This is a genomic window from Streptomyces mabaensis, from assembly GCF_053763515.1.
On the sequence record NZ_JBSOPZ010000002.1, the window covers coordinates 1 to 112,042 of the forward strand.

General features: G+C 70.2%; 107 protein-coding genes and 3 pseudogenes (1 of these 110 cut by a window edge). 65 read left to right on the plus strand and 45 right to left on the minus strand.

Features of this window, described 5'->3' with window-relative positions; translation table 11 throughout:
* The 5 genes from ACWV17_RS01555 to ACWV17_RS01575 all read right to left on the minus strand — a co-directional run.
* The coding region (locus tag ACWV17_RS01555; RefSeq protein WP_455358150.1) for an urease subunit alpha at positions 1-1,593 on the minus strand (1,593 nt) is incomplete at its 3' end.
* Positions 1,590-2,285, minus strand: a complete 696-nt coding sequence (ureA, locus tag ACWV17_RS01560) for an urease subunit gamma (protein ID WP_455357065.1) — start codon at positions 2,283-2,285, stop codon at positions 1,590-1,592. The genes ACWV17_RS01555 and ureA, both read right to left, overlap by 4 nt.
* Before the next feature lie 59 nt (positions 2,286-2,344).
* Positions 2,345-3,277 carry a nitrilase-related carbon-nitrogen hydrolase gene (locus ACWV17_RS01565; protein ID WP_455358151.1) on the minus strand — a complete coding sequence of 311 codons (933 nt, stop codon included), beginning with the start codon at positions 3,275-3,277 and terminating at the stop codon, positions 2,345-2,347.
* 381 nt (positions 3,278-3,658) lie between these two features.
* Entirely contained in the window at positions 3,659-4,828 is a 1,170-nt protein-coding gene (locus ACWV17_RS01570; protein ID WP_455357063.1) for an agmatine deiminase family protein, read from the minus strand.
* A 47-nt stretch (positions 4,829-4,875) separates the two neighbouring features.
* The gene (locus ACWV17_RS01575) at positions 4,876-6,255 is read right to left on the minus strand and encodes a purine-cytosine permease family protein (RefSeq protein ID WP_455358152.1); all 1,380 of its coding nucleotides are present in this window, start codon (positions 6,253-6,255) and stop codon (positions 4,876-4,878) included.
* Between the two features lie 594 nt (positions 6,256-6,849).
* On the opposite strand from ACWV17_RS01575, the gene ACWV17_RS01580 reads away from it, so the two are divergent.
* Positions 6,850-7,386, plus strand: coding sequence for a hypothetical protein (locus ACWV17_RS01580; RefSeq protein WP_455358153.1), 537 nt, complete (start codon positions 6,850-6,852; stop codon positions 7,384-7,386).
* A gap of 98 nt (positions 7,387-7,484) precedes the next feature.
* Positions 7,485-8,514, plus strand: a pseudogene (locus ACWV17_RS01585) (IS5 family transposase).
* A gap of 67 nt (positions 8,515-8,581) precedes the next feature.
* On the opposite strand, the gene ACWV17_RS01590 reads toward ACWV17_RS01585, so the two are convergent.
* Complete coding sequence (locus tag ACWV17_RS01590) at positions 8,582-10,861, minus strand: MMPL family transporter (protein WP_455358154.1); 2,280 nt, start codon at positions 10,859-10,861, stop codon at positions 8,582-8,584.
* 175 nt (positions 10,862-11,036) lie between these two features.
* On the opposite strand from ACWV17_RS01590, the gene ACWV17_RS01595 reads away from it, so the two are divergent.
* Positions 11,037-12,209: a sensor histidine kinase gene (locus ACWV17_RS01595; RefSeq protein WP_455358155.1), complete on the plus strand. Its 1,173-nt coding sequence runs from the start codon at positions 11,037-11,039 to the stop codon at positions 12,207-12,209.
* On the plus strand, positions 12,184-12,846 hold the full coding sequence (locus ACWV17_RS01600; protein WP_455358156.1) for a response regulator: 663 nt from the start codon (positions 12,184-12,186) through the stop codon (positions 12,844-12,846). The genes ACWV17_RS01595 and ACWV17_RS01600 overlap by 26 nt, the downstream gene beginning before the upstream one ends.
* Positions 12,847-13,157: 311 nt before the next feature.
* Here the strand turns inward: ACWV17_RS01600 and ACWV17_RS01605 are convergent.
* Positions 13,158-14,349 (minus strand): annotated as a pseudogene (locus ACWV17_RS01605) (IS110 family transposase).
* A gap of 666 nt (positions 14,350-15,015) precedes the next feature.
* Between ACWV17_RS01605 and ACWV17_RS01610 the strand changes: the two are divergent.
* Together ACWV17_RS01610 and ACWV17_RS01615 are read left to right on the plus strand one after the other, a co-directional pair.
* On the plus strand, positions 15,016-15,426 hold the full coding sequence (locus ACWV17_RS01610) for a copper chaperone PCu(A)C (RefSeq protein ID WP_455358157.1): 411 nt from the start codon (positions 15,016-15,018) through the stop codon (positions 15,424-15,426).
* A 28-nt stretch (positions 15,427-15,454) separates the two neighbouring features.
* Positions 15,455-15,832, plus strand: coding sequence for a hypothetical protein (locus tag ACWV17_RS01615; RefSeq protein WP_455358158.1), 378 nt, complete (start codon positions 15,455-15,457; stop codon positions 15,830-15,832).
* 334 nt (positions 15,833-16,166) lie between these two features.
* Here ACWV17_RS01615 and ACWV17_RS01620 read toward each other — a convergent pair whose 3' ends face one another.
* Both ACWV17_RS01620 and ACWV17_RS01625 read right to left on the minus strand, forming a co-directional pair.
* On the minus strand, positions 16,167-16,721 hold the full coding sequence (locus tag ACWV17_RS01620) for a dihydrofolate reductase family protein (protein WP_455358159.1): 555 nt from the start codon (positions 16,719-16,721) through the stop codon (positions 16,167-16,169).
* Between the two features lie 96 nt (positions 16,722-16,817).
* The gene (locus ACWV17_RS01625; protein ID WP_455358160.1) at positions 16,818-17,546 is read right to left on the minus strand and encodes a helix-turn-helix domain-containing protein; all 729 of its coding nucleotides are present in this window, start codon (positions 17,544-17,546) and stop codon (positions 16,818-16,820) included.
* 555 nt (positions 17,547-18,101) lie between these two features.
* Between ACWV17_RS01625 and ACWV17_RS01630 the strand changes: the two genes are divergently transcribed.
* On the plus strand, positions 18,102-20,168 hold the full coding sequence (locus ACWV17_RS01630) for a galactose-binding domain-containing protein (RefSeq protein ID WP_455358161.1): 2,067 nt from the start codon (positions 18,102-18,104) through the stop codon (positions 20,166-20,168).
* A 141-nt stretch (positions 20,169-20,309) separates the two neighbouring features.
* On the opposite strand, the gene ACWV17_RS01635 is transcribed toward ACWV17_RS01630, so the two are convergent.
* From ACWV17_RS01635 to ACWV17_RS01645, 3 genes are all read right to left on the minus strand, one after another.
* On the minus strand, positions 20,310-20,888 hold the full coding sequence (locus tag ACWV17_RS01635) for a TetR/AcrR family transcriptional regulator (protein WP_455358162.1): 579 nt from the start codon (positions 20,886-20,888) through the stop codon (positions 20,310-20,312).
* 141 nt (positions 20,889-21,029) lie between these two features.
* Positions 21,030-22,190 carry an agmatine deiminase family protein gene (locus tag ACWV17_RS01640; protein ID WP_455358163.1) on the minus strand — a complete coding sequence of 387 codons (1,161 nt, stop codon included), beginning with the start codon at positions 22,188-22,190 and terminating at the stop codon, positions 21,030-21,032.
* A 296-nt stretch (positions 22,191-22,486) separates the two neighbouring features.
* Positions 22,487-24,025: a serine/threonine-protein kinase gene (locus tag ACWV17_RS01645; RefSeq protein WP_455358164.1), complete on the minus strand. Its 1,539-nt coding sequence runs from the start codon at positions 24,023-24,025 to the stop codon at positions 22,487-22,489.
* A 111-nt stretch (positions 24,026-24,136) separates the two neighbouring features.
* On the opposite strand from ACWV17_RS01645, the gene ACWV17_RS01650 reads away from it, so the two are divergent.
* The 3 genes and pseudogenes from ACWV17_RS01650 (at position 24,137) to ACWV17_RS01660 (ending at position 27,027) form a co-directional block, all read left to right on the plus strand.
* The gene (locus tag ACWV17_RS01650; protein WP_455352261.1) at positions 24,137-24,718 is read left to right on the plus strand and encodes a TetR/AcrR family transcriptional regulator; all 582 of its coding nucleotides are present in this window, start codon (positions 24,137-24,139) and stop codon (positions 24,716-24,718) included.
* Positions 24,719-24,970: 252 nt separating this feature from the next.
* Positions 24,971-26,131 (plus strand): agmatine deiminase family protein, encoded by a 1,161-nt coding sequence (locus ACWV17_RS01655; RefSeq protein WP_455358165.1) that lies wholly within the window; start codon positions 24,971-24,973, stop codon positions 26,129-26,131.
* Positions 26,132-26,283: 152 nt separating this feature from the next.
* Positions 26,284-27,027 (plus strand): annotated as a pseudogene (locus tag ACWV17_RS01660) (DUF4436 family protein).
* A gap of 114 nt (positions 27,028-27,141) precedes the next feature.
* Here the strand turns inward: ACWV17_RS01660 and ACWV17_RS01665 are convergent.
* The 4 genes from ACWV17_RS01665 to ACWV17_RS01680 form a co-directional block, all read right to left on the minus strand.
* Entirely contained in the window at positions 27,142-27,690 is a 549-nt protein-coding gene (locus tag ACWV17_RS01665; RefSeq protein WP_455358166.1) for a GNAT family N-acetyltransferase, read from the minus strand.
* A 10-nt stretch (positions 27,691-27,700) separates the two neighbouring features.
* Positions 27,701-27,964 carry a DUF4186 family protein gene (locus ACWV17_RS01670; RefSeq protein ID WP_455358352.1) on the minus strand — a complete coding sequence of 88 codons (264 nt, stop codon included), beginning with the start codon at positions 27,962-27,964 and terminating at the stop codon, positions 27,701-27,703.
* A gap of 27 nt (positions 27,965-27,991) precedes the next feature.
* Positions 27,992-28,468: a DUF488 family protein, N3 subclade gene (locus tag ACWV17_RS01675; RefSeq protein ID WP_455352258.1), complete on the minus strand. Its 477-nt coding sequence runs from the start codon at positions 28,466-28,468 to the stop codon at positions 27,992-27,994.
* An 80-nt stretch (positions 28,469-28,548) separates the two neighbouring features.
* A complete protein-coding gene (locus ACWV17_RS01680) occupies positions 28,549-28,944 on the minus strand; it encodes a RidA family protein (protein WP_455352280.1) in 396 nt (131 codons plus the stop codon).
* Between the two features lie 136 nt (positions 28,945-29,080).
* Here ACWV17_RS01680 and ACWV17_RS01685 point away from each other — a divergent pair, with 136 nt between their 5' ends.
* The 12 genes from ACWV17_RS01685 (at position 29,081) to ACWV17_RS01740 (ending at position 42,980) form a co-directional block, all read left to right on the plus strand.
* Positions 29,081-30,058: a helix-turn-helix transcriptional regulator gene (locus ACWV17_RS01685; protein WP_455358167.1), complete on the plus strand. Its 978-nt coding sequence runs from the start codon at positions 29,081-29,083 to the stop codon at positions 30,056-30,058.
* 313 nt (positions 30,059-30,371) lie between these two features.
* On the plus strand, positions 30,372-31,217 hold the full coding sequence (locus ACWV17_RS01690; protein WP_455358168.1) for a heparin lyase I family protein: 846 nt from the start codon (positions 30,372-30,374) through the stop codon (positions 31,215-31,217).
* Between the two features lie 35 nt (positions 31,218-31,252).
* Positions 31,253-33,274, plus strand: coding sequence for an outer membrane protein assembly factor BamB family protein (locus tag ACWV17_RS01695; protein WP_455358169.1), 2,022 nt, complete (start codon positions 31,253-31,255; stop codon positions 33,272-33,274).
* 152 nt (positions 33,275-33,426) lie between these two features.
* The gene (locus ACWV17_RS01700) at positions 33,427-34,476 is read left to right on the plus strand and encodes a LacI family DNA-binding transcriptional regulator (protein WP_455358170.1); all 1,050 of its coding nucleotides are present in this window, start codon (positions 33,427-33,429) and stop codon (positions 34,474-34,476) included.
* A 129-nt stretch (positions 34,477-34,605) separates the two neighbouring features.
* A complete protein-coding gene (locus ACWV17_RS01705; protein WP_455358171.1) occupies positions 34,606-35,892 on the plus strand; it encodes an ABC transporter substrate-binding protein in 1,287 nt (428 codons plus the stop codon).
* A gap of 109 nt (positions 35,893-36,001) precedes the next feature.
* Positions 36,002-36,898, plus strand: a complete 897-nt coding sequence (locus ACWV17_RS01710) for a carbohydrate ABC transporter permease (RefSeq protein ID WP_455358172.1) — start codon at positions 36,002-36,004, stop codon at positions 36,896-36,898.
* Positions 36,895-37,836 carry a carbohydrate ABC transporter permease gene (locus tag ACWV17_RS01715; RefSeq protein WP_455358173.1) on the plus strand — a complete coding sequence of 314 codons (942 nt, stop codon included), beginning with the start codon at positions 36,895-36,897 and terminating at the stop codon, positions 37,834-37,836. Before ACWV17_RS01710 ends, ACWV17_RS01715 begins: the two co-directional genes overlap by 4 nt.
* A gap of 60 nt (positions 37,837-37,896) precedes the next feature.
* Positions 37,897-38,868 (plus strand): hydroxyacid dehydrogenase, encoded by a 972-nt coding sequence (locus ACWV17_RS01720; RefSeq protein WP_455358353.1) that lies wholly within the window; start codon positions 37,897-37,899, stop codon positions 38,866-38,868.
* 114 nt (positions 38,869-38,982) lie between these two features.
* Positions 38,983-39,663, plus strand: a complete 681-nt coding sequence (locus ACWV17_RS01725) for a ThuA domain-containing protein (RefSeq protein ID WP_455358174.1) — start codon at positions 38,983-38,985, stop codon at positions 39,661-39,663.
* A 138-nt stretch (positions 39,664-39,801) separates the two neighbouring features.
* Positions 39,802-40,953, plus strand: coding sequence for a Gfo/Idh/MocA family protein (locus tag ACWV17_RS01730; RefSeq protein WP_455358175.1), 1,152 nt, complete (start codon positions 39,802-39,804; stop codon positions 40,951-40,953).
* A 51-nt stretch (positions 40,954-41,004) separates the two neighbouring features.
* Positions 41,005-42,153, plus strand: a complete 1,149-nt coding sequence (locus ACWV17_RS01735) for a dihydrodipicolinate synthase family protein (protein WP_455358176.1) — start codon at positions 41,005-41,007, stop codon at positions 42,151-42,153.
* The gene (locus ACWV17_RS01740; protein ID WP_455358177.1) at positions 42,150-42,980 is read left to right on the plus strand and encodes a sugar phosphate isomerase/epimerase family protein; all 831 of its coding nucleotides are present in this window, start codon (positions 42,150-42,152) and stop codon (positions 42,978-42,980) included. The genes ACWV17_RS01735 and ACWV17_RS01740 overlap by 4 nt, the downstream gene beginning before the upstream one ends.
* 45 nt (positions 42,981-43,025) lie before the next feature.
* On the opposite strand, the gene ACWV17_RS01745 is transcribed toward ACWV17_RS01740, so the two are convergent.
* Positions 43,026-44,135 (minus strand): LacI family DNA-binding transcriptional regulator, encoded by a 1,110-nt coding sequence (locus ACWV17_RS01745; protein ID WP_455358178.1) that lies wholly within the window; start codon positions 44,133-44,135, stop codon positions 43,026-43,028.
* Positions 44,136-44,232: 97 nt separating this feature from the next.
* On the opposite strand from ACWV17_RS01745, the gene ACWV17_RS01750 reads away from it, so the two are divergent.
* The 5 genes from ACWV17_RS01750 to ACWV17_RS01770 all read left to right on the plus strand — a co-directional run bounded on the left by ACWV17_RS01750 (position 44,233) and on the right by ACWV17_RS01770 (position 48,764).
* Entirely contained in the window at positions 44,233-44,538 is a 306-nt protein-coding gene (locus tag ACWV17_RS01750) for a LysR family transcriptional regulator (RefSeq protein WP_455352245.1), read from the plus strand.
* On the plus strand, positions 44,438-44,863 hold the full coding sequence (locus ACWV17_RS01755; protein ID WP_455358179.1) for an ATP-binding protein: 426 nt from the start codon (positions 44,438-44,440) through the stop codon (positions 44,861-44,863). Before ACWV17_RS01750 ends, ACWV17_RS01755 begins: the two co-directional genes overlap by 101 nt.
* A gap of 276 nt (positions 44,864-45,139) precedes the next feature.
* Positions 45,140-46,486: a phosphonoacetate hydrolase gene (gene phnA, locus ACWV17_RS01760; RefSeq protein ID WP_455358180.1), complete on the plus strand. Its 1,347-nt coding sequence runs from the start codon at positions 45,140-45,142 to the stop codon at positions 46,484-46,486.
* A 66-nt stretch (positions 46,487-46,552) separates the two neighbouring features.
* Positions 46,553-48,007 (plus strand): aldehyde dehydrogenase family protein, encoded by a 1,455-nt coding sequence (locus ACWV17_RS01765; RefSeq protein WP_455358181.1) that lies wholly within the window; start codon positions 46,553-46,555, stop codon positions 48,005-48,007.
* Positions 48,008-48,101: 94 nt separating this feature from the next.
* A complete protein-coding gene (locus ACWV17_RS01770) occupies positions 48,102-48,764 on the plus strand; it encodes a DUF402 domain-containing protein (protein WP_455358182.1) in 663 nt (220 codons plus the stop codon).
* Here the strand turns inward: ACWV17_RS01770 and ACWV17_RS01775 are convergent.
* A complete protein-coding gene (locus ACWV17_RS01775) occupies positions 48,718-49,191 on the minus strand; it encodes a carboxymuconolactone decarboxylase family protein (protein WP_455358183.1) in 474 nt (157 codons plus the stop codon). The two genes, ACWV17_RS01770 and ACWV17_RS01775, sit on opposite strands and share 47 nt — an antisense overlap.
* Positions 49,192-49,354: 163 nt before the next feature.
* Here ACWV17_RS01775 and sigJ point away from each other — a divergent pair, with 163 nt between their 5' ends.
* On the plus strand, positions 49,355-50,296 hold the full coding sequence (gene sigJ, locus ACWV17_RS01780; protein WP_455358184.1) for an RNA polymerase sigma factor SigJ: 942 nt from the start codon (positions 49,355-49,357) through the stop codon (positions 50,294-50,296).
* A gap of 13 nt (positions 50,297-50,309) precedes the next feature.
* On the opposite strand, the gene ACWV17_RS01785 is transcribed toward sigJ, so the two are convergent.
* The 3 genes from ACWV17_RS01785 to ACWV17_RS01795 all read right to left on the minus strand — a co-directional run bounded on the left by ACWV17_RS01785 (position 50,310) and on the right by ACWV17_RS01795 (position 51,768).
* Positions 50,310-50,771: a VOC family protein gene (locus ACWV17_RS01785; protein WP_455358185.1), complete on the minus strand. Its 462-nt coding sequence runs from the start codon at positions 50,769-50,771 to the stop codon at positions 50,310-50,312.
* Positions 50,768-51,355: a DinB family protein gene (locus ACWV17_RS01790; RefSeq protein WP_455358186.1), complete on the minus strand. Its 588-nt coding sequence runs from the start codon at positions 51,353-51,355 to the stop codon at positions 50,768-50,770. The genes ACWV17_RS01785 and ACWV17_RS01790 overlap by 4 nt, the downstream gene beginning before the upstream one ends.
* A gap of 191 nt (positions 51,356-51,546) precedes the next feature.
* A complete protein-coding gene (locus ACWV17_RS01795; protein ID WP_455358187.1) occupies positions 51,547-51,768 on the minus strand; it encodes a hypothetical protein in 222 nt (73 codons plus the stop codon).
* Here ACWV17_RS01795 and ACWV17_RS01800 point away from each other — a divergent pair.
* Genes ACWV17_RS01800 through ACWV17_RS01810 form a run of 3 tightly spaced genes read left to right on the plus strand, consistent with a single transcriptional unit; the run spans position 51,761 to position 54,158 of the window.
* The gene (locus tag ACWV17_RS01800; protein ID WP_455358188.1) at positions 51,761-52,108 is read left to right on the plus strand and encodes a hypothetical protein; all 348 of its coding nucleotides are present in this window, start codon (positions 51,761-51,763) and stop codon (positions 52,106-52,108) included. The two genes, ACWV17_RS01795 and ACWV17_RS01800, sit on opposite strands and share 8 nt — an antisense overlap.
* Before the next feature lie 53 nt (positions 52,109-52,161).
* Positions 52,162-52,851 (plus strand): response regulator transcription factor, encoded by a 690-nt coding sequence (locus tag ACWV17_RS01805; protein ID WP_455358189.1) that lies wholly within the window; start codon positions 52,162-52,164, stop codon positions 52,849-52,851.
* Positions 52,848-54,158, plus strand: coding sequence for an ATP-binding protein (locus ACWV17_RS01810; RefSeq protein WP_455358190.1), 1,311 nt, complete (start codon positions 52,848-52,850; stop codon positions 54,156-54,158). Before ACWV17_RS01805 ends, ACWV17_RS01810 begins: the two co-directional genes overlap by 4 nt.
* Before the next feature lie 22 nt (positions 54,159-54,180).
* Here the strand turns inward: ACWV17_RS01810 and ACWV17_RS01815 are convergent, their stop codons facing one another.
* From ACWV17_RS01815 to ACWV17_RS01830, 4 genes are all read right to left on the minus strand, one after another.
* Entirely contained in the window at positions 54,181-55,035 is an 855-nt protein-coding gene (locus ACWV17_RS01815) for a CAP domain-containing protein (protein ID WP_455358191.1), read from the minus strand.
* A gap of 223 nt (positions 55,036-55,258) precedes the next feature.
* Entirely contained in the window at positions 55,259-55,834 is a 576-nt protein-coding gene (locus ACWV17_RS01820; protein ID WP_455352231.1) for a hypothetical protein, read from the minus strand.
* The gene (locus ACWV17_RS01825; RefSeq protein WP_455352230.1) at positions 55,831-56,985 is read right to left on the minus strand and encodes an ROK family glucokinase; all 1,155 of its coding nucleotides are present in this window, start codon (positions 56,983-56,985) and stop codon (positions 55,831-55,833) included. Before ACWV17_RS01825 ends, ACWV17_RS01820 begins: the two co-directional genes overlap by 4 nt.
* Before the next feature lie 75 nt (positions 56,986-57,060).
* Positions 57,061-57,780, minus strand: coding sequence for a GntR family transcriptional regulator (locus ACWV17_RS01830; protein ID WP_455358354.1), 720 nt, complete (start codon positions 57,778-57,780; stop codon positions 57,061-57,063).
* Between the two features lie 146 nt (positions 57,781-57,926).
* Between ACWV17_RS01830 and ACWV17_RS01835 the strand changes: the two genes are divergently transcribed.
* Positions 57,927-58,931, plus strand: a complete 1,005-nt coding sequence (locus tag ACWV17_RS01835) for a Gfo/Idh/MocA family protein (protein WP_455352229.1) — start codon at positions 57,927-57,929, stop codon at positions 58,929-58,931.
* A 73-nt stretch (positions 58,932-59,004) separates the two neighbouring features.
* Here the strand turns inward: ACWV17_RS01835 and ACWV17_RS01840 are convergent, their stop codons facing one another.
* The gene (locus ACWV17_RS01840) at positions 59,005-59,391 is read right to left on the minus strand and encodes a hypothetical protein (RefSeq protein WP_455358192.1); all 387 of its coding nucleotides are present in this window, start codon (positions 59,389-59,391) and stop codon (positions 59,005-59,007) included.
* Positions 59,392-59,420: 29 nt separating this feature from the next.
* Positions 59,421-60,359: a DMT family transporter gene (locus ACWV17_RS01845; RefSeq protein ID WP_455358193.1), complete on the minus strand. Its 939-nt coding sequence runs from the start codon at positions 60,357-60,359 to the stop codon at positions 59,421-59,423.
* Between the two features lie 822 nt (positions 60,360-61,181).
* Here ACWV17_RS01845 and ACWV17_RS01850 point away from each other — a divergent pair.
* Both ACWV17_RS01850 and ACWV17_RS01855 read left to right on the plus strand, forming a co-directional pair.
* Positions 61,182-63,050 carry a transglycosylase domain-containing protein gene (locus ACWV17_RS01850; RefSeq protein ID WP_455358355.1) on the plus strand — a complete coding sequence of 623 codons (1,869 nt, stop codon included), beginning with the start codon at positions 61,182-61,184 and terminating at the stop codon, positions 63,048-63,050.
* A gap of 97 nt (positions 63,051-63,147) precedes the next feature.
* On the plus strand, positions 63,148-63,435 hold the full coding sequence (locus tag ACWV17_RS01855; protein ID WP_455358194.1) for a hypothetical protein: 288 nt from the start codon (positions 63,148-63,150) through the stop codon (positions 63,433-63,435).
* A 28-nt stretch (positions 63,436-63,463) separates the two neighbouring features.
* Here the strand turns inward: ACWV17_RS01855 and ACWV17_RS01860 are convergent, their stop codons facing one another.
* Positions 63,464-64,756, minus strand: coding sequence for a hypothetical protein (locus ACWV17_RS01860; RefSeq protein WP_455358195.1), 1,293 nt, complete (start codon positions 64,754-64,756; stop codon positions 63,464-63,466).
* Positions 64,757-64,988: 232 nt separating this feature from the next.
* Between ACWV17_RS01860 and ACWV17_RS01865 the strand changes: the two genes are divergently transcribed.
* Positions 64,989-65,729: an SDR family oxidoreductase gene (locus ACWV17_RS01865; RefSeq protein WP_455358196.1), complete on the plus strand. Its 741-nt coding sequence runs from the start codon at positions 64,989-64,991 to the stop codon at positions 65,727-65,729.
* Between the two features lie 3 nt (positions 65,730-65,732).
* Here the strand turns inward: ACWV17_RS01865 and ACWV17_RS01870 are convergent, their stop codons facing one another.
* Positions 65,733-65,939: a DUF397 domain-containing protein gene (locus tag ACWV17_RS01870; protein WP_455352223.1), complete on the minus strand. Its 207-nt coding sequence runs from the start codon at positions 65,937-65,939 to the stop codon at positions 65,733-65,735.
* A complete protein-coding gene (locus ACWV17_RS01875) occupies positions 65,936-66,766 on the minus strand; it encodes a helix-turn-helix domain-containing protein (RefSeq protein ID WP_455358197.1) in 831 nt (276 codons plus the stop codon). Before ACWV17_RS01875 ends, ACWV17_RS01870 begins: the two co-directional genes overlap by 4 nt.
* A 79-nt stretch (positions 66,767-66,845) precedes the next feature.
* On the opposite strand from ACWV17_RS01875, the gene ACWV17_RS01880 reads away from it, so the two are divergent.
* The 4 genes from ACWV17_RS01880 (at position 66,846) to ACWV17_RS01895 (ending at position 68,737) form a co-directional block, all read left to right on the plus strand.
* Entirely contained in the window at positions 66,846-67,079 is a 234-nt protein-coding gene (locus ACWV17_RS01880; RefSeq protein ID WP_455358198.1) for a hypothetical protein, read from the plus strand.
* A complete protein-coding gene (locus ACWV17_RS01885) occupies positions 67,076-67,315 on the plus strand; it encodes a hypothetical protein (RefSeq protein WP_455358199.1) in 240 nt (79 codons plus the stop codon). The genes ACWV17_RS01880 and ACWV17_RS01885 overlap by 4 nt, the downstream gene beginning before the upstream one ends.
* Before the next feature lie 222 nt (positions 67,316-67,537).
* Positions 67,538-68,008, plus strand: coding sequence for a DUF5959 family protein (locus ACWV17_RS01890; protein WP_455358200.1), 471 nt, complete (start codon positions 67,538-67,540; stop codon positions 68,006-68,008).
* A 234-nt stretch (positions 68,009-68,242) separates the two neighbouring features.
* Complete coding sequence (locus tag ACWV17_RS01895) at positions 68,243-68,737, plus strand: hypothetical protein (RefSeq protein ID WP_455358201.1); 495 nt, start codon at positions 68,243-68,245, stop codon at positions 68,735-68,737.
* Between the two features lie 147 nt (positions 68,738-68,884).
* Here the strand turns inward: ACWV17_RS01895 and alc are convergent, their stop codons facing one another.
* Together alc and allB are read right to left on the minus strand one after the other, a co-directional pair.
* The gene (gene alc / locus ACWV17_RS01900) at positions 68,885-70,000 is read right to left on the minus strand and encodes an allantoicase (protein WP_455358202.1); all 1,116 of its coding nucleotides are present in this window, start codon (positions 69,998-70,000) and stop codon (positions 68,885-68,887) included.
* Between the two features lie 2 nt (positions 70,001-70,002).
* The gene (allB, locus tag ACWV17_RS01905) at positions 70,003-71,349 is read right to left on the minus strand and encodes an allantoinase AllB (protein ID WP_455352207.1); all 1,347 of its coding nucleotides are present in this window, start codon (positions 71,347-71,349) and stop codon (positions 70,003-70,005) included.
* A 328-nt stretch (positions 71,350-71,677) separates the two neighbouring features.
* Between allB and ACWV17_RS01910 the strand changes: the two genes are divergently transcribed.
* Complete coding sequence (locus ACWV17_RS01910; protein ID WP_455352206.1) at positions 71,678-72,490, plus strand: IclR family transcriptional regulator; 813 nt, start codon at positions 71,678-71,680, stop codon at positions 72,488-72,490.
* Positions 72,491-72,761: 271 nt separating this feature from the next.
* Here the strand turns inward: ACWV17_RS01910 and ACWV17_RS01915 are convergent, their stop codons facing one another.
* Both ACWV17_RS01915 and ACWV17_RS01920 read right to left on the minus strand, forming a co-directional pair.
* The gene (locus ACWV17_RS01915; RefSeq protein ID WP_455352205.1) at positions 72,762-73,442 is read right to left on the minus strand and encodes an ABC transporter ATP-binding protein; all 681 of its coding nucleotides are present in this window, start codon (positions 73,440-73,442) and stop codon (positions 72,762-72,764) included.
* Positions 73,439-74,551, minus strand: a complete 1,113-nt coding sequence (locus ACWV17_RS01920) for an ABC transporter permease (RefSeq protein WP_455358203.1) — start codon at positions 74,549-74,551, stop codon at positions 73,439-73,441. The genes ACWV17_RS01915 and ACWV17_RS01920 overlap by 4 nt, the downstream gene beginning before the upstream one ends.
* A gap of 134 nt (positions 74,552-74,685) precedes the next feature.
* Here ACWV17_RS01920 and ACWV17_RS01925 point away from each other — a divergent pair, with 134 nt between their 5' ends.
* Together ACWV17_RS01925 and ACWV17_RS01930 are read left to right on the plus strand one after the other, a co-directional pair.
* A complete protein-coding gene (locus tag ACWV17_RS01925; protein WP_455358204.1) occupies positions 74,686-75,921 on the plus strand; it encodes a sensor histidine kinase in 1,236 nt (411 codons plus the stop codon).
* Positions 75,918-76,559, plus strand: coding sequence for a response regulator (locus tag ACWV17_RS01930; RefSeq protein WP_455358205.1), 642 nt, complete (start codon positions 75,918-75,920; stop codon positions 76,557-76,559). The genes ACWV17_RS01925 and ACWV17_RS01930 overlap by 4 nt, the downstream gene beginning before the upstream one ends.
* A 15-nt stretch (positions 76,560-76,574) precedes the next feature.
* Here the strand turns inward: ACWV17_RS01930 and ACWV17_RS01935 are convergent, their stop codons facing one another.
* The gene (locus ACWV17_RS01935) at positions 76,575-76,886 is read right to left on the minus strand and encodes a DUF5955 family protein (RefSeq protein ID WP_455352275.1); all 312 of its coding nucleotides are present in this window, start codon (positions 76,884-76,886) and stop codon (positions 76,575-76,577) included.
* Between the two features lie 176 nt (positions 76,887-77,062).
* Between ACWV17_RS01935 and ACWV17_RS01940 the strand changes: the two genes are divergently transcribed.
* From ACWV17_RS01940 to ACWV17_RS01960, 5 genes are all read left to right on the plus strand, one after another.
* A complete protein-coding gene (locus ACWV17_RS01940) occupies positions 77,063-77,683 on the plus strand; it encodes a nucleotidyltransferase family protein (RefSeq protein WP_455352201.1) in 621 nt (206 codons plus the stop codon).
* A gap of 260 nt (positions 77,684-77,943) precedes the next feature.
* The gene (aceB, locus tag ACWV17_RS01945; RefSeq protein ID WP_455352200.1) at positions 77,944-79,569 is read left to right on the plus strand and encodes a malate synthase A; all 1,626 of its coding nucleotides are present in this window, start codon (positions 77,944-77,946) and stop codon (positions 79,567-79,569) included.
* Positions 79,570-79,811: 242 nt separating this feature from the next.
* The gene (locus ACWV17_RS01950) at positions 79,812-81,071 is read left to right on the plus strand and encodes a GDSL-type esterase/lipase family protein (RefSeq protein WP_455358206.1); all 1,260 of its coding nucleotides are present in this window, start codon (positions 79,812-79,814) and stop codon (positions 81,069-81,071) included.
* A 99-nt stretch (positions 81,072-81,170) separates the two neighbouring features.
* Entirely contained in the window at positions 81,171-83,258 is a 2,088-nt protein-coding gene (locus ACWV17_RS01955) for a neutral/alkaline ceramidase (RefSeq protein WP_455358207.1), read from the plus strand.
* Positions 83,259-83,299: 41 nt separating this feature from the next.
* A complete protein-coding gene (locus ACWV17_RS01960; RefSeq protein ID WP_455358208.1) occupies positions 83,300-83,905 on the plus strand; it encodes a TIGR03086 family metal-binding protein in 606 nt (201 codons plus the stop codon).
* Positions 83,906-83,918: 13 nt separating this feature from the next.
* Here ACWV17_RS01960 and ACWV17_RS01965 read toward each other — a convergent pair whose 3' ends face one another.
* A complete protein-coding gene (locus ACWV17_RS01965) occupies positions 83,919-84,602 on the minus strand; it encodes an alpha/beta fold hydrolase (RefSeq protein WP_455352196.1) in 684 nt (227 codons plus the stop codon).
* Positions 84,603-84,653: 51 nt separating this feature from the next.
* Positions 84,654-86,027, minus strand: coding sequence for an FAD-dependent oxidoreductase (locus ACWV17_RS01970; RefSeq protein WP_455358209.1), 1,374 nt, complete (start codon positions 86,025-86,027; stop codon positions 84,654-84,656).
* 188 nt (positions 86,028-86,215) lie between these two features.
* On the opposite strand from ACWV17_RS01970, the gene ACWV17_RS01975 reads away from it, so the two are divergent.
* Both ACWV17_RS01975 and ACWV17_RS01980 read left to right on the plus strand, forming a co-directional pair.
* Positions 86,216-86,677, plus strand: coding sequence for a MarR family winged helix-turn-helix transcriptional regulator (locus ACWV17_RS01975; protein ID WP_455358210.1), 462 nt, complete (start codon positions 86,216-86,218; stop codon positions 86,675-86,677).
* Positions 86,678-86,797: 120 nt separating this feature from the next.
* Positions 86,798-87,910: a catalase family protein gene (locus ACWV17_RS01980; protein ID WP_455358211.1), complete on the plus strand. Its 1,113-nt coding sequence runs from the start codon at positions 86,798-86,800 to the stop codon at positions 87,908-87,910.
* A 76-nt stretch (positions 87,911-87,986) separates the two neighbouring features.
* Here ACWV17_RS01980 and ACWV17_RS01985 read toward each other — a convergent pair whose 3' ends face one another.
* The 7 genes from ACWV17_RS01985 to ACWV17_RS02015 all read right to left on the minus strand — a co-directional run bounded on the left by ACWV17_RS01985 (position 87,987) and on the right by ACWV17_RS02015 (position 93,921).
* Complete coding sequence (locus ACWV17_RS01985; RefSeq protein WP_455358212.1) at positions 87,987-89,420, minus strand: nucleobase:cation symporter-2 family protein; 1,434 nt, start codon at positions 89,418-89,420, stop codon at positions 87,987-87,989.
* Between the two features lie 259 nt (positions 89,421-89,679).
* The gene (locus ACWV17_RS01990) at positions 89,680-91,056 is read right to left on the minus strand and encodes an 8-oxoguanine deaminase (RefSeq protein WP_455352191.1); all 1,377 of its coding nucleotides are present in this window, start codon (positions 91,054-91,056) and stop codon (positions 89,680-89,682) included.
* Between the two features lie 251 nt (positions 91,057-91,307).
* Entirely contained in the window at positions 91,308-92,231 is a 924-nt protein-coding gene (pucL, locus tag ACWV17_RS01995) for a factor-independent urate hydroxylase (protein WP_455352190.1), read from the minus strand.
* Positions 92,232-92,236: 5 nt separating this feature from the next.
* Positions 92,237-92,626 (minus strand): hydroxyisourate hydrolase, encoded by a 390-nt coding sequence (gene uraH, locus ACWV17_RS02000; protein ID WP_455352189.1) that lies wholly within the window; start codon positions 92,624-92,626, stop codon positions 92,237-92,239.
* Entirely contained in the window at positions 92,623-93,135 is a 513-nt protein-coding gene (gene uraD, locus ACWV17_RS02005; protein WP_455358213.1) for a 2-oxo-4-hydroxy-4-carboxy-5-ureidoimidazoline decarboxylase, read from the minus strand. The genes uraH and uraD overlap by 4 nt, the downstream gene beginning before the upstream one ends.
* 154 nt (positions 93,136-93,289) lie before the next feature.
* A complete protein-coding gene (locus ACWV17_RS02010; RefSeq protein ID WP_455358214.1) occupies positions 93,290-93,676 on the minus strand; it encodes a helix-turn-helix domain-containing protein in 387 nt (128 codons plus the stop codon).
* Positions 93,673-93,921 (minus strand): hypothetical protein, encoded by a 249-nt coding sequence (locus ACWV17_RS02015; protein WP_455358356.1) that lies wholly within the window; start codon positions 93,919-93,921, stop codon positions 93,673-93,675. Before ACWV17_RS02015 ends, ACWV17_RS02010 begins: the two co-directional genes overlap by 4 nt.
* A 121-nt stretch (positions 93,922-94,042) precedes the next feature.
* On the opposite strand from ACWV17_RS02015, the gene ACWV17_RS02020 reads away from it, so the two are divergent.
* The 16 genes from ACWV17_RS02020 to ACWV17_RS02095 all read left to right on the plus strand — a co-directional run bounded on the left by ACWV17_RS02020 (position 94,043) and on the right by ACWV17_RS02095 (position 111,565).
* Positions 94,043-95,149, plus strand: a complete 1,107-nt coding sequence (locus ACWV17_RS02020) for a lytic transglycosylase domain-containing protein (RefSeq protein ID WP_455358215.1) — start codon at positions 94,043-94,045, stop codon at positions 95,147-95,149.
* Positions 95,150-95,203: 54 nt separating this feature from the next.
* Complete coding sequence (locus ACWV17_RS02025) at positions 95,204-96,295, plus strand: RNA polymerase sigma factor (RefSeq protein ID WP_455358216.1); 1,092 nt, start codon at positions 95,204-95,206, stop codon at positions 96,293-96,295.
* Between the two features lie 631 nt (positions 96,296-96,926).
* The gene (locus tag ACWV17_RS02030) at positions 96,927-97,889 is read left to right on the plus strand and encodes an ABC transporter ATP-binding protein (protein ID WP_455358217.1); all 963 of its coding nucleotides are present in this window, start codon (positions 96,927-96,929) and stop codon (positions 97,887-97,889) included.
* Positions 97,886-98,656: an MlaE family ABC transporter permease gene (locus tag ACWV17_RS02035; protein WP_455352183.1), complete on the plus strand. Its 771-nt coding sequence runs from the start codon at positions 97,886-97,888 to the stop codon at positions 98,654-98,656. Before ACWV17_RS02030 ends, ACWV17_RS02035 begins: the two co-directional genes overlap by 4 nt.
* Before the next feature lie 3 nt (positions 98,657-98,659).
* Complete coding sequence (locus ACWV17_RS02040; protein ID WP_455352182.1) at positions 98,660-99,478, plus strand: MlaE family ABC transporter permease; 819 nt, start codon at positions 98,660-98,662, stop codon at positions 99,476-99,478.
* Between the two features lie 5 nt (positions 99,479-99,483).
* Positions 99,484-100,755 carry an MCE family protein gene (locus ACWV17_RS02045; protein WP_455358218.1) on the plus strand — a complete coding sequence of 424 codons (1,272 nt, stop codon included), beginning with the start codon at positions 99,484-99,486 and terminating at the stop codon, positions 100,753-100,755.
* Entirely contained in the window at positions 100,752-101,789 is a 1,038-nt protein-coding gene (locus ACWV17_RS02050; RefSeq protein WP_455358219.1) for an MCE family protein, read from the plus strand. Before ACWV17_RS02045 ends, ACWV17_RS02050 begins: the two co-directional genes overlap by 4 nt.
* An 8-nt stretch (positions 101,790-101,797) precedes the next feature.
* Positions 101,798-102,778, plus strand: coding sequence for an MCE family protein (locus ACWV17_RS02055; protein ID WP_455358357.1), 981 nt, complete (start codon positions 101,798-101,800; stop codon positions 102,776-102,778).
* Positions 102,775-103,929 (plus strand): MCE family protein, encoded by a 1,155-nt coding sequence (locus tag ACWV17_RS02060; protein ID WP_455352179.1) that lies wholly within the window; start codon positions 102,775-102,777, stop codon positions 103,927-103,929. The genes ACWV17_RS02055 and ACWV17_RS02060 overlap by 4 nt, the downstream gene beginning before the upstream one ends.
* Positions 103,926-105,251: an MCE family protein gene (locus ACWV17_RS02065; protein WP_455358220.1), complete on the plus strand. Its 1,326-nt coding sequence runs from the start codon at positions 103,926-103,928 to the stop codon at positions 105,249-105,251. Before ACWV17_RS02060 ends, ACWV17_RS02065 begins: the two co-directional genes overlap by 4 nt.
* A complete protein-coding gene (locus tag ACWV17_RS02070) occupies positions 105,248-106,528 on the plus strand; it encodes an MCE family protein (RefSeq protein ID WP_455358221.1) in 1,281 nt (426 codons plus the stop codon). Before ACWV17_RS02065 ends, ACWV17_RS02070 begins: the two co-directional genes overlap by 4 nt.
* A complete protein-coding gene (locus tag ACWV17_RS02075) occupies positions 106,501-107,076 on the plus strand; it encodes a hypothetical protein (protein WP_455358222.1) in 576 nt (191 codons plus the stop codon). Before ACWV17_RS02070 ends, ACWV17_RS02075 begins: the two co-directional genes overlap by 28 nt.
* A 36-nt stretch (positions 107,077-107,112) precedes the next feature.
* The gene (locus tag ACWV17_RS02080; protein ID WP_455358223.1) at positions 107,113-107,898 is read left to right on the plus strand and encodes a hypothetical protein; all 786 of its coding nucleotides are present in this window, start codon (positions 107,113-107,115) and stop codon (positions 107,896-107,898) included.
* A 206-nt stretch (positions 107,899-108,104) separates the two neighbouring features.
* Positions 108,105-108,944: a TIM barrel protein gene (locus ACWV17_RS02085; protein ID WP_455358224.1), complete on the plus strand. Its 840-nt coding sequence runs from the start codon at positions 108,105-108,107 to the stop codon at positions 108,942-108,944.
* A gap of 32 nt (positions 108,945-108,976) precedes the next feature.
* Positions 108,977-109,867, plus strand: a complete 891-nt coding sequence (locus ACWV17_RS02090; protein WP_455358225.1) for a 2-hydroxy-3-oxopropionate reductase — start codon at positions 108,977-108,979, stop codon at positions 109,865-109,867.
* Between the two features lie 240 nt (positions 109,868-110,107).
* On the plus strand, positions 110,108-111,565 hold the full coding sequence (locus ACWV17_RS02095) for a catalase (RefSeq protein WP_455358226.1): 1,458 nt from the start codon (positions 110,108-110,110) through the stop codon (positions 111,563-111,565).
* Between the two features lie 383 nt (positions 111,566-111,948).
* Here ACWV17_RS02095 and ACWV17_RS02100 read toward each other — a convergent pair whose 3' ends face one another.
* Positions 111,949-112,042, minus strand: the 3' end of a protein-coding gene (locus tag ACWV17_RS02100) for an amidohydrolase family protein (RefSeq protein ID WP_455358227.1). Its footprint extends 1,394 nt past the window's final position; only the last 94 of its 1,488 coding nucleotides appear in the window; the start codon falls outside the window, past its right edge; the stop codon is at positions 111,949-111,951.

The following is a 112,042-nucleotide window of genomic DNA, read 5'->3' on the forward strand; positions in this document are numbered from 1 at the left end:
GAGAGACCGAAGTGGCCTGACGTCTGGGGACGTTCGTCTGTACACAACTGGGGAGCTAAGGCCGTACGCCGACACGGAGAGATCCGCCGGCGCGGCTCCATGGGCCCCGAACAGCGGCCCGAGCACCAGCGGCTCACAGCTGTCCGTGGCCGCGTTGGGGTCGCCGGTGACCCCGTACGCCGGGAAGCCGGACTTGAGGACCATCTGCGGCTTGGCACCGAAGAAGGGCGGGCGCCACAGCACGATGTCGGCGAGCTTGCCGACCTCGATCGAGCCCACCTCGTGGGCGAGCCCGTGGGCGATCGCCGGGTTGATGGTCAGCTTGGCCATGTAGCGCAGCACACGGGCGTTGTCGTCGCCCTCGACATCGCCGCCCTCCCCGTTATGGGGAAGAAGGGGCCCGAGCTCGGCCTTCATCTTCCCCGCCATGGCGAAGGTGCGGCGGATGGTCTCACCGGCGCGCCCCATGCCCTGGGCGTCGGAGGAGGTGATGCCGATAGCGCCCAGGTCGTGCAGCACGTCCTCGGCCCCCATGGTCCCGGCCCGGATCCGGTCGCGTGCCATGGCGTCGTCGCCGGGGAGATCCGTCTTGAGGGCATGAACGGAGACGATCATGCCGTAGTGCTCCGCGATGGCATCACGGCCGAACGGCAAGGTGGGGTTGGTGGAGGAGCCGATGACGTTCGGCACGCCCGCCATCTTCAGCACGTTGGGCACATGCCCGCCGCCGCAGCCCTCGATGTGGAAGGCGTGGATGGTCCGACCCTCCAGGACCCGCAGGGTGTCCTCCACCGACAGGCACTCGTTCAGGCCGTCCGAGTGCAGGGCGACCTGCACATCGTGCTCCTCGGCCACCCGCAGCGCGGTGTCCAGAGCCCGGGTGTGCGCGCCGAGGTCCTCGTGGACCTTGAAGCCGCAGGCACCGCCCTCGGCAAGCGCCTCGACCAGCGGCGCCTCGTGAGAGGAGGAGCCGCGGGCCAGGAAGCCGATGTTGACCGGCCAGGCGTCGAAGGCGTTGAACCCGTGCTTCAGCGCCCACGGGGAGTTCACGCCGACACCCCAGCTCGGCCCGATCTCCTGACCGATGATCGTGGTGACCCCTGAAGCGAGGGAGGCCTCCATGATCCGCGGGGAGAGCAGGTGGACGTGGGTGTCGATGGCTCCGGCGGTGGCGATCAGGCCCTCACCCGAGACGATGGTCGTGCCGGTGCCGACGACTACGTCCACCCCGTCAAGGGTGTCGGGGTTACCGGCCCGGCCGATGGCGTGGATCCGGCCCTCGCGGATGCCGATGGACACCTTGCGGATGCCCAGGACGGCGTCGATGACCAGGACGTTGCTGATGACGACGTCGCAGGTCTCCCGGACCGCGGCGGCCTTCAGGTGCAGGCCGTCGCGGGCGGTCTTGCCGAAGCCCGCCAGGAACTCGTCGCCGGGCTTCTGCGCGTCGGACTCCACCCGCACGACCAGACCGGAATCGCCCAGCCGCACCCGGTCCCCCACGCGCGGGCCGTGCACGGCCGCGTACTCGTGGGGATCCATGTGCCGGCTGCCGGGGGCGCAGTGGTCGCTGTGCTTCGTGGGCTTGCTCATCTCTGTGTTTCCTCTGCTCCCAGGTAGCCGCAGGCGGTGGCGCGGCGCAGGGCCTCTTCCTTGACGCCGGGGGCATCCAACGGCCCGTCGACCAGGCCGGCGAAGCCGATCGCGATGCGGTCGCCGCCCATCGGTACGAGCCCCACCTCGACCACCGCGCCGGGGTCGAAGCGGGTGGACGATCCGGCTGGAACGGCGAGCCGCATCCCGTAGGCGGCGGCCCGGTCGAAGTCCAGGCGCGGGTTGGATTCGAAGAAGTGGAAGTGCGACGTCACGCTCACCGGGACGGGGGCTGTGTTGCGGACCTCCAGGGTGATCACCGCTGCCAGATCGGGCACGGTGTCCGAGTGGGGAAGGACGGCACCGGGGGCATCGTCCTCCCGCTCCACGTCGCCGAACGGGGAGCTGATGACGGCCAGCCGGGTGCCGTCGTCGAACACCGCCTCGACATGGATCTCGGTCACGACATCGGCGACCCCGGGGAGCACGTCGTCCGGGCCGAGTACGCTGCGGCCGCGCTCGATGGCCTCGGCCAGACGCAGGCCGTCACGCGCCGCCTCGCACACTGTGTCGGCGATCAGCGCGGTCGCCTCCGGGACGTTGAGCCGAAGCCCGCGCCCCAGACGCGAGCGCGAGAGTTCCGCGGCCGTGAAGAGCAGCAGCCGGTCACGCTCAGTGGGAGTCAGAGGCATGCCGCCCCCTGGCTCACGGGCCTGTTCACAAGCATGGTGTCCCTTCTTTTTTCGGAGTGTCAGAGCCGCTCGGTGAGCCGGCCGTAGAGCTCGGGGCGGCGGGTCTGCATGAGGCCGAACTCCAGCCAGTCCCGGCGCTGGTCGAGGTCGAGGTCGGCGACGAGGACGGCGGGTCGGTCGCGGGGCGCGCGGAGCATGATGCGGCCGTAGGGGTCGGAGATGAAGGAGGACCCGTAGAAGGTGGAGCGGCCTTCGGTGCCGATGCGGTTGGGCACGACCATGAAGAGGGCGTTGGCGAGGCCGTTGGCGCTGATGGCGTGCTCCCACATGGGCCGGGTGTCGAAGTCCGCCGGGTCCAACTCGGAGCCGATGGCGGTGGGGTGGACGAGGATCTCGGCGCCGGCCAGGGAGTAGGCGCGGGCGAGCTCGGGGAACCACTCGTCCCAGCAGGTGGGGAAGCCGAAGCGGGCGCCCACGTGGGCGACGATGGGGAACCCGCTGTCGCCGGGGCGGAAGCACAGGTCCTCGCGGTAGCCGGGAAAGGCGGGGATGTGGTTCTTGCGGGTGCGTGCGATGAGCTCCCCGTCGGAGGCCACGCAGACGGCGGTGTTGTAGCCGAGGCCGCCGTCCTCCGCGCGCTCGTAGAGCGAGGCGTGCACGGTGATGTCGAGGCCGGTGGCCAGCTCGGCGGCGAGCTGGACGGTGGGACCGTGCTCGACGTCCTCGAGATAGCGGGCGGCACCGTCTGCCATCGGGTCGTCTGTGTTGCAGAAGTACGGGCTGCGGGTGAGCTCGGGGAGGCAGACCACCTTGGCGCCCTGGGCGGCGGCGAGGGCCACGCCCTCGCGCAGGCGGTCGTCGTGCTCGTTCTGGTCGGCGTACCAGCGCATCTGGACGAGGCCGACGCGCAGCAGGCCGCGCTCGGCGGGCTCCGTGCGGGCTGGGGAGCCGAGCGGGGAGCCGTAGGAGGTGAGGAGTTCGTACGAGGTCACGGGCGGGTCGCCTTCGGGAGATGGTGGGTGCTGCTCGGGCAAGGGTCGCGTCCGGCCTGTTCGGCTGCCGTGCGCCCCGTGGTGGTCCGGTCGTACGGCGTGCGCCTGGGGCGTGGATCGGACGGCTTACCCAAACTTACTGAAGTTTCAGTCAGGATGCCCGACGGTGAAATGCCCAGTCAAGGTGGGCCAGGGCGCGAGGCCGCAATGACACTTGCAGCGTGACAGTGCCTGGCGGTTGGTCTGGGTTGTCGCTCGGTCCGCCGCGACCGTCTGTCGGCCTCCCCAAGCGCATGGGGTTGCGTGCCGTCCGGCCGGTGATTGCAGGTCAGGTACACGGCGGGAAGGCCCGGGTCTCAGAGGTGAGACCCGGGCCATTGCTCAGCGGTTGGGCTCCTGCATCGTGACGCAGTGCGCGCCACCGCCCCCGTTGCCGTAGAGATTGTCGAGGTTGAGCTGGATCACGGGCCTGCCGTAGGCGGCAGCGATCGCCGCCTTGGCCGCCGCGTCCTTGGCGGTGTCGCCGAACTGCGTCGTGATCACCGCCCCGTTGGTCACCGTCCAGTTCATGTACGAGCTGAGGAAGTCCTGCCGCTTGCCCGGCGATATTCGCGGCAGAGTGTCGGGACCCTCGATGGTGAGGACCTGCAGCCGGCGTCCCCTGGCGTCGGTCGCGTTCACCAGGACGTCGTGCATGGCCTGGGCGTTCTCGGTCCAGACGTCCGGCCGCACGGCGCCGCCCAGCTGCACCATCACCACGCCGGGTCCGATGTAGCGCGCGGTGCCGTCGATGTGGCCGTCGGTGACGTCCTGCCCGGTGACGCCGGGCAGCCAGATCATCTTCGAGGCGCCGAACCGTGACAGCAGCTCCGCCTCGATCTGGCTGCGCGACTTGCCGGGATTGCGATTGGCGTTCACCCAGCAGCTCTCGGTCGCCATCAGAGTGCCGTCGCCGTCGTACTCCACGCCGCCGCCTTCGCCGACCACGGCCGACTTCGCGAACGGGACGCCCGTGTAGGCGGCGAGCTTCTGCGCGACCGCGCGGTCCTTGTCATAGGCGGAGGCGGGGATGCCGTAGAAACGCGTGGCGTTCTCACCCCAGGCGTTGAAGTTCAGGCCGAACGCGTCCAGGCCACCGGCCCCATCGACGCGGAACAGCGGGCCGGTGTCCCGCATCCAGCAGTCCGAGACGGGAACGGAGCTGATCACCGTGACGGTGGACCCGCACATACTCCTGGCCCTCGACGCGGCCGACGAGCCGTCCGCGCACATGACGACCGGCTCGTACCGGGCGATCTCCTTGGCGAGCTTGGCGATGTCAGCCTGGATCTTGGACAACAGACTGCCCCAGATCGTGGAGCTGGACGGCCAGGACATCCAGGTCCGCTTGTGCGGCGACTCCTCCCCGGGTACTCGCCAGGACGCGGCCATGGCCGGCTGGATGCCGCCGAGTACCGGCCCCGCCGCCAGCGCGGCCGCGGCCGCTCCGGTTCGGGCCAGGAGAGTTCTGCGGCTGATGCCCGGCCTGTCGCCGTCGTGGTCTGTCTTCACGTGGTGCTCCTTCTCACGGAGGTTCTGTACGTGCGGGCGCGGGTTGCTCAGTGGAGTGGTGCCAGCAGCCCCTCCTCCCGGACCATCCGGCGTTCGGTGGCCAGATCGAGACTTCGGGCGAAGGCCCAGTAGAGGCCGCCCGCCACCGGCAGGCCGACGAAGATCGAGCAGTCGACGCCGCCGAGGAACTCCGCGACCGGCCCGACGTAGAGGCCGGTGATGACCATGAACGGAGCCATGCAGGCCAGACCGATCCCGTACGCGAGATTTCCCCGCCAACCCCATTGGCCGTAGATGCCGTGCGGGTTGAAGATCTCCCTGACGACGTACTGGCCGCGCCGGACGAAGAAGAAGTCGACCAGGTTGATGGCCGTCCATGGGATGAACAGGTACGTCAGCACGACCACCACGTTGGCGAAGAACCAGTTGAAGCGATCGATTCCGACGAGGGTGGAGATCGCCCCGACGGCCACCAGCATGATCCCGATCGTCGCGACCCGGATGGTCCGCGTCGGCTTGACCGGCCGGAACGAGTCCATGATCGAGATCATGGTGAGGCTGCCGCCGTACTGGTTGATCGCCATGATGGAGAGCAGCCCGACCAGCAGTACAACGACCGCGACCGTGCCGAACCCGCCGAACAGCCGGTCGGCCGCCAGCTTCAGCGCGGTCACCGGGTCGGTGCCCTTGGGGGCACCGGCCGAGACCACGGCACCGAGGATGAACACCCAGATCCCGGAGATCGCACTGGGCAGGTAGGTCCACCAGAAGGTGCTGCGGACAGGGACGTCGGGCCTGAGGTAGCGCGAGTAGTCCGAGACGTACGGCGCCCAGCCCAGCTGGAAGCCGGCGACGAAGACGAACACGAGCATGAACGGGGCGAGTTCGAACGGGCCGGCGTCCCAGACGCCGTCCGGTAGTCCCCCGCCGAACAGGGCCGCCACTGTGATGGCAGCGGTGATCACGACGAAGGGCCAGGTGAGCCACCTGTTCAGCCGGTGGATCCACTCGTATCCGAACAGGGCGATCACGGTCGCGACCGCGGCGGCCAGCAGATAGCCGAGCTCGTTGGGGATCCCGGTGAGCGTGTTCATGGCTTGACCGGACAGCAAGGCATCGGATGTGTTGAAGCCCACGTAGTTGACCAAGGCGAACACCCACACGGTGAGTGCGGCACCCAGGTATCCGAACTGCGGTCGGGACTGCACCAGTTGGGGTAGGCCCAGCTGGGGGCCCTGAGCCGAGTGGAACGCCATGAAGAACGTACCGAAGAGTGAGCCGAGGACGGTGGCGACCACCGTCCAGACGAGCGAGGCCCCCATGGAGAGCGTCACGACGCCGGTCGCCAGGCCGGTGAGGTTGAGGCTGCCGACGAACCAGATGGCCCCGACGCTGGAGGGTTTGCCGTGCCGTTCCGAAAGAGGCACCCAATCGATCGAGTGCTGTTCGATGCCCGCAAGAGGTGCGGAATCATGCGACTGTGAGGCAACTGGCCCCATATGGCCTCCTGTAGACGGGTGTGTTCGCATGCCCATTCGGCCGCCCTGACCTTCAAAGCCGGTCAGGCTGCGCTCACCCTAGAGATTGACTCAAAATTCAGTCAATGCCTGTGTCAGGTGCGGTTCAGATGAGGCGGCGAAACAGAGCCCCCCTGGACAAGTTATTCCGAATGCTGACGGTATGTCCGGATCGCCGACTCCACGTCGGTGAAATGCGGCCGCTCAGGCTCGACAGAGAAGCGCTCGGGCCGGGCCGGCCGGGCCGGATACGGGTACTGCGCCAGGTCCACATACAGTCTGTTGACTGAAGAATCAGTCAATCTATGGCCGGGCTCACAGGGTGCACTGGCTTTGTCCATGAGAACGGACAGCGGATGTTCACCACTTCGGGAGGCGGCATCGCCCACCGAAGGATTCGAACGGCGCGTGAGTTTCAAGTCCGGAGCAATGCCAGTTCTGCAGAAGGCTCCGTGAGCGCTGTCCCCCCGGGAGGCTGTCAGTCCCCGTTCATAGGATCACGGCATGTCTGATGCCTTCACCGTCTTGTGGACCCATGACACGTGCCGTGCGCTGCGCAAGGCGGGCCGCGTGGGCGAGCGACCGCCGGTCGCCTTCAGCGGCGCTCACTCCTCCCTGCCCGCGTGGACGGCTGCTCGTGCTGGGGACGAGGTGTACGCGCTGCACGTTAACCGGCGCGAGGTGTTCGTGGTGAGTCAGATGCGAGTAATCGACGTGGAGCGACGCGACTGCTGTGGCACGGCCCCTGCAACCTGGGAGGACCCTGCGTATCCCGGGCACGGGGACTGGTCGATGCTCGGCGCCGGCGGCTGCGGCGCCGAGGCGGTGCACGTGGACGCGACGCCCGTACGCTTCGATGTGACCATCCCCGGTGAACTGCTTGCGCGGCTTACCTGGCGCAACCGCCGAGGCCAGACCCGCGGTCTGAAGTACGTGGTGGATGGCCGTCTCGAGAACTCGGTCAGCCTCCAGGGGTTCTACCGTCTGACCCGCGAGGCCGCTGACGAGTTGGCGGAAGCCGTCGGCAGCCCTGCCCCTTGACGCTGACGGACGAGCGAGGCATTAGGGCGCGTATCGAGTCATAATCAATTTGCGGGATGTGCCTTCGTGGCACGGTCCGGTCCGATAGACGGTCTTACGTGACGCGAGTGCAACTGACCGATCCGGATTGGGAGTTCATCGAGCCGTACCTGCCGATCGGCGAGTACGGCCCGTACCCCGAGCGACTGCGGCAGCAGTTCGAGGGCGTGATCTGGCGGTTCAAGACGGGCGGGCAGTGGCGGGAGATGCCGACGGAGTTCGGCGCCTGGTCGACCGTCCACAACCGCTTCCGGCAGTGGCGTGACGCCGGCGTCTTCGAGCCCCTGCTGGAGGGCCTGATCACGGAAGCCGCGAAGCGGGGTGAGGTGGACCTGTCCTGGTCAGCATCGACTCCACCACCGCCCGAGCCCACCACGACGCGGCCGGGATGCACCTCGACGAGGACGTCGTCACCGCCCTGGAGAAAGAGGACGTCGTCACCGCCCTGGAGAAAGCCGCGGCCGAGGAGGAGACGGCCAGGTCAAAGGGGGCGGCCTCGAAGAGCAAAACGCGCAAGAGACCGAAAGTGATCCCGCGCTGGAAGAACGACGACGCATCCGGCGTCGGCGGAAACTCCGGCTGAAGGCCGCCCTCCTCGGACGTTCCAGAGGCGGGCAGACCAGCAAGGTCCACCTCGCCGCCGACCGCAAGTGCCGCCCGCTGGCGTTCATCCTGACCACAGGCCAGGCAGCGGACAGCCCGCAGTTCATCCCCGTCCTGAAGAAGGTACGGGTACGCGGGCCCGTCGGCCGACCCCGCATCCGGCCGGACGCGATCGCCGGGGACAAGGCGTACTCGTCCCGCGGAAACCGCGCCCACCTGCGCAAACGCCGTATCAAGGCGGTCATCCCGGAGAAGAAGGACCAGGCCGCCAACCGGAAGAAGAAGGGCTCCAGAGGTGGCCGACCCGTCAGCCACGACGCCGATCTCTACAAGGAGCGGAACACCGTCGAACGCCTGATCAACAAGCTCAAATCATGGCGAGGCATCGCCACCCGATACGACAAGACTCCCGACAGCTACCTCGCCGGTCTCCACCTGCGCGCCTCGATGATCTGGATCAAGGACCTCACCAGGGCCACCCGATGATCACGACTCGATTTGCCCCTAGGTGACGCGCTGAGGTGCCGGACGCCAAGGGCGGGCAGGAGTTGAGTCAACGGTCAACCAGCCGTGGACGCGGGGCCTCACCCGTGGATTCCGCGTCGGTGTCGTCGGTGTCGTCGGTGCCGACCGGGCCGCGGGGAAGCATCCAGTCCAGCCACTTCGGCAGCCACCAGTTGGTCCGGCCGAGGAGTGTCATGGTCGCCGGTACCAGCACCATGCGTACGACCGTGGCGTCGATGAAGATCGCGGTGGCCAGGCCGAGCCCGAACATTTTGGTGGAGGGGTCCTCGGTGACGGCGAAGGACAGGAAGACCGCCACCATGATGAGGGCGGCCGAGGTGATGATCCGGGCGGTGCGCGAGACGCCCTCAACGATCGCCGTGCCGTTGTCGCCGGTGCGCAGGTACTCCTCGCGTACGCGGGAGAGGAGAAACACCTCGTAGTCCATCGACAGGCCGAACAGGATGGCGAAGAGGAACATCGGGATGAACGACACGATCGGAACCGTCGCTTCCAGCCCGATGAGTGCGCCTCCCCAGCCCCACTGGAAGACCGCGACCATGATGCCGTAGGCCGCGCCGATGCTCAGCAGGTTCAGCAGTACGGCCTTGAGCGGTACGAGTATCGAGCGGAAGACCAGCATCAGCAGCAGGAACGACATCGCCAGCACGGCGGCGACGAGCACCGGCAGGCGTTGGCTGGTGCGTTGGCCCACATCGGACAGGCTCGCGGTGGCGCCGCCGACGTGGGCCCTGGCCGGGCCGTGCCCGATCGCCGTGGGCAGCACGTCGGTGCGCAGCCGGGCGATGGTGTCGGCCGTGGCCTTGTCCTGAGGGCTGGTGGTCGGGAACACCACGAGGGTCGCGATGCCGGTGGCCCGATCGATGTGCGTCGGCACGACGGATGCGATGCCCGGATCCGCCGCGACCGTTGCGACGAGTCGGTCCAGCACTCCCGGATCACCGGCGGGGTCCGCGGCGATGACGAAGGGACCGTTGGTGCCCGGGCCGAACCCCTCGGCGACGAGGTCGTAGGCCCGGCGCTCGGTACGGCTGTGGGGCAGTGAGCCGTCGTCGGGCAGGCCGACGCGCAGGCCGAGCACGGGCAGCGTCGCGGTCAGCAGCAGCCCCGCCGCGCCGACCGCGTACGGCACCGGGTGCCGGCTGACGTGCCCGATCCAGCGACGCCACCCGGCGGCCTGGGCGGCGCCTGCCGCCGGGTCCCGCCGCCGTGCGAGTCGGCCCAGCTTCCTGGTCTGCAGAGCCCGGCCGATCCGGCCGGCCCGGGCCAGGCGCGGGCCCGCCGCGCCGAGGAAGGCCGGCAGCAGCGTCACCGACGCGACCACCATGGTCAGGACGACGATCGAGACGGCGAGCCCGCCCACCGTCATGAACGGTACGTTCGCGACCGCCAGGCCGAGGATCGATACGACGACGGTGCCGCCGGCGAAGACCACGGGCCGCCCCGCCGTTGCCACCGCTCGTCCGGCCGCCGCCTGCGGATCGAGCCCGCGCGCGAGGTACTCCCGGTGCCTGGCGAGCACGAACAGCGCGTAGTCGATGCCCACTCCGAGCCCGACCATGCTGCCCAGGACCGGTGCGAAGGTGGGGACCTCTGTCACCCCCGCCAGTACCGTCATCGTGGCGACCCCGACGGTCAGTCCGAAGACCGCCATGCCGATTGGCAGCGCGGCGGCGACGAGCGAACCGAACGCCAGGAACAGGATCGCGGCCGCGGCGAGGAGGCCGATCAGCTCGCTGGCGCCGCCGTTGGGGTCGGAGAAGGCGTAGAAGAGGTTCCCGCCCATCTCGATGCGCAGCGGCAGCTCAGCGCGCAGCCGGTCGCCGAGATCGACGAGGGCGTCGAGGTCTTTGGCCGACAGCCGGCTCTGGTCGGGGTACTGCACCCGGACGACGGCGATCCGCCCGTCGGCCGAGACGAGGCCGCCGCGCACGGCGGTTTCCCCGCCCGCGTCGAGCGCCCCCGCCGGGTCGCTCGTGCCGAGCACGTGCGGCAGCCGCTTCACCTCGGCCCGCAGCCGCGTAAGAGCGGTGCGCGCGCTGCCGTGGTCGAAGAACGTCGCACCGTCGTCGAGGGGGGTGACGACCACTTGGGCGGTCATCCCCTCCTGGCCGGTGCCTGCCCGCTCGATCAGTTCCGCGGCCCGTTGGGAGTCCAGCCCCGGAGCGGTCATCGAGTCCGCGGTCCGCCCGCCGAAGGCGACGGCGGCGAGGACGGCGAGCGTGGCGGCGATCAGCCATGCCGCGATCACCCGCCAGGGATGGCGGGCGGCGATTGCGCCCAGGCGCAACAGGGCTTTCGAGAGCATCGGGTCCTCCAACCACCTCGTCGGCCGTCCTTGTACGGCCGCCGATGCCGAGGCTCGTCGCCACGGCGCTCCGCGGCATCGGCCCGCGGGCCGCGGATCCGTCGGCCCCGGGGCGGAGTGACGACCCGTCCTTTCGGCCGATGCGCGGCACGCCGCGGTCCCTAGGCTGAGAACCGTGCTCCGAGACGACCTGCGAACCCTGTGGACCGAACCCCGGCCGCCCGACGCGCCCGCCCGGGTGCGGCGGGACTGGGCGCTGCTCGCCGCGGGCCTTGCCGGTGTGGCGCTGGAGGCCACCCTGCGCGAGAACGTCGTGTGGCGGCCGGTGGCGGTGGTGTTCGCCGTATGGCTGTGCCTGCTGCCCCTGTGGCGCCGGACCCGCCCGCTGGCGATGGTGACGCTGGCGTTCGGCTCGGTGATCCTGCTTCCGGTGGCCTCGCTCGTCGCCGCACCGCGCGAGCCCGTCGGCCTGTACACCGGCGCGGTCGTGCTCGTGCTGGTGTACGCGCTGCCCCGGTGGGGATCGGGACGCGAGATCGTGCTGGGCGGCGCGGTGATCCTCGCGGCCGGCGCGCTGTGTGTCGTCACGGACGAGACCCCGGTCGTCGAAAAGGTCGTGGGCTTCGTCTTCCTGCTGCTGCCCGGCGTGGTCGGGGCTGCCGTGCGGTTCCGGGTGACCGCTCGCGAGCGGCAGTTGGAGCAGGTGCGCTCCCGCCAGCGCGAGCAGCTCGCCCGGGAACTGCACGACACGGTGGCCCACCACGTGTCGGCCATGGTGATCATCGCCCAGGCGGGCCGGGTGCTCGCGGGCACCGACCCGTCCGCCGCCGTCGAGGCGCTGGAGGGGGTCGAGGAGGAAGGGGCGCGCACGCTGGAGGAAATGCGCGCCATGGTCGCCGCGCTGCGCGACCGCGGGGTCGGCGCCGAGCTGGCGCCCCCTGCCGGAGTCGCGGATCTGGAGCGCCTGGTGCGCACCCCGGGTGGTCGCCTCAGGGTCGACCTGGGGCTCGACGGCGAACTGGACGCGCTGCCCCCGGCCGTGGACGCGGCCGTCTACCGGATCGTGCAGGAGTCGGTGACCAACGCGCTGCGCCATGCGGTCGACGCGACCGAGCTCGTCGTCCGGGTCGCCGCGGAACGGCACACGGTACGGGTGAGCGTGCGCGACAACGGCCGGCGCACCGGCCGGGGTCGCGACGGATACGGACTTACCGGACTGCGCGAGCGCGCGACCCTGCTCGGCGGCACACTACGAGCCGGCCCGGGTACCGACCGGGGCTGGCATGTCGAAGCCGAACTGCCGAGAGCGAGGAGCGAGAGCGGTGTCCATTCGCGTCCTCGTCGCTGACGACCAGACGATCATCCGCACCGGGTTGCGGATCATGCTGAACGCCCAGCCCGGCATCGAGGTGGTCGGCGAGGCCGCCGACGGGCGGGAAGCGGTACGTCTGGCCCGCGAACTACGCCCCGACGTCTGCCTGTTCGACATCCGCATGCCCGTACTCGACGGGCTCGAGGCCACCCGGCTGGTCGCCGGCCCGGGCGTCGCCGACCCGCTGGCCGTGGTCGTCATCACCACGTTCGACCTCGACGAGTACGTCTACGGCTCACTGCGTGCCGGCGCCCGCGGATTCCTCCTCAAGGACACGGGACCGGACCTTCTGGCGCAGGCCGTACGGTCGGCGTCCGACGGTGAGGCGCTCATCGCGCCCAGCGTCACCGTCCGTCTGCTCCAGGCATTCGCGGACCTGCCCGCCGGCTGGCCCGTGGCCCAGCCGGTCTCCCCCGTCACCGCCCGCGAGGAGCAGGTGCTCCTCGCCGTCGCTCGCGGGCTGACCAACACCGAGATCGCCGATGCACTGCACATCAGCCTCAGCACGGTGAAGACGCATCTGGCCAGCCTGATGGCCAAACTCGGCGCCCGCAACCGGGTCGAGATCGCGATGTGGGCCTACGAAACGCGCCGTATCCTCCCCGGAACCTGAGCCGGGTGCCGGGCCATGTCCCATGAGTTCCCCGCCCGGACATCAGTGCACCGGTCGGCTCACGTCGGCTCCACGTGCCTCACCCGCCCCAGAGCGTGACGTACCAGGAGGCCGGAACTGGGACGGTGAGACACCCGATACGACAAGACTCCCGACAGCTACCTCGCCAGTCCCCACCTGCACGCCTCGATGATCTGGATCAAAGACCTCACCAGGACCACCCGATGATCACGACTCGATACGCGCCCTAGCACCCGGCACGCGTCGCGCCCCTGTGCCGTGTCCTTGTCACTGATTCCTAATGCCGTTTGTCAAGCCGCGAGGGCGGTGGGAGGCACGGACTCGTAGCAGCGTCCGTCGCGTAAGAGGGCCCAGAGGACGTTGACGCGGCGGCGGGCGAGAGCGAGGACGGCTTGTGTGTGGCGCTTACCCTCGGCTCGTTTGCGGTCGTAGAACCGGCGGGACTCGTCGCACCTTCGGATGCTGAACAGCGCGGAGGTGTAGAACACGCGCTGGAGCCGTCGGTTGTATCGCTGGGGGGCGTCGGAGGTTGCCGCTGATCTTGCCGGAGTCGCGCGGGACCGGTGCGACGCCGCCGAAGCCGGCGAGGCGGTCGGGGGTGCCGAAGACGGTCATGTCGCCGCCGGTGGAGGCCAGGAACTCGGCGCCGAGGATGATGCCCAGTCCGGGCATGCTGGTGATCACGTCGAAGTGGCGGTGGTTGCGAAACCGGGCCTCGATGAGCTTGTCGAGCTCGGCGACCTGCTGGTTGAGGGCCAGCACCTCCTTCGCCAGGGTGTGCACCATCTGCGCGGTCAGCTTCTCCCCGGGCAGGCTGGTGTGCTGGCGTTCGGCGGCCTGGATGGCTGTCTCGGCGAGCTGGTCGGCGTTGCGGACGCTGCGGTTGCGGAGCCAGGTCTCCAGGCGCTTGGCGCCGAGGCGACGCAGTGCGGCCGGGGTCTGGTAGCTGGTCAGCAGGGTGAGCGGGCCGGTGTTGGTGAGGTCCAGGGCCCGCTCCAGGCAGGGGAAGATGCCGGTCAGCTGGGCCCGGAGCCGGTTGACGGTGCGGGTGCGGTCGGCGACGAGGTCCATGCGGCGGCCGGTGAGGATCTTGAGGTCGATGACCGTCTCGTCGCCGGCGCGTAAGGGGTGCAGGTCGCGGCGGATGCGGACCTGGTCGGCGATGACGGCGGCGTCCTTGGCGTCGGTCTTGCCCTCGCCGCGGTAGCTTTCGGAGGCTCGGTGGATGGCCCGGCCGGAGATGTAGTGGACCTGCTGGTCGTGGTTGAGGAGGATGCCGATGGCCAGGGCGGCGCCACCGTCGGCCAGGTCGATTCCCCAGCTCACCTCGTCGCCCAGGGCCAGGACGTCGGTGAGGAGTTCGAGAAGTTCGGGCTCGTCGTTGGCGACTTGCCGGGACAGCAGCCGACGGCCGCTCTCTTCGATCGCGACGCAGTGGTGGTGGGTCTTGCCTGCGTCGATGCCGGCCCAGATCGCGGCCATGTGGTGCCTCCGTGCGGTGGGGTGTGCTGGTGCCTCCCGACGGACGACCTCGCTGTCGATTCCCTACGGAGCGATCATTCGCAATTCCTCATTGGCAGCCGAGTCGTCGTGGGGCGTCGGGCGGCCAATCAATGGAAGCCACAAGCGGCAGAACCTTGAGAACCACACCCGACGCCCCTGGGTGGGAGAACCATACGAAGGGCTCGCCCGGTCCCGCAGACAACGTAGGGAACCTTGAGCGCGTGCCGTCGGAGTTTGAGTGGTCTAGGTCGCACTTGAGCCGGGACACGCTACTCGGAACCCGGCCACGCAACCCGGCGCCAGCGAGGTCGCTTGGCGTCGCGGGGATGAGTTCCGACGGGTGTCAGCAAGCGGTCCCACCAAGCAGAAAGTGCGAGGTAACGGCGGCCGGACGGTGCCAACTATCGCGACCCTCCACAGCACTCGCAGCCCTGGACGTGAGCAATGCCAAGCCGCCACACACAGCTCGGGGTTAGGCAGCGGCAGAGCGGAGATCCGGACGCTTCCGATCTTCGTGACACTCCGCCAGGTGGTTTTTGCCACCGGATCGGATGATCTTCCACGACTGGATTTCGCTGTGATCAACCGACTGCGTAGCGTGATCACCGGGTGGGGTCACGGGACCCCCGGAAGGAAGACGCATCCATGCCGAAGACACCAATCTGTATCGACATCACGTCCGCGAAGAACAGCGCGTGGGTCCGCTGGCTGCCCAACGCACTGCCCGGCGCCGGTTACATCACGCTGCAGAACTCCGGCGGCAAGGACATCAAGGTCACCAAGATCAAAAGTCCGGACTACCAGAGCGTCACGATCTACGAGACCGTCACCGACAGCGAGAGCTCCAAGATGGTCAAGCGCGAGGGCTTCACTGTCCCCTCCAAGGGTGCGTTCTCACTGATCCCGGGCAGCTACCTCCTCATGTTCGAAAAGCCGACCCACCTGATCACCCCAGGCGACAATGCCCGCGCCATCTTCTTCCTGGATACCGGCACGGGCAAGGAGATGGTCTTCAAGGTCCGGATGCCGGTCCGCACCTCGCCCGAGCTGTACTGATCCCACCGACGCCACCAGGAGACCGGACATGGCCACGTACCACCTCGACCTCGGCGACAACCAGGCCGAAGCGCTCGACTCCGTCACCAAGCTCACCCTCGTCGGCGCCGAACTCGACATCGACGCCTTCCTCACCTCCAACCCCAAGGCACCCGTACCCCTGTGGGGAGACGTGGTCCTCACCCGCGGCGACACCCGCCACCCGGCCACCACCACCTGGGTCGAAGACGTCGAGAACACCAACACCCACCAAGACGTCATCCTCATCGCTGGTGACCCCAGTTCCCCCACCTCCCGGCGTGTCCGTCTTACCGACGCCTGGGCCAGCGCCAGCTACCACCTGGACGAGGACGACGACCCCGACGCCTTCGTCATCAGCTTCGCCGACATCACCGTCGAGAAGTAACAGCACGGGTCCCCCTGAAGATCCTCAGCTCAGGGGACATAAACCGCCCCGGGGCGGCGCCACCACCACGCTCCGCCCGTCGTCCAGCCGCCCCGGGCCATCGCACCTTGTGAGCCAGGCCACTCAAACTTGGATGGCACACGCTCAAGAATCGATGGCATGGGACATGCTGCGGTAGTTGTGGAAAATCGAACAGGGGCGGGCTGCGATGCCTCCCGAAGTGGTGAACATCTGCTGTCCGTTCTCATGGACATAGCCAGACGCTCGTAGCGGGGGTGCGGCCACCACGCGCAGCGGCGGGCCATCACAAGGTGACCCGCCGCTGCGGGCACGCTCAGCGCGTCGGACGGTAGGTCGCGATGATCACTCCGCTGCTGGTCGGCCGGGCGTTCACCAACTGCAGCTTCTTCAGGGGGGCGTCGTCGGCGAACAGCTTCTTGCGGCCCTCGCCGGCGACCACCGGGTGGATCAGCAGTACCAGTTCGTCCAGCAGGTCCTGCTCCAGCAGCGAGCGCACCAGCGTCGGGCTGCCCGCGACGGTGATGTTCTTGCCCTCGCCCGCCTTCAGTTCCTCGATCGCGCCCGCCAGATCACCGCTGATGAGCGTGCTGTTCGCCCAGTCCTCGACGCTGTCCAGCGTGGAGGAAACGACGTACTTGGGCGAGTCGTTGATCCACTTGGCGAAGCCGGCGTCCTCGCCGTCGGTGACCGTCGGCCAGTACCCGGCCCACTCGGTGAAGGTCACCCGGCCCAGCAGAATCGTGTCGGCCGTCTCCAGCGTCTCCCCCAGCGCCGCGCCCATCTCCTCGTCGAAAGCGAACTGCCACTCGTCCGGCGACTGGGCGACACCGTCGAGCGAGACGAACAGACTCGAAATGACCTTGCGCATGATTCCTCCGTGATGAGTTCGGGGTCGTCTGCCCGGTCCCGGCCGGGACGGTTCTCCGGCCGGGGCGAGCCGACCCCATCGGCTACGTCAGGAAGACTATGCGGGCACCGAGGATGAGGTCTTGTACAGAAGCGACAGCGGCTCCGCCCCGTCCGGAGCGCTCAGCTGAGTGGCGGTCCGGCCGATGTACCGGGTCAAGGACCGCGCCAGGTGCGGCTGGTCGAAATAGCCCAGCCGGTGCACGACGTCCTGCGCCCGCGCCCCCTCCTGGATCAGTACCGCCGCCTCACGGGCGCGGTGGATCTGCCGTATGGCGCCCCGGGTGAGGCCCGTCGCCGCAACGAAACGCCTCTGAAGGGTGCGTTCGGAGACATCGGAGGTGGCGCCGTTGAGTACCGCGGGCACGATCGGGTCGCAGTCCACGATGCCCTCACGCACCATGCGCCGTACGAACACCTCCGCGTTGTCGTACCCGGGCACGTGCCAGGCGGAGCCCTTCAGCCACACGGACCGCCGCGTCACGTCCGGTATCTCCGCGCTGCCGCCCACGAGCCGGCTGATCGGGACATGTGGCATCGAGGTACCCAGGGCAAAGCTGATGCCGAAGAACGTGGCGTCCTCGGGGACGGGGGCCAGGCAGGCGTTGGCCTCCGGGCCCAGTACGGCCGCCTGCACCTGACCGTGGTGCTCCCAGAAGACGAGTTCCCAGTGCGATGTCGCGATCGACGTCATCCGGCCCACGTCGTCGCTGCGGCTGCGCCACACCCGCTCGATGTACGGCAGCTCCGACGGCCGACTCTCGATCTCCAGACCCAACCGGATCATCCCCCGTTCACCGCTGCCTGAGCCGCCAGTGTGTCACCTCGTCCGGACGGCGGGAGCGCGTGCGAGATGCGTGGGGAGGATCGGCGCGGCTCGGTCTGAACGCGAGCGGCGGCCCGATGCCCGCAGGGGGCGTGTGGAAGCCCAGCCACATCGGGCCCAGCATCGTTCACCACCAGACCCCTCATCAGATCGACGCGACGCCCTTCTCCGCCACGGCGTCGACCGCGACAACATCCACGTCGAAGTCGCCAGTGGCGCGAAGGCATCGCGCCCGAAACTGGACCTCGCCATGAAGCTGCTACGCAAGGGCGACTCGCTGAAGGTCGGCCACCACTGGCCCTGCCGCGCCGTATGGGCTGGGCCGCCCCCGGCCGGCGCCGCTTCGGTCCGGGCCACTCGGCTCTCGGCCGGCCCTCACCCGACGGCAGCCGGGCATGAGTTCACCAGATCTGATGCATCATCAGGTCAGTTGTCCCGGACTATTGACTCCGCTGACGGTGGTCGCGATTCTCAACTCACCAGTAACTTGAATGGACATGTCAATCAAGGTGAGTGATGACCATGGTTCGGCCTCCGCGCCGCAGACTCAGATCTCTCACGGTGGTGTCACTGCTCCTCACCGTGATGGCCCTGTTACTCGGTCCGATGCCCAGCTCCGCGGCGGAGCCCGGCTGGTGGACCCCGGCCGCGCGGCCCACACCCGACTCCCAGATCAACGTCACCGGCGAGCCCTTCACAGGCACCGACGCCCAGGGGCGCGTAAGGGGCTTCGTCGACGCCCACGACCACATCATGTCCAACGAGGGCTTCGGCGGCCGGCTGATCTGCGGCAAGCCGTTCTCGGAGCAGGGCGTCGCTGACGCGCTGAAGGACTGCCCCGAGCACTACCCCGACGGCACGCTCGCCATCTTCGACTTCATCACCAAGGGCGGCGACGGCAAGCACGACCCCAACGGCTGGCCGACGTTCAAGGACTGGCCCGCCCACGACTCGCTGACCCACCAGCAGAACTACTACGCCTGGATCGAGCGGGCATGGCGCGGCGGCCAGCGGGTGCTGGTCAACGACCTGGTCACCAACGGCGTGATCTGCTCGGTCTACTTCTTCAAGGATCGCGGCTGCGACGAGATGACCGCCATCCGTCTCGAGGCGCGGAAGTCGTACGACATGCAGGCCTTCATCGACAAGATGTACGGCGGCCCGGGCAAGGGCTGGTTCCGCATCGTCACCGACAGCGCGCAGGCCCGCGAGGTCATCGAGCAGGGCAAGCTGGCCGTCGTCCTGGGCGTCGAGACCTCGGAGCCGTTCGGCTGCAAGCAGATCCTGGACATCGCGCAGTGCTCCAAGGAGGACATCGACCGCGGCCTGGACGAGCTGCACCAGCTGGGCGTGCGCAGCATGTTCCTCTGCCACAAGTTCGACAACGCCCTGTGCGGGGTGCGTTTCGACTCCGGCGCCCTAGGTACGGCCATCAACGTGGGCCAGTTCCTGTCGACCGGCACCTTCTGGAAGACGGAGACCTGCCGCGGCCCGCAGCACGACAACCCCATCGGGAACGCGGTGGCGGCGGAGGCGGAAAAGCAGCTGCCGGCCGGGGTGGCCGTCCCCTCGTACGCCTCGGACGCGCAGTGCAATACCCGCGGGCTGACCGACCTGGGTGAGTACGCGGTGCGCGGCATGATGAAGCGCAAGATGATGCTGGAGATCGACCACATGAGCGTCAAGGCCGCGGGTCAGGCCTTCGACATCCTCGAATCCGAGTCGTACCCGGGCATCATCTCCTCGCACAGCTGGATGGACCTGGGCTGGACCGAGCGGCTCTACAAGCTCGGCGGGTTCATCGGCCAGTACATGAGCGGCGCCGAGGCGTTCAGCGCGGAGGCCAAGCGCACGGACGCGCTGCGCGAGAAGTACGGGGTCGGCTACGGCTACGGCACCGACATGAACGGTGTCGGCGGCTGGCCGGGTCCCCGGGGCGGGGACACCCCGAACCCCGTGAAGTACCCCTTCCGCAGCACGGACGGCGGCTCGTTGATCGACAAGCAGACCACCGGCCAGCGCACGTGGGACTTCAACACCAACGGCGCCGCGCACTACGGCATGGTCCCGGACTGGATCGAGGACATCCGGATCGTCGGCGGCCAAGAGGTCGTCGACGACCTCTTCGCGGGCGCCGAGTCCTACCTCCGCACCTGGGGGAACTCCGAGAAGCACAAGTCCGGGGTGAACCTGGCCTCGGGCGCGGCCGCCTCGGCGTCCACGTCGGAGTGGTGGAACCCGTTCGTCAGCTTCACGCCCGGCCGGGCCGTGGACGGCGACAAGGGCACCCGCTGGGCCAGCGAGTGGAACAACCACCAGTGGCTGCGGATCGACCTCGGATCCGCCAACCTGGTCAAGCGCGTCACCCTCGACTGGGAGCGCGCGTACGGGAAGTCGTACCGCATCGAGCTGTCGGCCGACGGCACGAACTGGCAGACGGCATGGTCCACGACCGCTGGTGACGGCGGCCTGGACACGGCGCGGTTCGCCGGAACTCCGGCGCGCTACGTACGGATCCAGGGGCTGGAGCGCGGCACCCAGTGGGGCTACTCACTCCACGAGGTCGGCGTCTACAGCGACTGACCGCACCGCACCGGTGGGGCGGTGTCCAGGGCCGGGGCCGACCGGATCAGCTCCACTGATCCGGCCGGCCCCGGCTGGCTTCCCGGCGCGCCACGCGGAGCGAGTTGTCCTGCCGGCTCGCGGCAGCGACGCCGAGAGGCCCTAGCGGCTCAGCCGCTCGAGCTCGGCGTCGATGGCGCCGGACATCAGGGTCCGGGCGTGGGAAATCTGCAGCGTGCCGCTGAGCCAGCGCATGCTCAGGCCCTCCAGGAGGGCGGTGAGCCGCTCGGCGGCTGCCGCGAGGGCAGCGGCCGGGGCCATCGGCCGAACCCGGCCCAGCAGGGCTGCTACCTCCTGGACCCAGACCAGGGTGGCTCTCGCCAGGTCCTCACGCAGGACTTCGTCGAAGACGGCGCTGGCCCGCAGCTCTCCCCAGGCGCTGCTGTTCTCCCTGACCTCAGGTGTGTCCTGGAGTTCCAGCAGCAGCGTCTGATCCAGGTCCTCTCGCGGGCTGAGCGGTTCGGCGTCCGGACTGCGGTGGGTCGTGTAGCGCTCGGCGCGGTCGTTGATGAACTCCAGCGTCTGGCGCAGGATCCCGGTGCGGTCCTTGAAGTGGTAGTAGATGAGCGCGGTGGACACGCCCGCCTCGGCGGCCAGCTCCTCCACGCGCAGGCCACGGACCCCGCGCCGGGCGATCACCCGGGCGGCAGCTTCGAGGATCTGAGTGCTGCGAGACGCCATGGCCCGAACCTTACCGGGCCCTCCCCCACCGTGGAATCACGGCCCTGACCAGCGGCATGGGGGGCCGGGGTCGAACCCCGGAGCAGGCCCCTACCGCCGCAGGCGGGCCTGCCGGTGTCCGCGTCAGCCGGAGTCGCCGGGTCAGGCTGCCGGCGGAACGACCGGCTGCGACTGCGTGGCGCAGTGGATGCCGCCGCCACCACTGGCGATGTTGTCGATGCGGACCTGGACGATGTCGTGGCCGGGGTACTTGGCCTGCAGGATCCTGTAGGCGATGCCGTCGGCGTAGCTGTCGCCGAACTGGGGCATCAGCACCGCACCGTTCACGGTGTAGTAGTTGGTGTAGCTGGACAGGAAGTCCGTGCCCCTTCCCCGGATGTAGCGCCGGTCGGGTCCGGGAAGCTCGGTGATGGTCAGTCGGCGTCCCTGGGCGTCGGTGGCGCTCTGCAGTGCCTTCTTGGTCTCGTTGTAGACCGCGACCCACTTGCTGCTCGTGCCGGGTCCGGGCTTGTCGAGGATGACCTGCCCGGGCGCGACGAACCTCGCGAGGCAGTCGATGTGGCAGTCGGTGATGTCCTGTCCGGCCAGGCCCGGGACCCAGATGACCTTGTCCATGCCGAGGGCCGACTTCAGTGCCTGCTCCACCTGGTCCTGGGTCATCCCCGGGTTGCGGTTGCTGTTCACCAGCGAGCTGACCGTGGCGAGCAAGGTGCCCTGGCCGTCCGTCTCCAGCGACCCGCCCTCGCCCACGAACGAAGCCTGGATCCGGTCGACTCCGTACCGGGTGAGGAGGGTCGCGGCCGCCGCGGCGTCTTTGGAGAAGGGCTGGTAGTAGGGAGTGCCGGTCTTGCCCCAGCCGTTGAAGTTGGTGTCCACACCGGCGATGGCGCCGGGGGCGACCACGAAGGTGGGGCCGAAGTCCCGTATCCACAGGTCATCGTTGGCGATCTCGACGACGTCGATGCCGTAATAGGCCCCGGCTCCGCAGACGTAGCGGGCATCGGCGGCCTGCCCAGGTCGGGCCAGCATCACGACCGGCTCGTAGCGGGAGATCACGTCGGCGACCCGTCCGATGTCGTCCTGGACCGCTCCGAGCTGGGTGGACCAGATCGACGACAGCGCCGGCCAGGCCATGAAGGTGCGTACGTGGCGGTCGGTCTCCGCGGGCATCCGCAGCGTGGCGCCCGACGGGCTGGTGGCGGCGCCGGCAACGGCAGGCAAGGCCGACCCGAGGGCCGCGAGCGGCAGAGCTACCGCGCCGAGCTGGAGCAGTCGGCGTCGGGACGTCATGGGCGTGTCCATGGGGACTCCTCGTAAGGAACGGGAGGCGGGTGTTCCGCACATACTCACGTGGACTGAAAATTCAGTCAATACTCTCGGCCTAGAATGTCCATCCCACCCCACCGCGAACTCGGGAAGTGCCCGCACAAGCGAGCGTCAGGAGGTCATTGCATCGCCTTTGAACAGGGGATATGACGTTGCGCTCACGCCAGAGGACGCACTGAAGTTCTCATCAATCATCTCCACGGGAACACAGGCGGCGACAGCCGCATCGGCATTCTTGCGCTCACGGTCGTCCTCCCGCCTTCGGGGGACACCTACCGGCTCCTGCGATAGTGATCGATTGCCGCGGTGACGGGCCCGCCATCGGCTTCTGCTGCGATCAGCCAGACAATGGCGATGTCCTGCCCGTCGGAGCTACGTACGCAGAAGGGACGCTCGTCGGCCAGGTCGGCGAAGGCGAGAGCGGTGACCGGCTGTGTGTCGATACCCCGAACGCAGTCGGCAGGACTGAGCTCGTCCCCGGCGGCGACGAAGGCGTCACTGTCCTCGGGAAGGACGAACTCCTTCTGGCTGCGCGCCAGATACCAGGTGGCCGTATCCGCGGGAACGACCTTCCCCTCCTTCAGATCGAACTCGTAGGTGGTATCGGGGGAGGTCAGCTCGACGCTCTTGTTGCCAGGTACATAGGTGGCCGGGGGGGACGGTGTGGCGGAGGCGCCGCCCGGAGCCTTGGCCGAGTCCTTCGCCTGTGGCGGGGAGTCAAGGTAGTAGAAGGCGGCTCCTGCCAGCACGAGGGCCGCGGCCAGGGCCGTCATGGGCAGGCGGCGCTTGCCCGTGCGTGGGCGACGCGAGGAAGAAGCGATCCGGGCGTCGGTCCTGGGGTGCGGATGGGGAACGGCCGGGGCCGCGAGGGTGGGTTGCGCGTGGACCGGCGCCGGCCGGCCGGCGTGTCCCGCCACCTCGCTGCTGACCTGCTGGGGCAGCCAGCCCTCGGAGAACTCCGGACGGGGTCCCACCAGGGGATGAGCGTGAACGGCCGCGATCAGATCGGCCGTCGTGGGGCGGTCCTCCGGCCGCTTGGCCAGACACCACGCCAGCAGATCCCGCAGGTCGTGCGGTACTTGGCCGAGGTCGGGATGCTCATGCACCACCCGGTACAACGCCGATGATGCCGGCCCCGGCCCGAAGGGGGCTTCGCCGCCGGCCACGTACGCGATGAGCGCGCCGAGAGCGAAGACATCGGTGGCCGGCGACACCGGCAGGCCCATCGCCTGCTCAGGAGCCATGAACGCTGCGGTACCGATCTGCAGGCCCGTCCCGGTCAGCGCGACGGCGTCGGCCGCACGTGCGATACCGAAATCGATCACGCGGGGGCCGTCTTCGGCGATCAGCACATTGGCGGGCTTGAGGTCGCGGTGGACGACGCCGGCACGGTGGATCGCCTGGAGCGCCTCGGCGATGCCGGCCACGAGGAGCAGAACCGTGCGCACCGGGAGCGGACCGTGGCGCTGGACCACCTGCTGCAGGGAGGGACCGGGGACGTAGGCGGTGGCAAGCCACGGGGTCGGAGCGTCCACACCGGAGGCGACCACCTGAGCGGTGAACAGGCCATGGATGCGCTGGGCGCTGGCCACTTCCTGGGCGAAGCGCTGGCGGAACTCGGGGTCTCCCGCGAACTCCTCCCGTACCGCCTTCAGCGCGATCGGACGACCGCCGGGGGTGTAGGCCAGGTACACCACACCCATGCCACCAGAGCCCAGCCGGGCGTGGAGGCGGTAACCGCCGATCTCGCGAGGGTCGTCGGCCGACAGGGCCGCGTGAGCGGGCTGCACACCAGGAAGCTGAGCGGACATACGGTGGCTCTTTCGGCGATATGGACTGACCTGACTCGCGCATGGTGCCTCTAACTAAAGATTCAGTCAATGTGAGACACTGGTTGGTGCAGACCACTAGGAGAGGATCACGTGGCGACGGACCGCCGAAAGGCAATCTTGGAAGGCGCCGCCCGAGTCATAGCCCGGCGGGGAGTCCGCGGGCTGCGGGTGGAGGAGTTGGCGGGCGAAGCCGGGGTGTCCACTGCGCTGATCTACTACCACTTCAAGGACCGGGCCGGCATCCTGCACCACACCCTGGAGTTCATCAGCGACCGGGCCGAGCGGTACACGTCCGACGGGAACGGCGCCGCCGGACCGTACGACGCCCGGCAGGAGCTGGAGCAGTCCCTCCTCCTGGAATTCCAGGACCTTCCCGAAGTCCGCGAGAACAGCACGGCGTGGGGCGAGCTGCGAGCCAGCGCGATCTTCGACCCCGAGCTGCGCGAAGACCTGGCCAGAGCCAGCCTGAACTGGATTCACGATGTCGCGGACCTCCTGGGCGGGATCCGGCCGACAGCTCCCGCACCAGCTCTCACGGCGTCCGCCGAGCGGCTGACCGCCCTCCTGGAGGGACTCAGCACGCGCTGGCTGAGCGGCACCCTGCCCCTGACTCACGCGCGCGAGCTGATGCGGGAAGCGGTCTCCGTGGAGATCGAGCGACTGGGCCGCTGACACCGGGCGGCGGGTACACAGCGCCCGGCAGCCGGCTCCGCGGACGGCACGCGATCCACAATTGACTAAATTTTCAGTCAATGCCAGAGTGGCGGCACGAAGGTCGCACCCACCCACGCAGCACAGCGTTTCGCAATCAGGGCGCGCACCCTGGTCATAACGGGTCTCGAGCTGCGCAATCTGCACTCCTGGCCTCCCAGGATGCTTTCGCCGCTGGATCGCTGTCCTGCGCACTCACGATCGGAGCCCCCCATGTCCGACCTCCGCCCCTCCCGTCGCACAGCGCTGCGTATGCTCGCCGGACTCGGCGTGCTCACCCTCGGCGCCTCCGCGTGCGGCCCCACCGAAAGCGGCCCGTCAGGTGCGGCACCGACCACCGGCCCGGCCACGGAAGCGAAGCCGGGCCTCCGACTGGGAGCCGAGTGGGAGAGCCACGCCCGCACCTTCATGTCGTGGCCCGCACTGGAATCGGTCTGGGGGGAGGACCTCCCCTACGTGCGGCAGGACATCGCGCGCATCGCACGGGCCATCGCCGAGTACGAGTACGTCGTGATGATGGCCAGGCCGGACCAGCAGGCCGCAGCCCAGAAGGCGTGCGGTTCGGATGTCGAGGTCATCCCCCTGGCCGTCGACGACCTGTGGGCCCGTGACACCGTCCCCGTGTTCGTCGAGGAGGACGGGGAAGTCGTCGGCGTCGATGTCAATTTCAACGGCTGGGGCAACAAGCAGGTTCACACGAACGATGCCCAGGTCGGCCGGAACCTGCTGTCGAAGTACAAGATCCCCCGCGTCCAGGCACCGCTCGTCGCCGAGGGCGGCTCCTTCGAGACGGACGGCGAGGGGACTCTCCTGATCACTGAGAGCTCGATCGTCAACGACAACCGCAACCGGGGCAAGAGCCGCGACGCGATCGAGGCCGAGCTGAAGCAGCTCCTGGGCATGGAGAAGGTGATCTGGCTGAAGGGGGTGCGCGGCGAGGACATCACCGACGCGCACGTCGACAGCCTCGTACGGTTCACCGAACCCGGAGTGATCCTTCTGGACCGGGCGTTCCCGGGAACCCCCGCCGACTCCTGGTCGCGCTCGTCCGATCAGGCGATGTCCGTACTGAGCGAGGCGACCGACGCGCAAGGCCGCAGCTTCGAGGTCATCGACCTTCCCCAGCCCGACCCCGACCGGATCTCCGGTTACAGCGACGACTTCCTGTCCACCTACGCCAACTTCTACATCGCCAACGACTCGGTGTTCATGCCCAAGTTCGGGGACAGGAAGGCCGACGACCGCGCTCGGGGGATCCTTCAGGAGCACTTCCCCAAGCGGGACATCGTGCCGGTCAGCATCGACACCATCGCCACCGGCGGCGGCGGTATCCACTGCGCCACCCACGACCAGCCCGGCGAGCCGGTCGAGTAGCCACGAACCGAGGAGCCGTCGTGTCCAGGACCCCACGCCACAGGCCGATCCGGAGCAGACTGCTCCCGACGGGGCTGGCTTGCTTCGCGATCGTGGCGGCCGTCGCCTTGGGAATCTGGCTCCAGTTCGGGGAGCGCCAAGCCCTGGACACGGTGCACCGCACAGGCAGTGAAGCTCCCGACCGGGTGGACGTCGACGCGTCGATCCAGCGCGTCGACGCCGCCGGCCGGGAGCTGGTCCTTCGCGTCCTGGTCATCCCGCGGGGAGAGCTGGCCGAGGCCGGCGGCGCGTCGCCGACCGAGGACCTCACACTCCAGACGTCGACCTCCACCCGCGGCGACCTGACCTTCAAGGCCCACAGCCGCATCGCGACCATGGACCTGCCCGTCACCCTGGCGAACGGCTCGATCACGGACTACCCGTTCGACGCCTAGGATGCCGCGATCGAGTTCAGTGCGAGCCAAGGAGGCGAGACGGTCCCGGTCCGCATGACCCTGGTCAACCACGACGTTCTCTTCTCGGCCGCCGTGGACGCCTCGCAGGTCAACGACGTGGCGGTCTTCGACGTCGGTCTGGAGCGTTCCAACAGCGTGCTCGTCTTCGCCGTCTTCATGATGGTCGCCATGTGGGCACTCGCCGTCTCCGTGCTCATCGGAGGGTGGTTCCTGGTCACGCGACGGAAGGGGCTGACGTGGCCCGCCCTCGGCTGGATGGCCGCCACGCTCTTCGCCCTGGCGGCCTTCCGGAACGCCGCCCCCGGCACGCCGCCGATCGGCTGCCTCCTGGACTACATGGCCTTCCTCTGGGCCGAGACCGTCATCGCCTTCTGCCTCATCACGGTGGTTGTCACAGGCTTCAAGGCCGAGCGCCGGCCATCGAGTACCGAGTCGCCATAGGACAAGGGGCCGTCTTCTCCAGCCCATCCCGCAGGGGGCCGGGCCGCCCGCGTCGGTACGGGCCCGCCGACAACCGATCGGTGGCTTCGTGGAGCCGCGCTGTCGAGCACGAGCTCAACCGGACGGCGTGACCGAGGACCACACGCCGAACCACTGCTCGCTGCCGTACTCCTCGAACCGCTCCACCTCGGCGAACCCCAGCTTCGCCGCGAGGCGCATCGAGCGGTCGTTGGCGGACTGGGTACAGAGCACCACCGGCTCGCTGGGAAACGCGCCGGCGAACCAGTCGAGTGCCGCTGCGCACGCCTCGGCGGCGTACCCGCATCCCCACGCCTCCGGCAGGAACATGTAACCGAGCTCGGCCTCCCCGGCATCCGGACGGACGTGCCCCGGACGCTCTGCGTCGCGCCGATCGAGCGTGATCATGCCGATCATCGCTCCGTCGAGATCGATCACGAAAAGGCCAGGGCGGCGCCCGGGCACTTCAGGCACCGCGCGCTCGAGCTCATCACGCGGTCGAGGGCCACCGATGTAGGTGCCCACCTCTGGCGAGGCGAACAGCGCGATAAACGCCGCACGGTCCCGGGCCTCGGGCTCGCGGAGCACGAGCCGCCCGGTCCTGATCGGGGCAGGTGGCCAGGCGCCGGGTCCGAGCTCAGTCATGCCGGCCAACCTAACCAGCAGGCTCGGCAGCGATCAAGACTCGCGGACCGAGCCCGCACCCTCCGGGACGGAGGCAGCCGCGCGTGTCGATGACCACGAGGGCCGGGTCCTCTGATCGGCGGGCCTCTCCCGCACCTGACAGCGCACCAGTTCCTGGATCCGCTGGTCGAGCCCGTCCTCGCGCCACAGCGTGAAGTAGTACGGGATGCCCGCGGTAGGGCGTCTGACGGCCGTCGTTGCGCGGTTCGGCCGGGGCCGGCCTGCGCTCGACCAGCTCCTCGGCGTGTCTGCGCGTCGTCCATCACCACGGGCGCAGGTGCTCGATCGTGACGCCGTGCTGCTCGGCCAATCGCTGGGCGATCAACGAGCGGTGGCAAGCCTCGGGGTCGCGCTCGACACAGAACAGCGCTGCGACCCCACCACTCGACAGCGCCGACACGACCGGCGTGAGGTCGGCGCTGTCGAGGATCTCGGCGGTGTAGCGGCGGGTGTATTCGGTAGCGAGTTCGCGGCGCGAGCGCTTGCCGACCCCTTGGCGATCGTCCTCGGCGTACTGGAGCCGGCGTAGCTCGGTGGTTGGGGCGAGCTCTGGATGGTGCTCGTAGGCGATCCGGGCGTGGGCGAGGGCCGCCTGCAGCCGGAGTGAGTTCGCCCAGGCGTACTCGGGTCCGCGGACACCGCGGCGCTGACGTACGTCGAGCAGCAGGCGGACCTCTGCGTGCAGCAGTCGTTGCAGGAAGGACTCGCCGTCGAAACCATAGACGCCGATTGTCACCATTCTGAGCACCGGAGATCACCCATCTGCCTGCTACTCGTGCCGGTTCAACCGGCACGAGTAGCAGAGGCGGCGAGGTCGCATCACGCGACGGCGGTTCCCTCAAGCTCGACCATCTGGCCGGGAATCGCCAGTCGCGTCACCCCGAGCATCGTGGAGGTCGGCGCCACCCCGGCGGCACCCAACCGCGCCGCCAGCACGCCGTAGTGCTGGAAGAGCAGATCGACGTCGGTCGTGTAGACGTTGAACCGGACGAGGTTCGCGAGAGACATGCCGGCCTCGCGGAGCACGGCCTCCAGGTTGTCGATGCTCAGCGTCAACTGCGCCGCCATATCACCGTCATGCTGGGGCTTGCCGTCGCCGCTCATCGCGGTCTGCCCCGAGATGTACAGGGTCCTTGTGTGCCCGGAGACGACCTCACCCTGGTTGAATCCCATCTCCACCGACCACGTCACCGGGTTGACCGCCGTTCGTTCCACTGCCACATCAGCTCCATTCGATTCATGGGGAGTACGTACGGCCATCGGCTCGGTAGCCGCCGGCTTCGACGTCGTGTTGACGAGCCTCGCAACAAATCACGACATCCTTAGTCATGTATTTCGATAGAGTTCTCGTATGCGCGCCGACCGGTTGGTCTCGCTGGTGCTGCTGCTGCGTCAGCGCGGTCGGCTGACTGCGGACACGCTGGCCCGCGAGCTGGAGGTATCCACCCGCACCGTGCTGCGCGACATCGAGGCACTGTCCGCGGCCGGCGTCCCGGTCTACGCAGAACGCGGCCGGCACGGCGGTTTCGCGTTGTTGCCCGGTTTCCAGACCGAGCTCACCGGACTGAACCACGACGAGGCCCTCGCGTTGCTTACCGCCGGATCGGGGCGCGGCGAGCAGGTATTCGGCCTCGGCTCGGCGCTCGCTTCGGCCATGCGGAAGGTGGTCGACGCGCTGCCCGAAAGCCACCGGGCCACCGCGAGCGACGCGGCCCAGCGATTTCTCGTCGACCCGGAGACCGACCTACTCTCACGCCGGCTGGTCACTGAGGAGGTACCCGACACCACAATGATCGAGGTCAGGCGAGCGGTGCTCGCCGGACACAAGCTGCGCATCCACTACGCGGCCACAGGCCGGACACCACAGTGGCGCACGGTGGACCCGATCGGCCTGGTCACCGTACGCGACCGGGCCTACTTGCTGGCCACGAGATCTGGCGCGGACCGCACCTACCGGCTGTCGCGGATGTTGGCCGCCGAGGAACTCCCCGAAACGGCACAGCGACCAGACCGGGTCGATCTGGACCGGATCTGGCGGGAACGCTCCGCGCAGTTTCTCTCCGGCGGCGACCACATCACCGTGCTGGTACGGGTGAACCCGGCGCGGCGGGAGGACCTGCTGGACACCGCGCTGGCCGTCCGCGCAGAAGAACCCGACGCAGACGGCTGGCTGCGGCTGGAGGTGACCTTCCAGGATTCCCGACACGCCGAATGGGCGCTGTGGCAGCTCAGCACGGACGCGGAAGCCCTGGCCCCGCAGTCGTTGCGCACCTCCCTGCGCAACCGCGCCGCCGCGATTGCCACCCGCTACGGAGACTCAGCCTTCTGACGGAGCTGCGGCAGCTGCGGGTCCCCGCATTGCGTCACTCGGCATCACTTTCCATCGAACGACGACGCCAAGTGGGCTGCGTGGAGGTTCAGGTTCGATGGCTGCAGGGCCAACACGTGCAATGAAAGCATGGCGATAGCACCTTTCAGCCTTGGATCAAACAATCTTTTGCCACTAGTCTTTCGGTATCCTTCGGCTCCGTGTCAGCATGCAGCGCACGCGGACGTCCTCGATGCGGGTTCAAGTGATATCGCTTTACCGTGAGAGGTTACGGCCGCATCGTGTGATTGTGCTGAGCGTCCCGAGGAGTGAAATGATCAAGCTTCGCAAGGTATCGACCTCCTTCTGCGCGGGGGCGCTGCTGGTTCCCGTCCTGCTGCCCCAGTCCCCGGAAGCTGATCCGGAGGTGACCTCGCGCCTCAGCCCGGTCGCCGCGCAGGCCGCCGCAGAGAAACTGCGGGTGGATTACGAGAGCGGAACCCTGGACTCGGGAGTGGACGGCCTGACCACTACGCACGCGACAGCGCCGGACGCTTCCGGCGTCGTGCAGCGTGGGCCTGGGGGCTGCTCGTACGCGGTCCAGCACAAGGTGACGCTCGGCGATGCGGCATACGAGTCCGACGGCGCACCGCGCAGCGAGAGCGCGACGGACCTGCTCGAATCCGGGCGCTTCGACGTGGGTGACGTGCACCGCTACGAGTTCAGTGTCCTGCTGAAGGACTGGCAGGCGCACGAGCCGGGTGACAGCGCCGCGGGCGACATCATCTTCCAGGGCAAGTACGGAGGTGGCAATGTCCCGGCGTTCTACCTCATGACGAAGCGCAATGAGGTGGCGTTCAGGTCTCCGCACCTGAACCGGCAGACGGCAGTTGTGGCGGACTTCCGGCCCCTCGTCAACCAGTGGATGAACTTCCGCGTGGATGCGCGCTGGACCACCGACGAGACGGGCCATTTCAAGGTCTCCGTGAAGCTTCCGGGGCAGTCCGGCTACAAGCCGGCCGTCTCGTACGAGAACGTGCCCACCTATCAGCCGGTGAATCCGGCCGACCACGGCTACCTCAAGTGGGGCCTTTACCGTCCCTCGCAATCGCTCGAGAACGGTGACGTACCCACGCGGATCGTTCAGCACGATGACATCCGCATTCTCGACCTGTCCTGACGTGAATCCGCAGCTCAATACCTCGTGGAGTACAGATGAACGACTCTCCTTTCCTCAGCAGGCGCCGAGTGCTCCAGGCAGGTGGTGCGCTCGGGCTGGCGACAGCCGCCGGATCCCTCCTTGCCACCCAGGCCGGTGCGGCAGCCGGTGGGCCGCCCATGACCGCGGTGACCGATCTGGGACCGGGCCTGGTCCAGTTCTCGCTGATGAGCGGGTTGCGGGTCGGCGACACCGTTTACATCGGGTCACGCAACATGAAGCCGTCCAGCGTGATCGCGTTCCATCTGCCGAGCCGGAAGGTGGTGGCCTCCACCCAGCTCGACGCAGCGCCCGAGCCCTCCATCCAGGCGCTCGCGGTGGACCCCACCGGTCAGTACCTCTATATCGGCGTCCTGCTCAAGGGGGACCAAGGCAAGCCGAATCTCTACCGGTGGGACTTGAAGACGCCGGACAAGCCTGCCGTAGGCATCGGCAGGACCGAGGACCGCGACATCCGCAAACTGGCAATCGCCCCCGACGGTACGGTGTACGCCGTGGGCGGCATCCCGGGGAAGGCGCCCGCGCTGTGGCAGTACGACCCGGCCACCGGTGCTGTCACCAACCTGGGCGTCCCCGACCCCAAGGCGACCCTGTCCCGGGCACTCGCGGCCACGGAGACGACCGTCTTCTTCGGGGCGGGCAGCATCCTTTCCGGCGGGAGCGGCGCGAGCAAGGCATCTCTGTTCGCCTATGACCGACAGGCCCGCACGTTCACTTCGGTCGTGCCCAAGGAGCTGGAGAAGGACACCGAAATTCGGGAACTCGCTGTCGTGGGCGGTCACCTGATCGCCGGCACTTCGGGCGGAGTCGCTCCCGCGAACTTGGCCGTGATGGACCTGAAGGACCTCTCCTCGTACACCGTGGCGCCCACACAGGGCAAGGTCGTCAAGACGTTCGCCGCCGACGAGGAGCGGTTCTACTTCGCCTCCGCGTCGGGAGTGAACGCCTACTCGAAGGCGGACAAGACGATCTCCCCCGTGGAGTTCAGCGGACCGGACCTCGGGGAGATCTGGGGCGTGGACCACGTCGACGGGCAACTGACGGTCGTCTCGGGCTACGGCTTCGTCGCCGAGATCGATGTGTCGGCCAAAACGTCGGTGGTCACCGATCTGCAAGAGGCAGGCGCGAAGGCCAGTCCGCAAGCAGGCATGGGCATCGCCGCCGGCCGCGGGTACGTCTATCTCGGCGGCAATGGCGCCATCTCCCGGCGCAACCTGCAGACCGGCGAGGTCGTGAACCTGCGGGCGCCCGGTGAGGCCAAGGATGCCGAAGTGATCGAAGGCGTCCTGTACACCGGCCAGTACAGCTCGCAGGGCATCTGGCGGTACGACCCTTCCGGGCGACAGCAACCGCATCAGGCCGCGAGCTTCCCCAGCGAGCAGAACCGGCCGCTGGACACCTCGTGGGACCCGCTCAACGAGCTGCTCCTCGTCGGTGTGCAGTCCGACACCGAGGGCGGCGGCGCCCTGTGGACGTACTCCCCCAGCACCGGGAAGTCGGCCTCCTACGTCAATCCGATTGACGACGTCCAGCTCGTCCGCGCGGTGGCCAACCGGGACGGCGTCGCCTACCTGGGCGGCGACAACGCCTCCAAGACGGGACCGCGCGCCACTGTCGTCGCTGTCGATCCGGTCACCGGCACGGAACAGTGGCGCGTCGATACGAAGCAGGTGGCGGGTGTGGCGGCCCTGGCGGTGCAGGGCCGAAGCCTCTACGGGCTCACCACGAAGGGCGGGTTGTTCGTCATCGACCTGAGGACCCGGAAGGTGGTGCACACCGCTGACGTGAGCAGCGTCAGCAAGGGCTTCGCCGCCCTGGTCACCAACCGCGGCGTGGTCTACGGCGTCTCGGACACCACGCTCTTCCGCTTCCACCCGAAGACGTTCGCCGTCAGCACCGTCGTCGCCGGCATCAACGGTGCCTGGTACAGCGGCCCGCATGTCAACGTCCACGAGGGCCTGATCTACACGCTCCGCGGCCACAACCTCGTCGCAGTTGACGACCGGCCGTCGCACTGAACTGCGGCTGTCCATGAAATCCGCCGGTCCGGGCCGATGTTGACCTTTGATTGATATCTTTCGGTTGTCGAGTGAAGGAGTATGGCTCACTCGTTATCGAGAGGGGACTGAAGGTGTTGGCTGACGAGCGGCGGGAAGCGATCCTGCGTGCTGTGGAGCGACAGGGTTCGATCACAGTGAAGGAACTGGCGGCGGAGATGGGCGTCTCCGCCGTCACCTTGCGCCAGGACGTACGGGAGCTGGCCGGCCGGGGGCTGCTGACCCGTGTGCACGGCGGCGCCAGGGCCCTGGCCTCGGCCGATACCTCCCCGGCCGAGGCTCCTGTCCCCGCCGTGCCGCCCGCGGCGGAGCGGTACGCCATCGGGCTGGTGGTGCCTCCGGGCGGCTACTACTACGCGGAGGTGATCCGCGGCGTCCAGAACGCGGCCCGCTCACGCGGTGTCCGTGTCGTGCTGGCCGTCTCCGGTGAGTCGCTGTCGGAGAACCAGGAGCAGGTCCGCCAGCTCATGGCCGGCGGCATCGACAGCCTGTTGTTGATGCTGCACCCGGGCCTGCGCCCGGTGGACGAGGCCGAGCAGTGGTTGAGCAGCCTTGAGGTACCTGCCGTCCTGGTGGAGCGCCGGGCGGGGATACGGGGCGGTCGCCTGGAGCAGGTGGCCTCCGACCACGCCTACGGTGCGGCGCTGGCGGTACGTCACCTTGCCGGGCTCGGGCACGACAGAGTGGCCCTCGTCGCCAGGGCCGAGAGCCCCAACACGGCTCTCCTCAGCGCCGGTTATGCCGACGCCGTAGCGGCCATGGGGCTGACGCCGGGGCCGGAGTACCGCATCAGCACCACCGGTGATGCGGCTCCGGCCGACGCGCGTTTCGAAGAGGTGGTCCGGGCCGTGGAAGCCGGTGAGTTCCGGGCAGCGCTGGTGCACAACGACATCGATGCCATCGCCCTCGTCGGCATCCTGCGCGCACGGGGAGTGCGCGTGCCGGAGGATCTGGCCCTGGTCACCTACGACGACGAGGTCGCCGAGCTGAGCGACGTCCCCCTCACCGCGGTGGCGCCCCCCAAGCAGGCGGTGGGGTCGTGGGCCCTGGACCTGGCGGTACGCCGGCTGTCCGACCCTTCCACGCCGCTGGCCGAGATCCTGCTCCGCCCGGAACTGCGGGTGCGTGCGTCCTGTGGCGCCGACCGCCGAGCCGGCGCCTGATCATGTGATGCCATGTGGCTTCGTTTTCCAAAAAACGAAAGCGAATGCATTGACTGGCTGTCGTATGTAACGAATGATTGCGGTGACACCCAAGCGAACGATCGGTGGCACATCATGATTCGTAGACGCGTGACAGCACTGGTCTGCTCCGTCGCGGCACTCGGCCTTCTCGCCACGGGATGTGGAGGCTCGGAGAGTGGGGCACCCGCGGCGGAGAAGACCGGAGAGGTCACCTTCTGGTCCTTCCTCAAGGGCTCCGACAAGGTGGCGGAGGCCTTCAACCGGACCCACCCGGACATCAAGGTGACCTTCGAGGCCGTACCCTCGGGCCAGGAGTACTACTCCAAGCTCACGAACGCCGTGAAGGCCGGTACCGTCCCGGATGCCGCGGTGGTCGAGTACCCCCACCTGCCGGAGTTCGCCACGCAGGGCAAGCTGGAGGACCTGGGCGACAAGCTCGGCCCCCTGGTCAAGGACCACTTCCCGAAGTCGACACGGCAGCTGGTCGAGCTGGGTGGCCAGACGTGGGGCGTTCCCCGCGACGCCGCGCCGCTGATGCTGTACTACCGCAACGACTTCTTCAAGACGAACAAGATCGACGTCCCGAAGACGTGGGACGAGTACCGGAACATGACCGGGCAGGTGAAGAAGGCCGACCCGAAGGCCCGCGGCGGGGTCCTGTACACCGACAACCCGGGACTGCTGACGGCCCTTGCCTGGCAGGCCGGAGGGAAGTGGTTCGGCACGGAGAAGGACGCCTGGAAGGTATCGCTCGACGACGCTCCCTCCCGGAAGGTGGCCGACTACTGGGGCGACCTCGCCCAGCAGGACCTCGTCCACTCGCTGAGCTCGCTCGACCCGTTCTGGACGAGCGTGCAGCAGAACCGGACCGTTGCCTACGTCTGCGCGAGCTGGTGCGCGGGAGCCCAGCAGGCGACCGTGGCCGACCAGGCAGGCAAGTGGTCGGTGGCCCCGGTCCCGACCTGGGACGGCAAGCCGGCCTCCGCCATGTACGGCGGCTCGTCCTTCGTCATCCCGAAGGGCGCCAAGAACGGCGGCGCCGCAGCGGAGTTCATCAAGTGGATCACCACTGACCCCGAAGGCATGAAGGCGTGGGTTTCCTCCGGTACGAGCAGCATGTTCCCCGCCGACCCCAAGCTCGTACCGGTCACCAAGTCCGCTTTCTCCACTGAGTACTTCGGCGGCCAGGACGTGTACGGCGTGGGCAGCAAGTCCTACGACGCGGTCGTGCCCAGCTGGACGTGGGGCCCCGTCATGGGAAGCACGAACACGGCCATCGTCGACCAGCTTCCGAAGGTCGCCCAGGGCAAGGTGAAGCTCGTCGACGTCCTGACCGGCGCGCAGAAGGCCACCGCCGAGGACATGGAGCGGCGCGGGATGAAGCTCGCCCCGTAGCACGCGAACCCCTGGTGAGCCGATGCCCGCCCCGCCGCGCCCCGCCGGGCGGGGCCGGTATCGGGCTCATCCCCCCGCTCCTTCCCGCTCTCATCGAGAAAGGCCCGGTATGACAAGCCCGTCAGCCCGCGCCCAGCGCCGTACCGCCGCGCTGCTCCTGGCACCGTTCTTCGGCCTCTTCGCCGCCGTCACCCTCGCCCCGCTGATCTACGCGGGCTGGATGAGTCTGTTCACCACCCGCACCTCCGGCCTCGGCTTCGGTGGCACTGAAGAGGTCTTCGCCGGACTGGACAACTACATACGCGCGTTGTCGGACCCAGCGTTCCGTGACGGATTCCTCACCATCGCCGCGTACGTCGCGGTCTATATCCCGGTGATGATCGGCGGCGCGCTCGTCCTCGCCCTGCTGCTGGACTCGGCACTGGCCAAGGCACGGACCTTCTTCCAGCTGGCCCTGTTCCTCCCGCACGCGGTGCCCGGTCTGATCGCGGCGCTCATCTGGGTCTACCTGTACACGCCGGGGCTGAGCCCGGTGATCGACTTTCTCAGCTCCGGCGGCCTCGAGATCAGCTTCTTGTCGGCGGACAACGCGGTGTTCTCCGCGGCGAACATCGCCGTCTGGGAGTGGATCGGGTACAACATGGTCATCTTCTACGCCGCGCTCCAGGCGGTGCCGGGCGAGACCCTGGACGCGGCGAAGATCGACGGTGCGGGCGGTATCCGTACCGCCCTGTCGATCAAGGTGCCGATGATCCGCCCGGCCATCGCTCTGGCTGTGCTGTTCACCGTGATCGGATCGGTCCAGCTCTTCACGGAGCCGAAGGTCATCTACAGCGCGTCCAGCGCGATCGGCAGCAGCTGGACGCCCAACATGTTCGTCCAGACCGCCGCCTTCACGCACAACGACTTCGGCCTGGCCGCAGCCGCCTCGCTGCTCATCGCGCTGTTCGCCGCAGTGCTGTCATTCCTCGTCACCCGTTTTTCGCGCAGCAGGAGCAAGCCGTGACCAAGTCCACGACACGCATTGTCCCGGCGCCCGCTGCGGCCCCGGAGCGGAAGAGCGAGGGCAGGCCGGCCCGGCACAGCCCCGGAAAGCGTCCGTCGGTCCTGCTGTCCAAGGCCGGCGTGACCGCGATGCTGGGTCTCGCCGCCCTCTACACACTTCTGCCGATGCTCTGGCTGGTCCTGTCGTCCACGAAGAGCCGCCAGGACCTCTTCGCCACGAACGGCTTCGCACCGGGCAACGACTTCGCGCTCTTCGACAACCTCGGATACCTGTTCGAGGTCGACAACGGTATCTACCTGCGCTGGACGGTCAACACGCTCCTGTACGCCGGTATCGGCGCGCTGCTGGCCACGGTGTTCAGCGTGGCCGCCGGGTACGCGTTCGACAAACTGGCCTTCCCCGCCAAGGAGAAGCTCTTCTCCCTCGTCCTGCTGGGCGTAATGGTGCCCGGAACGGCAATGGCGATACCGCTGTACCTGATCGCTGCCAAGGCTGGTCTGGTGAACACCTTCTGGGGCGTGTTCATCCCCGGCCTCGTGTTCCCGTTCGGGGTGTATCTGGCCCGGGTCTTCAGCGCGTCCTACGTCCCCAACGAGGTCCTGGAGGCGGCCCGGATGGACGGGGCCGGCGAGTTCAAGGCCTTTCGCCGGATCGCCCTGCCCATGCTCGCGCCTGGCTTCGTGACCATCTTCCTCTTCCAGTTCACCCAGATCTGGAACAGCTTCTTCCTGCCCTTGGTGATGCTGTCCGACGAGGACCTCTTCCCGGTCAACCTCGGTTTGTACGTCTGGTATTCCTCCGCGCTCTCCCAGGGGCACCCGCAGGACTACCTCCTGGCAATCGTCGGATCGCTGGTGTCCGTGGTTCCACTGGTCGTCCTCTTCCTGATGCTCCAGCGGTACTGGAAGTCCGGCATGACAGCCGGCGCCGTCAAGTAGGCCATCGTCATGAGGATCCCCATGCCATCCACTCAGCCCCGCCCGCACGCCCTGTTCGCCATGGGCCGCCGGCACCGCGACGCCCTCTTCCCGACGGCCGCAGTCCAGCGGCTGGCCCAGCACGTCGACATCGATCCGCACGTCCTCGCCGAGGACTTCGACCGGGTGCCGGACCTGTCAGCCGTCGAACTCCTGATCACGTCCTGGGGATGCCCGCCGCTCGACAACGCCGTGCTGGCCCGCATGCCGGCGCTGAAGGCGGTCGTGCACGCCGCGGGGAGCGTCAAACACCATGTGACGGACGCGTGCTGGGACCGCGGACTCCTCGTCTCCACCGCGGCCGCCGCCAACGCCGTACCCGTCGCCGAGTACACGGTCGCCGCCGTCCTCTTCGCCAACAAGCGAGTACTGGAGATCGGCGGGCTCTACCGCGAACACCGAGCCGCCCTGGACTGGTCGGCGCACTTCCCGGGCTTCGGCAACTACCGCAGGACGGTCGGCGTGGTGGGCGCATCCCTCGTGGGGCGCAGGGTGCTGGAGCTGCTGCGCCCCCACGACTTCGACCTCCTGCTGGCCGATCCCCACCTCGACCCGGCGGCGGCCCAGTCGATGGGGGCCCGGCTCGTCGGCCTCGACGAGATGCTCGCTGCCTGCGACGTCGTCTCGCTTCACGCCCCGGCCCTGCCCGAGACCTACCATCTGATGGATGCCCGCAGACTGTCGCTCCTGCGGGACGGCGCCACACTCATCAACACCGGGCGGGGCTCGCTCATCGACACCGAGGCGCTCACCGCCGAGGCTGCGTCAGGACGCATCCACGCCGTCCTCGACGTCACCGACCCCGAGGTGCTGCCGGCGACATCGCCGCTCTACTCGTTGCCCAACGTGCTCCTGACCCCGCACATCGCCGGCTCGCTCGGCGGTGAGCTCCAGCGCATCACCCGCAGCACCCTGAACGAGATCGAACGCTACTGCGCCGGCCGGGAGTTCGCCCATCCCGTGACCCGCGCGGCGCTGACCACTTCGGCCTGACCTTCCGGGCGGCTGCCGAGCTGCCTCAGGCTGCTTGAGCAGTGGCCTGTCGCCCTGCCCTGAACGGCGCCGACCCACCTGCGGAACATGCGCGCCAGAACTCGGAGTGCCAGCATGCCCCAGACCGGCCACCTGTCGGACGTTCTCGTCTACACCCGCACCACGGGCTACCGCCACGACTCCATCCCCGCCGGGAAGGCCGCTCTGCGCGAGCTGGGCGAGGCACACGGCTTCACGGTGGAGGTCTCCGAGGACCCTGCGGTCTTCACCGACGCTTCCCTGGCGGGGCGCAGTGCGGTGGTCTTCCTGTCCACCAGCGGCGAGGTACTCACCCCGGACGGACAGGCAGCCCTGCGGCGCTGGATCTCGGACGGCGGCGGCTTCATGGGCGTCCACTCCGCCGCGTGCACCGAGTACCAATGGCCGTACTACGGCGACCTGCTCGGCGCGCGCTTTGCCGGCCACCCCGCCTTCCAGCCCGGCACCGTGCTGGTCGAGGACCAGAGCCATCCGGCGATGATCCACCTGCCGCTGCGGTGGGAGTGGAACGACGAGTGGTACGACTTCCGAAGCAACCCGCGGCGCCCCGGCGTACACGTCCTCGCCACCATCGACGAGTCCGGCTACGAGGGAGGCGGCATGGGCGCCGATCACCCCCTGGTGTGGTGCAGGGAGTTCGACGCCGGCCGCTCCTTCTACACGGCGCTGGGTCACGCGGACGACTCCTACACCGACCCGGCCTTCCTCCGCCACCTCCTGGGCGGCCTGCGCTGGGCGGCGGGCGCGGCAGGCTGATGCCGTCGGGACCCGGGGACAGCTCCCGGAATCCCACCGCCGTTGACTGGGCCAGGCCGGAAGCTTAGTCTCACGTAAAGAAAGCGCTTTCCATACTGAATGGAGAGCCCCGGCTCCGAAGAGAAGAGAGGACCACCGATGTCCCGCAGAGTGATCGGCATTGTGATGAACGGCGTGACCGGCCGGATGGGCTACCGCCAGCACCTGGTGCGCTCGATCCTGGCCATCCGCGAGCAGGGTGGGCTCGCCCTGGAGGGCGGCGAGGTGCTGTGGCCCGAGCCGATCCTGGTCGGCCGCAACGCGCACAAGCTCAAGGAGCTCGCCGACCGCCACGGCCTCACCCACTGGACCACCTCGCTCGACGAGGCACTCGCCCACCCGCTCGCCGAGATCTACTTCGACGCCCAGGTCACCCAGGCCCGCGAGCAGGCCATCAAGGCCGCCATCGCCGCCGGCAAGCACATCTACACCGAGAAGCCCACCGCCGAATCCCTCGACGGCGCACTGGAGTTGGCCCGTCTCGCCCGCGAAGCCGGGGTGGCCAACGGCGCCGTCCAGGACAAGCTGTTCCTGCCCGGCCTGCTCAAGCTCAAGCGCCTGGTGGACGGCGGCTTCTTCGGCCGGATCCTCTCCGTACGCGGCGAGTTCGGCTACTGGGTGTTCGAGGGCGACTGGCAGGCCGCTCAGCGCCCGTCCTGGAACTACCGTGCCGAGGACGGCGGCGGCATGATCCTCGACATGTTCCCGCACTGGCGGTACGTGCTGGACAGCGTCATCGCCCCGGTCCGCTCGGTGTACGCGCACACCGCCACCCACATCCCGCAGCGCGTCGACGAGCAGGGCCGTCCGTACCCGGCCACCGCCGACGACGCCGCGTACGGCATCTTCGAGCTGGAGGGCGGAATCACCGCCCAGCTCAACTCCTCCTGGGCGGTCCGGGTCGACCGGGACGAGCTGGTCGAGTTCCAGGTCGACGGCACCGAGGGCAGCGCCGTCGCCGGGCTGCGCAACTGCCGTATCCAGCACCGCGCCTCGACCCCCAAGCCGGTCTGGAACCCCGACCTGCCGGCCACCGAGTCGTTCCGCGCGCAGTGGCAGCAGATGCCGGACAACACCGAGTTCGACAATGGCTTCAAGGTGCAGTGGGAGCTGTTCCTCAAGCACGTGGTCACCGGGTCGGCGTACCAGTGGGACCTCCTGGAGGGCGCCAAGGGCGTGCAGCTCGCCGAGCTCGGCCTGCGCTCCGCGCGCGAGGGCCGCCGCCTGGACGTGCCCGAGCTGACCCTCTGACCCGTCCCTCCGCCTCCCCGCCATGCACGACCATGCGATTGCGATGACACCATGACCGAACTCCAGCTCCCCGGCATCGGCCGGTACCGGCTGCACGAACCCGCCGCCCCTGACCTGTCGGCGGGCACCCCCACATCCCGCCTCGCCTTCGCGGCCGCCCACGTGGTCGCCGACCCGCTCGGCGAGAACGCCCCCGGCGCGCCCGCCTCCGTCGACTGGGACGCCACCCTGGCCTTCCGCCACCACCTCTGGTCGCTGGGTCTCGGCATCGCAGACGCGATGGACACCGCGCAGCGCGGTATGGGACTGGACTGGGCCGCCACCAAGGAACTGATCATCCGCTCCGGTGCCGAGGCCCGGACCGTCGGCGGCCGCCTCGCCTGTGGGGTCGGCACCGACCAGCTCACCACTCCCGCCACCGGCCTCGGCCAGGTGATCTCCTCGTACGAGGAGCAGCTCGCCGTCGTCGAGGCCGCCGGCGCGCAGCCGATCCTGATGGCCAGCCGGGCGCTTGCCTCGCTCGCCGACGGCCCGGAGGACTACCTGGAGGTGTACGGCCGGCTGATCCGGCAGGCCGAGCAGCCGGTGATCCTGCACTGGCTCGGCGACATGTTCGACCCGGCGCTGGCGGGTTACTGGGGCTCCCGCGACCTGGACCGGGCCACGGAGAGCGTTCTCTCGCTGATCAAGGAGCACAGCGAGCGGATCGACGGCATCAAGGTCTCGCTGCTGGACGCCGAGCGGGAGATCGCTCTCCGGCGCGCGCTGCCGGCCGGGGTACGGCTGTACACGGGCGACGACTTCAACTACCCCGAGCTGATCCGGGGGGACGAACTCGGCCACAGCGACGCCCTGCTGGGCGTATTCGACCCGATCGCGGCAACTGCGGCTGCCGCCCTGCGGGCGCTGGACGCGGGGGACGTCGACCGGTACGACGCTCTGTTCGCACCGACGCTGCCGCTCGCCCGGCACCTGTTCGCCGCGCCGACCTTCCACTACAAGACCGGCATCGTGTTCCTGGCCTGGCTGGCCGGACACCAGGACCACTTCACCATGGTGGCCGGCGCGCAGAGCGGACGGTCGGTGCCTCACCTGGTCGAACTGTTCCGGCTCGCCGACGCCGCCGGGGTACTGCCGGACCCGGACCTGGCCGCCCACCGGATGCGGCAGTTCCTCGCGGTGGCGGGGGTGCAGGCGTGAACCGGCTGTCGTTGAACCAGATCACCACCAAGCGGTGGAGCCTGCCCGAGGCCGTCAAGGGCTGCGCCGAGGCCGGCATCGCGGCGATCGGCCTCTGGCGGGACAAGGTCGCCGAGACCGGCCTGGCGCGCTCCGCCAAGCTCTGCCGGGACGCCGGAATCGCGGTCAGCAGCCTCTGTCGCGGCGGCTTCCTCACCGCCGGCGACGAGCATGAGCGGCGCGCCGCACTCGTCGACAACTTCCAGGCGATCGAGGAGGCCGCCGAACTCGGCACCGACACCCTGGTGATGGTGGTCGGCGGCCTCCCCGGGGGCAGCCGCGACCTGGTCGGCGCGCGCGCCCGGGTCGCGGACATGATCGGCGAACTCGCTGCGCACGCGGGTGACTTCGGGGTCCGTCTGGCGATCGAGCCGCTGCACCCGATGTTCTGCGCCGACCGGGCCGTGGTCTCCACCCTCGGGCAGGCGCTGGATCTCGCCGAGCCGCACGCGGCCTCCCAGGTCGGCGTCGTCGTCGACAGCTACCACGTGTGGTGGGATCCGCAGTTGGCGGAGCAGATCGCCCGTGCCGGGGCCGGCGGGCGGATCGCCTCGTACCAGGTCTGTGACTGGACGCTTCCGCTGCCCGCCGACGCCCTGCTCGGCCGCGGCCATGTCGGCGACGGTCACATCGACTTCGGCACGCTGACCGACCACGTGACCGCGGCCGGCTACACCGGCTGGATCGAGGTCGAGATCTTCAACGAGCAGATCTGGAACACCCCTGGCGAGCAGACACTCAGGACCATGATCGAGCGTCACCTCGCCCACGTTGCTGCCCGTCTCTGAGCCGACACCTCCGGGAAAGCGCTTACCCGAGGACTGGGCAGCGAGTCAGCGGGTCCGTGCGGGGGTGCTGGCCCGAACCACGACCTCGCCCTTGATCCGGCGCTGCCTGGGCGCGGCCCCCTCCTCGGCGGTGAGCACCAGCTCCAGGGCGACGGCGCCGGCCTCCTCCAGGGGCAGGCGCACCGTGGTCAGCGCAGGGTGGACGTCCCGGAGCGTGGCGATGTCGTCGAAGCCCGCCAGCGCCAGGTCACCCGGCAGCGAGAGGCCGCGGTCGCGGCACGCCGCCATCGCACCGACCGCCATCACATCGTTGACGGCGAAGACGCACTCGATACCCTCAGTGGTGTCCAGCAGCTCCAGCATGGCCTCGTGGCCGCCGTCGCGGGTGAACGCCCCGCGCACGACCGCCTCGGGCGCGGGGACACCGGCGTTGGCCAGACCGCCGCGGAATCCCTCCAGCCGGTCGCGCGCGGTCAGCAGACTTCGAGGGCCTGCCAGCACACCGAAGCGGCGGTACCCGAGCGCGACGAGTTCGCTCGCAAGGGCCCGTGCGCCGCTGCGGTTCTCGATGACGACCGTGTCAACCGGCAGCCGCTGCTGGCTGATCACCACAACCCGGCCGCCTCCTGCTTCGAAGGCCTGGATCTCCCGGGCGAGCGACTCCTGCAGCTTCGGGTCGTCGACCCGGCTGCCGGCCAGGATCGCCGCCCGCCCGCGCTGCCCGCGCAGCGCCGCGATGTAGTCCAGCTCGCGTTCCGGGCGCCGGGCGGTGCTGCCGACGGTCACCAGCAGCCGGTTGTCCTCGGCGGCCCGCATCACGCCGGCCGCGATCGAGGAGAAGTACGGGTCCGCGATGTCGTGCACGACCAGGCCCACCACGCTGGTGTGTCCACGCGCCATCGCCTGGGCCTGTGCGTTGGCCGTGTAGTTGAGCCGCGACGCCGCGGCCAGCACCTTGTCGCGCAGTTCCTGGCTGACCCTGTGGGAGCTGCCGTTGATGGAGCGCGAGGCCGTGGCGAGCGACACCCCGGCCTCCCGCGCCACGTCGGACAGCGTCACCATGCCCGGCTGGGACGTCGTATCCACCCGCGGTTCCCCCATCGTCAGCTCCTCGTCGCCTCGTAGCGCCGGGCTCATCGCTCCAGGAATGCGCATTCCCAGCGTAACGCGGCACGGTCACAGCGATCAGGGTGCTGCGTCCGTGGGTGGCGGAAGGCCCCTCAGCACAGCGGCCCAGCATCAAAGTCATCCGGTGACACTCGACCTGCACCGCCTGTGGATCTTCATGCAAGTCATCGAGCAGCAGGGCTTCTCCGCCGCCGCCCAGAAGCTCTACATGAGTCAGCCCTCGGTCTCGAACCAGGTGCGAAGGCTGGAGGAGTCCCTGCGGATCACACTGATCGACCGGTCGAGCGCGCGGATCAGGCCGACAGCAGAGGGCGAGCTGCTGGCGGAGTATGCCAGCCGGGTCTTCCTGCTTGCCGACGAGGCGGTGTCGGCTGTCCAGCAGCTCAGCGGCCTTCAGACGGGGCGCCTTGTGGTGGGAGGGTCGACATGACGATCGCTCATACGCTTCCTGGTCCGATCCCCAAGCCGGCCAGATCGCCCTCGCCGCCCACCTCCGCCACGTGTCAAGCGCACGCCGCTTCGTCGCGAAGCTGGCTGCCGACTGGGGTGTGGACGGGGACCGGCTCGACTCGCTCGTCCTGGTCGTCGGTGAGCTGGCCGCCAACGCCGCGCAGCACGGCGGGCCGGAGATGTCGGCCATCGGCGGCGAGTGCGGCCGGGGACTGAGCATCGTCGCCCAGCTGACGGACTGGTGCAGCGTCGACGTCCAGGCGTTCTCGTGGCACGTGCGCGCCGGATTCAGGGTCGCGGAGTAGGCAGGGCCGGACCTGGGCCGTCGCCACACACCACCCCACCGCATACCGGCCGAGAGCGTCATCGGCCTGGACGTGGACGCCGACTGCATCAAGGGGGCGGCCCTGACGTTCTCCTGGGTAAGCCCGCTGAAGCCCCACGTAAAGAACGGTGCGGGCCGCATTCTCCCCTTCCCCGAATAGCCGCCATAGCCGAAACGGGGGTTCCTCCTGCACGGCCCGCGCCGCCAGTCTCGGTCGCAGCAGAAATCAGCCACGAACTTGCACCGAGGAGCACGCGTGACCACACGGACGTTCACAGTCAACGGCAGGACCTACTCCAGGCCCTCCGCCCCCGTTGTGGTGATCTGCATCGACGGCAGCGAGCCCGATTATCACATCGAGGCGATGGCGGCCGGCCGGATGCCCTGGCTGAGCAAAGTCCTCGAGAACGAGGGGACGTCGTGGCCCGCGCACTGCGCCATGCCAGCCCTGACCAACCCGAACAACGTGTCCATCGCGACGGGCCGGCCCCCGCAGGTACACGGCATCAGCGGCAACTACATCTTCGACACCGAGCTCGGTGAAGAGGTGCTGATGAACGACAAGCGTTTCCTGCGCGCCCCCACGCTCTTCGCCGCAGCGAACGAAGCCGGGCTCGACGTGGTGGTGGTGACCGCCAAGGACAAGCTGCGCAGGCTGCTCGGCGCCGGCCTCGTCGAGGAAGGCCCCGCGCTGGACGGCTCCGGCGAGTTCGTCGCCCCGTCCCGGCGCGGCATCTGCTTCTCCGCGGAGAAGGCCGACCAGGCCACCGTCGAGGACAACGGCATCGACGACGTCCTGAACCTGGTCGGCAAGCCGCTGCCGAGCGTCTACTCGGCCGACCTCAGCGAGTTCGCCCTCGCCGCCGGCGTGAAGATCATGGAGACCCGCGGCGCCGATCTGATGTACCTGTCGCTCACCGACTACATCCAGCACAAGAACGCGCCCGGCACCGAAGCGGCCAACGACCTGTACGAGAAGATCGACCACTACGCCGGCAGGCTGGCCGAGTTCGGTGCGACCGTCGTGCTCACGGCCGACCACGGTATGAGCGCCAAGACCGATGACGCAGGCCTCCCCAAGGTGATCTACGTCGAGGAAGAGCTCCGCCGCATCCTCGGCATCCCCGCCGATGCCGAGGCGGACGACCTGAGGGTGATCCTGCCGATCACCGACCCGTACACGGTGCACCACGGTGCTCTCGGCTCGTTCGCGAGCGTCTACCTGCCGGAGCGCGCCGACCGCGAGACCACGATCGCGGAGCTCAGGGACATCGCGGGTGTGCAGGAGGTCCACGGCCGCGAGGAGGCCGCCGAACGCTACGCCCTGCCGGCCGACCGCATCGGCGAAATCGTGGTCCTGGCCGAGGCCGGGACCGCGCTCGGGCGCTTCGAGGCCTGGCACGACCTGAGCGGTCTCGACGCGCCGCTGCGGTCCCACGGGGCGCTGGGCGAGCTGCAGATCCCTTTCCTGATCAACCGGCGCCTGCCCGAACCTGAGCCGCTCGACAGCCCGTTCGGCGATCTCGCCCGCATCCACAACTACGACGCCTTCTGGGTGGCCACCACGCTGGTCGGCCTCGAGGAGTCGAAGAACGCCGTCTGATGTCCGGTGCGGCACTCTCGGTCTTCCCGGCCCCACGGGCCGTCACGTCTCCCATGGAGTTCCCACATGGCACAGCCGAGTCCTGACCACCTGCTCAATCACATTGACGGCCGCTGGGTGCCGTCCTCCTCCGGCGCCGTACGGGCCAACCTCAACCCGGCGAACACCGACGACGTCATCGGCCGGTTCGCCGAGTCCGATGCCAAGGACGCCACCGCGGCCGTGGACGCGGCCGCCGCCGCCCAGCGCGAGTGGGACGCCATCGGGCCGATCGAGCGGGCCAAGGTCCTCACCGCCGCCGGCCGGCTGATCGAGGAGCGTCGCGAAGAGTTCGCCGAGGCGATCACCCGCGAGCAGGGCAAACGCCTGTCCGAGGGCAAGGGCGAGGTGTCACGCTCGCTGGCCATACTCGACTTCACCATCGGGGAGGCCCGCCGCATCAACGGCGTCACCACGCCCGCGGAGGAGCCGCGGACCGTGGCCATGACCTTCCGGCGTCCGCTCGGTGTCGTGGGCCTGATCACCCCGTGGAACTTCCCCGTCGCCATCCCCATGTGGAAGGTCGCCCCGGCGCTGGTGGCCGGCTGTAGTGCCGTCCTCAAGCCGTCGCCGCTGACGCCATGGACCTCCGCCCTGCTGGTGCAGGCGTTCGCCGACGCCGGCCTGCCGTCCGGCGTCCTCAATCTGGTGCAGGGCGACCGTGATCCGGGCGAGGCGCTGGTCGCCGACGTCCGCGTGGCCGGTATCTCCTTCACCGGCTCCCTGCCTGTGGGACAGGCGATCAACAAGGCCGGCGCGGGCCGTCTGATGCGCACCCAGCTCGAACTCGGCGGCAAGAACGCACTGATCGTCCTCGCCGACGCCGACCTCGACGCGGCCGTCGACGCGATCGTGCACGGCGCGTTCGGGCAGAGCGGTCAGCGCTGCAGCGCCACCAGCCGCGTCATCGTCGACCGTTCCGTCCGCGAGGCGCTGCTGGAGCGACTCGTTCCGCGGGTGAAGGCCATGCGGGTCGGCCGGGGCGACCAGGACTGGGCGGACATCGGCCCCGTCGTCAACGACGAGCGGCTGCGCGCCTGCCTGGACGCGGTCGATACCGCGATCGCCGCCGGGGCCACGGTCGCCTGCGGCGGCCGGCCGGCCACCGTCGACACCCCTGGATACTTCGTCGAGCCCACGATCCTGACCGACGTGGCCTGGGACAGCGAGATCGCCCAGGAGGAGGTCTTCGGGCCCGTCCTGTCCGTCATCGGCTGTGACGGCTACGACGACGCCATGCGCATCTCGAACTCCGTGAAGTACGGGATGTCGGGCACGATCTTCACGCAGAGCCCGTCGCTGATGTTCCAGGCTCTCCAGGACTTCCAGGCCGGCATGCTGCACGTCAACCGGCCCGGTGTCGGCGCCTACTCCCACCTCCCCCACATGGGCGCCAAGGCGTCCCAGCTCGGCGCGCCCGAATGCTCGCCCGACGTCTGGGACTTCTACACCGACCTCCGGTCGGCCTGCATCCGGTACTGACGGCGTCATCGCTGGGGACGGCGGGCAACGCCGTCCCCAGCGGCGGCCATCGCCACGACGAACCTGCAGAGTCGCGGCACTGCAGTGCGGGCGGGTGGTCTCCGACGACGACCGAGGGCTGCTGATGTGGGTCGCCGCCGGCTCTGCGACGGTGCGGCGCGTCGCGCTCGACGGCACACCGACCCGGAACCTCCCGAGGGACGTGGCGATGCGGATGCCGACACTGCTCAATCCCGCGTCGTGGCAGCCGTACGGCACGCTGATGCTCACCCGGCCCGGGGCCTGGCACTCCGTGTGGTGGTCCTTCGATCCGGACGGCGCCTTCGTCGGCTGGTACGTCAACCTGGAGACGGACGCCGGGAGATGGGCAGGCGGGATCGACCACTTCGACCACGCCTTGGATCTTCTGATCGCGCCCGACGGGACGTGGAAGTGGAAGGACGAGGGCGAGTTCACCGAGCTGACCGGCCGCCCCCACTTCTGGGACGCGGCCGGCGCGGCGGCGATCCGGGCGGAGGGCGAGCGCATGGCAGCACTCGCGGCAACCCGGGCGTTCCCGTTCGACGGGACCTGGTGCGACTTCCGCCCCGACCCGGGATGGGTTCCGAGCCCGCTGCCCTGGCAGTGGGACCAGCCCTCGCCGTCCGGTCAGGAGGCGGAGCGCCCACGCTCGGGCCGCGAGGAGTGCGGAGGGAATGGAACCTCTCTGGTTATCCGTGCCGGCCGGGCTGGTAGTCGCCTGCGGGCTGCTGGATGATGACGTTCCCGCGGTTGAAGGCGTTGATGAGGGCGATCTGGGTCACCAAGTCGGCGAGCTGGTCCTTGTCGTAGTGCTTGGCGGCATTCGCCCAGACCTCGTCCGTGACGCCGCCGGCCGCGTCGGCGATGCGGGTGCCCTGTTCGGTCAGCTCCAGAGCGGCGCGTTCGGCGTCGGTGAACACCGTGGCCTCCCGCCAGGCCACGACCAGGTTGAGGCGTACCGAGCTCTCCCCGGCGTGCGCGGCGTCCTTGGTGTGCATGTCGATACATCCGGCGCAGCCGTTGATCTGACTGGCGCGGAGCATCACCAGTTCACGCGTCGCGGCCGGCAGCGTCGAGTCCGCGAGCGCCTGGCTCGCCGCGATGATGTGCTTCATGGCCTTGGCTGCGACCGGGCTGGCCATGACGTTCAAGCGGGCATCCATCGTGCACTCCTTGTCGTTGTTTGCTGTTGCTCCTCTGAGACAGGGCACCCCGGCAAGCTGTGACGGGAGCGGAATGTGACGTGCGTCTCCCTCCCCGTCGGGCCGGGCGCCTCGGATACCCTGCTGGACATCGTGCGGATCTTCGAGTTGGGGGAGGGGTTCCGTGCCGGGATCAACGGATGTGACGGATGTGACGGACGCGGCAGGCTACCGGCCGCTGCTGTTCTCCATCGCGTACGGGATGACCGGGTCCGTGGGCGATGCCGAGGACATCGTGCAGGACGCGTTCCTCGGCCTGACCCGGGCGCACCGGGCGGGGACCGTGATCGCCGCTCCGAAGGCGTACCTGACCACGGCGGTGACGCGGCTGGGCATCAACTACCTGACTTCGGCGCGGGTGCGGCGGGAGACCTACGTGGGGGAATGGCTGCCCGAGCCGGTCGTCGTGTCCACCGACCGGCCGGGGCCCGCCGAGCACGCCGAGCTGGCCGACTCCTTGTCGATGGCGTTCCTCGTGCTGCTGGAGGCCCTCTCTCCGGTGGAGCGGGCGGTGTTCATGCTGCGCGAGGCGTTCGGGTACGGCTACCCGGACGTGGCGAGGATCACCGGCAAGTCCGAGGCGAACTGCCGGCAGATCTTCGCCCGCGCCAGAAAGCGCATCGCCGCCGGACAACAGGTGATCGACAGCGCGCCGCCCCCGGCGCGGCGGGCGGAGGGTGAGCAGCTCGCCCGTTCGTTCTTCGAGGCCGCCGCGGGCGGCGAAATGGACGCGCTGCTCGGCATGCTCGCGCCCGACGTGGTGTTCCACGGGGACGGTGGCGGCAAGGCGCGTGCGATCGGGAAGTCGGTGACCGAGCCGCAGCGAGTCGTACAGCTGCTCGTCGGCGGGCTCCGCCGGGTCCGGAAGCTCGGCGCCGCCCTCCGGCCGGCCTGGATCAACGGCCGGCCGGGCGCCCTGATATTCGACGCCGAAGGGCGCGTGGCCGGCGTGGTCGAGCTCGACATCGCCGACGGCGTGGTCCAGGCGATCCACTCCGTGTCCAACCCCGACAAGCTCGGCCACATCGGACCGGTGTCCGATATCGCGCGACTGCCGGAGAAGTGATCGCCGAGCTGCGTCAGTCCAGGCAGAACTCGTTGCCCTCGGGGTCGGTCATCACGATGAAGCCGTCGCTCATCGGGAGAGCGGGCTCGTCGCGACGTACCCGCTTCGCTCCCAGCGCGACGAGCCGGTCGCACTCGGCCTCCAGTGCCGCCATCCGCTCCTCTCCCTGCAGTCCGGGAGCCGCACGGACGTCGACGTGGACGCGGTTCTTGGCGACCTTGTCCTCCGGCACCCGCTGGAAGAACACTCGGGGGCCGTGCCCGTCCGGGTCCTCGATGGCCGATCTCGAGTTGCGCTGTTCCTCCGGTACGCCGATCTGCGCGAGGAAGTCGTCCCACGCTGCCAGCGGGTCGGCGCCCTCGGGCAGGTCGACCCCGGGCGGGCCGGGGTGGACGTAGCCCAGTACGTCGCGCCAGAAGGACGACAGCGCCCGCGGGTCATGGGCGTCGAAGGTGACCTGGATGTGGCGGCTCATCGGGTTGCTCCGTTCGTGGCGCGATTCATGTGCAGGTAGAGGTCGCGCAGCAGACAGACCTCGGACAGGTGGTGGATCAGCTCGCGGTGGATGTGCAGCACCAGATCGGCCATGGGCGCCTCGGGGAAGGGCTCCTTCTCACCGACCGGAACCCGGATCCCGGCGTCGCCGAGGCCGCGCACCCCGGCCAGCCAGACGTCGAGCTGGGTCTCGAGCTGGTCGAGCGCGGTGGCCGCGCGGCCGGCGTACTCCCAGCTCTCGTGTGACGCCGCCGGCGCGCCGAAGTGCGCCGCGTTGCGTGCGGCGAGCACACCGGCGATGACGTGACCGAGTCGCCAGGCGATCGTGGTGAAGGCCGCTGGGACCGGCTGCGGGAAGGCGAAGTCGATCGTGAAGTCCCCGGCACCGACCTGCACGGGCGCCGTCGAGCTGCCGCGCGGCCGCACGCTCCAGGCGTCCGGCACCGGCGACCAGAAGTACTCGTCGTCGGTGAGGCCCTCGAGCCGGGCTCGGAGCTGGTGGTTCCAGTGGAATTCCCACTGCTCGCGCAGCGTCCGGTTCCAGTCGAGTTCGTTTGCGTCCATGGATCCACCCTGACACCTCTGGCAGGGTGGGCGACACGGACGTGGCAAGCGGCAAAGAGCGGGGCACGACGGAGCGGGTACTCATCCCTCTCCGGGATGGTGCAGCAGATGCCGCGCCGCGCAAGGTAGGCGCGGTTCTTGCGGGACGCGTACGGATCAGGACGGGCGCGTCCTCGGGACCGCCCCGGCGGCTAGAAGGACGTCTCGCGCACCGTCGCCCGGTCCACCGGGACCGTCGTCGCCGTGATTTCCGAGCGGTGCCGGTCGGCGGCGAACGTCACGGTCAGCGTCTCCGGCGAGCTCTGCGTGGTGCTCGCCGTAAAGCCCTGGCTGGGCACCGCCGAGATCAGGCACACGCCGCCGCTGCCGTAGCGCACGGTGGCCCTGCCGCCCTGGGACGGGACGGTGTGCACGCCCGAGCCTCCTTCCTCGCAGCCCTGGGACGGCTTCGCCGGGGACGGCTCGTCGGTCCCGGGCGGCGTCGTCCGGGCCGCGGGAGCCGGCGTCGGCGGGCGGGGCTTCACCGTCGTCCTGGTCGGCGTCGGAGCGGGTCTGGGCCGGGACTTGCTCGGCTCGGGGCTCGCCGAGGGGCTGGGGCGGACCGTCGCCGAGGGCCGGGAAGAGGCGGCGAAGGCCGTCGGCGCCGACTGCGCGACCGGAGCGGTCGGCCTGGTCGATCCCACCACGAAATGGACCGTGATCATGACGGCCGTGACGCTGGCTCCCGTGCACGACAGCCAGATGAGCAGGTAACGCAGGATCCGGGACACGGCACCATAGTGGCGGACGCGCTAACGTGCCTGCCCATGGCCTCCGTACTTGTCGTCGAGGACGACCCTGTCATCCGGGCCGCGCTGATCGAGATCCTCACCGGTCACGGGTACGCGGTGAAAACCGCTCACCAGGGTTTCGAGGCGCTGCGCGAGATCACACAGACCCCGCCCGACATCGTGGTGCTCGACCTCGGACTGCCCGACCTGGACGGGCTCGACGTGCTGCGGATGATCCGGGGCATCTCACGGGTTCCGGTGCTGGTCGCCACGGCGCGCGACGACGACACGGAGACCATCCGGCTCCTCAACGCGGGTGCCGACGACTACATGGTCAAGCCCTTCTCCGGCGGCCAGCTCGTCGCCCGGATCGCGGCCGTACTGCGGCGGTCCGTCCCGGCGGTGGACGACCGGAACCGGCGGCCGGTCGTGCGCGTCGGCGACCTCCGGATCGATCCGCCGGCCCGCACCGCGCACCTCGGGGACCGTGAACTGACCCTCACCCGGCGCGAGTTCGACCTGCTCGCCTACCTCGCGGCCAACGCGGACGAGGTCATATCGCGCCGGCGCATACTCGCCGAGGTGTGGCAGCAGCCGTACCTGGAGGACCAGACGGTCGACGTCCATCTCTCGGCACTGCGCAGGAAACTGGGCGACCGGGCCGGGCATCCGCGGTACCTGCACACCGTGCGCGGTATCGGGATCAAACTGGTCACCCGCCCATGAGACGTGCCCTCGCCGGGATCGCGTTCGCCGCGACGCTGATGGTCGCGCTGTCCTTCCTGATCCCGCTCGCCCTGCTGGTGCGCGAACAGGCCCGGGACCGGGTGACCACCGCCGCCGAACAGCGCGCGGCCGCGCTCTCGCCGGTCCTCGCCCTGACCACCAGGCCCGCCGACGTCCAGCAGGCGGTGGCGGGCCTGGGTTCGGAGGACCAACTGGCCGTACGGCTCCCGGACGGCGGGCTCGTCGGTACGTTGCACGCGCCCCCGCAGATGCTGGAGCGGGCGGTCGACAACCGGGAGACGCTGGCCATGGACACCGCCGGCGGATGGGTCTACCTCCAGCCCGTCGTCCTCGCCGAGGACCGGGTCGCGGTCGTCGAGGCGTACGTGCCCGGCACGGACCTGACCCGGGGGGTGGGGGCCTCCTGGGGTGTCATGGCGCTGCTGGCACTGGGCCTGGTCAGCGGCTCGGTCCTGGTCGCCGACCGGCTGGGCGCCCGGGTGGTGCGCTCCTCCCGCAGCCTCAAGCGTGCCTCGCTCGCGCTGGGTTCGGGGGACCTCGACGTACGGGTGGAACCGGACGGCCCGCCGGAACTGCAGGAAGCCGGTGTCGCGTTCAACACCATGGCCGACCGGGTCGTGGAACTGCTGGCGATCGAACGGGAGCTGGTCGCCGACCTCTCGCACCGGCTCAGGACCCCGCTCACCGCGCTGTACCTGGAGGCGGACCTGATGGGCGGATCGCCCCGCGCCCGGCGGATCACCGAGGCGGTGGCGCAGCTGGAGAGCGAACTGGACTCGATCATCACGGCGGCCCGTACTCCGCTGGCCGCGGGCCAGGCCGGCGGGGCGGCACGCGCGAAGCCGTGCGAGGCGACCGAAGTGGTCGCGCTGCGGCTCGACTTCTGGTCGGTGCTCGCCGGCCAGCAGGACCGGCCGTACGAACGCTTCTTCACCCCGCGCCCGACACCCGTACCGTTTCCGGAGGACGACCTGGCCGCCGTGGTCGACGCCCTGGTCGGCAATGTGTTCCGGCACACCCCGCAGGGCACGGCCTTCGCCGTCCGGGTGGAGCGCACGGAATGGCAGGTGCTGCTGACGGTGGACGACGCGGGGCCCGGCGTCGCGGACCCGGACGCCGCCCTCACGCGCGGCGTCAGCGTCGGCGGTTCCACCGGCCTCGGCCTCGACATCGTGGCCCGCGCCGCCCGCGCGGCCGCCGGGGACCTGCAGATCACCCGCGCCCCGATGGGAGGGGCGCGGGTGCGGGTGGCGTTCGGGCTGGCGGGCGTCGAGGGCAGCCTCTAGAGCCGGGGGCGGACGGGCGGGCCTACCGGCTCGCGCCGAAGTTCTGCGTCCACCACGGGCCGCCGTCTCCGGCGTGCACGCCGACGCCTATCTCCTTGAAGGCACAGTTGAGTATGTTCGCGCGGTGGCCCGGGCTGTTCATCCACGAGTTCATCACCGCGGCGGCATCCGCCTGGCCCCGGGCTATGTTCTCGCCGAGCGTGGACCAGACGTACCCGGCGGCCTCGACCCGGCTGGTCATGGTGGAGCCGTCGGGGCCGGTGTGCGACATGACGCCGCTGGCGGCCATGACGTCGCTGTAGTTGTCCGCGGCCCTGGTCAGCTTGGCGTTCGACGTCACCGGCGAGCAGCCGGCGGCCGCACGCTCCTTGTTGACCAGCGCGACGACCTGACCCTCGACACCGTCCGAGGACCCGCCGCCACCGCCGGAGCCGCCGGACCCGCCAGAGCCGCCGCCCGGCGCCGGCCGGGTGCCCCCGCCGGACGTGCCGGTGCCACTCCTGCCCGTCGTCGCCTTCGTCTTCGCCTTGGCCGTCGGGGCGGCCGACGGGCTCGCCGTCCGCTTCGGCGTGGCGGAGGCCGTGGCGCTCGCGCTCGGCGACGCCGTCCCGCTCGGCACGGCGGAGGGCGAGGCGAGCGGCGACGCGCTGCCCGCCGCGCCGGGCCCGCCCGACGGACCGGATATCTCATCGGCAGCGGCGGTCTCCACGCTGTCGCTCTTGCCGCCCTGGTCCCCCGCGCCCGCGGCGACCACGCCTCCGACACCTGCCGTGACGGTGATCACGCCCAGCGCCAGTAGGACGTTGCGCGAGCGCAGGCCGCCCTTGGGACGGGCATGGGAGCGGGACTGCGAACGAGCCGATCGGCGGGAACTCATGCGTACAACACCTCGAAAGGAGAAGTCGGTCGAGCACGGGGAATCCCGGCAGGCGCGACCGCGCCCGCCGGGACTCGTGGGGGGTTGGCGAGAGCGTATGCCCGACCCGGCCTCGCGAGGCCGCCCTGACGGGCTTCTTCAAGAAGCCATAAGAAAGCCTTGAGGCTCCGAAAAGATCTCCGACCGGATCCCCGCCCCGGTCTCCGACCGAGTCTCCGACGGCTCAGGGGTTCGCGGTGGAGACCAGGTACACCCGTGGCGCGAACAGGTCGGAGAAGTCGACGGTGATGTCCAGGCTCGGCTGCGGGTCCTTCTGTGTGTGCGTCGTGCCCCACCACACGTGCCCGGGCAGGAACTTCCAGCCGACGACGGCGGTGTCGCGCCCGCTGATGGCCACCCCCTCCTTCAGCGCGGCACGGCTGGTGCCCACGTTCTTCAGGAAGGCGTCGAGGTCGGAGTTGTTCGTCTTGAACTGGACGTACAGCCTGCTGGTCTTCCAGTTGTTCGTCTCGTAGTGGGCGACGCCCCGGGCTGTGTCGGGTATCGGCACCTCGTAGATGCTGCGCTGCACCTTGGACGGCCAGGCGAGGGTCAGCCCGGTGGCGGAGGCCTTCCGTGCCTTGTCGCGGCCGCTGTCGCGGCTCTGTTCGGCGGAGATCAGCAGATAGCCGGCCGGGATGCCGATCAGCAGCACGATGATGACCGCGGTGACCCAGCGGCGCATGATCATGTGCCGCCGGTCCTCCGGCGGCCTGCCGCCGCTCCGGTCCGCGGGCGGCGACTGGCTGAGTACCGTCATGACTGGGATCCCTGGGTGGTACGGGTGGTTCGGTTGGCCTGCGCGTAGCGCTCGTAACGCTCGACGCGGCGGCGGTTGGCCCGCCGGAAGCGGCGTGCCACCAGCCGGGCCAGGTCGGCCGCGCCGACCATACCCGCATCCGGGCCGAGCTGGGCCTTGGCGATCCGTGCCTCGGGGCGGTAGCCGCGGCCGGTGAGGTGCCGGCGGAAGGCGTCGCGGGCGGGCCCGATCAGCAGGTCGTCGGCGGCGCTGACCCCTCCGCCGATCACAAAGCAGGACGGGTCGAGGGCGGCGGCGAGGTTGGCGATGCCGACGCCGAGCCACTGGCCGATGTCCTGGAACAGCTCGACGCACATGGCGTCGCCCTCGCGGGCCAGTTCGGTGATCAGCGGTCCGGTGATCTCGGAGACGTTGCCGCCGACCCGGTCGATGATGTTGTACGCGACCGGGGAGTCGGCGGCGGCGAGCTCGCGGGCCTCGCGGACGAGGGCGTTGCCGGAGCTGTACTGCTCCCAGCAGCCGCGGTTGCCGCACGGGCAGCGGTGGCCGCCGGGGACGACCTGCATGTGGCCGAACTCACCGGCCACCCCGTACTTACCGCGCTTGACCTGCCCGTCCTCCAGGATCGCGCCGCCGATGCCGGTACCCAGGGTGATCATGACGAGGTGGTCCTCGCCGCGGCCTGCGCCGAAGCGCCATTCCGCCCAGGCCGCGGTGTTGGCGTCGTTGTCGACCATGACGGGGACGGCGAGCCGCGCCGCCAGGGCGTCCCGCAGCGGCTCGTCGCGCCAGGCGAGATGCGGGGCGAACAGGACCCGGGACCGGTCGGCGTCGACCCAGCCGGCCGCGCCGATGCCGACGGCGTGCACGTCGTGGCGGTCGGAGAGGTCCAGGACCAGCTCGACGATGGTGTCCTCGACGACCTTGGGGCTCTTGGACTTGTCCGGCGTCTCGGTGCGGATCTTCTCCAGGATGATCCCGTCGGCGTCGACGACGCCGGCCATCACCTTCGTACCGCCGATGTCGATCCCGACGGTGGGGACGCGGGGAGCGCTCAGGTGCGAGCGCCGCTCACGCGTGCCGACGGTCCGCAGTACGGTGGCCCGCGCGGCCCCGCGGTGCGCGAGGGCGAAATCCCGGTACGTGCTCATGTCGCGTGCGGCCCTTCTGCGCGGTTGCCGTGGCCGATTCTGCCACCTGCCCTCGGCGGCCAGCCGCTGTCGCGCTCAGGGGCGCACCAGCAGCTGGAACTCGAAGGCGTACCGGGAGGCCCGGTAGATGTGCGAGCCGAACTCGACCACCTGCCCGGTGTCGTCGTACGTGGTCCGCTGCATGGTCAGCAGCGGCGCGCCCGCCGGCTCGCCGAACTGCTCGCCCTCCTCCGCGGTGGCCGCGCGGGCCCCGACCGACTGCCGGGCGCTGTGCAGGGTGATCCCGGCGCCGCGCATCAACCGGTACAGGCCGGTGGCTTCGAGCTGCTCGGTGGCGAGCGGCAGCAGACCGGCGGGCAGGTGGTTGCGCAGCCGGGCCATCGGCTCGTCGTGGGCCAGCCGCAGCCGCTCGACCAGGTGGACGTCGCTGCCCTCCGGTACGCCGAGGGCCGCCGCGACCTCGGCGGTCGCCGGTTCGACGGCGTTGCGCAGGACCCGGGTGGCCGGCCGCCGGCCCGCCGCCTCCAGGTCGTCGTACAGGCTGCTCAGCTCCAGCGGCCGCCTGACCTGGCTGTGCACCACCTGGGTGCCGACGCCCCGGCGGCGCACCAGCAGGCCCTTGTCGACGAGGGACTGGATGGCCTGCCGGACGGTGGGCCGGGACAGGCCGAGCCGGCCGGCGAGGTCGATCTCGTTGCCGAGGAGGCTGCCCGGGGAGAGCCGGCCCTTCTCGATGGCCGCCTCGAGCTGCTGGGACAGCTGGAAATAGAGCGGGACCGGGCTGGTGCGGTCCACGCTCAGCTGAAGGGACACCGTGGAGTCCGTCAGTTGTTTGGACACGGTGTGAGCGTAGTCCCACGTAAAGACCACAGGAAGTCCGGAGGTCCGATTGTCAGAACAAACGCATTGACAGGCTGACCAGCGAGGTTCACCTTGTGACCATGCGCATCGGACTGATCGGGACGGGCCGCATCGGCTCCTTCCACGCCGCCGTACTCAGCCGTCACCGTGAGGCGGGTGCCCTCCTCCTCGCCGACGCCGATGCCGCACGGGCGATCGCCGTCGCGGACCGGCTCGGCGCCACCGCCGCGCCCTCGGTGGACGAGATCTTCTCGTGGGGCGTGGACGCCGTGGTGATCACCTCCGCCACGTCCGCGCACGGCGAGCTGATCGGCCGGGCCGCGCGCGCGGGTCTGCCGACCTTCTGCGAGAAGCCGATCGCGACGGATCTGGCGGGGACGCTGGGCGCGCTCCGGGAGGTGGCGGCGGCGGACGGCATTCTGCAGCTGGGTTTCATGCGCCGCTTCGACGCCGGCTACCGGGCGGCCCGCGAGCTCGTACGGTCGGGACGGCTCGGCCGGCTGCACACCGTGCGCGCCATGACGTCCGATCCGGCGCCGCCGGCGGCCGCGTATCTGCCGCTGTCCGGCGGGCTCTACCGGGACTGCCTGGTCCATGACTTCGACATCCTGCGCTGGGTGACCGGGCGGGAGGTGACCGAGGTGTACGCGACCGGCTCGGACCGCGGGCCGGCGATGTTCCGCGAGGCGGGCGACGTCGACACGGCCGCGGCCGTCCTCACGCTGGACGACGGGACGCTGGCCACCGCGACGGCCACCCGGTGCAACGGCGCCGGGTACGACGTACGGATGGAGCTGGCCGGCGAGCTCGACCAGGTGTCGGTGGGGCTCGACGACCGGACGCCGATCACCTCGACCGAACCGCAGGGGCCGCCGGCCGCGACCAAGCCGTGGCCGGGCTTCCTGGAGCGCTTCGCGCCCGCGTACGAGGCCGAGCTCGACGCGTTCGTCCGGCTCGTGCGGGGCGAGGGCCCCAATCCCTGCGACGGCCGCGAGGCGCTGCACGCGCTGCGGATCGCGGAGGCGTGCGAGCTGTCCCGGCGGGAACACCGCCCGGTGCGGCTGGCGGAGATCCCGGACGCGTAGCCGCTGACGCGTTTTTGTGTGGTTACTGCTGGGCCGCGAGCATCGCGCGGGTTCCGCGTCGGCTGGTTCCGCGTCAGCGGGTCGCGGCCTCGTTGAGGCGGGTGATCTCGGCGGCGTGCTCGCTCATCCGGTTGCTGACGCTGCCGCTGGTGTAGAGGACCGCGCCGACGACCCCGAGCGGTACGGACAGACCGAGGACGCCGAGGACTTCGGGCCAGTCCCGCTCAGCCGCGCACGTACTGCCGTTGTACGCGCCCCTGTTGGCCGTCGCGTCGTCCGTGAAGAACCGTGACTCGCACTCCGTGGAGCTGTACCGCTCCCTCTCCACCTCGTACGGCGCGAGCAACAGAATCGCGGTCCACAGCCACAGCAGCGCGGCGCCCGACAGCAGTCCGAAGCCCCAGACCTGCGTGCGCTTGGCACGCCTGCGGAACTCGATGTCGTACGTCAGCGAACGCATGCACTCCCCCTCGGCCGGCGAGACCGAACCTAGCAAGCGGCCCGGTCGGCCGCGCGGCGGCCCCAGGTGGCCCCGGCCAGCACCAGGACGGCCCCCAGCAGCCCCACCGGGCCCAGGCGTTCGCCGCCGAGCGCGATGCCGACCCCCGCCGCCCACAGCGGCTCGGTGCCGAGCAGCAGGCTGACGCGGGAGGGCGAGGTACGGCGGATCGCCCACAACTGCACGAAGAAGGCGAAGAGGGTGCAGAAGACGGAGAGGAAGACCAGCCCGGCCCATTCCCGGACGCCGAAGCCGGCCGCCACCGACCAGGGCGTCGCCCCGCCGGCCGGGGTCGCGGCAAGGACGGCGAACACCGCGACCGCCGCGCCGAGCTGGATGGTCGTCAGGGACAGCGAGTCCGCCTCGCCGGCGGTCCGCACGGCCTTGATGCGGGCCATGAACAGCACGTGCGCGGTACGGGCGAGCGCGGCCAGCAGCATCAGCAGATCGCCGGTGGACGGGGTGGTGAAGCCACCGGCCTGGGTCAGCAGGACCACGCCGACGACGGAGAGACCGGCGGCGGCCAGGAAGGCGCGGGGCGGCCGTACTCGGGTCACCGCGGCTTCCGCGAGCGGCGTGAAGATCATCGTGAGGCTGATGATGAGGCCCGCGTTGGTCGCCGAGGTGTGGACGATCCCGTACGTCTCCAGCAGGAAGATCCCGCTCAGTACGAGTCCCAGCAGGCCCGCGCCACGCCACTGGGCCGCGGTCAGCGCGCGCAGCTTCCGTCGGCAGGCCACGGCGAGCACAGGCAGTACGATCCCGAAGCGCAGGACGAGGACGGCGATGACGGTGTGGCTGGTGGTGATGCCCTTCGCCGCGAGGTAACTGGCGCCCCATACCACGGCCACCAGCAGCACGGGCAGATCGGTCAGCCAGGCGCGGCGCGGGGGCACGGCGGTCGCGGGGGCGGCGGCGAGGGAGGTCACGGCGGGCTCCACGGGGGTGGGGCGGTGTGGAGACGTCGGCGGCTCGCACGCGGAACGATCAACGTAGCCGGGGGCGGCGGGCACGGAAAGCGGATTCCGAGGGGCGGACCGGAAGGGGGCGCTCCACCCGAGGGCGGATGGATCGGGGCAAGATGCGATACGTAGGGTTAATGCCTAGGGAGAGAAGTACCGGCCCCCGGGTCGGCGTGATTGGGGGGGTAACCATGTCCACCAGGGCTGTTCACAGAGCAGGCGGCCGGGGGAACACGGGGGCGGCGGCCCATGGGTAAGCGCGGACGTGGTCGCGGGAAACCCGCCAACCAGCCGAACATACCGAGCATTCCGGACGCTTCAGGCATGGGGGATGCCTCAGGTGTCGCGGATCACTCGGGTTATTCCGATCACTCCGATCACTCCGATAGCTCCGATCGCTCGGCTCATGCGGCGAGCTGGGGCCGGTCGGACGCATCGGAGGAGCCGGCCCCGCGAGCCGCGCGGCAGAGCCGGGGCACCGGACGGTCCCGCGGCAACGGCGGCAGCCGTGGCACCCGCGGTACCGGTGGCAGCCGTGGCACTCGTGACGACGGCGGTACCCGTGGCAGCCGTGGCAGCGGCGGCACCAGCGGTACCGGCGGCAGCCGCGGCACCCGCCGGGCGGGCGGCGCCCGCGGAGCCGCCGGCCCGATCAGTGGCCGGCTCCGGGAGTTCCGGCCGCTCGACGCGCTGGCGTCCGGATGGCGACAGGTGGACTACCCGCGCTCGGGGCAGGGCGGGCTGCTGCGCTGGGTGCCGTCCCTGCGGCAGATCCTCGCCGTCTTCGGCATGACCGTCGGAACCCTGACGACCGTCGTGGCGGTCGCCTACGCGCAGGCCGACATCCCCGACGACCTGAACTCCTTCGCCACCCAGCAGGACAACGTCTACTACTGGGCCGACGGCACGAAGATGGCCAGGACCGGCTGGGTCAGCCGCCAGGAGATGCCGCTCGACCAGGTGCCCGAGGACGTGCAGTGGGCCGTGCTCGCCGCCGAGAACGCGAGCTTCTACTCCGACCCCGGTATCTCCCCCTCGGGCATCGCGCGCGCGGTCGGCAAGATGGCCGGCGGTGGCGACACGCAGGGCGGTTCGACCATCACGCAGCAGTACATCAAGAACGCCTACCTCAACCAGGACCGGACGTTCTCCCGTAAGTTCACCGAGGTGCTGCTCGCGGTGAAGCTCGACAGCCGGCTGAGCAAGGAGGAGATCCTCGAGGGGTACCTCAACACCAGCTGGTTCGGCCGCGGTACGTACGGAATCCAGCGCGCGGCGCAGGCGTACTACGGCAAGGAGGTCTCGCAGCTGAACGCCAGCGAGGGCGCCTTCCTCGCCTCCCTCCTCAAGGGCGCCGGCCTCTACGACCCGGCCCTGAGCGCGGAGAACCGCGAGCGGGCCGTCGAGCGGTGGTCATGGACGCTGGACCGCATGGTCCAGATCGGCAAGCTCACCCCCGCCGAGCGCGCCACGTACAAGAAGTTCCCGGAACTCAAGAAGACCGGCGGCGGGCAGACCACCCTGAGCGGCCAGCAGGGCTATCTCGTCGAACTGGCCAAGGACTACATCTCGAAGAACGGCGAGATCTCCGACGCCGACTTCGACCTCGGCGGCTACCAGATCCACACCACGTTCGAGAAGTCCAAGGTCGAATCGCTCACCAAGGCGGTCGAGAAGGTGCGCGCCGGGTTCGACCCGAAGAAGCGCCCCACCGACCAGTTCGTGAAGACCGGCGCCGCCTCCGTCGCACCGGACGGCCGGATCCTCGCGGTCTACGGCGGGCCGGACTACCTCAAGCAGGGGTTCAACGAGGCCAACGCGGTGACCGTGCCCGCCGGTTCGGCGTTCACCCCCTTCGTCTACGCCGCGGCGCTGGGGGACGGCGTCCAGAAGGAGCGGGGCGCGCCCCGCGTACCGGTGTCCCCCGACTCGCTGTACAACGGCAACCACGATGTGGCGCTCCGCACGCCCGAGGGCCCGTACTGGGACCGGGCCGGCAAGGTGGTCAAGGGCGACAACGACGGGGAGAAGTCCTGGGGCAGCGCGATCAGCCTGCACAAGGCGATGGCCAACTCGGTGAACACGCCCTTCCTCCAGCTCGGCATGGACGTCGGCCTGGACCGGGTCCGGCGCACGGCGAAGGCCAGCGGCCTGCTGCCGTCCAGCTTCGGGCCCTCGGTGCCGGGCTTCGCGGTCGGCAACTCCAAGCCCAGCGCCATCCGGATGGCCACGGCGTACGGAACCTTCGCCTCCAAGGGCATGCACACCGAGCCGTACTCGGTGGTCAAGGTCACCCGCAACGGCGAGCCGCTCGACCTGCCGAAGCCGCGCGCCGTGCGTGCGCTGCGGGCGGATGTGGCCGGGCAGGTCACCGACGCGCTCCAGGAGTCGATCCAGGAGGGCAGCGGGAAGGCGGCGCGGTCGGTGGGCCCCGATGCGGCCGGCAAGACGGGCACCACCGCGGACGACACGGCGGCGTGGTTCGTGGGCTACACCGCGCAGGAGTCCACGGCCGTGGTGCTGTACCGGACGGACCTCAGGAAGCTGGAACTGCTGCCCCTCAAGGGCCTGGGCGGCCCGGGAGCCCCGTCTCCCGCATCGCTGCCGTTGCAGATCTGGAAGGAGCACATGCAGCCGGCGCCCCCACAGGGGCGCTGACGGGTCGGTCGGCGGGCGTCGTGGCGAGGGGCGGGCCGGCCCGCCCCTGCCCCGCCGTCCCCCTGCGTGATCCGCCGTATCGGCCTACCGTCGGAACATGAGCGAGATCTTCGTGATGTACGAGCTCGATCAGCCGCGTACAGCGCGATCCGTCACCGGCACGTCAGGCACGTCACCGGTCGGGGAGCGGCCGGTCCTCCGGGTGCACGCCGCCCCTGCCGCTCCTGTGTCCGCGGCTCCGGGGCCGCGCACCCTCTGCGGCAGGGACACGTTCGCCATGGATGCGGCTCCCTCGCAGGCCGCGGAGCATCCCGGTTCGGCTTGGTACGCGCCACAGGATGCCCGGCTCGTCTGCGCCCAGTGCGATGCCGCGATGGAGGGCTGACGGGCCGCGCTAGGGGGCGTCCGGCCCCCTAGTCGACGACGACGGTCTTCCAGTCCGGTGACTGGGCGGGGTCGAGACCGCGGAGGTTCGCCAGGACCTGGGGGTCCTGGGCGTCCAGCCAGTCGGCCAGTTCCTGGAAGGAGACGCACTTGACGTCGGAACGCGGGCACACGTCGCGTATGACGTCCTCGACGGCGTCCATGTAGATGCCGCCGTTCCAGTTCTCGAAGTGGTTGCCGATGAACAGCGGTGCGCGGCTTCCGTTGTAGACCCGCTCGAAGCCGTTCATGTAGGCGTCCCGGGTCTCCTTCCGCCAGGCGTCGTGCATCGCCGGGTCGCCGTCCGTCTCGCCCTTGGACTGGTTGTAGAGGAAGTTGAAGTCCATGGCGAGGACCTGGAGTTCCTTGCCCGGGTAGGGCAGGAGCTGGAGCGGGAAGTTCCAGATGCCGTCGATCTTGGACGGCCAGATCTGGAAGTCGCCCGAGGAGCTGGCGTCGTACCGCCAGCCGAACTCCTTGCTCGCAGGTATGAGGGTCTTCTGCCCCTCCAGGCAGGGGGCGCGGCCGCCGACGGTCTCCCGGTCCGGGTCGAAGGGCAGCGGCGGGAGATCGGTCATCCCCGTGTTCGTCTTCCACTTCTTGACGAACCCGTACGTCTGCTCGATCTCGCTCTTCCACTCCGCGGCGCTCCACTCGCCGCCGCCCTTGGGCCCGCAGAAGTGGCCGTTGAAGTGCGAGCCGATCTCGTTGCCCTCCTTCCAGGCGCCGCCGAGCTGTTCCAGGGTGGTCTGGATGTGCTCGTCGGTGGGGTACGAGATCGCGGCGGAGCCCCGGTCGTGCTGCGGCGGGTCGTAGAGGTTCGCCTTCGACTTCGGCAGCAGGTAGATGCCGGTGAGGAAGAACGTCATCCGCGCCTTGCTCTCCCTGGCCACCTTCCGGAAGCGGGAGAAGGTCTGGTCGTCGCCCTCCAGCGCGCCGTCCCAGGAGAAGACGACGAACTGCGGGGGCTTCTGGCCCGGCTTGAGGCGTTCCGGCTTGAGCTGGTTCGGCTGCGGCCCGGTGTACGAGGTCGACCCGTCACCCAGGACCTCGACCTTGCCGTCCCAGGGCTCTTCCTTGAACTTGACCGCGCCGTGCTCCTGCGCCTTGGCCCCGTCCTTGCCGGCCGGGACGCCCGCCTTCGCGTCCTCGTCGCCGCCGAAACCGGGCACCCGCGTGAGCGCGACACCGGCCACGATGAGCACCACCGCGGCGATGCCCATACGGATGCGGGCGCGCTTACGAGCGCGCGCACGGGCGCGGGCGCGATCACTGCGTGCCATGGAAATTGCTCCCCCCAGATGACGAACGCGTGTCCCCACAACGCGCTTGTCCGAATATACGCCGTTCGTCGGCAGAGGAATCGCGGGCGGTCGGATGTCACAGGGACTTCTGGGTTTCCCGTGACGACCGCCACACCGGTTCGTCGTCCGTTTCCCGCCAGCACAGCGCGCAGCGCGCGGCTTTGCTGGAGCCGTACCCACACACCTCCACGGAACGGGAAGAGGCTTCGAAATGTCTGGACTGACAGGCAGGACAGCACTGGTCACCGGGGGCAGCCGCGGCATCGGCGCCGCGACGGCGCTGCGGCTCGCCCAGGACGGGGCGGACGTCGCCGTCACCTACGTCAGCGGCGAGGACGCCGCCCGGGACGTCGTCCGGAAGATCGAGGCGACGGGCCGGCGCGGCATCGCGATCCGCGCCGACTCCGGGGACGCGGACGCGGTGGCCGACGCGGTACGGCGGGCCGCCGACGGGCTGGGGCGGCTCGACATCCTCGTCAACAACGCGGGCGTCGGCGTCCTCGGCCCGCTGCACGGTCTCGGCCGGACCGACGTCGACCGCGTACTGGCGGTCAACGTGCGCGGAGTGTTCCTCGCCTCACAGGCGGCGGCCGCCCGGCTGGGGCGCGGCGGCCGGATCGTCACCATCGGCAGCTGCATGACCCAGCGGGTGCCGGGACCCGGCGGGACGCTGTACGCGATGAGCAAGTCCGCGCTGATCGGTCTGACGAAGGCGCTGGCCCGGGAGCTGGGCGAGCGCGGCATCACGGCGAACATCGTCCACCCGGGCCCGGTCGACACGGACATGAACCCGGCGGACGGCCCGTACGCGCAGGCGCAGACGGCACTGACCGTCCTGGGCCGCTTCGGCGGCGCGGACGAGGTGGCCGCGCTGGTCGCGTTCCTGGCGGGCGACGAGGCGGCGTACATCACCGGAGCGGAGTTCGCGGTGGACGGAGGCCACGCGGCGTAACCCTTAGAGAGTGCCGTCCTTGACGGCGGTGACGAAGGATGCCCAGCCGGCGGCCCGGAGAACCAGCGCCGGGCCGCCGGGGTCCTTGCTGTCCCGGACGGGCATGACGCCGGGGCAGTTGTCGGCAACCTCGACGCAACTGCCGCCTGTACCGTCGCTGTAGGACGACTTGCGCCAGACGGCTCGGCTCAGATCGTGTGTGGTGCTCATGGGTTCGCGTAGTCCTTCGCCAGCGAATGGATCAGGGCCAGGGACGCCGACGGTGACAGTGCGACGGCCCTGGCCAGATCGTATGACCTCAGGCAGGTCTCGACCAGGGCCGGATCTTCGATGAGCTGTCCGCTGCCCGCACCCTCCGTGTACACGACGGTCGGTGCGTCGTCGAAGGACATGATCGAGGCCATGCTGTGGATGAACGCCTCGGCCATGCCGGCGAAGGTCAGCACCTGCACCACCACCCGGGGCCGCTGCGCCAACTCCGCCATGTGCAGCAGCTGTTCGGACATGGACGCGCGGCCGCCCATCGGCGCCCGGAGCACCGCCTCATGGAGAATCGCCCACAACACGGGGTGTGCTGGGTCGTCGAGAATCCGCTGCCGGTCCAGGCGGGCACGCACGCGCTCCTCCACGGACTCCTGCGACGCGAACGGGGTCGCGGTTCGGGTGATGGCCCGCGCATACGCCTCCGTCTGCAACAGCCCCGGCACCAGCACCGGCGCGTACTCACTGATCGTCTTCGCCTGCTGCTCCAACTCCGCCGCGTCGGCGAAGTAGTCCGCAACTTTCGATTTGCGGGCGAGGCGGCACAGCCGCTGAAGGTGCTCACCGGTCCCCAGCACCTCGTCGAACAGTCTCGACAGGTCCAGCTGAGGCCGGCGAGTCGCCGCTTCCAGCTGCCCGATGTAGGTGCCGGAGCAGAAGACCCGTTCCCCGAGCTGATCCTGCGAGAGGCCACCGGCCTCGCGCAGGCGGCGCAGTTCCGAGCCGTAGAACGCCCTCGGGTCGGTGTACGGATCTGTGTTCCTGGGCTGGGTCATGCCAACGCCCCCTCCACGCAGAGCACTTGCTGGGACGATCCCCCTACTGAGCGTAGCCGCACACCGTCACGCTGTGAGCATGAACGATGACATCAGGAACAGGAACACGGATCCGCTCGACGCCGCCGCTGACGCCGTACGGGAGCTGAGCGAGGCTCTCGCCGCCCGCGGCATCACCCTGCCGTCCCTCGGCACCGACCTCGCGTCGTGCACCTCCACCCTCACGCCCCGGCCGCTGGTCGAGCTGGGCCGGTGCAACCTCGACACGGCCCGCCGGCTCGCGAGGGCACTGACGGGGGACGCGGCGCGGTGAACGCGGCACCTCGGCCCGGGACGGTCGTCGTCGACGAGCAGCGATCCCGCGTCGGCGAAGTCATGGGCGCCGAAGGCCCGTACCTCCAACTGCGGCCGCTCGGCGGCGGCCGCGAGTGGGACGCCGCCCCGGACCGGGTACGGGTGGCAACCCCGGCGGAGCGGCTGAGCGCACGCGTGGCGGCGGCCAACGCGGCCAGCTCGTCGACGTGCGGCCGGCCGCCCGGGTCCTGCTGAGGCAAGTCGGTCGTCATCGTCACGAGCCGCAACTGGCTTTGCAGCGAACCCCGCACGTGCGTCGTGTCCCGCCGCACCGAGGGCGGCGGGACACTGACCACAACGTCTGGTCCTGAACCGCTGACCGCGTCGAACGTTTGATGGGGTCCTCCTGCGTCCGCGCGCACCCGCTGAGAGAGGATGCACGCTACTTGGACCAGCTAGGCCATGCGGAGGCGCACTGTGGGAGAGCCGGAACCAGTCGACCTGATTCACCTGGCAGACGGAGACGGCAACCGGTGCATCGTTCGCGTCACTGGGCGTTATCAGCACGGCGTTCTGACCGGTCATGACACTCTGCGCGCCGATGTCCTGGTGTCCACCAGCTTCCTCGATGCACGCCTTGAGCTCTACCTCTTCCAGCGGGATATCTCCGCCTGGGAACACGAGCTTGAAGGGCTGGTTCCCGGGGGTGAGGCGGGAATCGGCGGCGGCCGGGGTTTGGAGCTCGGCATTCGGCTCAACGAGGATCGGTCCATGTGCGTGACGATCCACGACCCCGACCGGCTCTCCACTCTCGTCTGGATCCAGCCGCAGGATGACTGGATCCAGGACCACCGAGTCCGACTGGACCGACTTCGGCAGGTCTGGCCAAGCGAGGTCATCGAGACTGCTCCCATGGCCTACGAGTGGAGTCCGGACCGTAGGAACTGAGCGCCTACGGCACGGCCATCGGGAGTCAAGCCGCTATCTTCGTCGCCGACGGTGGCACGCCCATCAGCCAGACCAACTGGTCTGGCCGACATCACGAGTTCAAGTTCAGTACCCGGTCTCCACCTGTCCACCGGAAAGCGTGCCCGCGGTGGTGGCCGGACCGGCTGCCGGTGTGATTCGAACTCGGGCCTGGCCTGTGCACGTCCCGTCGTAAGCAAGGAGAGATTACGCACCATGGGCGTTTCGCTGCGGATGCGGAGACTTGACCCGTCAGTTGTCGCGGAAGGCCTTGCGGCCGTGGAGCACGGGTTCGGGGCGACGCTGGACAACACGATCTACGGTGCGGAAGCCTCCGAGGGGGTCCTCTGTGACCTGGCCGAGGAGTGGCGGGCGGTGGGGACAGTGCTCAACGGTCGGTACAGCGGGAACGGACCGGTCGGGGACATGCCCGTCATGGGAGGAGTACTCCTCGGGTATGTCGGTGACCATCCGGAGGCCATCCTGATGCTTCCTCAGGACGGCGTGCGTGAGGCGGCCGATTTCCTGCGGGGAGTTGATATACGCGCGATGATCGAGGCGAACCGGGAAGAGCTGACCAGGCTGAACGGCGGGTCGCTCCCGGACTGGGTCATCCGGGGAATCATCGACGACACGGCACGTCTCGCGCGGATGTACGGCCTTGCTGCGGCAGCCGGTCAAGTGGTTGCCAAGCGGATCTACATGGACTGACCTCGATACACAACGCGTGGGGCGCACCGGCGCGACAGCGCCGGTGCGCCCCACTGGGTTCCGGGGACGCGCCGGCGCTGTCTTCCGGTGCGTCCCTGGGTCACGGGCGGGTGTCGCTCCGCCCGGGTCTGTGCTTCAGGAGGGGCGTCAGCCGCCCAGTTCCTGGTGACGGGCCGTCAGCGCCGCCGTGCCCTGCTCGGTCAGCGAGCCGTACAGGCGCAGACGCGAGAAGCCGCCGTCCGGGAAGATGTCGATCCGGACGTGGGTGCCGACCGCCGGGGTGTCCAGCAGGAAGCGGTGGCTGGTGTCGGGCTGCAGGCGGGTGCGCGGCAGGAACTCCGTCCACTCGCCGTCCTCGCCGGTCTTGACGGAGAGGGACGCCCAGCCGGCCGAGTTGCCCTTGAGGTACGCGGTGTCGATCTCGACGGCGCGGATCTCGGACTCGGCGACGAGCTGGTAGCGGATCCAGTCGTTGCCCTGGTCGCGGCGGCGGGCGGTCTCCCAGCCGTCGTCCATCTTGCGGGAGCGGCCCGGGTTGATGGTGTTGGTGGGCGGCGAGTAGAAGCGGTTGGACGCGTCCTGGACCGAGCCGCCGTTCTCCAGCGCGACGACGTCGAAGGAGCCCAGCGCGGCGAGCCACTTGGGGTCCGGTACGACCTCGCCGTAGACCCGCAGGCGGGCGATACCGCCGTCGGGGTGCTGGTTGACGCGCAGGTGCGTGAAGCGCTGCTCGGCGGTGACCTCGAAGCCGTTGGCCGCGTGGCCGCCGACGGCGGTGCGCGGGACGAGGGTCGTCCACTTCACGTCGCCTGCGAGGAGCTCCTCGGGCGTCGGGGCGCCCTCGACGGAGGTGCCCTCGATGGAGACGGCCTGCGGCATGTTGCCGCGGAAGTGGGCGGTGTCGACGACGATGCCGCGGATCACGCCGGGGGCGCCCAGGCGTACCAGCGCCCAGTCGTGGTCCTCGGCGGTCGGCCAGGGCTGCTCGGCGGAGACGCCGCGGCGGCGGCGGGTCTCCCAGCCGTCCATGATCTTGCCCTTGTGGCCGAAGTGCTCGGGGTCGAACTCGGCGGCCTCGGGGACCAGCAGGTTCTCGCGCTGGGCGAAGAACTCGTCGTTGGCGGCGATGACACCGGCACCCAGCTGACGGTCGGCGAGGTTGGCGTAGCTGGTGAACGGGAAGTCCGCGGTGCGGTAGTCGGCGTACGGGTCGCCGCCCCCGTACGGATTCGCGTTACCGGTGAAGGAGGGAAGCGCCGTCACAGTCAGTTCTGCCTTTCGAGAAGTCGGCCGGTGGGCTCGGTGAGGGTGCCGTGGTCCGCGATGCGCTCGCCGCGCAGCCAGGTGGACTTCACGACGCCGTGCAGGGTCTTGCCCGCGTACGCCGTGACCTGGTTGCGGTGGAAGAGTTCCGCGGGGTCCACGGTGAAGGTCTCGTCGGGCGCGAGGACCGCGAAGTCGGCGTCGCGGCCGGCCTCGATGGCGCCCTTCTGCGACAGCCCGGCCAGCGCGGCGGGGGCGGCCGACATCCAGCGGACGACGTCCTCGAGCGAGCGGCCGCGCCTGCGGGCCTCGGTCCAGATCGCCGGGAGGCCCAGCTGGAGGGAGGAGATGCCGCCCCAGGCGGCGGCGAAGTCGCCGGTGTCGAAGCGCTTGAGCTCCGGCGTGCACGGCGAGTGGTCGGAGACGATGCAGTCGATCGTGCCGTCGATGAGGCCCTGCCACAGCGCGTCCTGGTTCTCGGCCTCGCGGATCGGCGGGCAGCACTTGAACTCGGTGGCGCCGTCCGGGACTTCCTCGGCGGTGAGGGTGAGGAAGTGCGGGCAGGACTCGACGGAGATCTTCACGCCCTCGCGCTTGGCGGCGGCGATCAGCGGCAGCGCGTCGGACGAGGACAGGTGCAGCACGTGGACGCGGGCGCCGAGCCGCTTGGCGTGCGCGATGAGGCCCTCGATCGCGGTGTTCTCGGCGTCGCGCGGCCGGGAGGCGAGGAAGTCGGCGTACTTGGGACCGTCCTGCTGCGGGGCGGAATCCAGGTGGTGCGGGTCCTCGGCGTGCACGATCAGCAGGCCGCCGAAGCCGGTGATCTCGGCCATGGACTGGGCGAGCTGTTCCTGGTTCAGCTCGGGGAACTCCTCGACGCCGGACGGCGACAGGAAGCACTTGAAGCCGAAGACCCCGGCGTCGTGCAGCGGCCGCAGGTCCTTGACGTTGGACGGGATGGCGCCGCCCCAGAAGCCGACGTCGATGTGCGCCTTGGGGCGCGCGACGTCCTGCTTGGTGGCGAGGTGGTCCGCCGTGGTGGTCGGTGGAAGGGAGTTGAGCGGCATGTCCAGGAGGGTGGTGATACCGCCGGCCGCCGCGGCGCGGGTGGCGGTCCAGAAGCCCTCCCACTCGGTGCGGCCCGGGTCGTTCACATGGACATGGGTGTCGACGAGGCCGGGGAGCAGTACGTCGTCCCCGAAGTCCTCCAGCCGGGCCCCGGCCGGCAGCTCGGCCTCGTACGGCAGCACCGCCGCGATCTTCCCGTCGGCGACGGCGACCGATGCGGCCCGCGTCCCCTCGGGAGTGATGACACGCGTCGAGCGCAGTACCAGTTGCACGTCGGACACCCGCCCCTCCTCTTCCTCATTCCGCAGAGCGAAATTTCAACGTTCTGTTGAACGAGTCTTCACCTCCAGCGAGGACGCGTCAAGAGTGACCAGGCCGGCAGCCGTCCCGGCGGCCCCACCATTGGAGGTTTCCACAGAATGGAATTAGAATTTCACTCTACAGAACGTAGCTATCACCACGAGGAGCGTCACCGACACCTTCCCGAGCCCGCCACCACCCGGACAAACCCTCTCTGACCGGCCAGGACGGCTCATCCGGGCGCTATGGCGAGCCCAGAACCGACCGGTAGGCTGCTTGCTTGCCTGCCAGCACCGAAAGGACCGCGCCGTGCCGACGTCCAGCGCCAACGACGCCTTCACCGATGTCGCCGCCTCCAAGCCCGCCGCCGCCAGCGGCGGAGTCCAGTCCCTCGAGCGCGCCTTCGACCTTCTCGAGCGGATGGCCGACGCCGGCGGTGAGGTCGGGCTCAGCGAGCTCTCCACCGCCAGTGGACTGCCCCTGCCCACGATCCACCGCCTGATGCGCACGCTGGTGGCCTGCGGTTACGTACGACAGCAGCCCAACCGCCGGTACTCGCTCGGCCCCCGCCTGATCCGGCTCGGCGAGTCCGCGTCGCGGCTGCTGGGCACCTGGGCCCGGCCGTACCTCGCGCGCCTGGTCGAGGAGACCGGCGAGACCGCGAACATGGCACTGCTCGACGGCGACGAGATCGTCTACGTCGCGCAGGTGCCCTCCAAGCACTCCATGCGGATGTTCACCGAGGTGGGCCGCCGGGTGCTGCCGCACTCCACCGGGGTGGGCAAGGCGCTGCTCGCGCACACGCCCGCCGACGAGGTACGGGCGCTGCTGGCCCGCACCGGGATGCCGGCCGCCACCGAGAAGACCATCACGACGCCCGAGGGCTTCCTCGACGCGCTGGAGCAGGTACGCAAGGCCGGCTACGCGGTCGACGACAGCGAGCAGGAGATCGGGGTCCGCTGTCTGGCGGTCCCGGTACCCGACTCCCCGACCGCGGCGGCGATCTCGATCTCCGGCCCGGCGGGCCGGGTCACCGAGGCCGTGACCGAGCGGATCGTGCCGATCCTCCAGGGCGTGGCGGCCGAGCTGTCGGTGGCGCTCTCCAACCAGAACCCGGCCTGAGCCCGGCCTGAGCCCGGCCGACTGTTACGGATACGGCCTCGGGGGGGGGGGGGGGGGGGGGGGGGGGGGGGGGGGGGGGGGGGGGGGGGGGGGGGGGGGGGGAGGGGGGGGGAAGGGGGGGAGGGGGGGGGGGGGGGGGAGGCACCCGACCATTCTCAATCTACCTTTTTCTCCCTTTGCTGCCTTTGCCTGCCCTTCTCCCCCCCTCCCCCTCCTTCCCCCCCCCGAGGCCGTATTCGCGAGGCGGCCCGTCAGGCGGCCACCCCGGCCGTCAGGCGGCCACCCCGGCCGTGAGCCGGCCGTCCGCCATCGAGGCCGTGCGGTCCATCCGGTCCAGGTGGGCCAGGTCGTGGGTGACCAGCACCGTGGCCGTCGCCCGTTCGCGCGTCAGGGTGACCAGCAGGTCCAGCACCGCCGCGCCCCGCTCGTGGTCCAGCGCGCTGGTCGGCTCGTCGACCAGCAGGACGGCGGGGTCGTTCATCAGCGCCCGGGCGATGTTCACCCGCTGCCGCTGGCCGCCGGACAGCTGGTGCGGGCGGCGGTCCGCCCGGTCGGCGAGGCCCACCGCGGCCAGCAGTTCCAGCGCCCGGTCCCGCACCCGCCGCGACGGCCGGCCCGAGAGGTGTGCCATCACCTGGAGCTGCTCCGCGCAGGTCAGCGACGGCAGCAGGTTCGGCTGCTGGAAGACGATGCCCACCCGCTCGCGGCGCAGCGCCGACTTCCCGGCGGGGCTCAGCGCGGCGGTGTCCGTACCGTCCACCAGGACCCGGCCGCGGTCCGGGGTGACCAGCGTCGCCGCCACCGCGAGCAGACTGGACTTGCCGGACCCGGAGGGGCCGACCACGGCGGTGAGCGAGCCGGCCGGGACGTCGAGGCCGACACCGTCGAGCGCGGTCAGCCGGCCGTCGCCGTCCGGGTACGTGAGGGTGACCTCGTCCAGTACGAGACTCATCGGACGCTCCCGAGTGCGGTGAGGGGGTCGACGGCGGTGATCCGCCGGATGGACAGCGCCGCGCCGAGCGCTCCGAGGACGATCATCACGGCGGACGGCACGAGCACGGTCGGCAGGTCGAGGACGAACGGCACGTCCCCGCCGCTCACCAGCACGCCGATCCCGACGGCCAGCGCGGTGCCCAGCCCGGTCCCGGCGGCGAGCATCACCACTGCCTGTCCCAGCGCGTCCCGCAGCAGGTACGGCGTGGACGCCCCCAGGGCCTTCAGTACGGCGACGTCACCGCTGCGCTGGATCGTCCAGACGGTGAAGAAGGCCCCTATGACCAGCGCGGAGATGACGAAGAGGAAGCCGCGCATGAGCTGCAGCGAACCGTTCTCCGCCTGGTAGGACCCGATGGCCGACAGGGCGTCGTCCAGCGGCAGCGTGCGGGTGCCGGAGGCCCGGTCGCCCGCCGCGAGATCCGCGCCCGGAGCGGTGGTCAGGGCGATGACGGTGGCCTGCGACCGCTCCGGCGTGCTGGGGCTTGTACTGGGGCCGGTGCCGGGGCCGGGGCCGCCGAGCCGCTGCCAGTCGTCGAGCGAGGTCCACACGACGGGTGTGTGGCTGTACGAGGCGTCACCGGCGACGGCCGCGACGGTCCCCGCCAGGCCGCCGACACGGACCCGGTCACCCACCCCCGCCCCCAGTTCCGCGGCGGCCTGCTCGGAGAGCACGACCCTGCCCGGCGCGAGCCCGTCGCCGGGCGCGAGTCCCGCGTCCGGCTCGACGCCGAACGCCGACACCGCGGCCGAGCGTTCCCCAGCGGCCGCGGTGAGCGTACGGATGCCGACCGGCCGGGCCCCCGTGACACCCGGCTGCTCCGCCCAGGTGCGCCAGGCGCGCTCGGGGACCGAGGAATTCGTGAAGGACACCGGCCGCCCGTCGGGTGGCGCGGCGAACGCGAGGTGGCCGGCCGGCAGGCCGGTGATGGCCGAGGTGTTCTCCCGGGCCAGGCCGGACGTGAGTCCGGACAGCAGCCCGACGAGCAGTGTGATCAGCACCACGACGGAGCCCATGAGCGCGAACCGGCCCCGGGCGAACCGCAGATCTCTCCATGCGACGAACATGTCCCCCACCCTCGCCACCACGGGCCGGGAAAACATCGCACCACGGGGCGCGTCCTCCGTATCGAAGGACGCAGGCCGAGATCAAACTTTCGGTTGACCGGCCGCCCGGGCGAGACGCTTACGCTGGTCCGGCCATGGACTCCCGCCCCCTCACGCCCGTACTGCCCCTCCTGCGGCTGTGCCTGCACGCCCTGCTGGCCGGTCTGCTCGCGCTCGCCGTGGCGCGGGCCGTCACCGGCGACGCCGCCCGTGCGACCGCCGTGGTGGTGACGGCGGCCGTCCTCGCCGTGGTGTACGCCGCCGGTGTGCTCACCCCGGCCGTGCACCGGTCGCCGCGGGCGGGCGCGGTGTGGCTGGCCGCGCTGGGCGCCGGCTGGCTGGTCCTGCTCGCACTGTCGCCGAACGGCCTGTGGGTGGCCTTCCCGCTCTACTTCCTCCAGCTGCATCTGCTGCCGGGGCGCTGGGGGCTGCCCGCGGTCGTGGTCACCGCCGGCGCGGCCATCGGCAGCGCTCTGCTGCACGGCCAGGACATCTCCCCGGGCACCTTCATCGGCCCGCTGCTCGGCGCGGCCGTCGCCGTCGCCACGGTCCTCGGCTACCAGGCGCTCTACCGGGAGAGTGAACGCCGGCGCGAGCTCATCGACGAGCTCATCGCCGCCCGCGCCGAACTGGCCGCCGCCGAACGCGCCGCCGGCACGCTCGCCGAGCGCGAGCGGCTGGCCCGCGAGATCCACGACACCCTGGCTCAGGGCCTGTCCAGCATCCAGCTGCTGCTGCGCGCGGCCGAGCGGGTGCTGCCCGTGGACTCCCCGGCGACCGGCCATGTGCGGCAGGCGCGCGAGGCCGCGCAGGACAACCTCGCCGAGGCCCGCCGGTTCGTGAAGGCGCTGACCCCGCCCGATCTGGAGCGCGGCTCGCTGGCGGCGGCGCTGGAGCGGCTGTGCACGGCCACGCCGGGCGGTCCGGCCGTGCAGTTCGGGGTCAGCGGCACCCCGGCCGTGCTGCCCACTCCGTACGAGGTGGCGCTGCTCCGCGTCGCCCAGTCGGCGCTGGCCAACACCGTGCGGCACGCCCACGCGCGCCGCGCCGAGATCACCCTGAGCTTCATGGACACCTCGGTGGCCCTCGACATCGTCGACGACGGGACCGGCTTCGACCCGGCGCTGCGGCGCGCGGAGTACTCGGGGGACTCGGGGAACTCGGGGGACCCGGCGGACGCGGCGGACGCGGGCGGGTTCGGGCTGCCGGCGATGCGGGCCCGTGCGCGCTCGCTGGGCGGCACGCTCAGCGTGGAGTCGGCGCCGGGGCAGGGCACGGCGGTGGCGATCACGCTGCCGCTGCCGACGGCGGACGCGGGAGGTTCCGTATGAGCGCGCCGGTCCGGCTGCTGCTGGCCGACGACCATCCGGTGGTACGGGCGGGGCTGCGCGCCGTCCTGGACACCGAGCCGGACTTCCAGGTGGTGGCCGAGGCCTCGACGGCCGAGCAGGCCGTCGAACGGGCGGCGGCCGGGGACGTCGACGTGGTGCTGATGGACCTGCAGTTCGGGCCCGGGCAGCTGCACGGCTCGCAGGCCACCGCCGCGATCTCGGCCCGGCCCGGCGCGCCCCGGGTGCTGGTGCTCACCACGTACGACACCGACGCCGACATCCTGGCCGCGGTCGAGGCGGGGGCGAGCGGCTACCTGCTCAAGGACGCCCCGCCCGAGGAGCTGGCGGCGGCGGTGCGGACGGCGGCGGCCGGCCGGTCGGCGCTGGCCCCGGCCGTGGCGCACCGGCTGATGGACCGGATGCGTACGCCGGCGCGGGCGCTCACCAAGCGGGAGCTGGAGGTGCTGCAGCTGGTCGGGGACGGGCTGTCGAACCAGCAGATCAGCAAGCGGCTGTTCCTGAGCCAGGCGACGGTCAAGTCCCACCTGGTGCACATCTACGCCAAGCTGGGGGTCGACTCGCGCACCGCGGCGGTGGCGGCGGCGGGCGCCCGGCGGCTGATCCGCCGCCCGTCATGAGCCCCGGCACAGCGCTCACCGGCGCGCGGAGGGCGGGGCCTCGCCGAACAGCTCGACCGCGCAGTGCACCTCCGTCAGCGCGGCGGACAGGGCGCTGACCGAGCCGATCGCCCCCGCGACCAGCAGCAGCGAGCGCCGCAGCCGCGGGATCTCCGGTGCTCCGCCGGCCGCCATCGCGTCCAGCGCCGCGAGCTCGTCCTCGGCGATGGCCCGGTCCGGGAACTCGACGGGATGCCCGGCGAGTGCGCGGCGCAGCCGGGACACGGCGATACGCAGCTCCGCCACCCTCGGGTCCTCGCCGCTCACGGTCACCTGTTCCTGCCCCACGATGCGCAACAAAGCTCCCCCTCGCACGCCATTGTGCTGCCGGTCCCCAAGTGCCTTTGACGCACGCCGTGTTGGCGGGACGCCCGGGGTAGCGGTCAGTTAACGCCACAGGGTGTGCGCCGCGCCACTCTCCGGTACGAATTCGGCCCGGAAGCCTGGTGCGGTATGCAGTCCCCATGACGCAGACAGCACATACATCCGAAGACGGACCCCCGGTGATCGCGGGTCTGCTGCTCGCGGCCGGCGGCGGACGGCGCCTCGGCGGGCGGCCCAAGGCGCTGCTCCGCCACCGGGGCCGGCCGCTGGTCGAGCACGCGGTGCGGGTGCTGCGGGAGGGCGGCTGCGGCCCGGTACACGTGGTACTCGGCGCGGCGGCCGACGAGGTGCGGGCGCGGGCCGACCTGGCGGGCTGCGTCCTGGTGGACAACCCCGACTGGGCGGAGGGCATGGGCTCCTCGCTGCGGGCGGGCCTGGGGTCGCTGGCGGGCAGCGGGGCGGACGCGGCGCTCGTGTCGCTGGTCGACCAGCCGGGGATCGGGCCGGCCGCGGTGGCCCGGGTCCTGGCGGCGTACCGCTCCCCCACCAGCCTGGCGGCGGCTGCGTACGACGGGCGGCGCGGCCATCCGGTGCTGTTCGGCGCGCGGCGGTGGGCGGACATCGCGGCGACCGCGGTGGGCGATCGCGGGGCCCGCGACCACCTCACGGCGCATGCGGCCGACATCACACTGGTGGAGTGCGGGGACGTGGCCGAGGCGTACGACATCGACACCGCGGACGACCTGATTCACCTGGAGTAAGCCGGGGCAGTGGACGGGGTGTGACCGGCGTGGCACTGAGAGCCGTCCGGAGGGGAGTTCTGTCGACGGGGAGAATCTCGACATCAACAAACCATTGAACTTCCACCATGAGGAAACTACTATCCACAGGTCAGAAGCGCCCTGAACCCCAGTCGGCGCCCGCGACCGTATCCCGGAACACTCGCGACCCTGCGGCACTCCGTGCCGTTTCGGGCGCTCCCGGCGGCCGCCAGGCACCGCCGCTGAAGGAGTGACAGCCAATGTCCGCACCAGCGCCGTCCACGCTGGCCATCGTCGACGCCGAGCCCCTGCCCCGGCAGGACGAAGTACTCACCGAGGCCGCCCTGGCCTTCGTGGCCGAGCTGCACCGGCTGTTCACGCCCCGCCGTGACGAGCTACTCGCCCGCCGTACCGAGCGCCGCGCCGAGATCGCCCGCACATCCAGCCTCGACTTCCTCCCGGATACCGCACAGATCCGTGAGGGCGACTGGAAGGTCGCGCCGGCCCCGGCCGCGCTCAACGACCGCCGCGTGGAGATCACCGGTCCGACCGACCGCAAGATGACCATCAACGCCCTGAACTCGGGCGCCAAGGTCTGGCTCGCCGACTTCGAGGACGCCTCCGCTCCCACCTGGGAGAACGTCGTCCTCGGCCAGCTCAACCTGATCGACGCCTACGAGCGCCGGATCGACTTCACCTCCCCGCAGGGCAAGACGTACGCCCTGAGGCCCGCCGAGGAGCTCGCCACCGTCGTGATGCGGCCTCGCGGCTGGCACCTGGAGGAGCGCCACCTCCGGGCGGACGGGCGTGCCGTCCCGGGCGCGCTGGTCGACTTCGGCCTGTACTTCTTCCACAACGCCCAGCGCCTCATCGACCTCGGCAAGGGCCCGTACTTCTACCTGCCGAAGACCGAGTCGCACCTGGAGGCCCGCCTCTGGAACGACATCTTCGTCTTCGCCCAGGACTACCTGGGTATCCCGCAGGGCACGGTGCGCGCGACCGTTCTCATCGAGACGATCACTGCCGCGTACGAGATGGAGGAGATCCTCTACGAGCTGCGCGACCACGCGGCCGGGCTCAACGCGGGCCGCTGGGACTACCTCTTCTCCATCGTCAAGAACTTCCGTGACGGCGGCGAGAAGTTCGTCCTGCCGGACCGCAACGCGGTGACGATGACCGCCCCGTTCATGCGCGCGTACACCGAACTCCTCGTGCGTACGTGCCACAAGCGCGGCGCGCACGCCATCGGCGGCATGGCGGCGTTCATCCCCTCGCGGCGTGACGCCGACGTCAACAAGGTGGCGTTCGACAAGGTCAAGGCCGACAAGGACCGCGAGGCCGGCGACGGCTTCGACGGCTCCTGGGTCGCCCACCCGGACCTGGTGCCGATCGCGATGGCGTCCTTCGACGCGGTGCTGGGCGACCGGCCCAACCAGAAGGACCGGCTCCGCGAGGACGTCTCGGTCGCGCCCGGCGACCTGATCGCCATCGACTCGCTGGACGCGAAGCCCACGTACGAGGGCCTGCGCAACGCCGTCCAGGTCGGCATCCGGTACATCGAGGCGTGGCTGCGCGGCCTCGGCGCGGTCGCCATCTTCAACCTCATGGAGGACGCGGCCACCGCCGAGATCTCCCGCTCCCAGATCTGGCAGTGGATCAACGCGGGTGTGGTCTTCGAGCACGAGGGCGAGCCGGTACGGGCGACCGCCGAGCTGGCCCGCGAGGTCGCCGCCGAGGAACTGGCCGCCATCCGCGCCGAGGTCGGCGAGGAGGCCTTCGCGGCCGGCAAGTGGCAGCAGGCCCACGACCTGCTGCTCCAGGTGTCGCTGGACGCGGACTACGCGGACTTCCTCACCCTGCCGGCCTACGAGCAGCTGGCCGGCTGACACCGCGTCACCACCTCCGAAACGCCTCCGCCCCCGGTATCGCACAGCACCGGGGGCGGAGGCGTTTCGGCGATCGAGGCGTGTCTGCGATGCAGGCGTTTCGGCGATCGAGGTGTTTCGGCGATCGGATCGCGCCACCCGACGCATTCCCGTGACCGAAAAGAGATGTGCAGCTACCTGGCGGTAACAAAGGGCGGCGTGCCAGATTTCGCATGCCACCGGCCGGCGGCCCCCTCATCGACATGCGACCTCGCCAGGAGTCGGACGACCTCAACGGCGAGGCCTTCCGCAGGAGTGCCGCCATGACCGGATTCCGCACCGCACGCACGACCCGCACCTCCAGACCGGCCACCCGGGCGACCCGGCGGCTCACCGCCGCCGCGCTGGCCCTGCCGCTGGCCCTCACCACCCTGCTGACCGCCGGGACCGGACCCTCGGCCGCGAGCCCGTCCTCGGGACCGAGCGCGATCGTCTCCATGGGCGACAGCTACATCTCCGGGGAGGCCGGCCGCTGGCAGGGCAACAGCCTCACCAACAGCGGCAGCCGCGACGGCACCGACCGGGCGTGGACCGGCAGCGGGTACGACCCGGGCCGGGTGTACGGCCCGACGGCCGCGAACGGCTGCCACCGCTCGGACTCCGCCGAGGTGCGCAGCGCCACCGGCACCACCCAGGCACTGATCAACCTCGCCTGCTCGGGCGCCACCACGCGGAACGTCTTCCGGTCCACCAGCGGCGGCACCTGGTACAAGGGCGAGGCCCCCCAGGCCGACCAGCTCGCGAGCGTCGCCGCCCAGAACCGCGTCGAGCTGATCGCGCTGTCGATCGGCGGCAACGACCTCGGCTTCGCCGACGTCATCACCTCCTGCGCGACCGACTACATCGTCTGGTACTCGTACTGCCACGACGACCAGCAGATCGCCGTGGACGCGAAGATGGACACGGCGATGGCGAACGTCGGCAAGTCCGTCGACGAGATCCGCGCGGTGATGTCCGCCGCCGGTTACGCCGCCGCCGACTACCGCATCGTGCTCCAGTCCTACCCCTCCCCCATCCCGCGCAGTACCGAGAACCGCTACGCGGAGAGCGGCTGGAGCCGGACCAACACCGGCGGCTGCCCCTTCTGGAACAAGGACTCGGACTGGGCGCGCGACTCGCTGGTCCCGCAGATCGCGGGCCGCCTCAAAGCGGTGGCCGCCGCCAAGGGCGTGCAGTTCCTGGATCTGCGCGACATGCTCCAGGGCCGCGAGGTGTGCGCCAGGACAACCGGCATCGTGAGCGCTGCCCGGCCGGCGTCCGCCACCACCAGCGAGTGGGCGCGCTGGATCGACAGCGACTCCACCCAGGGGCCCGTCCAGGAGTCCATGCACCCCAACTACTACGGCCAGTTGGGCCAGGGACGCTGCCTGGCCCTGTTCCACGCCAAGCAGACCGGCAACTACACCTGCCGGAACACGGCGGGTTCGGGTGCGTCGGGGATGTATCTGACCGCGGTGTCCTGACGCCGGCGGGAGCCCCGCTTACTGGCCGGTACTGATCTCTGCCCGCGTCGCGTGCAGGTCCTAGGGTCCGGAACACCCCACCCACGCCCTGGAGGTTCCATGCCCCCCACCCGCACCCGGCGCAGGCGCCTGTCACTGGCGCTGGCCGCGACGCTGGGAGCCGTGTCCCTCGGCGCCCTGCCCGCCGCGCCCCAGGCCTCTGCCGGGCCCGTGACCGCCGACGGCGGCACGGGCACCGGCACCGGCAGTGGCTTCCTCGTCGGTCGCGGCATCTCCGACGTCACCGGCGAGGCTGCCGAGACCGGCATGATGGGCTACTCCAGCTTCGGCCAGAAGACCTCCGGCATCCACCAGCGGCAGCGCTCCCGGGCGTTCGTGGTGGCCGACCGAGCGACGGGCAAACGGGTCGTGTACGTCAACGCCGACCTCGCGATGATCTTCCAGTCCGTGCAGCAGGGCGTGACCGCCCGCCTCAAGGAGCGCTTCGGCGGCCTCTACACCGAGGAGAACGTGCTGCTTTCGGCCACCCACACCCACTCCGGGCCGGGCGGCTACTCGCACCACCTCGCGTACAACCTCTCCGTCCTCGGCTTCCAGAACGGCACCTACCGCGCCATCGTCGACGGCATCGTCGAATCCGTCGTCAAGGCCCACGAGGACCTGGCACCCGGCACCATCACCCTCGGCACCGGCACCCTCACCAACGCCAGCGTCAACCGCTCCCGCACCTCCTTCGACCGCAACCCGGCCGCCGACCGGGCCGCGTTCCCCGACGCCATCGACCCGGCGATGACCGTGCTGCGCTTCCGGCAGGGCACCGAGGACGTCGGGGCGATCAGCTGGTTCGCCACCCACAACACGTCCATCACCAACAAGAACACCCTGATCAGCCCGGACAACAAGGGCTACGCCGCCTACGCGTGGGAGCACGACCACGAAGGCGTGCGCTACCTCGACGACAAGCCCGGCTTTGTCTCCGCCTTCCCCAACACCAACGCCGGCGACATGTCCCCGAACCTCAACCTCAAGCCGGGCTCCGGCCCCACCGAGGACGAGTTCGAGAACACCCGCATCATCGGCGAACGCCAGCTCACCAAGGCCCGCGAGGTGTTCCGCGACGCCGGCACTCCGCTCACCGGCGGCGTCGACTCCCGGCTGGTGTACGTCGACATGGAGAACGTGACCGTGGGCGGCGCCCACACCTCCGACGGCAGGCAGCACCGCACCTGCCCCGCCGTCGTGGGCGCCTCCACCCTCGCCGGCAGCGTCGAGGACGGCCCGGCGATCCCCGGCTTCACCGAGGGGATGCGCACGCCCGTCGCCCACCTCGTCGACGCCCTGCGGGTGGACGTCCCGGACTGGCTCGCCACCTGCCAGTACCCCAAGGCCGGCCTCGTGCCCACCGGACTACTGGACCACCTGTACCCGGTCACGCCGAGGATCCTGCCGCTGCAGATCGTCAGGATCGGCCAGTTCCATCTGGTGGCCGGACCCGGCGAGTTCACCATCACCGCCGGGCTGCGCGTACGCCGTACGGTGGCACAGCAGCTCGGCGTGCCCCTGGAGCACGTCCTCCTCCAGGGCTACGCCAACGCGTACAGCCAGTACGTGACCACACCCGAGGAGTACGACGCCCAGCAGTACGAGGGCGCCTCGACGCTCTACGGCCGCTACACCCTGCCCGCCTACCAGCAGGAGTACGCCCGCGTCGCGGCCTCCCTGCGGCAGGGCACGGCGCTCGACCGGGGCACCGCGCCGCCGGACGAGTCGGCCCGGCAGTTCAGCCTCCAGACGGGCGTGGTGTACGACAATCCGCCGGCGTTCAGGTCGTTCGGGGACGTCCTGACCGAGCCCGCGGCGTCCTACCGGCGCGGCGAGCGGGCCACCGTCGACTTCGTCACCGGACACCCCAAGAACAACCTGCGCCGGGGCGGCACCTTCCTGGAGGTGCAGCGGCTGGTGGACGGCCGCTGGGTGCGGGTGCTCGACGACGGCGACTGGGCGACCAGGTACCGCTGGACCCGTACCAACGGACTCACCGGCACCTCGAAGGCGACGATCACCTGGGACATCGGTGCGGACACCCCTCCCGGCAGCTACCGGGTGGTCCACTTCGGCGACGCGAAGAGCCTCCTCGGCAAGATCACGCCGTTCACCGGAACCTCCCGCACCTTCACCGTGTCCTGACCCCCGCGGCGCCGATGAGTTCTGCCCGCCGGTCCGGTCTGATGGATAGGGACACGACCAAGGAGGCACCCATGCTCGACCTCGCACCGGCCGCCCAGCAGGTGGCCCGGCTCCTGGACTCCATCGGCGCGGAACAGCTCGACAACCCGACCCCCTGCCCCGACTACGCGGTACGCGAACTGCTGGCCCACTTCGTCGGCCTGACCGCGGCGTTCCGCGACGCCGCGGCCAAGGAGCTGGGGCCGACGACGAACACCGACCCGGGCGCGGCCCGCCCGGTCCTCGGCGACGACTGGCGGACCGTCCTGCCCCGGCAGCTCGACGAGCTGGCGGCGGCCTGGCGCGCGCCGGAGGCCTGGGAGGGCATGACGCAGGCGGGCGGCGTCACCCTGCCGGCCGACGTGGCGGGACAGGTCGCGCTCAACGAGCTGGTCATCCACGGCTGGGACCTGGCCCGCGCGACCGGACAGCCGTACCCGGAGGACCGGGCGAGCCTGGAGGCGTCGTACGCGGTGCTCGCGCCGGCGGCGGACGACCCCGAGTCGCGCGGGACGATCTTCGGCCCGGTCGTGCCGGTACCGCCGGACGCGCCGCTGCTGGACCGGGTGATCGGACTGAGCGGCCGGCACCCGGACTGGAAGCCATAGGCCGTGTCCGCGGTCAGCTGCTGAAGAACTCGCTGACCTCCTGGGCGAACTGACGGGGCTCCACCTGGTGGACCCGGTGGCCGGCCGGGATCGTGATCATCCGGCAGTCGGGGATCAGGTCGGCCATGTCCTGGATCCGGCCCTGGGACATGGAGCTGTCCGGGCCGCCGGCCACGATCAGGGTCGGCGCGATGATCTCGCCGAGCCGCTCCCGCCACTGCGGCTCGGGACTGCAGATCTGGCTCTGGATGGCCGTCGCGACCGGCCAGTCGTAGTCCAGCGGCTCGTCGGGCGCCACCAGCACCACCGGCTCCCGGGGGAACGGCGGCGGGGTTTCCTCCAGTACGAGGCGCTCCACCCGGTCCGGGTACTCCTGGGCCAGCAGATAGCCGACCACGCCGCCCATGGCGTGCCCGACGACGCCCACCCGGTCGAGTTCGGACTCGTCGAGGAAGCCGAGCACGTCGTCGCGCATCAGCTCGAACGAGTACTCGTCCGGCCAGTCGCTCTCGCCGTGGCCGCGCAGGTCGAGCGCGTACACCCGCCACTCCTCGCCCAGCGCGCGCCCGGCCTGCTCCCAGTCGGCGGAGGACCCGCCGAGCGCGTGCAACAGCACGACGGGTGCGCCGTCCGGGTCTCCCCAGGTCCGGTAGGCCAGCCGTACATCGCCCACGTCGACAACAGAGTGATCGTCCATGCCTCTGACGCTACAGCCCGGCGGGTGGCTTCGGCTTCGTCGGGCAAGAGCTCAGCCTGGGATGAGCGCTTCCCACTGGTCCCGCGTCGGGCCGTCGTGCTGGGGCGTGAAGTCTGGGTGGGCGGCCAGCCAGGCGGTGACGTGTCGGTCCACTTCGTCGGTGCCGTAGGCGTCGTCGGCCGGTCGCAGGAGATGGCGTACCTGGGCTCGGGCTCTCATGACGACGGGATCGTCAAAGGCGCAGACGGCCAGGGCAGCGGCCCGCCGATCTGAGGGTGGTGAGCTCCCGGCGAGGCGTTGCTCGTCGGCGCGGTCGGCCGTCACCTGTGCGTCGAACCACGGGCGGAGTGCCTGTGCTGTCCAGGTGTGGTAGCCCACGGGGTCCGCGGCGATCTGGTCGACATGGGTGGCGAGATGCTGGGCGGCGAGCAGGCCGAGGGCCGCGCCGTGGCCGAAAGTGGGGTTGGTGTGGATGAGGCTGTCCCCGGCGTTGACCAGGCCGGTGACGACAGGTCCGTCATCGTCGGCGAGGGCGGTCCAGCGGTTGTCCAGGCCGGCCATCGCCAGGACGGCTGACTGTGGTTCGGGGTCCAGGTCGAGCCAGGCGGCGGTGGCGGGGAAGCGACGGGCGGCGGCCTCGAACACGGCGGGGTCGGTGAGCGCGGCGCGGGTCGGATCACCCGTGGAGAGCACCAGGCTCACCGCGAAGGTGTCGTTGTCGGATGGAAAGACGCCGGCGAGCGCGAACGGTGCGGCCGAGCCGGTCTTCACCCGCCCGGGGTCACGCGGGCCGTCGGCACGCAGGCGGTACCAGCGGCACAGGTAAGCGATCCCGGTGCGGTGGCTGTCGACCACGGGCGGGCGGCAGCCGGCCGCGATCAGCCAGGCGGGCACCGGCGAGCGACGACCGGACGCATCGACGACGAGGTCCGCCTGGTGGGCTTCCGCGCCCACCTGCACGCCGGTGACCCGCGCAGGGCGGCCCTCCCCGATGGTGAGGGCGCGCACCCGGCAGCCTCGCCGCACATCGACGGTGCGTTCCCGCCGCACGGCCGCGGTCAGGGCGGCCTCCAGTACAATGCGGCGGGTGCGCAGGGTCACCAAGTCCTCATCGCCGGCCCGATGCGGCGGATGCTCACCGAACCAGTCGAACTCGTGGTACTCCCGGGCTCCGCGTGCCAGCAGGTCCGCGTAGACATCAGGGGTCTCGGTGCGCAACACGGTGCGCACGGGCGCGAGGAGCGAGTGGGGCTGGACGGCCTGCGGGATTCGGGGTCTGTCCCAGTGGAAGAAGTCCCGGTTCAGGTCCTCTCCGGCCTGCCGCGCGTCCTGCTCGAACATGGTGACCGTGTGGCCCCGCCGGCCAAGCATGAGCGCCGTCCCCAGCCCACTGATACCCCCACCGATCACCGCAACCCGCGCCACCGAGCTCCCCTTCGCGTCGTGTTGCCGGGTGATCGTACCGTCTGGTGATCACCGGTCTCAAAGCCCGGAGGGCTGACCGAGAGCCACCAGCGACCGACGCGGGTAGGGAGGCGTGGTTACTGACTTACCCCCCAGACGGGCCTGATCACGGACCCCGACCATGGTCCCCGATCGCGGACAATGGGCCCATGGGTGAGACCAGGCCTGCGGCCGCTGCCTCCATGGCGCTCGACGACCAGCTGTGCTTCGCGCTGCACTCCGCCTCGCGGGCGGTGACGGCGGCGTACCGGCCGGTGCTCGCCGAGCTGGAACTGACCTATCCGCAGTACCTGGTGATGCTCGCCGTCTGGGAGCGCGGGGACGTCCCGATGAAGGAGCTGGGCGCGGCGCTGGGGCTGGACTACGGCACGCTCTCGCCGCTGCTGAAGCGGCTGGAGGCGGCGGGCCTGGTGCGCCGGGAGCGGCAGGCGGCGGACGAGCGGCTGATCACGGTGGTCGCGACGGAGAAGGGCGAGGCGCTGCGGGCCCGGGCGGAGCGGGTGCCGGGTGCCATGGGGCGCAGCTACGGGATGACGGCCGACGAGGCCGAACGGCTGCGTGCGCAGTTGCGGGATCTGGTCGACCGGCTGGGCAGGCCCGGCACGGGCTGAGCCAGCCGGTTCCGGTCGCGTGGGCGGCTTCACACCCAGTTACATCGCGCACGATTGAATCGTGCGCTACGTTTATGCGGAAGAGAGCTGGAAGAGCCGGTCACGCCAAGGAGCACCGTCATGGAATTCGTCAGGTACGAGGAGTACGCCCCGGTCGAACGACCCACCTACCAGCAGGAACTGGACGAGGTCGTCCGCAGCGTCGCGCGCGGCACCCGGGAGTCCGTCGAGCGGCAGGGCGCCGGCCGTGCGGTGCGGACCGCGCACGGCAAGACGTACGGCCTGGTCAAGGCGACCGTCACGGTGGGTGAGCTGCCCGCGCCGTACGCCCAGGGCGTCTTCGCCGCGCCGGCCACGTACGACGCCGTGGTGCGCTACTCCAACGGGCTCGGGCACCTGCGCGCGGACTCCCTGCTGGGCGCCGCCTGCGGCATGGGCGTCAAGATGTTCGGCGTGCCGGGCGCCTCCCTGCTGGCGGACGAGGCCGAGGCCTCCACCTTCGACCTCAACCTGATCAACAACCGGGTCTTCTTCGCCAACACGGCGTACGACTACATGGTGATCGAGCGACTCTTCGCCGAGCTGCCCGACGCCCTGGTGAACCCGGCGCGGCGGAAGTCCTGGATGGGCGAGTTCCTCACCCGGCAGGGCACGCTGGAGACCGCGGACGAGTGGCTGTGGGACGAGCTGTTCGCGATGCTGTCCTTCGCCAAGGTCCCGCGCCGGAACCTCTTCTCGTACACGTACAACAGCATGGGCGCCTTCCGTTACGGCGAGCACATCGCCAAGGTGCGCACCACACCGACGCCGGCCTCCCTGGCCGGCATCGCGCACGGCGCGGTCGACGTGCTCGCGGACGGCGAGGCCTTCCGCAACACGCTGGTGGCGGAGGCCGGTGAGCGCGACCACTCCTTCGACCTCCAGGTGCAGCTGAACACCGACCTGGTCCGCATGCCGGTGGACAACACCTCGGTGGAGTGGCCGGAGCAGCTGTCCCCGTGGGTCACCGTGGCCCGGATCGCCGTTCCCAGGCAGGACATCTCCGGCGCGGACAACCTCGCCGCCGCCGACGGCACCTCGATCACTCCGTGGCGCGTGCGCGAGGACCACCGGCCGATCGGCGAGATCCAGCGGGTGCGCGAGGAGGTCTACCGGCGCTCCTCCATCGAGCGGCACCGCCTCAACGGGCAGCCGCGGCAGGAGCCCGTGAGCAGCGCCGAGCTACTGGGCTGAACCAAGCCACCCCTTTCAGACGCGGCGGAGCCGCCCAGGGCTCCCGGGCGGCTCCGCTGCCGTGACGCGTCGCGGGTCAGTGGACCGCGACCGGCTCCGAGGTCAGGTGGGGGTCCGGGGCCTCGGCACCCTCCTTCTTCCCCAGGTGGTTGAAGGCGAGGTTGAGGATGATGGCGACCACACACCCGGTGCTGATACCCGAGTCGAGCACCACCAGCAGGTCCTCCGGGAACGCGTGGTAGAAGGTCGGCGCGGCGATCGGGATCAGGCCGATGCCCACCGACGCGGCGACGATCAGCGCGTTCTCGCCCTTCTCCAGGGCCGCCCCGGCCAGGGTCTGGATACCACTCGCGGCCACCGTGCCGAAGAGCACGATGCCCGCGCCGCCGAGGACCGGCAGCGGTACGAGGGCGATCACCGAGGCCAGCACCGGGCACAGGCCGAGCAGGATCAGGATGCCGCCGCCGGCCGCGACGACGAACCGGCTGCGCACCTTGGTCATGGCGACCAGGCCGATGTTCTGGGCGAAGGCGCTGCACATGAAGCCGTTGAAGAGCGGGCTGATGGCGCTGCCCAGGGTGTCGGCCCGCAGGCCTCCCTCAATGGTCCTCTCGTCCGCCGGCCGGCCCACGATCTTGCCGAGCGCCAGCATGTCGGCGGTCGACTCGGTCATGCAGACCAGCATCACGATGCACATGGAGATGATCGCGGCGACCTCGAACTGCGGCGCCCCGAAGTGGAACGGGGTCGGGAAGCCCACCAGGTCGGCGTTCTTGATGGCGTCGAAGTTGGTGATGCCCACCGGGATGGCGATCAGGGTGCCCGCCACCAGCCCGAGCAGGATCGCGATCTGCTGGAGGAAGCCGCGCAGCAGCTTCCGCAGGGCGAGCACGATCAAGAAGGTGAGGGCCGCCATGCCGATGTTGGTCATCGAGCCGTAGTCGGTGGCCTGGGGATTGCCGCCCTGGGACCAGTTGAAGGCGACCGGCAGCAGGGAGACACCGATCAGGGTGATCACGGTGCCGGTGACGACCGGCGGGAAGAAGCGGACGAGTTTGCAGAAGTACGGGGCCAGCAGGAAGCCCAGTACACCGGCGACGATGATCGCGCCGAAGATGATCGGTATCGCGTTGTCTCCCTCGCCCTTGCCGATGGCGATCATCGGGGTGACACCGGCGAACGAGACGCCGTTGACGAAGGGGAGCTTGGCGCCGATCTTCCAGAAGCCGAGGGTCTGGAGGAGGGTGGCTATACCGGCGGTGAAGAGGCTGGCCCCCATAAGGAAGGCCGTTTCCGTGGCGGACAGGCCCACTGCGGGGCCGACGATCATGGGCGGGGCCACCACGCCCGCGTACATGGCGGCCACATGCTGAAGGCCGCTGGTGAACATCTTGACGGGGGGCAGGGTCTCGTCGACCGGGTGCTTCCCGGACTCCGGTGCGAAATCTGTCTTTCCGGCTGGGGGTCCGGGGGTTGTCCCCCGGGAAAATGCAGCGCGAAACCTGGGCATTGCGGCCACGGCGGTTCCTCCGGTCGGTTACACGTCGGCAGTGACGCGGGTGTCAGGGAGGTGAAGCAGGTGAAGCAGCTGTTCGGTTTTCCAGTTGTGCAGGTGGTGCGTGCCCAGTGAAACGAGTCACCGTCCCGGGAGGTCCGGACATTCTGCCCGAACCTCCCGGTCACGGCTGCCATGAACCCCGCTCGGGTCCAGGGCCGCCGGCCGGGGGCCGTCCCCCCCGGCCGGACTTCTGTGTCGCGGCCGGAGGGGATCAGCCCTTGGCGGCGATACGGGCGAGGCGCTGGGCCTCGTCCCGCGCGGAACGCGCGATGGCGTCCTCGTCAACGGTGAGCAGGCGGTTGTTCTCCACGATCTGCTTGCCGTTGACCAGAGAGAGGGTGACCGGGGCCGCCGCGCCGAAGACGATGGCGGTCACCGGGTCGGCGATGCTGGAGTGGCCGAGGCCGTCGATCTTCCACATCACCAGGTCGGCGAGCTTGCCGGCCTCGAGCGAACCGATCTGGTCCGCGCGGCCGAGTACCTGGGCGCCGCCGTACGTACCGAGGCGCAGCGCCTGGCGTGCGTTCAGGGCCGCCTCGCGGTGCGCGCCGAGGCGGTTGATCAGCAGCGCGTTGCGCAGCTCGGTGTGCAGCTCGCCGGACTCGTTGGAGGCGGTGCCGTCGACACCGAGGCCGACCGGGACGCCGGCCTTCAGCATGTCCGGGACCCGCGCGATGCCGGCGGCCAGCCGGGCGTTGGAGGACGGGCAGTGGGCGACACCGGTCTTCGTACGGGCGAAGGCGGCGATGTCGGAGTCGTTCATGTGGACGCAGTGCGCCATCCACACGTCCTCACCCAGCCATCCGGTCGACTCGAAGTAGTCGGTGGGGCCCATGCCGAAGAGCTCGTGGCACCACTTCTCCTCCTCGACCGTCTCCGAGCCGTGCGTGTGCAGGCGCACGCCGAGTCGGCGGGCCAGCTCGGCGCCCTGCTTGAGCAGTTCGGTGGAGATGGAGAACGGGGAACACGGCGCGACAGCGACCTGGGTCATGGCGTCGAAGGAGGCGTCGTGGTGCCTCTTGACGGTCTCCTCGGTGCCGGCGAGCGCGCCTTCGAGGGTCTCGACGGCGAAGTCCGGCGGCAGGCCGCCGTCCTTCTCGCTGCGGTCCATGGAACCGCGGGCGAGGGTGAAGCGGACGCCCATCTCGGAGGCGGCACCGATGATGGCGCCGGACAGGTCGCCCGAGTCCTTCGGGAAGACGTAGTGGTGGTCCATCGCGGTGGTGACACCACCGCGGGCCATCATGGCGAGGGAACCCTGAGCCGCCGCGCGCACCATGGGCTCATCGATGCGCGCCCACGTCGGGTACAGCGCGACCAGCCAGTTGAAGAGGTTGTGGTCGGTGGCCAGACCGCGCGTGATCCACTGGTAGAAGTGGTGGTGCGTGTTGATCAGGCCGGGTGTGACCAGATGGCCGGTGCCGTCGATACGGCGGACCACGTTCTCCAGGTTCGCGGGTGCTTTGCCCGCGCCGACCGACTCGATCCGGTTGTCCGCGACGACGATGTGCCCGGAGGCGTACTCGGTGTCGTTCGCGTCCACGGTCGCGATGGCACAGTTCTCGATGACGATGCGCGAAGCCGCCATGGCGGTTCCTCGTTTCTTCCCTCGGGCTGCTGCCCGGTTTGTACGGACCCGGGGGCCGAGCGGGGTGACGACCGAGTCCGTGCTGCACGTACGTCCGCATCATGGCGGCGGTACGGGCAGGTAGTGCGCAGATGCCCCCGCTCACCTCCGGGCCCCCGGAGCGGGACTTCCCGTCCCGGGGGTCGACGCCGGCGCTGCGCGTCAGAGGTTTCGAGGCGTGTCGCCCGGGGCGGGCGACGTCAGAGGTGGAATCAGAGGTTGGTCATGTCGACCGGGATCCGCGGCTCGACGCCGTCCCGCAGCACGGTGGCCTCGATCAGGCCGTACGGGCGGTCGGCCGCGAAGTAGACCTCGTTGTCGTTCTTGAGCCCGAACGGCTCGAGGTCGACCAGGAAGTGGTGCTTGTTGGGGAGCGAGAAGCGGATCTCGTCGATCTCGCTGCGGCTGTTGATGATCCGCGAACCCATCTGGTACAGCGTCTGCTGGAGCGAGAGCGAGTACGTCTCGGCGAAGGCCTGGAGCATGTGCTTGCGCGCCTGCTCGTAGGACTTCTCCCAGTTCGGCATCCGCTGCTCGTCGCTGGACCAGTTGTAGCGCCACTGCGCCGACACCTGGGTCGCGAGGATGCGGTCGTACGCCTCCTTGAGGGTCGTGTACTTGTCCTTCACGTACCCCCAGAACTCCGAGTTGGTGGAGTTCATGACCACGAGGTCCTTGAGGCCCGAGATGATCTCCCAGTTCTCACCGTCGAAGGTGATCTGCGAGACGCGGGTCTCCTGGCCCTTGCGGACGAAGGAGTGCTTGACGTCGTCCGCGCCGATGAAGCGCGAGTTGTTGTCGGACGTCTCGATGCGCTCCCAGGCGTACTCCTCGATACGGATGCGCGCCCGGTGGATCGGCTCCTGGCTGGTCACGAAGTGACGCGCCAGGTGGATGCCGAACTGCTCGGCCGACTCGATGCCGTACTCCTTGGCGAACGCGTACACCGTGTTCTTGGTGGTGTCGGTCGGCAGGCAGTTGGCGTTGGAGCCGGAGTAGTGGACGTCGTCCATGTCGCCGGAGAGGGCGACCGAGACGTTGAGGTCCTTGATGTGGTGGGTGTCGCCGTCCCGCGTGATCTTGACGACGCGGTTCTCTGCTTTGCCGTACTGGTTCTGGCCGAGAATCGTGGGCATGTCTGCTAGCTCCCTCGGTAAACGGAGTAGCCGAACGGGTTGAGCAGCAGCGGTACGTGGTAGTGCTCGCCCGGCGTGACGGCGAAAGTGATCGTCACCTCGGGGAAAAACGCACCGCTGTCCCTTACGCGGGGGGCGTCCTGCTGCGCCTCGGCTTGCTTCTTGTCGAAATACGTCTCGGTCTCGAAGTCGAGACGTACGTGGGTGGTGCCTTCCGGCAGGGCCGGCAGGTCCTTGCAGCGCCCGTCCGCGTCGGTCGCGGAGCCGCCGAGTGCCACCCACTGCGCGCCGGAGCCGCTGCGGGCCGACAGGCCGATGGCGACGCCCTCGGCGGGGCGGCCGATGCTGGTGTCCAGGATGTGCGTGGACACCGAGGCCGTGGTCTCGGTACTCATGCGGTCTCTTCCTCCATGAGGCGGGTCAGTCGGATGCGGTTGATCTTGCCGAGTTCGGTGCGGACGATGTCACGCTCCTGCTCCGGCGCGTTGCCGATCCGGGCCTTCATCGCGTCGCGCATCTGCTCACCGGTCGCACCGGTGGCGCAGATCAGGAAGACATGGCCGAACTTCTCCTGGTACGCCAGGTTCAGTTCGAGCATCTCCGCCTTGAGGTCCTCGGAGGCGCCGGCCATCCCCCGCTGCTCGCGGGAGGAGGTCGGGTCGCCGGGCTTCGGCCTGCCGATCGGCGGGTGGCCCGCCATCGCTTCCTCCAGGTCCGCGGTGGTGAGCTCGGCCATGGCGGCGTCGCTCGCGGCGAACAGGGCGTCTGCGGTGGCGTACGGGCGCTGGGCGAGCAGTTTGCTCCCCCAAGCCGAACTGGCACACACCTCGTGGAGCTCGGCCAGGGCCGCGCTGTCCTCAAGGGTGTTGAACCGGGCCGGACCCGGTGTCGGACTCGAAGTCACGGGAAGCCTCCGTGGCTCATTTCACTTGCGTTCGGACGGGCTTCGCATAGCTAACGCCCTCCACAACACCGCGTCAACACTTTGTTGAAATCTCGCGTACACAAAAGCCGCCGCCTGGGCATCCGGACGGCGGCTCGGCACACTCCGTGAGCGACTAGTCGCTCTTCGTCGTGTTCGCCGCGTTCTCGCGGTTCAAGTAGTTGTAGACGGTGAAGCGGCTGACTCCGAGCGCGCCGGCCACCGTCTCCACGCCGTGGCGCACGGAAAAGGCACCGCGCGCCTCCAGGACGCGTACCACCGACTGCTTGGTCTTGCGGTCCAGCTCGGCGAGCGGTCTGCCGTGCTGCCGCTCCAGGGCCGCCAGGATGTGGTCCAGGGAGTCCCCGAGCTGAGGAAGCCGGACGGCGAGGACGTCCTCGCCCTCCCAGCTGAGTATGACGTCGTCCCGAGTGGCCTCGCCGGGCGCGAGCAGCTCCGCCCCCATGGCGTCCACGAGCGGTTTGACCGCCCGTACGAGGGCGTGGTCGGCGGGCTCGCTCATGCCTGCTCCCCCAGCACGTTGACCTGGAGGGAGACCCGGGTGGCGCCTGCCTCCAGGGCCTTGCGCAGCAGCGCGTCGACGGCGGTCAGCACCTCGTCCGCGCCACCCTCGGCGGTGTTGCCGAACGGGCCGACGTCCACCGTGTCCAGATCCGCGCCCTGAACGACGTCGCGGGCGGCCAGCGCGTGCGGCGGCGGCTCGTCCAGGTCGAACGGCTCGGTCGTGAACTCCACTCTCAGTCGCACCATGCCCCCACGTTAGGTCCTGTCCGGTCGATCTTGCCGTGCCCGTTTGCGGCGACGGACCCGCGCCCCCCGCCCGTAGAGCAGGTGACGGGAAGCCGCGCACAAGGGAGGGGCCTGCATCATGCCAGGACGCAAGCGGACAGTGGTACGGGGAACGGCGATCGCGGCGGCGGCCATGGCGGCGCTGACCGCCTCGCAGGGGCCGGGGAGGGTCGCGCAGGCCGCCGCTGCCGCCGAGGAGGCGGCGCCGGCCGGGCCGAGCGTGTCCGGGGACACGCCGTTCCGCACCGAGCTGCCACCGCTGCGGGTACGGGACGGGGTCGGCCGCGTCGCGGGGCGGGCCGGCGGCTCGGCCGTGACCGCGCACGGCGGACTGCCGGCCACGGTGCTCGCCGCGTACCGAGGGGCGGAGTCGGCACTGGCGGGCAGCGACCCCGGCTGCCATCTGCGCTGGCAGCTGCTGGCCGCGATCGGCCAGGTGGAGTCCGGGCAGGCACGCGGCGGCCGGGTGACCGCGGACGGGACGACGGTGGCGCCGATCCTGGGCCCGCGGCTGGACGGCAACGGGTTCGCCCGGATCGGCGACACGGACGGCGGGGCGTACGACGGGGACACCGCGTACGACCGCGCGGTCGGCCCGATGCAGTTCATCCCGTCGACCTGGGCCGGCTGGGGCGCCGACGGCAACGGTGACGGACGCAGCGATCCGAACAACATCCACGACGCGGCGCTGGCCGCGGGCCGCTACCTGTGCGCGGGCGGGCGGGATCTCGCCGACCCGGCCGGCCTGGACCGGGCCATCCTCGGCTACAACCGCTCCACGGCCTATCTGCGCACGGTCAGGGCGTGGTTCGTGTACTACCTCGAAGGGCACTTCGTGGTGCCCGACCAGGGCGGCGCGCCCGCGGCCCGCCCGAAGCCCGGGCCGTCCGCCGCCGAGCCGGCGGCCGCCCGCCCGCCGCGGCCGCAGCCCTCCTCGTCGGCCACTCTCCCGCGCCGTACGCCGTCGCCCGCCGCCTCGCCCTCCGGGAGCGCGCCGGGCAGCCCGAAGCCGGCGGAGCCGGAGCTTCCGTTGCCCGGTACGCACCCCGCCGCGGAACCCGGCACCGGTACCGGACTGCCCGGCGGCGGGGTGCTGCCCGGCGTCCTTCCGCAGGCCGGCGGCGGTGGCAACGGTAAGGACTCGATGAGGGCCTCCCCCTCCACAACCCCGGCTACCCGGCGGTAATGTCGCAACCCGCCGGGCGGGACAGGCCCGGCGGGTGAGCGCGAAGGGGCCCTCATGGCGACGGACATGCATCCCGCGCATCCGGGCGGGACGGGCGGAGCGGGCGGAACGGGTGTGAAGGCGGCCCACGACCGCTGGCAGCGCGCGTGGAGCCACCGCGAGCAGCTCCTCAAGGTGGCCCGCCGCAGATCCATGAGCGTCGAGGACGCCGAGGACGCGGTGCACGAGGCGATGCTGCGCGCCGCGGAGAACCCCCACCTCGACGACGAGCGGCTGGGCGCCTGGCTGACGACGGTCACCATGCGGCTTTGCGTCGACCGGTACCGGCAGTTCAGCCGCGAGGCCGAGGTGCGCACCAGCCCCCGGCTGGTCGCGCCGCGCCCGGCGCCCGTCGAGGAGGTGGTGTGCGACCGGGCCGAGGCGAAGTGGCTGGCCGTACGGAGCGGGGAGCTCCCCGCCCGGCAGGCGGAGGCGCTCCGGCTGAAGTCGGAGGACCTGGACGTCGGCCAGGTCGCCGACGAGATGGGGCTGACCTACCAGGCCGTCGAGTCGCTGCTCGCCAGGGCGCGGCGGACGCTGCGTATGTCGCTGGCCGGCACGCTGGGGCTGGCCCTGTGGCTGTGCGGCCGCGGCCGGCCGCGGGTGGGCGGCAACGCGCAGGCGATGGCCGTGGCGTCGACGGCGGCGACCCTGGTCGTCGCGGGTCTGGTGCTGCCGTACGCGTACGACGGGGACGGGGCCGCGCCGGAGCGGCCCGCCGCGCCCACGACCTCGCAGGCCGCGGACGTCGCCACACCGGAGCCCAGCCGGGCGGTGCCGCCCGAACGGCCGCGCCCCGGCCCCACGGCCGACGGCCCGAGCGGTGGCGAGCCGCTCATACCGCCGACGCTGCCCCCGCTACCGCCACTGCCGGCGGTCCCCCTGCCGAAACTGGCCACCCCAGCCGTCCCCGAGGTACCGGTACCGGAGGTCCCGGCGGTCCCCGTACCGGAAGTACCGGAGGTCCCCGTACCGGAAGTACCGGTACCGGAGGTGCCAGCACCGGACGCGCCGCCACTGCCCGACACACCGGAGCCGCCTTCGACGCCGGACACGCCCTCCGCACCGGCCGTACCGCCCCTGCCCAACCCACCAGCCATGCCATAACCGCGTCGCTGCCCGACGCGCCTGGGCGTGCCCGTACGGGACGCCCCGTCGCCGCCCGCGACGCCTTTCGGCGCCGGACGCGCCCCCCGGGCCCGACGCGCCGCCTCTGCCCGGCACGACCGACATGCCTGACGGTCGCCGCCCGACGCGCACGACGTACCGCCAGCGCCCAGCAGGCCCGACACGCCCTGGCGGGGCGCTGCCCCAGGCGCCCTCGGCACAGGCCGTGCCCTGACCGTCGCGTCAGCACTGCCACCCCGGCCGACGGACCCGACTGGCCGTCCGCCCCGTCGCTGCCCAGCGCGCCCAAGACGCCTTCGGCGCCGGACCTGCCTCCGCACCCGACGTGCCGTCCCTGCCCAGCCCCCCGCGCCCTGACCGTGCTGCCCGACGTGTCCGTACGGTCCGGCCGCCGAGTCCGGGCCGCCGGCACGGCGGGCCGCACCGACCCGGGGCCGGTAGGCGCCGCGCCCACCCCCGCACCCCGCACCCCCGCCGAAGGCGCATCGCACAGCGCCGTCAGCCCCTGATTCCGGGCCCGCGAAAAATTCTCGCCATCGCCGCGACGGACGGGCCGCCCTCCCCCGTAGAGCAGGTGTCGGAGCTGCTCCACGGCTGAAGGGTGAACCGGATGGGTGTCGAGATCTGCGTGGAAGGACTGACCAAGTCCTTCGGCAGCCAGGTCATCTGGCAGGACGTCTCACTGACGCTGCCCGCCGGGGAGGTCTCGGTCATGCTCGGCCCTTCCGGCACGGGCAAGTCGGTGTTCCTCAAGACGCTCGTCGGCCTGCTCAGGCCGGAACGCGGCTCGATCCGGATCGCGGGCACGGACATCACCGCGCTCCGCGAGCACGACCTGTACGAGGTCCGCAAGCTCTTCGGCGTGCTGTTCCAGGACGGCGCGCTGTTCGGGTCGATGAACCTGTACGACAACATCGCCTTCCCGTTGCGGGAGCACACCCGTAAACCGGAGAGCGAGATTCGCCGGATCGTCCTCGAGAAGATGGACATGGTCGGGCTGATCGGCGCCGAGGAGAAGCTGCCCGGCGAGATATCCGGCGGTATGCGAAAACGGGCCGGCCTGGCCCGGGCGCTGGTGCTCGATCCGGAGATCATCCTCTTCGACGAGCCGGACTCGGGCCTGGACCCGGTGCGCGTGGCGTACCTCAACCAGCTGATCGTCGACCTCAACGCGCAGATCGACGCGACCTTCCTGATCGTCACGCACGACATCGCCTCCGCCCGGCAGGTCCCGGACAACATCGGGCTGCTGTTCCGGCGCGAGCTGGTGATGTTCGGCCCCCGCGAAAAGCTGCTGACCAGCGACGAGCCGGTCGTACGGCAGTTCCTCAACGGCCGCATGCAGGGGCCGATCGGCATGGCGGAGGAGAAGGACGCCGCCCAGGTCGAGCAGGAACTGGCCCAGCTCGACAAGGCGGACGGCGGCGCGGGCGCCTCCGACGAGGCCTTGGTCATGACGCCCCGCCTGCTGCCCAGCCCCGGGATCACCCGCCCGCCCCGCTGGGAGGCCATCGCCCGGCGCGAGGCGGAACTCCACCGGACCAACCGCAGGGCGGAGGTGGCGGACGCATGAGCCTGTCACCGGTCGGCGCGCTGCGGCAGTCGGGCAGCCTCTTCGCGATGGCCCTGGACGTCGTACGGACGCTGCCCCGACGCCCGTTCCAGGTGCGGGAGTTCATCCAGCAGGCCTGGTTCATCGCGAGTGTCACGATCCTGCCCACCGCACTGGTCTCGATCCCCTTCGGGGCGGTCATCGCCCTGCAGATCGGCAGCCTGACCCGGCAGCTCGGCGCCCAGTCGTTCTCGGGCGCCGCCTCGGTGCTCGCGGTACTGCGGGAAGCCGCGCCGATCGTCACCGCACTGCTCATCGCCGGCGCGGCCGGCACCGCGATCTGCGCGGACCTCGGGGCGCGCAAGATCCGCGAGGAGATCGACGCGATGCAGGTCCTCGGCATCGATCCGATCCACCGGCTGGTCGTCCCGCGGGTGCTGGCCACGATGCTGGTGGCGGTCCTGCTCAACGGACTGGTGTCGGTGGTGGGGGTGGCCGGCGGCTACTTCTTCAACGTGATCCTGCAGAACGGCACACCCGGCGCCTATCTGGCCTCCTTCACCACACTCGCCCAGCTCTCCGATCTGTGGGCGGCCGAGTTGAAGGCCCTGGTGTTCGGTGCGATCGCCGCGATCGTCGCCTCGTACAAGGGACTGACCGCGAAGGGCGGCCCCAAGGGCGTGGGCGACGCGGTGAACCAGTCCGTGGTGATCACTTTCATGTTGCTGTTCGTGACGAACTTCGTGATGACCGCGGTGTACTTCCAGGTCGTTCCGCAGAGGGGTTGACCGATGCCGCTGATGAACCGTCTGCTGCTTGACCGCCTGGAAGGGCTCGGCACCCAGCTGTCGTTCTACGGGCGCTCGCTGGCCTGGACCGGCCGCACCCTGCGCCGCTACAAGAAGGAGACCCTGCGCCTGCTGGCCGAGGTGAGCTTCGGCCGCGGCGCGCTCGCGGTGATCGGAGGCACCGTCGGCGTCATCGCCTTCCTGTCCTTCTTCACCGGTACGGAGGTCGGCCTCCAGGGGTACGCGGCGCTGAACCAGCTCGGTACCTCGAACTTCGTGGCGTTCCTGTCGGCGTACTTCAACACCCGTGAGATCGCCCCGCTGGTGGCCGGCCTGGCGCTGTCCGCGACGGTCGGGGCCGGTTTCACCGCGCAGCTCGGCGCGATGCGGATCAGCGAGGAGACCGACGCGCTGGAAGTGATGGGCGTTCCCTCGCTGCCGTTCCTGGTGACGACCCGGATGATCGCCGGCTTCGTCGCGGTGATTCCGCTGTACGTGGTCGGGCTGCTGTCCTCGTACTTCGCCGCGCGCACCATCACCACCGGCTACTACGGGCAGTCGGCGGGCACGTACGACCACTACTTCCAGCAGTACCTGCCGCCGGTCGACGTGCTCTGGTCCTTCGGCAAGGTGATCGTCTTCGCAGTCGTGATCATCCTGGTGCACTGCTACTACGGCTACTACGCGAGCGGCGGCCCGGCCGGGGTCGGCGTCGCGGTCGGCCGTGCGGTGCGGACCTCCATCGTCGCCATCAACGTCCTGGACTTCTTCCTCAGCCTCGCGATCTGGGGCGCCAACACGACCGTCCGGATTGCGGGGTAGGGCCGATGCGCACACCACTGCGGATTCTCAGCCACAGCGCGCGACTGCGGCTGTACGGCATCGTCTTCATCGCCGTGATCGCGATTCTGCTGTCGCTGTCCGTCGCCGTCTACCAGCAGGTGTTCACCTCCGTCGTACGGATCACCCTGGAGGCCACCAGCCTGGGCAACCAGCTGGACCCGCGGGCCGACGTCAAGCTGCGCGGACTGCTGGTCGGCGAGGTGCGCGAGGTGCGCGCCGACGGCGAGAAGGCGACGCTCGACATCGCGCTCAAGCCGGAGCACGTCTCCCGTATCCCGGCCGACGTGGAGGCCCGGCTGCTGCCCAAGACGCTGTTCGGCGAGAAGTACGTCGACCTGGTCGTGCCCGCGGACCCGTCCGACCGGCACATCCGCGCCGGGGACGTCATCACCCAGGACCGCACCAAGGTCGGCATCGAACTCCAGCAGCTGATGAACGACCTGCTGCCGCTGCTGCGGACCGTGCAGCCCGCGGAACTGAACGCCACGCTCTCCGCGTTCGCCACCGCTCTCGAAGGCCGCGGCGACCGGATCGGCGACAACCTCGTCCGCGTCGAGCAGTACCTGAGCCGGCTCAACCCGCACATGCCGTCCATCAAGGAGAACATCTCGCGGTTCGCCGATGTGGCCGAGGTGTACGGGGACGCGGCGCCCGATCTGCTGCGGATCCTGCGGAACACCGTCACCACCAGCCGCACCCTCGTCGAGAAGCAGGACCAGTTCGCCGCCGCGCTCGGCTCGACCGCCACCATGGCCGGCACCGCTGAGACGTTCTTCGACGAGAACGGCGACCGGCTGATCACGCTCGGCCGCGTCTCACGCCCGACGCTGGCGCTGTTCGCCCGCTACGCGCCGGAGTACCCCTGTCTCCTCGACGGACTGGTGCACCAGACGGCCAGGTCCGAAGAGGCCTTCAGGGGCGGCGAGATGCGTATCACCCTCGAATTCGTCCGCCCGCGACCCGCGTACCGACCCGGCGAGGAACCGCGCTATGCAGAACGCTCAGGACCTGATTGCAGGGGCCTCCCCCGCCCCCAGGTGCCCGCACCGGACATCAAGCTCGACGACGGCACGTCGCGCGGGAGTTCCGGCGGGCCGCTGCCCGGCGGAGCCCACGTGTCGGCCACCCCGGCCGAGCAGCGGGCCGTCGGTTCGCTCGTGGCCCCGGTCATGGGCGTGTCCGCCGACAAGGTGCCGGCGGTCGCGACGCTGCTGTTCGGCCCGATGGCACGCGGAACGGCGGTGAGCGTCGCATGAGGACGTCACGCGCCACGGAAACCGCGGCACCGCTGATCAGGTTCTGCGTCTTCGCGGTGGTCACGGTGCTGGCGACCGCGCTGCTCGCGGCCACCATCGTCAACGTCACCTTCACGCCTGAGCACACCTACCGCGCGGTGTTCAGCGATGTCACCAGCCTGGAGGAGGGCGACGACATCCGGGTGGCCGGGGTTCGGGTGGGCGAAGTCGAGGACATCGCCATCAAGGACCGGACACTCGCCGAGGTCACCTTCACCGTCACCCGGGACCGCCCGCTGTTCACCACCACCGGGGCCGTCATCCGCTACCGCAGTCTGGTCGGCCAGCGCTACGTCGCGCTGACGGAGGGCGCGGGCGGCAGCGAGCGGCTGGCGCCCGGCGGCCGGATCCCGCTGTCCAGGACCGAGCCGGCACTCGACCTCAACGCGCTGCTGGGCGGCTTCAAGCCGCTGTTCGCCGCGCTGAGCCCGAAGGACGTCAACCAGCTCGCCACCGAGATCATCAAGACGCTCCAGGGCGAGGGCGGAACGGTCAACAGCCTGCTCGCCCACACGGCCTCGCTGACCACGACGCTCGCCGACCGCGACGAGCTGATCGGGTCCGTGGTCGACCACCTCAACGAGGTGCTGACGACCCTGGACAAGCGCGGCACCCGGTTCTCCGCGCTGCTCAAGCAGTTGCAGCGGGTGATCTCGGGACTGTCCGCCGACCGCAAGCCCATCGGTGAGTCGCTGACGAACATCGGCGCCCTGACCGAGGCCACCTCGGGGCTCCTCAAGGACGCCCGGCCGCCGCTGCGTGACGACATCGCCGAACTGACCGACCTCACCGGAACGCTGAACAAGAACGAGAAGACCGTGGAGGGCGTCCTGAAGCGGCTGCCGAACAAGCTCAACAAGCTGACGGGGACGGCCTCGTACGGCTCCTGGTTCAACTTCTACCTCTGTGACTTCGACGGCCGGATCGTGCTGCCGAAGACCAGGGAGGTCATCACTCCCGAGCTTCACGTGGCACGGGCGAGGTGCGGCGGATGAGCCCCCGGATGATCCCGTTCCGCGAGAGAAACCCCGTGGTGATCGGGGCGGCCGGCATCTGCACGCTCGCGCTGGTGACCGCGGTCGCGTTCAACGCCGACAGCCTTCCGCTGATCGGCGACGGCGAGACGTACAGCGCGGCCTTCTCGGAGGCCGGCGGCCTCAAGCCCGGCGACGAGGTGCGGATCGCCGGGGTCAAGGTCGGCAAGGTCGACGAGGTGGATCTCGCCGGCAGCCATGTCAGGATCACCTTCCGGGTCAAGGGGGATCCGAAGTTCGGCACCAGGACCGGCGCGGCCATCCGGATCAAGACGATCCTGGGCGCGAAATACCTCGCGCTGCAGCCGAAGGGCGAGGGGCAGCTGCGGCCCGGCAGCGAGATCCCGCTGAACCGGACGGTTCCGGCCTACGACGTCGTGGCGGCGTTCAGCGATCTGACCACCACGACGGAGAAGGTGGACACCGAGCAGCTGGCGAAGGCCATGGACACCCTCTCGGCCACCTTCAAGGACTCGCCGGAGGAGGTCAGAGCGTCCATCAAGGGCCTGTCGAGGATCTCCCGGACCGTCGCGTCCCGCGACAAGGCACTGCGCGAACTGCTCGACCACGCCAACGGGGTCACCGGCGTGCTCGCCGACCGCAGCGACGAGTTCACCGGCCTGGTCAAGGACGGTGACCTGCTCTTCAAGGAGATCTCCAAGCGGCGCGCGGCCATCCACACGCTGCTCAAGAGCTCCGCGGCGCTCGGCATCCAGCTCTCCGGCCTGGTGAAGGACAACGAGAAGCAGATCGGCCCGGCACTCAAGGGCCTGAACACGGTGGTCAGGATGCTCGAACGCAATCAGGCGAGCCTCGACCGCAGCGTCGCGCTGCTCGCGCCCTATGTGCGGGTCTTCAGCAACACCCTCGGCAATGGCCGCTGGTTCGACAGCTACATCCAGAACATGGTCGCCACCCCGGTGGTCCCGCGGACGGGAGGCTCGCGATGAACGGCCGCTTCGCACTGAAGGGGCGTCGCACGCGCCGCCTGGCGCTGGGCACCGCGGTGGTGGTGCTGGTCGCCGCGGCCGCGGTCGTGTTCTGGCCGCGCTCGTCCCCGGTCAAGGTCACGGCGTACTTCCCGCGCACCGTCGGCATCTATCCCGGCTCGGACGTGCGCGTCCTCGGCGTCCGGATCGGCGAGGTCAGGACGATCACGCCGGAGGGCCGGCGGGTGCGGGTGGAGCTGGAGTTCGAGCCCGGGCGCAAGATCCCCGCCGAGGCGAAGGCGGCCATCATCAACTCCTCGGTGGTCAGCGACCGTTATGTGCAGATGCTGCCCGTCTACCGCGGCGGACCGGCGATGCGCGACGGCGCCGTCATCCCCGAGGACCGCACCGCCGTACCGGTCGAGCTGGACCGGATCTTCGACAGCCTGCACACCACGTCCGAGGCGCTCGGCCCGCGCGGCGCCAACGCGGACGGTTCGCTCTCCAAGCTGCTCGGGGTGAGCGCGGACAACCTCCAGGGCCAGGGCGAGCAGATGCACCAGACGGTCGAGGATCTCTCGCTGGCCGTCACCACCCTGTCCGACGGCCGCCAGGACCTCTTCGGCACCGTGCGGAATCTGCAGGTCTTCACGGCCGCGCTGGCGGCCGACGACAGCAACGTCCGGTCGTTCAACGACAGTCTCGCCAAGGTCGCCGACCAGCTCGCCGGGGAACGCAAGGACCTCGCGCTGGCACTGAAACACCTGGGCCTGGCACTCGCCGATGTGAGCGACTTCGTGAAGAAGAACAAGAAGGCGCTGACGGCCGATGTAAAGGGGCTCAGCAAGGTGACCAAGGTGCTGGTCACCCAGCGCGCCGCGCTGGAGGAGCTGCTGGAGGTCGCCCCCACCGGGCTCTCCAACCTGCAGAACGCCTACAACCCGTCCTCCGGCACCCTCGACACCCGTAACAACCCCGACCATCCGCAGGATCCGGCCGCGCTGCTGTGCTCCCTGCTCAAGACGACCGGGGACGCGGGCGGCAAGAACCCCGACTGCCAGGACCTGCAGAAACTCTTCGACTCGCTGCCGGAACTGCCCAAGGCGGCGCCGGTGTCGGGCACGGGTCCGGTCGACCGGACGCTCGGCGGAATCCTGGAGGCGGGCGCATGAGCGTACGGCGCAAGCGCGGGGCGGCGGGGGCGGCCGGAGCGGCCGCCTGGGCTGCCGCCGGTTCGCTGATGCTGACCGGCTGCGAGTTCAACGGCCTGTACGACGTCCAGCTGCCCGGGGGTGCCGCCGCGGACGGCGACTCCTACCGGGTCACCGTGGAGTTCAGGGACGTCCTCGACCTGGTGCCGCAGTCGGCCGTGAAGGTCAACAACGTCACCGTCGGGGCCGTCGAGAAGGTCGAGCTGACCGGCTGGCACGCCCGGGTACGGCTGCGGATCGACGACTCGGTGAAGCTGCCCGGCAACGCGGTGGCCGATCTGCGGCAGACCAGCATGCTGGGCGAGAAGTACGTGTCCCTGTCGGCCCCGCCGGATGTCCCGACCGTCGGCAGACTCGCCGACGGCGACCGGATTCCGCTGTCCCGCAGCGGCCGCAACCCGGAGATCGAGGAGGTGCTGTCCGCGCTCTCGGCACTGCTGAACGGCGGTGGCGTCGCTCAGCTCAAGACGATCACCGTGGAGCTGAACAAGGCCCTGGAGGGCCGGGAGAACCGGGTCAAGTCCCTCCTCGGTGAGCTGGACACCTTCATCGGCGGCCTCGACACCCAGCGCAAGGAGATCGTCCGGGCGCTCGAAGGCATCGACCGGCTGTCCGCGCGGCTCGCCAAGGAGAAGAAGACGATCGGCCTGGCCGTCGACACCATGCCGCCCGCGCTGAAGGTGCTGGCCGACCAGCGGCAGAACCTGACCAGGATGCTCACGTCCCTGTCGCAGCTGGGCAAGACCGGCACCGGCGTGATCAACGCCTCCAGGGACGACGTGGTGGCGAATCTGAAAAGCCTGCGCCCGATCCTGGAGTCGTTGAACAAGGCGGGCGACGATCTGCCGAACTCCCTGGAGCTGTTGACGACGTATCCGTTCCCGCGCAACGCGACGAACGCCATCAAGGGCGACTACGTCAACCTCAAGATCACCGCCGATCTCGACCTGGCCGCCATCTACGGCAATCTCGCCGACCCGCCCAAGAAGCCGGGGAAGCCCGGCGGCCCCGAGCTGCCAGACGTGCCGGATCTGCCCGAGGTCCCCGGAGTACCCGGCGTACCCGAGGCCCCCGGTGTGCCCCGGCCCACCGCGCTGCCGGACGCGCCGAAGCCGCCGGACAAGCCCGGCGTTCCCTCGGACCCCCCGGGCGGCGGCGATGTGCTGTGCCCGCCGATGTGCACCGGCAGTTACGCGGCCTACCGGGACGGGGAGGGCGACGGGCGGCCGGCCGGGGTCGATCTCGCCCTCGCGGAACTCATGCTGAAGGGGATGCAACCGTGATCACACGTACGGTCAAGGCCCAGTTGCTCGCCTTCGCCGCCGTCACCGCCGTCGGGGTGTCGTACGTCGGCATCCAGTACACGGGACTGGTCGACGCCCTGCTCGACCGCGGTTACACCGTGCGCGCCGACTTCGCCGATTCCGGCGGCATCTTCTCCGGGGCCGAAGTCACCTACCGCGGCGTGCCGGTGGGCCGGGTGGGCGAACTGCGGCTGACCGGCTCCGGCGGAGTGTCCGTGGCGCTGGACATCGAGGACGCCTCACGGATCCCGGCGGACACGCTGGCGGTCGTCGCGAACCGTTCGGCGGTCGGCGAGCAGTACGTCGATCTCCAGCCTCGCGCGTCCGGCGGCCCGTATCTGCGCGACGGCAGCACGATCGCCCGCAGCGACACGCGGGTGCCGCTGCCCACCACGGATCTGGTCCTCAGCCTGGACCGGCTGGTCAACTCCGTCCCCAAGAAGGACCTCCAGATCACGGTCGACGAGCTGGGCAAGGCGTTCGCCGGGACCGGCCCGCATCTGAGCCGCCTGGTGGACTCGGGCAACGAGCTGGTCGAATCGGCCTCCGCCTCGCTCCCGCAGACCATCGAGCTGATCGAGGACTCGCGGACGGTACTGAAGACCCAGGCCGACAAGGGCTCGGCCATCAAGTCCTTCTCGCGGGACCTGGCGGCCCTCACCGCCGAGCTGAAGTCCAGTGACGGCGACATCCGCCGGCTGATCGGCGCCGGTGCGCCCGCCGCACAGGAGGTGAACTCCCTGCTCCGGGCGAACCGGCCCCATCTGCCGGTGCTGCTGGGCAACCTGATCAGCGGCGGGCAGATCACGGTGGCCCGGCTGCCCGGCGTGGAACAGGCGCTGGTCACCTTCCCGGTGGTGGTCGCGGGCAGCCACACCGTCATCCCGGGCGACGGCACCACGCACTTCGGCATGGTCGTGAACGCCGACGACCCGCCGCCGTGCCGGCAGGGGTACGGCACACAGCGCCGCGACCCCGCCGACACCAGCGAGCGCCCCGCGAACACCCGTGCACGCTGCACGGCCCCGCGCGGTGGCGACACCTCGGTCCGGGGCGCCCAGAACGCCCCCGGTGCCTCGGGGCGCGGCGGTTCGCGCGGGGCGAACCCGGCCGCGCACGTCGCCCCGTACGACCCGGAGACCGGCACCGTCGCCGGCCCGGACGGAACCCCTGTCGAGATCGGCTCGACGGGCGGAGAACAGAGCGTGTTCGGAAAGGACTCGTGGCAATGGCTGCTCGTCGGACCGATGGCATGAACCCGGGGCCTCTCGCCCGCGTGACGCGGCCGCTGCACGCCCTCGGCGGCAGGCTGAAGGAGGCCGCCCGCCGCGGCAGGGCGCTGCCCGCGGCGCTCGCGGTGGCAACCGTCGTGGTGACGGCCCTGTCCGGGTGGCTGAGCCTGCAGGTGTACGAACAGCGCACCGAGCAGAAGCGGCAGCAGGACATCCTGGCCGCGGCCCGCCAGTCGGCGCTGAACTTCACCTCGCTCGACTACCGGCACTACGGGCGGGACAGCAAGAGCGTGCTGGACGGCGCCACCGGCGACTTCAAGGAGCAGTTCGCGGCCCAGACCGCCGAGCTGACGAAGCTGGTCGCCGCGAACAAGTCGGTCTCCGAGGGCCAGGTGCTCGAAGCGGGCATCACCCGGGCCGACGAGCGCACCGCCCGCGTGCTGGTGGTCGCCGACAGCAAGGTGATCAACACCGCCGCTCCCGAGGGTCAGGCCCGGACCTACCGGCTGCAGCTCGACCTCGTACGTGAGGGCGGCCGCTGGCTGACGTCCAACGTCGAGTTTGTCGGCTGACCGCGCACACCTGTACCGACAGTGAGGAGAGAGACCGTGGCGAACCCGACCACCCGAAGCCGCGGCGCCGGCTCGCCCGGCCGCCGTTCCATGACCGCGGCCGCGCGCGCGGCGGCACGCCGTACCGAGCGCGCCGGGCTCGCCCTGGACGGGGCGGACGACGAAACCGGTCAGCGGCCGCCGGACCAGCACGCCGGCCGCGTGCTGCGCGTGGACCGGCCGAGCCCCGAGGCGGAGGCGCCGGGGGCACCGGAGACGCCCGCATCCGAGGAGGCCGACGCCGGCTCCGGGGACCTGGCCGCCGGGCGGTCGCGGGTGCGGCGGCGCGGGCTGGTCAGCGCCGTGCTCGCCGTCCTGGTCGTGGCCGGGCTGGTCGCGGTCGCGGTGCTGGGATGGACGTACCTGGACGGCAGGCGGACGGACCAGGCCCGGGCGCAGGCCCTCGCCGCCGCGCGGAAGGCGGCGCCGGTGGTCCTGTCGTACGACCACCGGCACCTGGACCGGGACTTCGCGGCCGCGCTCGGCCATCTGACCGGTTCGTTCCGGGACGAGTACCGCAGGACGACCAAGACGGTGGTGGCGCCGACGGCGAAGAAGTACCAGGGGGTGGTGAAGGCCTCCGTGGTCAAGCCGCCGGGCGGCGGCGCCCCGGCGGCCTCGGTGGTGTCGGCCACGCCGGACAGGGCGGTCGTCCTGCTCTTCGTCAACCAGGTCACCAGGAGCACCCAGGTCACGGGCGACCGCGTCGACCTGAACCGGGTGCGGATGACTCTCACGCTCACTTCCGAGGGCTGGAAGGTGAGCGCCGTCGACGCCCTGTAGACCACCCCCGAGTCCATACCGGCCGCCCCCGGGCCGGTACGGACGCCGCCCCCCGAGCTGGGACGACAGAAGCCTGGACGTGCCTTCTGCCTCCCTGCTCGGGGGGCATTTTTTGTGGGCCGCTCTTGACAGCCCTCCCCCATTCCAGGCAGTCTTCCATCAAGCAGAAATGAACTTCCGCAATACGGAAGGAGCGCATACCCCTCATGGGATACACGGACCAGCGCTTCGATGTAAACCTTTCGATCCTCTTCACGGAACTCCCGCTCCTGGAGCGTCCCGCGGCGGCTGCCGCGGCGGGCTTCACGGCGGTCGAGCTGTGGTGGCCCTGGATTGAGACCCCCACCCCTCCGCAGGCAGAGCTCGACGCCCTCAGGAAGGCGCTGAGCGACGCCGGCACCCAGCTGGTGGGCCTGAACTTCTACGCCGGACAGCTGCCGGGCCCGGACCGCGGCGCGGTTTCCGTACCCGGTGAGGAGTCGGACCGCTTCCGCGCCAACATCGAGGTGGCGGCCGACTTCGCCGCCTCGGTCGGCTGCAAGGCGCTCAACGCGCTCTACGGCAACCGCGTCGAGGGCGTCGACCCCGCCGTCCAGGACGAGCTCGCCCTGGAGAACCTGGTGCTGGCGGCCCGCGCCGCCGACCGGGTGGGCGCGATCCTCCTGATCGAGACGCTCAACAAGCCCGAGTCGCCGCTCTACCCGCTGGTGAGCGCCCCGGCCGCGATCGAGGTCGTGGACAAGGTCAACGCGGCCACGGGACTGGGCAACGCCAAGTTCCTGCTGGACCTGTACCACCTGTCGATGAACGGCGAGGACCTGTCCCAGGTCATCGCAACGTACGCCGACAAGACCGGACACGTCCAGATCGCCGACAACCCGGGCCGCGGCGCCCCCGGCACCGGCTCGCTGCCGCTGGCGGACCTGCTCGACCAGCTGAAGAAGGCCGGCTACGACGGCTGGGTCGGCCTGGAGTACAAGCCGGGCGACGCCCCGAGCGCCGAGTCCTTCGGCTGGCTGCCGGCCGAGGCCCGCGCGGCCCACTGATCTTCGTACAGAGTTTTTAGAGAGGCACCCTCATGAGCAACCTTCCCAAGATCGCCTGGATCGGCCTCGGCATCATGGGCTCCCCCATGTCCGAGAACCTGCTGAAGGCGGGCTACGACGTCACCGGCTTCACGCTGGAGCAGGACAAGATCGACCGTCTCGTCGCGGCCGGCGGCAAGGGCGCGTCCTCGATCGCCGAGGCCGTCAAGGACGCGGACGTCGTCATCACGATGGTTCCCGCCTCCCCGCAGGTCGAGGCCATCTCGTACGGCCAGGACGGCATCCTGGAGAACGCCAAGCAGGGCGCCCTCCTGATCGACATGTCCTCCATCACCCCGCAGACCTCCGTGGACCTCGCGAAGAACGCAGCCGAGAAGGTCATCCGCGTCCTGGACGCCCCGGTCTCCGGCGGCGAGGCCGGCGCGATCGAGGCGGTACTGTCGATCATGGTCGGTGGCGAGCAGGCCGACTTCGACAAGGCGCTTCCGATCCTGGAGTCGCTGGGCAAGACCATCGTCCTGTGCGGCCCGCACGGCTCCGGCCAGACGGTCAAGGCCGCCAACCAGCTGATCGTCGCGGTCAACATCCAGGCCTGCGCCGAGGCCGTCGTCTTCCTCGAGAAGTCCGGCGTGAACCTCCAGGCCGCCCTGGACGTCCTCAACGGCGGTCTGGCCGGCTCCACGGTCCTGACCCGCAAGAAGGACAACTTCCTGAACCGGGACTTCAAGCCCGGCTTCCGGATCGACCTGCACCACAAGGACATGGGCATCGTCACCGACGCCGCCCGCAACGTCGGTGCGGCCCTCCCGGTCGGCGCCGTGGTCGCCCAGCTGGTCGCATCGCTGCGCGCCCAGGGCGACGGCGGCCTGGACCACTCGGCCCTGCTGCGCGCCGTCGAGCGCCTCTCCGGCCAGCAGGTCTGACCCGAGGGACTCCCCCTGCGGGAGCCCCGAGGGTCCCCTCCCGGGCCTTGACGGCCCGCCCTGATACTCCGGACGGTGCCGGTGCTGACACCTGTCCTGTCGCGCCCAGGCGCCGGCGCCGTCCGGAACACCCCTTCATCTTTCTTCAACAAACTGTTGACGCTGCGTTCAGCCCGAACTTAGGCTCCACATGACGGAAGCCGTTTTCCGTCAGCAGCTCCCCGCACGCGGAAGGTCACCATGTCGAAGCGCACGCTGACGACCGAGTCCGGCGCCCCGGTCGCCGACAACCAGAATTCCTCCACCGCCGGCGTCGGTGGCCCGCTCCTCCTCCAGGACCAGCACCTGCTCGAGAAGCTTGCCCGCTTCAACCGCGAGCGCATCCCGGAGCGTGTGGTGCACGCCCGCGGCTCGGGCGCCTACGGCTACTTCGAGGTGACCGACGACGTCACCGGCTTCACCAGCGCCGACTTCCTGAACGAGGTCGGCAAGCGGACCGAGACGTTCATCCGCTTCTCGACCGTCGCCGACTCCCTCGGCGGCGCGGACGCCGTCCGCGACCCGCGCGGCTTCGCGCTGAAGTTCTACACCGAAGAGGGCAACTACGACCTCGTCGGCAACAACACCCCGGTGTTCTTCATCAAGGACCCGATCAAGTTCCCCGACTTCATCCACTCCCAGAAGCGCGACCCCTTCACGGGCAAGCAGGAGCCGGACAACGTCTGGGACTTCTGGGCGCACTCCCCCGAGGCGACGCACCAGGTCACCTGGCTGATGGGCGACCGCGGCATCCCCGCCTCGTACCGACACATGAACGGGTACGGCTCGCACACCTACCAGTGGACGAACGCCCAGGGCGAAGCCTTCTTCGTCAAGTACCACTTCAAGACGAACCAGGGTGTCCGCTCCCTGTCGGCCGAGCAGGCCGCGGAGCTGGTCGGCCAGGACGCCAACTCGCACCAGACGGACCTCCTCCAGGCCATCGAGCGGGGCGTGAACCCGTCCTGGACCCTGCACGTCCAGGTCATGCCGGCCGCCGAGGCCGCGGACTACCGCTTCAACCCGTTCGACCTCACCAAGGTGTGGCCGCACGCGGACTACCCGCTGCAGCGCGTGGGCCGTCTGGTCCTCGACCGCAACCCGGAGAACGTCTTCGCCGAGGTCGAGCAGGCCGCCTTCTCCCCGAACAACTTCGTTCCGGGTATCGGCCCCTCGCCCGACAAGATGCTCCAGGGCCGTCTCTTCGCCTACGCGGACGCGCACCGCTACCGCCTGGGCGTCAACCACACCCTGCTGCCGGTGAACGCGCCGAAGGCCACGGAGGCCGTCAACTACGGCCGCGACGGTGCCATGGCGCTGCGCAACGGCTCGCGCCACGACAAGAACTACGAGCCCAACTCGTACCAGGGCCCGGCCGAGACCGGTCAGCCGCTGTCCGCCCCGCTGGCGATCCACGGCTACACCGGCACGCACGAGGCCCCGCTGCACACCAAGGACGACGACTTCTTCCAGGCCGGTGAGCTCTACCGCCTGATGTCCGAGGACGAGAAGGGCCGTCTCGTGGCCAACATCGCCGGCGGCCTCTCGCAGGTCACCCGCGACGACGTCATCGAGAAGAACCTCGCTCACTTCCACGCCGCCGACGCCGACTACGGCAAGCGCGTCGAGGAGGCAGTCCGCGCCCTGCGCGAGGACTGAGAGCATCAGGCTGCGCCCGGACCCTGACGGGAGGTCAGGACCCGGGCGCCGAGCCCGCACCGCGGACCCGGATGAGGGGTGGTCATGCGGTACGGGATGGCGAGGACCGCGGCGGTAGAGCGATGCCAGTGCGGTGGTGAAGGCTACGGGGCCCGCTTCTTGACCTGAGGGAAGCGGACCACTCCGTCAGACCAATCGCCGCCGCCGCGGTCCCAGCCACATCTGCGTCACCCAGTATCACCCAGTCTCCGCCCGGCGGTGCGAACGTCCTGTCGCGCCAGCCTCGTTCCGTCGGGCGGTACCAACCGCACAGCCAGAGCGCCGAGTCACGGACGGTCCCGTGACTCGGCGCTCTGTTGTGTCCGGACGGGCGCCGCAGCCGGTCAGGCCTCCTCGAAGGACGGCGGAAACAGCTCCCGCGTGCTCCGCCCCCGGTAGTCCCGGTCCGCGTACGCCCCCTTCATGCGAATGAAGTAC

Excerpts from the sequence above, each read along its gene's own strand:
- ACWV17_RS02035 (WP_455352183.1), top strand. The coding sequence starts at position 97,886 with ATGAGCCTGTCACCGGTCGGCGCGCTGCGGCAGTCGGGCAGCCTCTTC.
- ACWV17_RS02025 (WP_455358216.1), top strand. The coding sequence starts at position 95,204 with ATGGCGACGGACATGCATCCCGCGCATCCGGGCGGGACGGGCGGAGCG.
- ACWV17_RS01875 (WP_455358197.1), bottom strand. The coding sequence starts at position 66,766 with ATGACCCAGCCCAGGAACACAGATCCGTACACCGACCCGAGGGCGTTC.
- ACWV17_RS02090 (WP_455358225.1), top strand. The coding sequence starts at position 108,977 with ATGAGCAACCTTCCCAAGATCGCCTGGATCGGCCTCGGCATCATGGGC.
- ACWV17_RS01625 (WP_455358160.1), bottom strand. The coding sequence starts at position 17,546 with ATGATCCGGTTGGGTCTGGAGATCGAGAGTCGGCCGTCGGAGCTGCCG.
- ACWV17_RS02095 (WP_455358226.1), top strand. The coding sequence starts at position 110,108 with ATGTCGAAGCGCACGCTGACGACCGAGTCCGGCGCCCCGGTCGCCGAC.
- pucL (WP_455352190.1), bottom strand. The coding sequence starts at position 92,231 with ATGCCCACGATTCTCGGCCAGAACCAGTACGGCAAAGCAGAGAACCGC.
- ACWV17_RS01755 (WP_455358179.1), top strand. The coding sequence starts at position 44,438 with ATGCCAGCCGGGTCTTCCTGCTTGCCGACGAGGCGGTGTCGGCTGTCC.
- ACWV17_RS01630 (WP_455358161.1), top strand. The coding sequence starts at position 18,102 with ATGACCATGGTTCGGCCTCCGCGCCGCAGACTCAGATCTCTCACGGTG.
- ACWV17_RS01720 (WP_455358353.1), top strand. The coding sequence starts at position 37,897 with ATGGGCCGCCGGCACCGCGACGCCCTCTTCCCGACGGCCGCAGTCCAG.
- ACWV17_RS02020 (WP_455358215.1), top strand. The coding sequence starts at position 94,043 with ATGCCAGGACGCAAGCGGACAGTGGTACGGGGAACGGCGATCGCGGCG.
- ACWV17_RS01960 (WP_455358208.1), top strand. The coding sequence starts at position 83,300 with ATGGATAGGGACACGACCAAGGAGGCACCCATGCTCGACCTCGCACCG.
- ACWV17_RS01675 (WP_455352258.1), bottom strand. The coding sequence starts at position 28,468 with ATGGTGACAATCGGCGTCTATGGTTTCGACGGCGAGTCCTTCCTGCAA.
- ACWV17_RS01825 (WP_455352230.1), bottom strand. The coding sequence starts at position 56,985 with ATGAGCACGTACCGGGATTTCGCCCTCGCGCACCGCGGGGCCGCGCGG.
- ACWV17_RS01615 (WP_455358158.1), top strand. The coding sequence starts at position 15,455 with ATGGCCACGTACCACCTCGACCTCGGCGACAACCAGGCCGAAGCGCTC.
- ACWV17_RS01990 (WP_455352191.1), bottom strand. The coding sequence starts at position 91,056 with ATGGCGGCTTCGCGCATCGTCATCGAGAACTGTGCCATCGCGACCGTG.
- ACWV17_RS01745 (WP_455358178.1), bottom strand. The coding sequence starts at position 44,135 with ATGCGCATTCCTGGAGCGATGAGCCCGGCGCTACGAGGCGACGAGGAG.
- ACWV17_RS01695 (WP_455358169.1), top strand. The coding sequence starts at position 31,253 with ATGAACGACTCTCCTTTCCTCAGCAGGCGCCGAGTGCTCCAGGCAGGT.
- uraH (WP_455352189.1), bottom strand. The coding sequence starts at position 92,626 with ATGAGTACCGAGACCACGGCCTCGGTGTCCACGCACATCCTGGACACC.
- ureA (WP_455357065.1), bottom strand. The coding sequence starts at position 2,285 with ATGCCTCTGACTCCCACTGAGCGTGACCGGCTGCTGCTCTTCACGGCC.
- ACWV17_RS01955 (WP_455358207.1), top strand. The coding sequence starts at position 81,171 with ATGCCCCCCACCCGCACCCGGCGCAGGCGCCTGTCACTGGCGCTGGCC.
- ACWV17_RS01920 (WP_455358203.1), bottom strand. The coding sequence starts at position 74,551 with ATGTTCGTCGCATGGAGAGATCTGCGGTTCGCCCGGGGCCGGTTCGCG.
- ACWV17_RS01665 (WP_455358166.1), bottom strand. The coding sequence starts at position 27,690 with ATGACTGAGCTCGGACCCGGCGCCTGGCCACCTGCCCCGATCAGGACC.
- ACWV17_RS01810 (WP_455358190.1), top strand. The coding sequence starts at position 52,848 with ATGAGACGTGCCCTCGCCGGGATCGCGTTCGCCGCGACGCTGATGGTC.
- aceB (WP_455352200.1), top strand. The coding sequence starts at position 77,944 with ATGTCCGCACCAGCGCCGTCCACGCTGGCCATCGTCGACGCCGAGCCC.
- ACWV17_RS01940 (WP_455352201.1), top strand. The coding sequence starts at position 77,063 with ATGACGCAGACAGCACATACATCCGAAGACGGACCCCCGGTGATCGCG.
- ACWV17_RS01950 (WP_455358206.1), top strand. The coding sequence starts at position 79,812 with ATGCGACCTCGCCAGGAGTCGGACGACCTCAACGGCGAGGCCTTCCGC.
- ACWV17_RS02030 (WP_455358217.1), top strand. The coding sequence starts at position 96,927 with ATGGGTGTCGAGATCTGCGTGGAAGGACTGACCAAGTCCTTCGGCAGC.
- ACWV17_RS01590 (WP_455358154.1), bottom strand. The coding sequence starts at position 10,861 with ATGCTCTCGAAAGCCCTGTTGCGCCTGGGCGCAATCGCCGCCCGCCAT.
- ACWV17_RS01580 (WP_455358153.1), top strand. The coding sequence starts at position 6,850 with ATGTCTGATGCCTTCACCGTCTTGTGGACCCATGACACGTGCCGTGCG.
- ACWV17_RS01690 (WP_455358168.1), top strand. The coding sequence starts at position 30,372 with ATGATCAAGCTTCGCAAGGTATCGACCTCCTTCTGCGCGGGGGCGCTG.
- ACWV17_RS01610 (WP_455358157.1), top strand. The coding sequence starts at position 15,016 with ATGCCGAAGACACCAATCTGTATCGACATCACGTCCGCGAAGAACAGC.
- ACWV17_RS01855 (WP_455358194.1), top strand. The coding sequence starts at position 63,148 with ATGAGCGAGATCTTCGTGATGTACGAGCTCGATCAGCCGCGTACAGCG.
- ACWV17_RS01930 (WP_455358205.1), top strand. The coding sequence starts at position 75,918 with ATGAGCGCGCCGGTCCGGCTGCTGCTGGCCGACGACCATCCGGTGGTA.
- ACWV17_RS01860 (WP_455358195.1), bottom strand. The coding sequence starts at position 64,756 with ATGGCACGCAGTGATCGCGCCCGCGCCCGTGCGCGCGCTCGTAAGCGC.
- ACWV17_RS01765 (WP_455358181.1), top strand. The coding sequence starts at position 46,553 with ATGGCACAGCCGAGTCCTGACCACCTGCTCAATCACATTGACGGCCGC.
- ACWV17_RS02065 (WP_455358220.1), top strand. The coding sequence starts at position 103,926 with ATGAGCGTACGGCGCAAGCGCGGGGCGGCGGGGGCGGCCGGAGCGGCC.
- ACWV17_RS02040 (WP_455352182.1), top strand. The coding sequence starts at position 98,660 with ATGCCGCTGATGAACCGTCTGCTGCTTGACCGCCTGGAAGGGCTCGGC.
- ACWV17_RS02050 (WP_455358219.1), top strand. The coding sequence starts at position 100,752 with ATGAGGACGTCACGCGCCACGGAAACCGCGGCACCGCTGATCAGGTTC.
- ACWV17_RS01735 (WP_455358176.1), top strand. The coding sequence starts at position 41,005 with ATGACCGAACTCCAGCTCCCCGGCATCGGCCGGTACCGGCTGCACGAA.
- ACWV17_RS01925 (WP_455358204.1), top strand. The coding sequence starts at position 74,686 with ATGGACTCCCGCCCCCTCACGCCCGTACTGCCCCTCCTGCGGCTGTGC.
- ACWV17_RS02060 (WP_455352179.1), top strand. The coding sequence starts at position 102,775 with ATGAACGGCCGCTTCGCACTGAAGGGGCGTCGCACGCGCCGCCTGGCG.
- ACWV17_RS01880 (WP_455358198.1), top strand. The coding sequence starts at position 66,846 with ATGAACGATGACATCAGGAACAGGAACACGGATCCGCTCGACGCCGCC.
- ACWV17_RS01620 (WP_455358159.1), bottom strand. The coding sequence starts at position 16,721 with ATGCGCAAGGTCATTTCGAGTCTGTTCGTCTCGCTCGACGGTGTCGCC.
- ACWV17_RS01790 (WP_455358186.1), bottom strand. The coding sequence starts at position 51,355 with ATGGACGCAAACGAACTCGACTGGAACCGGACGCTGCGCGAGCAGTGG.
- ACWV17_RS01655 (WP_455358165.1), top strand. The coding sequence starts at position 24,971 with ATGTCCGACCTCCGCCCCTCCCGTCGCACAGCGCTGCGTATGCTCGCC.
- ACWV17_RS01965 (WP_455352196.1), bottom strand. The coding sequence starts at position 84,602 with ATGGACGATCACTCTGTTGTCGACGTGGGCGATGTACGGCTGGCCTAC.
- ACWV17_RS01730 (WP_455358175.1), top strand. The coding sequence starts at position 39,802 with ATGTCCCGCAGAGTGATCGGCATTGTGATGAACGGCGTGACCGGCCGG.
- ACWV17_RS01865 (WP_455358196.1), top strand. The coding sequence starts at position 64,989 with ATGTCTGGACTGACAGGCAGGACAGCACTGGTCACCGGGGGCAGCCGC.
- ACWV17_RS02085 (WP_455358224.1), top strand. The coding sequence starts at position 108,105 with ATGGGATACACGGACCAGCGCTTCGATGTAAACCTTTCGATCCTCTTC.
- ACWV17_RS02055 (WP_455358357.1), top strand. The coding sequence starts at position 101,798 with ATGATCCCGTTCCGCGAGAGAAACCCCGTGGTGATCGGGGCGGCCGGC.
- ACWV17_RS01870 (WP_455352223.1), bottom strand. The coding sequence starts at position 65,939 with ATGAGCACCACACACGATCTGAGCCGAGCCGTCTGGCGCAAGTCGTCC.
- ACWV17_RS01985 (WP_455358212.1), bottom strand. The coding sequence starts at position 89,420 with ATGCCCAGGTTTCGCGCTGCATTTTCCCGGGGGACAACCCCCGGACCC.
- ACWV17_RS01785 (WP_455358185.1), bottom strand. The coding sequence starts at position 50,771 with ATGAGCCGCCACATCCAGGTCACCTTCGACGCCCATGACCCGCGGGCG.
- ACWV17_RS01640 (WP_455358163.1), bottom strand. The coding sequence starts at position 22,190 with ATGGACACGCCCATGACGTCCCGACGCCGACTGCTCCAGCTCGGCGCG.
- ACWV17_RS01635 (WP_455358162.1), bottom strand. The coding sequence starts at position 20,888 with ATGGCGTCTCGCAGCACTCAGATCCTCGAAGCTGCCGCCCGGGTGATC.
- ACWV17_RS02010 (WP_455358214.1), bottom strand. The coding sequence starts at position 93,676 with ATGAGCGAGCCCGCCGACCACGCCCTCGTACGGGCGGTCAAACCGCTC.
- ACWV17_RS01725 (WP_455358174.1), top strand. The coding sequence starts at position 38,983 with ATGCCCCAGACCGGCCACCTGTCGGACGTTCTCGTCTACACCCGCACC.
- ACWV17_RS01840 (WP_455358192.1), bottom strand. The coding sequence starts at position 59,391 with ATGCGTTCGCTGACGTACGACATCGAGTTCCGCAGGCGTGCCAAGCGC.
- ACWV17_RS01975 (WP_455358210.1), top strand. The coding sequence starts at position 86,216 with ATGGGTGAGACCAGGCCTGCGGCCGCTGCCTCCATGGCGCTCGACGAC.
- ACWV17_RS01775 (WP_455358183.1), bottom strand. The coding sequence starts at position 49,191 with ATGGATGCCCGCTTGAACGTCATGGCCAGCCCGGTCGCAGCCAAGGCC.
- ACWV17_RS02075 (WP_455358222.1), top strand. The coding sequence starts at position 106,501 with ATGGCTGCTCGTCGGACCGATGGCATGAACCCGGGGCCTCTCGCCCGC.
- ACWV17_RS01805 (WP_455358189.1), top strand. The coding sequence starts at position 52,162 with ATGGCCTCCGTACTTGTCGTCGAGGACGACCCTGTCATCCGGGCCGCG.
- ACWV17_RS01895 (WP_455358201.1), top strand. The coding sequence starts at position 68,243 with ATGGGCGTTTCGCTGCGGATGCGGAGACTTGACCCGTCAGTTGTCGCG.
- ACWV17_RS01820 (WP_455352231.1), bottom strand. The coding sequence starts at position 55,834 with ATGACGGTACTCAGCCAGTCGCCGCCCGCGGACCGGAGCGGCGGCAGG.
- ACWV17_RS01915 (WP_455352205.1), bottom strand. The coding sequence starts at position 73,442 with ATGAGTCTCGTACTGGACGAGGTCACCCTCACGTACCCGGACGGCGAC.
- ACWV17_RS01850 (WP_455358355.1), top strand. The coding sequence starts at position 61,182 with ATGACCGTCGGAACCCTGACGACCGTCGTGGCGGTCGCCTACGCGCAG.
- ACWV17_RS02045 (WP_455358218.1), top strand. The coding sequence starts at position 99,484 with ATGCGCACACCACTGCGGATTCTCAGCCACAGCGCGCGACTGCGGCTG.
- ACWV17_RS01710 (WP_455358172.1), top strand. The coding sequence starts at position 36,002 with ATGACAAGCCCGTCAGCCCGCGCCCAGCGCCGTACCGCCGCGCTGCTC.
- ACWV17_RS01815 (WP_455358191.1), bottom strand. The coding sequence starts at position 55,035 with ATGAGTTCCCGCCGATCGGCTCGTTCGCAGTCCCGCTCCCATGCCCGT.
- ACWV17_RS01835 (WP_455352229.1), top strand. The coding sequence starts at position 57,927 with ATGCGCATCGGACTGATCGGGACGGGCCGCATCGGCTCCTTCCACGCC.
- ACWV17_RS01980 (WP_455358211.1), top strand. The coding sequence starts at position 86,798 with ATGGAATTCGTCAGGTACGAGGAGTACGCCCCGGTCGAACGACCCACC.
- ACWV17_RS01685 (WP_455358167.1), top strand. The coding sequence starts at position 29,081 with ATGCGCGCCGACCGGTTGGTCTCGCTGGTGCTGCTGCTGCGTCAGCGC.
- ACWV17_RS01645 (WP_455358164.1), bottom strand. The coding sequence starts at position 24,025 with ATGTCCGCTCAGCTTCCTGGTGTGCAGCCCGCTCACGCGGCCCTGTCG.